Raw genomic sequence first — 114,608 nt, 5'->3', positions numbered from 1 at the left:
GTTGCACGGCCAGGCCGGAAACCCCGGTCAGCAAGGCGCAGCCCAACGCATAGCGAAGGGCCTGGAACGTGGGACGGGAAGCGGGAATGGACGCGCGCAGGGCGGCGCGAAGTATGCTCGGGGCCTTGGGCCGGATCATCTGGGACCTTGCATCTCGTGTCATGGGGTCCGCGCAGCCACGGCGACCTCGGACCATCTGTTATCTGGGATACACCATATCCTCATGATGGCCACAGGCCAAGCGCTCTGGCCGCAGCGCCCCCACGGCCCGCCCCATCCCGCAAAGCAGGATACCGCCGACCGGATAGACAAAGGGCCACAGATGCGCTGCTGTGCGCATCCGCGGCCCTTCATACTGGGAGGCCTGGCAAAGAACGGTCCGGAGCAGCTTCCCTGCGCCGGGCGTTCCTCAGGCCTGGCCTTACTGGTTGTTCTGGCGGTTGAGGAAACGCGGAATGCTGAGCGATCCGCTATCGTCCTCACTCTCACCGGCCTCGCGCGAGGGCGCGGCGGGCTTGGGCCGCGAAAGGCTGGTCATGCGTTCGAACAGGGTGCTGCCGCCACCGCCGACCGGACGCTGCGGGGCAGGTGCGGGTGCCGGGCTCGGCGCAGGTGCGGCCGCCTTGTTCTCACCGCCGAACAGCTCGTCCTGGCGGGTCGGCGGGGTCTGCTGAGGACTGCGCGGAGCAAAGCTGCGCGAGCCTGAAATGCTGGCGTAGTTGCTCTCGTCGGTGTCGTCCTGGCCTTCGTCCTCGTCCTCGACCTCTTCGGTCGCGCCCAACTCCAGCTCTGCAGAGGGCGAGAACGGTTCGGGCACGTAGGGCTTGGAACCACTGGCCGCCTCCGGGGTCTTCTCGCTCTCGACTTCGGGAGCCGGGGGCGAAAGATCGAGCGGAGCAGGCTCGGGCGCCGGAGCCGGGGCGGGCGCGCTGGGCGCAGGCGCCTGCACGGCTGGACGGACCGGCCCACGGCCGCCCCCGATCGCCATCGGGCGCGCCGGAGCGTCAGCCTGCTCGGCGGTCTGCTCGATGCCGGTGGCCACGACCGAAACCCGGATCTTGCCGTCAAGCTCGGGATTGAAGGCCGAACCCCAGATGATGTTCGCATCCGCATCGACGAGTTCGCGGATATGGTTTGCCGCTTCGTCGACTTCGAGAAGCTTCATGTCCTCGCCGCCGATGATCGAGATGATGACGCCCTTGGCGCCCTGCATCGAAACGCCGTCCAGCAGCGGGTTCGCGATGGCGTGTTCGGCCGCCTCGAGCGCACGGTTGGGGCCTTCGCCCTCACCGGTGCCCATCATCGCCTTGCCCATCTCACCCATGACCGAGCGCACGTCGGCGAAGTCGAGGTTGATGAGACCCGGCATGATCATCAGGTCGGTGATCGAGCGCACGCCCTGCTGCAGAACCTCGTCGGCAAGCTGGAAGGCCTCCTTGAAGGTCGTTTCCGCCTTGGCGATGAGGAACAGGTTCTGGTTGGGAATCACGATGAGCGTGTCGACATTCTTCTGCAGCTCCTCGATGCCCGCTTCGGCCGCGCGCATGCGGCGCGTGCCTTCGAACAGGAACGGCTTGCAGACGACGCCGACGGTCAGGATGCCGCGTTCACGTGCAGCCTGGGCGATGATCGGGGCCGCGCCGGTGCCGGTGCCGCCGCCCATGCCAGCTGCGATGAAGACCATGTGCACGCCGTCGAGCACGCGGCCGATCTCTTCCAGTGATTCCTCGGCGGCGGCACGCCCCACCTCGGGACGCGCCCCTGCGCCGAGCCCTTGCGTGATCTCGTGGCCGAGCTGGATGCGGGTTTCCGCGATCGAGTTGTTGAGAGCCTGCGCATCGGTGTTGGCGACGACGAAATCGACCCCTTCGACCTGCGCCTCAATCATGTTGGCGATGGCGTTGCCACCCGCCCCGCCTACGCCGATGACGACGATACGCGGGCGAAGTTCGTCGATCGTCGGCAGTCCGATGTTAATGCTCATTAGTGACTCCTGCCAGACACATGCGCGTCAGATATTTCTCGACCATCCTGATTGCACGCTTCGACTTGGCGAGGCAAAGGATAGCCTTGTGTTGTCCACAGGCAAAAACGCCCGATACCGGCGGTTTCTGCCACGTTGTCGCGCCTCTCGCACGTCCTGTCCACAGCCACTATTTGGGCGGGGAACCGAACGGCCAGAAGGCGCGTTCAGAAATACTCTCGAACCGCCTGAAAGATCCGGGAAAACATTGTGTTCCAGCCCAATTTCACGGTCCTGTTCGAAGGACGGGCAAAACTGCGGATGTCGACCGGGTCGTTCGCGGCGTAGAGAACCAGTCCCGTCAGCGTCGAGAAGCCGGGCTTGAGGTGCGCTTCGGCAAGGCCGGGAAGGTGCGGCACGCGTCCGATGCGGACCGGACGGCCGAGCGCCGCCTGCGCGTAATCGGCCAGCCCCACCAGTTCCGCGCCGCCGCCGGTAAAGACCACCTGCTTGCCGCGCTGGCTTGAGAACTGCATCACTTTCAGCGCCTTGCTGACTTCTTCCATCAACATGCCCAGCTGGCCGGTGATGACACCGATCAGTTCGGCGCGCGGAATCCGGTTCTTGTCGTCGGCGTGGCGCGCGATGGGGCCCGTGCCCTCTTCACCCGGCGCGTTCACCGGAATCATCTCGCGATGGTCATGCGGCGAGGCGATCGCCGAACCGTTCACGCACTTGAGGCGCTCAGCCTGGTAGCGACGAATGCCGAACGCCGAGGCAATCGCATCGGTGATATCGGCCGACCCGATGGGAATGGAAATCATGTCACGCAGCATGCCGCCCGCATAGAGCGAGACATTGGTCACCTCCGCGCCGAATTCGACAAGCGCGACGCCCAGGTCCCTTTCCTCGGGCGAGAGACAGGCCTGCCCGGCCGCAATCGGCGAGCCTACCACCGCCTCAACCTCAAGATGCGCGGATTGCACCGCTTCGGTCAGGTTGCGGATCGGGGCCCCGTCAGCCAGCATGACATGGATATCGACGCCAAGCCGCTCGGCATGGAGACCGCACGGATCACCCACGCCGTGCGCGCCGTCGAGCCGGTACTGCGCGGGCTGGGCATGAAGCACCATGCGCCCATCGGGCTGGATCGCATCGCGCGCGGCAACGAGCAGCTGGTCGATGTCCTCCTGCTCGATCCGGCGTCCGCCGATCTCGGCATCGAAGGGCTGGAGACGGCTGGCAAGCCCCGCCCCCGAACAGCCGATCCACACCTTCTGGACCGAGACATCGGCCATGCGCTCGGCGCGTTCGATGGCGTCGCGCACCGCGTAGGTCGCGGCGGCCATATCAGTCACGAAGCCGCGCTTGATGCCCTGGCTGGCGCGATGCCCCGAGCCAAGCACGACAAGCTCACCGCTCTCGGAGATGCCCGCAATGATTGCGGAAATGCGGAACGAGCCGATGTTGACCGCCCCGAAAACCTTGCTGATGCGTGTCGCCGCCATCAGGCGTGCCCTTCCCCTGTTGCCGCGCGCACAAGCGCCGCGCGGTGCCTCACTGCCCGTTCCCGCCCGAGGCCAGCGCAACCGCACCGCCCTTGGTCGAAATCTCCTGAACCTCGCCCTCAGGCACCCGCAGGTAGACCCGGTCGGGCGCACGCATGTCGATGGCGATAGCCCTGCCCCCGATCAGGCGGTTGGTGCCGTCCAGGCGCGCAAACGTGACAAGCGCCCCGGCCGATTCCTTGACGCCTTCCGGCAGCGCGAGAACCTGGCCTGTCTCGAACACGAGATTCCAGCGCCGGTTCCCGACCCACTGCGCTTCGCGCACGCGGGGCTTGAGCGCGGGCGCGGCCTCCAGAAGGTGCGAGAGCTGGATGATCTCCTGCCCAGCCCCCTCACCCGAGACGATGAGCTTGCCCTTGGCCGCCGAACGGTCGATCACTTCGAGTTCATGCCCGGTCTCGTCGATCAGCGCATAGGTATCCGCCTTGCGCAGCACCGCACGGGGCGAGCGCTCGACAATGTCGATGACCAGCGTCGTGGGCAACTGGCGCGACACGCGCGCATCCTCGACCCAGGGCAGTTCGAGCAGCTCACTGCGCAACTGCTCCAGATCGACCAGCGGCATCGCGCGGTACTTCTGCGCGAGCGCGCGCTCGTAGATCTTGAGTTCGTTGATGTTCTTCACGCCGCGCAGTTCGATGTGCTTGACCTCGAAACCGGCCTGCTTGGATATCTGCGCAAAGCGTGCTTCGGCCATGCCCGGCACGCCTGCAGCGGACGCCACGACCCAGGCCAGCGCGGCCACGCCAGCCAGGATCGCAAGCACGAACAGGCGCTGGAGCTGCGCTTCGGTGAAGGGCAGCCAGCCCATCGCCATGTCGAGCGCGCTGCCGCCGGTGGCCTTGGCGCTGCGCACCTTGGCGCGGTTGCCCTGCGCGGCAGCGGCCTTGCGGGCGGTCTTGCCCTTGCGCTTGATCGTCTGGCTCATGGCGAAGTGGCCTTGTCCGGTTTCACATCGGCCAGCGCCTCGGCAATAATCGCCTCGACAAGGTCGGGATACTCGATGCCGCAGGCCTTGGCCTGTTCGGGCACGAGACTGAGCGGGGTCATGCCCGGCTGGGTGTTGGTCTCCAGCAGGAACAGGCCTTCCACCCCTTGCGTGTCATCCCAGCGAAAGTCCGAACGGCTGGTGCCCTTGCACCCCAGCAGCTGATGGGCGCGCAATGCCAGCGCCTTGCACGCCTCGGTGATCTCGGCGGGCACGTCGGCCGGGCAGACATGCTCGGTCATGCCGTCGGTGTACTTGGAATCGAAGTCGTAGAAACCGGACTTGGGCTTGAGTTCAGTGACGAGCAGCGCGCGCTCCCCGATCACCGCCGTCGTCAGCTCACGCCCGCGAATGTAAGGTTCGGCCAGGAGCGTTGCGAACTCCTGCCAGGGCCCCTTGGCCTCCCGGCTGATGGGGTTCCCGTAGTTGCCCTCTTCGGTGACGATGGCAACGCCCACCGAAGACCCTTCGTTGACAGGCTTGAGCACGTAAGGGCGGGGCAGCGGGTCCTTCGTGAACAGCGTCTCGGTCTCGACCACGCGCCCGCCGGGCATGGGCACGCCATGCGGGACGAGCGCCTGCTTGGTCAGTTCCTTGTCGATGGCGATGACCGAGGTCGCGAGCCCCGAATGCGTATAGGTGAGGCCCATCAGGTCCATCATGCCCTGCACCGTGCCGTCCTCGCCCGGCGCACCGTGCAGCGCGTTGAACACGACATCGGGCCTGGTCTCGGCGAGGCGCTGCGCGACCTCGCGGTCCATGTCGATGCGCGTGACCTTGTGGCCCTTGCTCTCAAGCGCCTTGGCCACGCCTTCACCGCTCATCAGCGAGACGGGACGTTCGTTCGACCAGCCACCCATCAGGACGGCGACGTGGAGCTTGGGGAGTGTCACTTGTGCGATCCTACTCGTTGAATTTCCCACTCGAGCGTCACGCCCGAGGCTTCCTTGACCCGGCGGCGCACTTCCTCGCCCAGCGCCTCGATGTCGCTGGCGGTGGCATCGCCGGTGTTGAGAAGAAAGTTGGTGTGTTTTTCCGAAACCTGCGCCCCGCCCAGCTGGAGCCCGCGGCACCCGGCCTCATCGACCAGCTTCCACGCCGAGGTCCCGTCCGGGTTCTTGAACGTGGAGCCGCCGGTCTTGGAGCGCAGCGGCTGCGAGGCTTCGCGGCTCGCCGAAATGCGGTCCATCTCGGCCTGGATCTCGACGGGATCGCCGGCCCGGCCCTGGAAACGCGCGGCGACGACCACCGCGCCTGCCGGAAGTTCGGAATGGCGGTAGGTGTAGCCCAGCTCCGCGTTGGTCAGCGTGCGCAGCGTTCCGTCACGCAGGACCACGTCGCACGCGACCAGGATGTCCTTGACCTCGCCGCCATAGGCGCCGCCGTTCATGCGCACGAAGCCGCCCACTGTGCCTGGGATCGAGCGCAGGAACTCGGTTCCCGCAATCCCCGCATCGCGCGCGGTGGAGGAAACCAGGATACCGCTGGCCCCACCCCCGCATTCGAGCGTGAGGTCCTCGTGCGCGGTGACCTTGGCAAAGGGCTTGCCAAGCCGGATCACCACGCCCGCAACGCCGCCGTCGCGCACAATCATGTTCGAGCCCAGCCCCAGCGCCATGACCGGAATGGCAGGATCCAGATCCTTGAGGAACGCCTGCAAGTCCTCGGTATCCTTGGGCTCGAACAGCCACTGCGCGCTTCCACCCGCCTTGAACCAGACGAGCGGGGCCAGCGGCGCGTTCGCCGTCAGCTTGCCCCGGACGGGCGGAAGGGAGGCCGCGAGATCGCTCATGCCTTGCGCTTTTCCGTGATCGCGGCAGCGAGCCCGGCGGCCCACTTGGTGATGTCGCCTGCCCCCAGGCACACGATCATGTCGCCCGGCAGGATCGTCTCGGCCAGCCTCTCTGCAAGCGCATCGGCGCCTGCGATTTCCTGTGCCGAGCGGTGCCCGCGCGACTTCAGGCCCTTGACCAGGTGCGCGCTGTCCACGCCCTCGATGGGCTCTTCGCCCGCGGCGTAGACCGGCGTGATGTAGACCACGTCGGCATCGTTGAAGCAGCTTTCGAACTCGTCCATGTGATCGCGCAGGCGCGTGTAGCGGTGCGGCTGCGCAACCGCGATGACACGGCCCTTCACACCCTCGCGCGCAGCCGCCAGCACCGCGCGGATCTCCACCGGATGGTGGCCGTAGTCGTCGATCACCGAAACCGCGCCCTCGCCCACGGCGATCTCGCCGACCTTGGTGAAGCGGCGCTTGACGCCGCCAAACTTGGAGAAGCCGGTGCGGATCACGTCGTGCGGACAGCCCATCTCGATCGATACGCCCACCGCGGCGAGCGCGTTCTGCACGTTGTGGCGGCCGGGCATGGGCAGCTCGATGCCCTCGATGCGCTGGAACGAGCCGTCGCGCTGGCGCAGCGCCACATCGAAGCGGTTGCCGCCCGGGATCGGGGTCACGTTCTCGCCGCGAATGTCGGCCTGCGCACTGAAACCGTACGTCACGACGCGGCGGTCGCGAACCTTGGGGATCACCGCCTGGACCTCGGGGTGGTCGATGCACAGGAGCGCCGCGCCGTAGAAGGGCACGTTCTCGATGAACTCGACAAAGGCTTCCTTCACCTTGTCGAACGAGCCGTAGTGGTCGAGGTGCTCGGGATCGATGTTGGTCACGACCGCGATGGTGCCGTCGAGGCGCAGGAATGAGCCGTCGCTTTCATCGGCCTCCACCACCATCCAGTCGCTTTCGCCCAGGCGCGCGTTCGACCCGTAGGCGTTGATGATGCCGCCATTGATGACGGTGGGGTCGATCCCCCCTGCGTCGAGAAGCGCGGCGACCATCGAGGTCGTGGTGGTCTTGCCGTGGGTGCCCGCGACCGCGACGGTCGATTTCAGGCGCATGAGCTCGGCCAGCATCTCGGCGCGGCGCACGACCGGAATGCGGTGCTCCAGCGCGTAGACGACTTCCGGGTTGGTGCGCTTGACCGCGGTCGAGATGACGACAACCGCCGCCCCGTTCACGTTCTCCGCCCGCTGTCCGATGTTCACCGTGATCCCGCGCGAACGCAGGTGCTCGACGACATAGCTTTCGGCCATGTCCGAGCCCTGCACCGAGTAGCCCAGGTTGTGCATGACCTCGGCAATGCCCGACATGCCGATGCCGCCGATGCCGACGAAGTGAATGGTCCCGATATCGGTGCCGACGGCTTTCACTGGGCAAATTCCTTGTTGGTCGCAGTAACGGAGTGGGCAAGCGCCTCACCGCCCCGCGCAGGGGCACCGCCTTCGGGTACGACGCGCAGCACGTCCATCATCGGGGCGGCCCCGAAGCTCTCGACAAGATCGGCAAGATCCTTGGCCGCCTTGGGATAGCCGCAGTTCCACGAGGCGTGCGCGGCATTGGCAAGCGTCTGCGGGTTCTTGGCGATGGCCTGGACCTGCAGGCAGATGTCCTTGGCCATCTTGTCGAAGATCGCGCCCTGCTCGCGCAGCAGCGCGTTGCGCTTGTCGCCCGTCAGCAGATCGGGGTCTTCGGTCGTGATCGCGGGCTGGCGAATGACACGCGCGCCGCCTGCCGCCACGATCTCACGTGTGTTGGCGACCTGGTGGTCGTCCATCGCGTAAGGAAGCGGGATCAGGATCGCCGGACGGCCCACCGCAGTCAGCTCGGCAATCGTCGAGGCGCCCGAGCGCCCGATGAACAGGTGCGCGCCGGCAAGCCGCTCGGCCATGTCCTCGAAATAGGTCGCAAGCTCGGCCGGGATACCGTGGTGCGCGTAGCGCTGGCGCACGCCGTCGATGTCCTCGGGGCGGCACTGCTGGATCACCTGGAGGCGCGAGCACAGCGTGGGCGGAAGCATGGCCAGCGCTTCGGGAATGACCTGGCTCAGGATCCGCGCGCCCTGGCTGCCGCCGGTCACGAGAATGCGGAACAGGCTGTCTTCCGAGAAATCGGGGAACGGCTCCTCGCGCAGGGACAGCACTTGCTCGCGGACCGGATTGCCGACCAGCGTGACCTTGTCTGCATGGCGCGCATCAAGGAAGTCGACATCCTCGCACGGGGTGGCGATGGCATTGACGCGCTTGGCGAAATAGCGGTTCACCCGCCCCAGCACCGCGTTCTGCTCGTGCAGGACGGTCGGGATCTTCATTGCGCTGGCCGCCAGCATGGTGGGGAGCGAGGGATAACCGCCAAAGCCGATCACGGCGCTGGGCTGGAAGCTCTCGAACAGGCGCTTGGCCATGCTTCGCCCCTTCAGCACACCGCGCGCGCCCTTGAGCCAGTTCAGCGGGTTCTTGCCCGCAATGCGACCCTGCGGGAGGACGTGGGTGGTCAGGTAATCAGGCTTGCCGGGAATTTTCGCGCCGCGCTCGTCGGTGATGAGCGCGACATGGTGCCCGCGCGCGTGAAGCTCGGCGGCCAGCGCAAAGGCCGGGATCAGGTGGCCGCCGGTGCCACCGGCCGCAAGGACGTAGTGCCGCGAGGGGCCGCTCATGAAAGCTCTCCATTGGTGCGCAAGGTGAAACGCTCGCGCTGGATAAAGGGATTGCGCCGGGTAATGGCGAGAAGAAGGCCCATCGTCAGGCACAGCGCAATGGTGGACGAACCACCATAGCTGATGAGCGGCAGCGTCATGCCCTTGGAAGGAAAGAGCTGCAGGTTGACGAGGATGTTGATGAAGGCCTGCCCGCCGAACTGCGCGGCGATGCCGGCCGCAGCCAGCACCGAGAAGAGATCCTCCTCATCGATGGTGCGCATCAGCACGCGCACCAGGAAGGCAATGTAGAGCGCGACGATCACCATACAGGCCAGCAGGCCGAACTCCTCGCCGATGACCGAAAAGATGTAGTCGGTATGGGCCTCGGGCAGCGACATCTTGCGCACGCCCATCCAGAAGCCCTGGCCTGTCCACCCGCCATTCAGCAGCGTGCGCTCGGCAAGGTCGACCTGGTCGTAGGCCGTGCCCCCAAAGAGGAAGTTGTCGATGCGGTTGCGGCCGTTGTCATAGGTGAAATACATGATGACGAGCCCGACGACGCCCACGCCGCCCAGCGCCGCGAGGCGGCGCCAGTCGAAGCCCGACAGCAGCACCATCACCGCAAAGCTGCCCGAAAACAGCATGGTCGAGCCGAAGTCGGGCTGGAGCATGAGCAGACCGCCCAGAACCACCATCAGCGCGGCGCAGATGCCCACGACGGGGATATGCGGATCGCGCGCGCGCCAGGACAGGATCCAGGCGAGCAGGATCGGCCAGCCCACCTTGAGGAACTCGGAGGGCTGGAGCGAGAAGCCCAGACGCAACCAGCGCTTCGCCCCGTTCACTTCCGAGCCGACCACCGGCACGAGGAAGAGCGCGGCGAACATGATGCCTGCAATCAGGATACCAAAGCGCCGGGCCGCGTCCTTGTCGAGGCTGGAGGCCCAGAGCAGCGCGACAATGCCCACAAGCTGCCAGCGCATGTGAAGGAAGAAGAAGTAGAGATCGGGCAAGCGCTCGGCCGAGGTCGACAGGCGCCGCGCCGAGGCGGGCGATCCCGCCGCCACCGCCACCGCGCCGATCCCCATGAGGATCAGGACGACATACAAGGCGAAGCGGTCGATCTCCTGCCACCAGACGGCCAGCCTCTGGCGCCGGGTGCGCGCGCCCGGGCCCTTGCCGGTGGGCAGCGGGCCCGTTGCGGGCGCGAAATGCCCGCTCACCGCGCCGCGATGCCCTCCGGCCATGGGAATGGTGAAGCCCTGCGGGCCCTCGGGTGCAATACTTGCCATCAGCCCGCTGCTCCTCCCTGGCCGCGCCCCTCCCCGTCCTTCTCGTCCCCATCCTCGGGCGCAAGCAGCGCCTCGACGATCTGGCGGAAGGCCTCGCCGCGCGCCTCATAGTCGCGGAACTGGTCGAAGCTGGCACAGGCAGGAGAGAGCAGGACGACATCGCCGGGCGCGGCGGCGTCCATGGCCTGGCGGATCGCCTGCGCCATCATCTCGCTGCGCACGATGCGGGTATAGGGCTCCAGGATCTCGGCAAAGAGCGGGCCCGCATCGCCGATGGTGTAGGCCGCCTTGATGTGGCCGAACCAGGGCTTGCACTCGTCGAGGTCCTCGCCCTTGGGAAGACCGCCCACGATCCAGTGGATGCGCGGTGCAGGGTCGGGCGGGAAGGCGGCAATCGCAGGCGCGGCCGAGGCCGGGTTGGTGGCCTTGCTGTCGTTGATGTAGTCAACGCCCTCGGCCCGCGCGACGCATTCCATGCGGTGGGGCAGCCCGCGAAAGTCGCGCAGACCCGGCTCCCAGTCCGCGCGCGCGATCCCCAGCGCCTCGACAATGGCGATGGCAACGGCGGCGTTCTGGAGGTTGTGCGGCCCCTGGAGCGAGGGCCAGTCCTTTTGCAGCGCGTCGAGGTCAGCGCCGTCGACCCGGACCACCCCCTTGCCCTCGCGCCGGGCTTCCTCGCGCCGGGCCACGCCCAGTGTCTGCGCATCGCCCTTGCCGAAGACCGCCGCATGGCCGGGCGTCTGCATTGTGAAGAGACGGGCCTTGGAGGCGGCGTAGGCGGCGAAGCCGTCGTAGCGATCGAGGTGATCGGGTGTCACGTTGAGAAGCGCGGCCACGTCGCAATCGAGGCTGTGGGTGAGGTCGATCTGGTAGCTCGAAAGCTCCAGCACATAGACGCCCGAACCGTTCGCGTTGGGCTCGAGCGGCACCGTGCCCAGGATCGGCAGACCGATGTTGCCGCCCATGCGCGCCGGCACGCCTGCCTTTTCCAGAAGGTGCCGCACGAGCGCGGTCGTCGTCGACTTGCCGTTGGTGCCGGTAATGCCCACAACCCGGTGCGCGGGCAGGCTGGCACGGGCGAGCGCGAAGAGTTCGATGTCCCCGATAACCGGCACCCCCGCCCGCGCCGCGGCTGCGGCAATCGGATGGCTGTTGAGCGGAACGCCCGGCGAGACGACGACCCCGTCGTAGCCGGAAAGGTTCGCGCTGGTAGGATCGGCGATCTCGCAGGTCCCCGCCTCGCAGTCGCGCAGCAGGGCCTGGCGCGGCTCCTCGCGGCTGTCCCAGGCCATCACGTGGGCCCCACTCGCCAGCAGCGAGCGCACCGCCGTCATCCCCGAGCGGGCAAGCCCGAGGACCGCGTAGCGTTTGCCGGCAAAGGCGGGGAAGACGATCACCTGCGCAGCTCTCCTTATCGCAGCTTCAGCGTGGCAAGGCCCAGCACGGCCAGCACCAGCGAGATGATCCAGAAGCGCACGACGACAGTCGATTCCTTCCAGCCCAACTGTTCGAAATGGTGGTGGATCGGCGCCATGCGGAAGACCCGGCGGCCGGTGCGCTTGAACCAGAAGACCTGGATGATGACCGAGGCCGCTTCCAGAACGAAGAGACCGCCCACGACCGCCAGCACGATCTCGTGGTGCGCGGCGACCGCGATGCAGCCCAGCGCGCCTCCGAGTGCCAGACTGCCGGTATCGCCCATGAACACGGCCGCAGGCGGCGCGTTGAACCACAGGAAGGCAAGGCACGCGCCCATGATGCCCGTGCAGAAGATCGCCAGTTCGCCTGCCCCCGGGACGTGCGGAATGCCGAGATACGTCGCAAAGTCGACGCGGCCCGCCAGATAGCAGATGATCGCGAAAGTGCCCGCTGCGACAAAGACCGGGAAGGTCGCCAGACCGTCGAGCCCATCAGTGAGGTTCACCGCATTGCCCGCCCCCACGATCACGAAGGCCGCGAAGACGTAGTAGAGCGGCCCCAGCGGGATGTAGCGCCCGGTCAGGAACGGCACGTAAAGGTTCGTGTTCAGTTGGCTGACGATGATGTACGAGGCGAGCCCCGCCACGGCGAATTCCATGAGCAGGCGCACGCGCCCGGGAACGCCCGCCGTGCTGCGCTTGGCGACCTTGTCGTAGTCATCCATGAAGCCGATTGCGCCAAAGCCGATGGTGACCGCGATGCAGGCCCAAACGAACGGGTTGGTCACGTCCATGAACAGGACCATCGCCGCGATCAGGGCGGTCAGGATCATCAGGCCGCCCATCGTGGGCGTACCGCGCTTGGCCAGGTGGCTCTGCGGACCGTCCTCACGGATCGGCTGCCCCTTGCCCTGGCGCACGCGCAGCATGTTGATGAACTTCGGACCGATCAGGAGACCGACGAAGAGCGCAAACAGAAGCGCGCCACCGGCCCGGAAGGTCTGGTAGCGGAAGAGGTTGGCAAGCCCCTGATAATCGAACCAATCTGCGAAAAGATACAGCATGTTGCGGGAGCGACCCTCACCCTTCCTGCTTGTTCAGCTCCGAAACGAGCGAGGCCAGGCCCACCGAATTGGACCCTTTGACGAGAATGGCATCCCCGCTTTCGAGCCCGAAAGCGCGCACACGATCCACAGCCTCCCTCACACTCTGGCAATGCGCGAAGGCGGCCGGTTTGCCAAGCGAGGAGGCGGCGTTTTCCCCCGCATCCGCGCGGGTTTCGAGTTCCCGGACGAGCGGGAGCATTTCATCGCCGACCAGCACCAGATAGTCGACACCGGCCTCGCGGATCGGCTCCTCCAGCGCGGCGTGATAACCTGGCCCGTGGGTGCCCAGTTCCTTCATTGCGCCCAGCACCGCAATACGCCGCCTGGCGTTGGTGCGCCCGAGCTGCGCCAGTGTCGCGCGCATCGAGGCCGGATTGGCGTTGTAGCTTTCATCGATGAGGAGCGCGGTGCGCGAACCGTCCGCGTTGGCCTCCCCGCCCGAAACCGCGATCTCAAGACGCGCCCCGCGTCCGGCAAGGCCGCCCATTTCGGCGAGCGCCACGCCCGCAGCGCCCAGATCGCCGCCCACGGCACGGATGGCCGCCATGACCGCAAGCGAGTTCATCACCTGGTGCTCGCCCGGCGCGGCGACGGTGTAGCACACGCGCCTGTCACCCATGTCCGCAGTCACGAGCGAGCCCCCGCCGATTGCATCGACCGCGTCAAGCAGGCGCACGTCCGCGTTGGCGCCCCGGCCAAACGCGACGACATGGGCCCCGCAGCGCAGCGCCGCCTTGCGAAGACGCTCGTAATGCGGACTGTCGGCCGGGATCACCGCCGTGCCGCCGCGCTCAAGCCCCTGGAATATCTCCGCCTTAGCGTCGGCAATGGCCTCTTCGGAGCCCAGATTCTCGATGTGGGCGGGCGCGATAGTGGTGATCACCGCGACATGCGGGCGAACCTGACGCGTCAGCGCAGCGATCTCGCCTTCGTGGTTCATCCCCATTTCGAACACGCCGAAGCGAGCCCGAGCAGGCATGCGCGCGAGGCTGAGCGGCACGCCGACATGGTTGTTGTAGCTCTTGACCGAACGGTGCGCATCGCCGCGTGTCGCGCGGTCGAGCCCTTCGAAGATCATCTCCTTGACCCCGGTCTTGCCGACCGATCCGGTCACCCCGATCACCGGCCCACGCGCACGCTGGCGCGATGCGGCGCCAAGACGCTCCAGCGCCTCGGTCGTGTCCTGGACAAGGATGTGCGGCCCTTCGACAGGACGGTCGACGACACAGGCCGCTGCGCCCTTGGCGAAGGCCATCTCGACGAAGCGGTGGCCGTCCATGCTCTCACCCTTCAGGGCAAAGAAGAGGTCGCCCGGCTCGACGTCGCGACTGTCGATCTCGACACCCGATACCGTAAACGGACCACTCGCCGTGCCGCGCAAGGCGCGTTCGAGCGTCGCGGAATCCCAGAGCCCCTGCCCCTGCTCTTCCACCTCGGGTGCGGGCCAATCGAGAATGCGTGCCAGTGCCGTCATGCGTCACCTCCCTTCGCCAGCGCGCCTGCCATCTCGCGCGCCACGTCCACGTCGTCGAAGGGCAGCACGCGCATGGCCTCGCCGCTGCCGATGATCTGCCCCTGCTCGTGCCCCTTGCCCGCGATGAGAACGATGTCACCGCCCCTGGCCTCGGCAAGAGCCGCACCAATCGCCTCGCGCCGATCGCCGATCTCGCGCGCGCTCGCACGCGCCCCCTCAAGCACCATGGCGCGGATCGCGGCCGGATCCTCGCCGCGCGGGTTGTCGTCGGTGACGATGGCGATGTCAGCGAGGTCGCTCGCCACGCGGCCCATCGGTGCCCGCTTGCCGGTATCACGGTCGCCCCCGGCTCCGAACACGACGATGAGCCGTCCCGAAACGTGCGGGCGCAGCGCGGCAATCGCGGCCTCCAATCCGTCGGGCGTGTGGGCGTAGTCGACGTAGACCGGCGCGCCCGAGGGCGTGATCGCGGCGCGCTCGAGACGGCCGCGCACGGTGACGAGCCGCTTCATCGCATCGAACACCCGGTCCGCATCGCCGCCCGTCGCCAGGACCAGCCCTGCCGCAACCAGCGCGTTGGCGGCCTGGTAGGCGCCGATCAGCGGGAGCGGGATCATGCGCGAAACGCCCGCGTACTGGACTTCAAGCTGCTGGCCCAGGCCTCCCGGCGTGCGCGCGGCGAGGCGGATATCCTCGCCCTGCTCACCCACGGTGAAGACCTTGAGCCCCCGCGCCCGGGCATGGACGATAGCCCGCTGCGACCAGGCATCGTCGGCCCAGATCACCGCCGTCCCCGCGTCCGCGACCACTTCGTCGAACAGGCGCATCTTGGCCGCGAAGTACTCTTCCATGGTCGCGTGGTAATCGAGGTGGTCGCGGCTGAGATTGGTAAAGGCCCCCGCCGCCACGCGCGGCCCCTCGATACGGTATTGCGAAAGACCGTGGCTGGAGGCTTCGTAGGCGACGTGACTGACGCCCTCGCGGGCGAGCCCCGCCAGATTGCCAAGGAAGGTCACCACGTCCGGCGTGGTCAGCCCGGTCGAAACGCGCGCATCACCGGTGGTCACACCCAGCGTGCCGATGGAGGCAGCCCGCTCCCCCACCATGTTCCAGATCTGGCGCGTGAGCTCGACTGTCGAGGTCTTGCCATTGGTCCCGGTCACCGCGACCAGCGTTTCGGGCACCGGGCGATAGAACGGCGCGGCCAGCTGCGCGAAAAGGCGGCGCGGCTCGGCGTCGACAAAGGACGCCGCACCCTCGATGGGAACCTCACAGGCCGAGACGATGGCAACCGCGCCCGACGCGATGGCGTCCGCGATGTAGTCCTCGCCGTTGAAACGCGCGCCCTTGAAGGCGCCGAAGACGGTGCCGGGCGCGACCTTCCTGTGGTCGATGGCGAAGCCGGTCACCTCTGCATCGGGACCGGGAAGCGCAAGGCCGGCGGTGGCGCAGAGGGCGGAGAGTTTCATTCTTCGGCTTCGCTCACTTCGTGGGGGATGAGAGGCTTGAGATCCGAGATGTCGATATCGCGGGTCTCGTCGGGCATGATGCCCAGGAGCGGCCCGATACGCGGGACCACGCGCGCCACAACCGGCGCCGCGTTCCAGGCGGCGGTGCGCTGGTAGCTGGTCGCCGCCGTACCCTTGGGCTCGTCCATCATGGCTATGACGACATAGCGCGGCTTGTCCATGGGGAAGGCCGCCGCGAACGTGGAAATCAGCGAGTGGTGGCGATACCCCCCGTTGCCCGGCTTTTCCGCCGAGCCGGTCTTGCCACCGATCCGGAAGCCCGGCGCATCGCCCTTGCGGCCCGTACCGTAGAGCACGATCATGCGCAGAAGCTGGCGGATACGCGCCGAGGTCGCCGCGCTGAACACCCGGCGCCCTTCGGGTACCTCGCCCGCGCTCAGCTTGCGCAGGGTCGCCGGGCGCCACATGCCCCCGTTGACGAGAGCGGCGTAGGCGGTGGCGAGGTGCAGCGGGGTCACCGCCACGCCGTGCCCGTAGGACACCGTCATCGTGCGCAGGCGGCGCCACTTGCCGTTGTCCCAGATCGGAAAGCCGCGCGCGGGAAGCTCGATGGCGGGCCGCGTGTTCATGCCCAGCGTCTTGAGCTTGGCCTTGAGCCGCTCCCCGCCCAGTTCATCGGCGATCTGGGCCGTCACCACGTTCGAGGAATGGATCAGCGTTTCAGGCACGTTGAGCGAATCGCCCATCGCGTGGCTGTCCTTGATGGTGAAGCGGCCGACATGAAGGGGGGCTGCGGGCCAGCGGCGGGCCAGGTTCGTGACCGTGCCGGCATCGAGCGCGGCTGCAACCGTGATCGGCTTGAAGGTCGAGCCCAGCTCGTAGACCTGGTTGGTCGCGCGGTTGAAGCCCTTGGGCACTTCGCCTTGCTTGGCCTCTTCAGGCGTCACCACCATGTCGTTGGGCTTCACGTGGTTGGGGTCAAACCCGGGAAGCGAGGCCAGCGCCATGACTTCGCCGGTGTCGACATCGAGCACCACACCGGCTGCGCCCTTGGCCTCGGACAGCGCCATGCCCTTGGCAAGTTCGTCCTCAAGCGCGCTCTGGACGCGAAAGTCGATGGAGATGACCGAAGGCGCCGAGCGGCCTTCCGGGCTGACCAGCTCCTTGTCGAAGTACTGCTCCATGCCGACTTTGCCGTGGCCGTAGCTGTCGACATAGCCCAGAACGTGCGCGGCGAGCGAGCCTTGCGGGTAGTACCGCGTCGTCTCCAGCGGAAATTCCAGCGCAGGCTCACCCAGTTCGTGGACGCGGTTGGCGTCCTCGGGGAGCAGCGACTTGCGGATATAACCCGCCTTGCCCGACGAAAGCTTTTCGATCACCTCGTCCTGGTCGATGTCGGGGAAGATGCGCGCCAGACCCGCCGCGATTTCCTTGGGCGAATGGATCAGGGGCTCACCCTCGGTCATCGCCTTGGGGTTGAACCAGAGCGAATAGACCCGGAAGTCGCGGGCCAGCGGCGCCCCGTTGCGGTCGACGATCTCGCCGCGCTGGGGAGTCAGCAGATCGGCCAGGCGCACCTCGCGCGGCGACGGACCCGTAGTGCCGAGGTAGGCAATGCGCAGCGCAGCGATCATCCCTACCAGCACAAACGCAACGAGCACCCAGAGGGTGCGCGCCTTGGCCATGAGCAGCGAGCGCTGGCGTTCGTTGACGAGCCCGCGTGAGCCCGTCGAGACCGTGACCGGAACCGTCGACTGAAGAGCCAGCGCGGTCACTGGTTGGGCGCCTCCGCGATTTCGATGCTGGCCAGGCGCCGCGACAGGTCGGCGGCTTCCGCCCGCAGGGCCTCGCGATCTGTGTCGCGCGTCCTTGCGGCTGCCACCTCGCGGCGGCGCTCTTCCTCAGGCATGGCGGCCGCCGTTGCGCCGCTCACCGGATTGACCATGGCGAGCAGCGAGCCGGCCTTCTCCTCGGCGCGCTCGGCCACATCCTCACCCGGGATGTCAGCCGGCTCGGCGTTGGCGAAGCGGATCGGCGCGGGCGCATCGGGACCCGGCGCGGCGCCCAGCGCAGCAAGCTGGCGCTCCCCTTCCAGGTACTGGCCCGCCCCCGGCGCCGCGTACCCGAACTCGAGATCGTTGAGCTTCTTGAGCGCCTGCTGGTTCGCGCGCGTCTGGAATTCGGTTTCCAGGAAGTTGATCTGCTGCTGGGTGTACACGATCCGCTTCTCGGCCGCGTAGACTTCGCTTTTCACCGCGTTGACGCGCAAGGTCAGCGCCACGAGCATCGCCGCGCAGATGGCGAGCACCGTGATCCACCCGATGGAGCGAACGCGATCTTGGGTCAGGTTCATGGGTTTTTCCTTGAGGACGAACGGGTTTCAGCGGAACGGGCGGGCGCGTGGGTACGGATGGCGCTGCGCAGGGTGGAGGAACGGGAGCGGGGGTTGACCTCCAGCTCTGTGGCGCCGGGCTTTACCGGCTTGGCCACTTTCGCAAAGGTCGCCTCGGGGCCGGTATCGACGAGCGGCAGGTGGCGCGAGGTGGAGCGCGCCTGCCCGCTCGCCTCCTTGAGGAAGCGCTTGACGATGCGGTCCTCCAGCGAATGGAACGTGACGACGGCAAGACGCCCGCCTTCGCGCAGCAATTCCTCGGCAGCGGCCAGCGCAGCCTCAAGCTCGTCGAGCTCACCGTTCACGTGAATGCGGATCGCCTGGAAGCTGCGCGTGGCAGGATCCTTGGGCGCGCCGGGGCGGTGACCAAGCGCCTTGCGGATGACGCGCGCCAGCTCGCCCGTCGTGGTAATGGGACGCGCGGCGACAATGGCGCGGGCGACACGGCGCGACTGGCGCTCTTCACCGTAGAGGTAGAGCACGTCGGCAATCGCGCTCTCCTCGCCCTCGTTCACGAAGTCGGCAGCCGAATACCCGTCCTGGCTCATGCGCATGTCGAGCGGACCGTCGCTGGCAAAGGCGAACCCGCGCTCCGCCTGGTCGAGCTGCATCGAGGAGACACCGATGTCGGCCACGATCCCGTCGACGGCTTCGATGCCTGCACCGTGCAGGGCATCGACCATCTCGGAGAAGCGGCGGGGATGCAGGACCAGACGGGGCGGAACGCTGGCAAGTTCGGGCCAGCGTTCAGGGTTCGCATGGACGGCCGCGATCGCATCGGGATCCCGGTCGAAGGCGTGGACGGTCGCCCCGGCATCGAGCAGGCGACGGGTGTAGCCGCCCGCTCCGAAGGTCGCATCAACGACGACCTGCCCCTCAAGCGGCAGCAGCGCGGCTTCGACTTCGTCCAGGAGGACGGGGATGTGGGGAGCCTCGCTCACTTCTTCTTCGCCTTGGCAAGTTCGGCGTCGGCCAGCGAACGGCAGGTGGCGACGATGGTTTCCATCTCGGGATCCTCGGCGAGCGCATAGAGTTCGGCCGGGTTCCAGATGGTGATGAAGCGGCCCACACCCTGGAAGAAGAGCTGGTCCTCGATGTTGGCAAGACCCGACAGCGCCTCGGGCAGGACAAAACGGCCCGAGCCGTCGAAGGGAACCTGCTGGAACGAGTAGAGCTGCATCGCGCGCTTGTCGCGGTTGAAGGGACGCCCGGCACGGTCCGCGCGCTCTTCCTCCGCGTCGAGCTGCTTCTCGAAGTCATCCACGCGCGACAAGCCGAAGGCGACGAGGCACTTCCACTCGGGATGCTTGGCCAGGCACATGATGTCCTTGCCGCTCGATTCCCGGACGGTGGGGCGAAGGGTGTTGGGCAGCACGAAGCGCTTCTTGTCGCGTATAAGCGAGAAGCCCTGTCCGCTGTAGATGGTTGGTTGCCCAGCCATGCCGCCCTGTTGATCCCCGTGGGTTTTGCCGCCTCGGAGCATGACCGAGGCCACCCCCGAAGCGCAGGTGCGCGACAGGGTCCGCACCAACCGAACACGGTGCGGCGGGACTCAGGCATTCCGATTGCGATTCCTTCTACCTTGCCCCCTTGGGGGATAAAAGGGAAATTTGGGGAATGACGGGAATTTTCACGAGATTGCGCACCCCGGGAACTTTACCCACATAGTTTCCACAGGCCTTATTAAGCTCACGTTATCCAATAATACCGTTGAATTTGTGTAATTTTATGTAGTTTCACCAGGTTTGCGAGTGCGAAGACAGCGCCACTTCCCGCCATCCCTAGGCATCCCCATCCCTATCGGAAGACCCTGCGTAAAGACACGGATTGCAGCCATCGTGAACGCACGATCCCGCGATCTCCCCGTTTTGCCCAATGCAGAGGCCGATTGGTGCGATCATGGCATCAAGTCCCGGTTTTCCGTGCTTCAGCAGGCACTTTGCCACTGGAAACAGGACCGGTGCGCCCCCACAGCGAACACATAGGGCGGCAACCGATCCCCGGTCCTCCCCAAAACGATCCAGGCCCATCCCCGCAGATCCCCATAAGGACCCGTACCAAGCCGCAAATGCGCAATACTGCGCGCGAATGAGGTGACCGGAAGCCAGGGACATCTGCGTAGATTTCCGGCCTGTCCCCAATCCTCCCCGAACCGGAACACATCCACACGCAGCCCATGCCTGGGCAATCACCCTGAGGGATAGTCCGGGACGAACGACCACGCCCTGCCCTGCCAATCCCCGTCCGCCCCCGAGAAGGAACCGACGCAGACCGAAAGGCCAACGTATATCTTTAGGTGATTCTCAGGATGCCTGCGCCGCACGAAGGGTCACGCACGCCCCCTCCAGAGCCAGGAACGAGGTCTATTCCTCGCGCAGCGGTCCATCGAAAGGCGCCGCACGCGGATCGAGCGGCCCTTCCACATCGCGCGCCGAAGTGCCTTCGGCCTCCTTGGCCTTGGGCGAAGGTTCGGCCGCGGGCATGACGCCGATATCGGCGAGCGGATCGCTTGCCGGCTTCTTCTCGGGCGCATCGGCCGCGACGACCTCGCGGATGGGGTCTTCCTCATCCGCAAGGCGCGCGCGTTCCATGATGATGCTCGCCAACCCGACGATGAGCAGCATCGCGCACAGGCCAAAGAGCCCCACCTGCAACCGGTGCATCGCCTGCGAGCGAAGCTCGCGCGAAGACGGTTCCGCAAAATGCTGCGGGGTGGTCAGTGGTTCGACGACCTGGGGGGGGAGCTTGGTTGCCATCGCGGCGAAAGGTTACCTCAGCGCACCAGCCACGGGAAGACGGGCAGCCCCTTGGTTTCGAGCCACTCGGGGTTGTAAAGTGTGGACAAGTACCGGAAGCCGGTGTCACACAGAATCGTGGCGACCCGCGCATCCTTGCGGCCTTCGGCGACAAGCTTCTGGCCAAGTGCCACCGCACCCGCCACGTTGATGCCCGAGGACAGGCCCAGGCACAGCCCCTCTTCGGCCAGAAGACGACGCACCCACTCGAGGCCTTCCTCGTCCGACATGCGGAACTGGGTGTCGATCGGCGCGCCCTCGAGGTTTGCGGTGATGCGGCCCTGGCCGATCCCTTCGGCCACCGACGAGCCTTCGGCCTTCAGTTCACCGTTGGCGTAGTAGTTGTAAAGCGCCGCACCATACGGATCGGTCAGTGCAACGACGATGTTCTCGTCGAAGGCCTTGAGGCCAAGGCCCGTGCCCGCAATCGTGCCCCCGGTGCCCGCCGCACAGGTGAAACCGTCGATGCGGCCACCCAGCTGCTCCCAGATTTCGGGCGCCGTGCTCTCGATGTGGGCCTTGCGGTTGGCGACGTTGTCGAACTGGTTGGCCCAGACCGCCCCTTCGGTTTCCTCGGCAAGACGGCGCGAGGTGTGCACGAAGTGGTTGGGGTCGGCGAACTTGGTGGGCGGAACGAGGACCAGCTCGGCGCCCAGCGCGCGCAGCGTGTCCATCTTTTCCTTGGACTGGTTGTCGGGCATGACGATGACCGACTTGTAGCCCCGCGCATTGGCGACCAGCGCGATGCCGATGCCGGTATTGCCCGCCGTGCCTTCGATCACCGTGCCGCCCGGCTTCAACTCGCCGCGCGCTTCGGCGTCGCGCACGATCCAGAGCGCCGCGCGGTCCTTGACCGAGGCGCCGGGGTTGGCGAATTCGCACTTGCCCCAGATTTCGCAGCCGGCGGCGGCGCTGGGCCCTTTGAGAAGTACGAGCGGGGTATTGCCGATCAGGTCGATCGAGGAAGGCGTGGCGTTTGGTGCTGTCATGGCCGCTGACTTAGGAAGTGTCCCTGCATGTCGCAATCGAATTGCGCTTTAGGCGTAAAAAGCTGGACCGAGGGTTAACGCGCAGGGCCCTCCCCGCAAATATGCGCCTCCGAACCGAAAAGGGGCGCAAGGCCGACCGGACAGAGTGCCCGGACCAGACCTTGCGCCCCTTTTCGCAAGCCCGAAGGCCTTAAGATCAATCCTCGGGAGCGATCGTCACCTTGCAGCCTTCGAGCGCCGCGGTGATGGGGATCTGGCAGGAGAGACGCGAGTACTCGTTGCGGTGGTCCGAGCTGTCGAGCAGGTCGTTCTCGTCTTCGCTCATCTCGGGCAGCTTGTCCATGTAGGCCGGGTCGACGTGGACATGGCAGGTCGCGCACGAGCAGCAGCCGCCGCACAGCGCCAGAAGTTCATCGAAACCGCTGTCGCGGATGGTTTCCATGAGCGTGCGGCCTTCGCTGGCCTCGACGCTCGATTCCTCGCCCGCGTGATTGACGACGGTGATCTGCGGCATTGTCCTGTGTCCCCTCTTGGTAAACCGGGTTGGTCGGCGGCGCTTCTACACGCCTCTGACAGGAGGTGCTAGAAGCGCCATACGGCTTTGGCAAGCCGAATTGTTAATACTAAATCGCCAGAAGTTCATACTTCAACAAGAGAGATGCATCATGGCGCTGGGCGCACAACAGATTGAGTATGGGCTTGATACCCTGGCCGGTATCGAGCCGGGTATCGCCCGGGCGCTGGAGGCTTGTGGCTACCCCGAACCCCGCCCCCGCCCCACTGGCTACGCAACCCTGCTTCGCACCATCGTGGGCCAGCAGGTCTCGGTCGCGGCGGCAAGTTCGGTCTGGGCCAAGCTCGAATCGCTGCTGGGGCCCGAACTGAAGCCCGAAGACCTCCTCGCCGCCGAATTCGATGCGCTGCGCGGCTGCGGCCTCTCGCGCCAGAAGCAGGGCTATGCACGTTCACTGTGCGAACTGGTGGTGGCGGGTGAGCTCGATCTTGCAAACCTCCCCGAGGACGACGAGGCCGCCATTGCCGAGCTGATCCGCATCAAGGGCATCGGGCGCTGGTCGGCCGAGATCTACCTACTCTTCGCTGAAGGACGCCCCGACATCTGGCCTGCGGGCGACCTTGCCGTACAAGTCGGCATCGGCAAGATCCTGGGCCTTCCCGAACGGCCAAGCGAGAAGGCAACCCGCGAGCTTGCCGAAGACTGGCGTCCGCACCGGGGCGCCGCGGCGATCTTCACCTGGCACTGCTACAACAACGCAGCGCTCTGACACGCGCCCCAACACGCGCCAAGCCGCTGAAAGCACGGTGCCTTCTCGCGTCCGGCGCAGGCCTGCCACGACCTGTCGCGCGCCCTCTCCTCCCTCGTCTCGGGCGGGAACCAATTTCCGCCCGCTCGCATTCCCGCCGCGATGGCAAATTGCGCAAGGTCAAGGAGTGGGCCTGCTCCATGTGCCATCGCCAAGAGTGAGAGAGAGTGCGCGGCCCGGAACCGGGCGCGTACGGTGGAAACCCGAGGATGCCCGATGCCAGTCTACCAGTTGCGCTTCGCCGAAGACGAAGTGGGCCTTGCCCAGCGACTTGAGTTCACCGCCGCCGATTCGAGCGAAGCCCTGATCTTCGCGCACAAGGAAGCTCAGGATCGCAACGCCGAATTGTGGCTGAACGAAACCCGGCTGTGCACCATTCGCCGCGTGCGCGCGCCTGCGACCGACCGGGTCCCACCGCTGGTGCATGTCCCCGTGCGAGAAAGCGCGCTCGCGGGCTAAGGCGCCTCAGCCTTCCCTTTTCAACGCGTCCAGATAATGGGCGACCGCATCGCGCACATGGCGAAAGCGGTCGCCGCCAAGGTGCTTGCCCCCATACCAGCGGGTCACCACGACAAGATGCCCCTCCAGCCTCGCCGCTTCGAGCTGCTGAAGGATGATCATCCCTGCCCCGCTTTCGCCATCGTCGTTCTTGACCGGGCCGTCCGCTCCCAGGAGCCCCCACGAATTGTGCGTCGCCTTGGCGAACTTCTTGACCTTCTTGAGCCCTTCGATGAGCTTGCGCGCCTCGTCCGCATCGCGGCACGGCGCACCCGAGACGGCGTATTTCGAGCCTCTATCGGAAATGATCTTGTCGAAGGTGCGCATGGCCCGCGCCTTAGCGTCGACCCTCGCGCGATGCAAAGGCTGGCCAGGAGCAGCCATCGGACCGAAAACGCTCAGACGGCTCCGGCAGCCTTCGCCGCGGCGTCGATAAACTGCGCCATGTCCGCGTCGCGGCCCGACAGGCCGCCGCAGTCGTGGGTCGTCAGCGCGATCTCCACGGTGTTGTAGACATTCGACCACTCGGGGTGGTGATCAGCCTTGTCCGCGTGTAGCGCAACCCGGGTCATGAAGCCGAAGGCTGCGTTGAAATCGGCGAACTTCAGCGTGCGTTCGATCGCCTTGCCATCGCCGCGCAACGCCCATGCGCTGTGCGTTTCCAGCAGCGATTTCAATTCGGTGTCGGAGAGCGGGGTGACAGACATGCGCGATACCTTCCTTAAATTCCCTGCCGCGTCAGGACGCTTGGCAGATCAGGGCCTTTCCACTAGGGCACGGCGTCATGCAGGAAGCCAAGATCGCGATCCGTGACCTTGCCTGTCGCCGCGGCGACAGGGTGCTTTTTCGCGGCCTGTCGCTTGCCCTCAACGCGGGCGAGGCGCTGCAGGTTGCGGGCGGCAACGGAATTGGCAAGTCGAGCCTGCTGCGCATCGTCGCCGGGCTCGCCCCGGCCTTCGCCGGCACGGTAGAGCGCGAGGGCGCCATCGGCCTCGTCGACGAACGCCCCGCGCTCGACACCTCGCAGGCGCTCGGCGATGCCCTGGCCTTCTGGGCCCGGATCGATGGCACTTCGCAGGATGCGGCGCAGGCCGCGCGCGACCGGCTCGGCCTCGCCGACCTTCTGGACGTACCCGTGCGCTACTTGTCGACCGGCCAGAAGAAGCGCGCAGCGCTTGCCCGCCTGATCGGCCAGGCCGCCCCGCTCTGGCTTCTGGACGAACCCCTCAACGGTCTCGATGTCCATGCGGTCGAACTGACCGAAGCGATCGTCGCCGAGCATTGCGCAGGCGGGGGCATCGCCCTGGTCGCCTCGCACCAGCCCTTCCGGATCGAGGGACTCCAGCGCCTTGCCCTTGCGGACTTCGCCCTGTGACCGGCCGGGTCTTTGCCCTCCTGAAACGCGACCTTGCGCGCCTGCTGCTGGGCGGGCGCGGCGGCGGTGCGCTGATGCCGGTGCTGTTCTTTCTCTCGGTCGCGATGCTCTACCCCTTCGCGGTCGGGCCGGACGCGCCTCTGTTAGCCCGCACCGGAGGCGGCGTGATCTGGGTGGCAGCGCTCCTTGCCGCGATCCTGCCACTCGACCGGCTGGTGGAGCCCGACATCGAACAGGGCCAGTTCGACCAGTGGGCCTTGCGCGGCATTTCCGAGGAACTGGTGATCGCGGTGCGCGTCCTTGCCCACTGGCTCAGCTTCGGGCCGCCGCTCATGCTGGCCACCCTCCCCGCAGCGGCCCTGCTCGGGCTTGAGGCCGGGACGCTGGCTATCGTCGAACTAGGGCTGCTGGCCGGAACCCCGGGTCTCGCCGCGCTCGGCGTGACCGTGGCCGCCCTGACCGCAGGACTGCGGGGCGGCACTGCCCTTGCCGGTCTTCTCGTCATTCCGATGGCTGTCCCCATCCTGATCTTCGGCGCTGGAAGCCTTGCCATCGGCGGGGAAAGCGGTCTTGCCCTGACCGCGGCGGCCAGCCTGGTCCTGCTGGCGATCGCCCCGTTTGCAGGCGGGGCCGCAGTGCGCGCCGCACGCGGCTGAGAGTTTCGATCCGAGGGCTATCGCGCCCCGGCTCCCTTAGCTGCCTGACCCACCATGCGCACGCGGCCTTGCCCCTGAGAGATAAAGTCGCCGAGGGACCATGGGCCCTGGCAGGGGTGTCCTCCTTAGCCCCTCAGACTGAGCATAAAGCTGTGCATAAGATGTTTGAGAGGTGCGCACAGTATGTGCGTAAGCCGTGAATATCTTCGGGCGAACACACAATGTGAGCAACCTTGTGGATAGATCGTGCACAACATGGTGATCAAGGTGGGATAAGCTGTGTGCTGATGACCTGCAGTCCTTGCCGAAAAAATGGCCGGGGCGGGCAAGGCAAGGAGCCGCCCCGGCCAAGGACACAGGATGGGAAAATCGAAGCCCCATGACGCGAGCCGGACGGCTCTGACTTCGTTTCCCGGGGGCTTGACGGAAGCATCAAGCCGCGTATCAATAGCTAATGATAATCATTCGCAGCTACAACCCCTAAAATCACATCACCGTGAAATTAAGCCAAGTCGCTGAGAAATTGTCGTTTTGAATCGCAGCCCGCACCCGCGGCCAGAGCCCCGATGGAGAGACTCGCATGTACAAGTATGTCGACCGCCCGCTCAGCACGCTCGATGAAGGCTGCCGCTTTCTCGTTGCTTCCATGCGCGGTTGGGTCACCGCGATTTCCAAGCGCAACTGCCCCGCGCAGATGCTCGCGCCCGCCTTCGCCCACTGGCGCCTGATCGGCGCGCTTCAGCCCTTCCACCGCCTCATGCTGATTCTCAACCGCGAGGCGCTCGATACGCTCCAGTTCTGCCCGGTGGGCTGCAACCACGTCTCCGAACACGAGGCGATCCTCCTCGAACTGGTCACGTCCCTGCGCGAACGTGGAGCTGGTGAGACACGCCAGACGCTCGAACTCGTCGTCGCCGAAGACGCGGTGGGCGACCTGCTCGACACCCTCACCCGGATCGGCGCGGCCATGGCCATCGCCGGGATCTTCCCGGGTGAGATCGCGCCTGTGCGCGGTTCGCGCGACTGAATCTGCAGGAGGAGACCAAGTGATCCGAGGGCCATCGCCCTTGGGCTCCCCGAACTGTCGGGCGCACCTTGCGCATGCCAGCTTGGACGATGACGGTGGGTGCGTTCTGCAAAACGAAGGGGCGCTAGCCAGTGCCCCAGCCGATCCACGCCACCATCGCCAGGACCTGCAACACAGCTAGCGCATGCAATTGGCCCACGAACGGTTTCTTGCTGGTCTTGTGGCGGAAATGGCGGCGCGCCCCGTAGGCGCCGGGCGTGCCACCAAGTGCGGCGAGCAGCAGCAGCCGGGCCTCGGGCACACGCCGACCACCGCGCCGGGCCTGGCGCTTGTCCCAGCCGAAAAGCAGAAACGTCAGAGCGTTAATCGCCGCAAGGGCGCCCACCAGAAGAAAGGCTGGCTCAACAGACGAAGACATGATGCGTGCCGCTCAGTCCAGCGGTGCGACGTCGACGGCGAAGTGCATCGTCTGCTCCGAGCTTCCCCGAAACGTGCCGTCGAGCGGAGCGACATCGGAATAGTCACGCCCCATGCCGATGAAGATATGGTCGGCATCGGCCAGCTTGTTGTTGGTCGGATCGAAGCCCACCCAGCCCAGCTCCTCCCCGCACCACAGGTTGACCCAGGCGTGCATGGCATCCGCGCCGACCAACCGCGCCTTCCCCGCAGGCGGGATCGTACGCAGGTAGCCGCTGACGTAGGCCGCCGGGATACCGCGTGCGCGCGCCGCGATGATCATGACATGGGTGAAATCCTGGCACACGCCGTGGCGGTTGCGGAAGGCCTCGATCGGCGGCGTATCGGTGGCCGTTGCGCGCGAATCAAAGCTGAATTCAGTATGGATCGCCTCCATCAGCGTGCGCCCCGCATCCATCACCGCCATCCCTTCGACAAGATGTTCGGCCGCCCAGACGGCGATCTCGTGTTCGGGCACCGCAATGGGCGAGGCAAAGCTGTAGGAGGCGGGCCCCAGCGCAGAAAGGTCGGGAAGCGCCATCGCCTTTTCGCGCAGTTCGACAAGCGTGGGTCCCTTGGCTTCGGCGAAGAAAAAGGGGGCATCCTCGCGCTCGACCTTGAAGCGGCTCTCGATGACCAGGCGATCGATAGGTTCCTGAAGCCCGAAGCGCGCTTCGTTGACGTGGTAGCTGCCCTCCCCTTCGGAGATCGCAGCAGGCCGGGGATCTACGCTGAGGGAATAGTCGGAGACGCTCTGCCCGGGCCAGGCCGCCGGACGCAAGCGCACGTTGAACTGGGCGAGGCGCACAGGCGCTGCGTAGGACAGCGTGGTCTTGTGGCTGACGGCATAGCGCATCACAGAAGTCTCGTGCGGCGTTCGGCGCCTTCGCGGTCGAACTGGAGAAAATAGCGCTGCGAGATCGCGTCTGAAAGCGCGAACAGGCGCCCCTCAAGAGTGCGCAGGCGCGCACGGGTCATGTCTTCGACCAGCGCGGCCTGAAGCTCGCCCTGCAACGCCCGGGCCGAACGCAAGGGAGCTTCGGGCACGTTGTCGTCCCGCACACTCGGTAGCGCCTGGAGGTGCGTGGCGATATCGGCAATCTGGAAGGCCAGGGCACGCGGATTGTCAGGATCGAGCAGCACCAGATCGCGCACCGGATCCGGCATTGGCGCGGTGAGGTAGCGGGTACGGTAGACGATCTGGCTGTCGCACAGGTCAAGGAGGACGCCGCTTGCCACGTCCTCGCTCTCGCCCGTGAAGGCGGAAAGGTCGTGCGTCATGCGGCAGATCGCCTGCGCGCGCTCGATCCGCTCGCCGATCTTGAGAAAGCGCCAGGCCGAGGAGCGTACCATGTTCTCGGCGACAAGGCCCGAGAGCGCACTGAAATGCTCGCCCAGCCAGCGCGCGCTTTCGAGCATGGCCTGCGGGCGCGAGACAGTGACCGGCGGCATCGGACGGCTGACGATGCGCCAGAAATCGCGCGCAAAACGCTCACGCAGGCTCATGCCCACGTCCATGCGGCGTTTCAGAAGCGTGGCCACCGAGCCCGGCAGGTTGGACGAGAGCAAGGCCTGCGCGCAGACGTCTTCCAGCTTCTTGCCGACCGACCCCGCATCGGCCGCGCCCCAGTATTCGAGCAGGCCGACAAGGCTTGCCGCGACCGCCCCGCCCCCGGTTGGCCCGCTTTCCCCTTCCATCGAATTGCCCAGCAGCGAGCGGATCACGCGCAGCACCAGTTCGGCACGCTGGTTGTAGCGCCCGAACCAATAGAGGTTGTCCGCTGCCTGGCTGGCGAGAATGCCGCCCCCGCGCGAGATGGGCGGTGAGCCCTGGAGCGTGGTGCGCTGGTGCTGTTCCGCCGCCTTCTCGTCGACCACCCAGACATCGGCGGAAAGATCGCCCGCCCCCATCATCGTGGTCGGCAAGTCGCGGCTGGAGGACAGACGGGCGAACCCGCCGGGCATGACCGTCCAGCCGCCATCCGCACGGCGCGCGACGAAGGCACGCAGCGTGAAGGGGCGCGGCACGATTTCGCCGTCGATGATCGCAGGCGCGGTGGAGAGCTGGACGATCTCCTGCCCGCAATAGTCCATGGGACGGCGGCGCAGCGCCTCGGCAAAGAGCGCGCGCTCTTCTTCCGTAAGCGACGCTCCGGCCACCGGATCGCGCCCTGCCAGCCCTTCCACCGGCTGCCCGAAGGCGGGAAGAAGTGCCAGGTCGTCGAAACGGCGGGCCACGGTGGCGCCCTCGCTGGCCTGCCCGCACCACCAGGTCGCGATACTGGGGAGAAGCGGTTCCTCGTCCATCAGGAGGCGGCACAGGCGCGGCATGAAGGCGGCCAATGCTGCCGACTCCAGGACCTCGCTTCCCGGTGCATTCGCCATGCCCACCCCGCCCGAAGTCCAGGCTTCGAAGAGGTTGGCGACGCCAATCTGCGAGCGCGCATCGAAGGCCAGCGGGTCGAGCAGATCGGTGTTGATCCAGCGCCAGATACCATCGACCCGCTTGGGCCCCGCGATGGTGCCGACGTAGAGGCGATTGTCGAGCACCGAGAGGTCGCGTCCCTCGACCAGAGGCAGGCCGAGATAGCGCGCAAGGTGCGCCTGTTCGGCGTAAGTCTGGTTGAAGCGGCCCGGGGTCAGCAGCGCAACGCGCGGCCGCTCACGCCCGCAGGCCGCGGCCATGCCCTCGCGCATCGCCCCAAAGAACCCCGCGGTACGACGCACATGGCTTGCCGCGAGCAGATCGCCCGTCGTGCGCGAGAGGGCAAGGCGGTTCTCCAGCGTATAGCCGATGCCGCTCGCCAGCCGCACCCGGTCCTGAAGAATCCGCCATTGCCCGCGCGGTCCGCGCGCCAGCTCGGCCGAATAGACCTGCAGGAAGCGCCCGCAGGCCGGGGGATGGCCGATCATGCGGCGCACGAAGAAGGGATTTCCAGCGATGACGGCCGCGGGCAGATGCCCGTCCTTCACCAGCTTCTGCTCGCCATATATGTCCGCCGCGAGCTTCTCGAGCATGTCGGCGCGCTGGACGAGGCCGCGTTCGAGCTTAGCCCATTCGTCCGCGCCGATGACGAGCGGCATGGCATTGACCGGCCAGGCGCGCTCTTCCTCGTCGCCGGTGACGCGAAAAGTCAGGCCCAGGTCGGCGGCGTTGCGGCTGGTCGCCTCCTGCAGCGCGGCGGCGTCGTTTTCCCCCAGCCGCGCGAGTTCGGAGGCAACCGCGCACCAGCGCTCCCCCACCCAGCGCGGTGCGTCGGTGTAGAGATCGCCGCCCTCGGGCCCTGCGGAATAGCGATCGAGCCAGCCCCGCGCCCGCACCGGCCGCCGGGAAGAGGGGCTAGTGGACACGCGGCGGACGTCTCAGATCGAGGGCATGGGGAAATTCACCCGGCATCTCTTCGGGCGGCGGCGCCATGGGTCCCGGCGAATGGCCGTGCGGCGTGAAGCGCGCCTTGCGCCGCGCTTCGGCCTCGTAGCCGTTGACGGGCACCGTATCGTAGTTGCGCCCACCCGGATGGGCGACCTCGTAGACACAGCCGCCCAGCGAGCGTCCGTTCCAGGTGTCGAAGATGTCGAAGGTGAGCGGAGTGTGCGGTTCCAGCAGCGGGTGCAGACACTCGGCCGGCCACCACGCCTTGTAGCGCACGCCGCCCACGCCTTCTTCCGGCCCGGTCATCGTCATCGGCACACGGCGCCCATTGCAGGTGATGACGTGACGTCCCTTGACGAGCCCCGTGGCCTTGACCTGCAAACGCTCGGTCGAGCTGTCGACATAGCGCACGGTGCCCCCGATCGCGCCGGTCTCGCCGAGCACGTTCCAGGGTTCGAGCGCGTGGCTGATTTCCAGGCTCACGCCGCCGCCCTCGACTTCGCCGTGGACGGGGAAGCGGAACATGCGCTGTGCCTCGAACCAGGCCGGGTCGAAATGGTAGCCCGCGCGGCCAAGGTCGGCGAGGACGTCGAGGAAATCGTCCCAGACGAAGTGGCCGAGCATGAACTTGTCGTGGAGCTGCGTGCCCCAGCGCACGAGGTCACCTTGCTGCGGCTCCTTCCAGAACCAGGCGGTGAGCGCGCGCAGGAGCAATTGCTGAGCCAGGCTCATCTTGCCGTCTGGCGGCATCTCGAAGCCGCGGAATTCGACCAGGCCGAGGCGCCCCGTGGGCCCATCGGGCGAGAACATCTTGTCGATGCAGATCTCGGTGCGGTGGGTGTTGCCCGTAACATCGACCAGGAGATTGCGGAACAGGCGGTCGACCATCCAGGGCGCGGGCTGCGGGGCGTCGGGTCCGGGCACCTGCGCCAGCGCAATTTCCAGTTCGTACAGCGCGTCATGGCGCGCCTCGTCGATGCGCGGGGCCTGGCTCGTCGGGCCGATGAACAGCCCGGAGAAGAGGTAGGAAAGCGAGGGGTGGCGCTGCCAGTAAAGCACGAAGCTCTTGAGCAGGTCCGGGCGGCGGATGAAGGGGCTGTCGAGCAGGCTCGGCCCGCCCAGCACGATGTGGTTGCCACCGCCTGTCCCGATCGAGCGCCCATCGACCATGAACTTGTCGGCGGTAAGGCCGATCTCGCGCGCGCAGTCGTACAGCGTCTCGGTGATCTCCACCGTCTCGCGCCAGGAGGCGCTCGGGTGGATGTTGACCTCGATCACGCCCGGATCGGGGGTGACCTTGAGGACGGTGAGACGCGGGTCGGGCGGCGGGGGATAGCCCTCGATGCGGACCGGAAGGCCCATGTCCTCGGCCACCTGCTCGATCGCGGCGACGAGTTCGAGGTAGTCCTCCAGCCACTCGGTCGGCGGAATGAAGACGGCAAGGTAATCCCCGCGTGGCTCGACCGTGAGCGCGGTGCGCACCGCGCCCTCGATGATGTCCTGTTCGACCAACTGCGGACCGAACTGGGCGGGTTCGGGGACGGTCTCGAAGCGCTGGCTGGCCAGTTCCTCGCGCATCTGGCGGCCGCGCTGGGTCACCTGCGTGCGGATATCGGCCAGAGGTTCGTGTTGCTCGGCGGTATCGCGCGGATGGATGTAGGGGTACTCGCCAGGTGGTACGTGCGGCAGCGAGCCAAGCGGCAGGCGATAGCCGAGTGAGCCGTCACCCGGCACGGCGGTAAGCACGCCCTTTCGCACGCGCCACAGCTCGCTCTGCCAATGGCGCTGGATCGGGGCGACCTTGGTCTGCCAGCGCTGGATCGGAAGCACGAAGCCCACCGGCTTTTCGAGACCCCGGCGGTAGGTGCGCTTGAAGCGGCGGGCCAGTTCCTCGTCCTCGATGGCCGGGTCCATCGGCGAGGTGTTCACCGGAAGCTCGTCCTCGCGCAGCATCCACACGCCGGTGTCCTCGTAGACCGGCTGGACGAACTCGGGCTCGACCCCGAGGTTCGCGGCGGCCTGCTTCAGGACTTTCGCGGCCTGCTGCACATCGATGGAAGGCACCGGATCGGGGTCGCCCCCCTTTTCGAGCGGCTTTTCCCCCGCAAGCAGCGCATCGTCGCGCCAGATCGGCTCGCCGTCCTTGCGCCAGTAGATCGAATAGCCCCAGCGCGGCAGCGTCTCGCCCGGGTACCACTTGCCCTGCCCGTGGTGGAGCAGCGAGCCGGGCGCGAACTTGTGACGCAGGAGACGGATCAACTGGTCGGCGTAGGCCGCCTTGGTCGGACCGACTGCCTCGCCGTTCCACTCACCCGCTTCAAAATCGCCGTCGGCAATGAAGGTCGGCTCGCCGCCCATGGTCAGATTGACGCCGTTCGCCACCAGATCGGCATCGACCTTGTCGCCCAGCGCCAGCATGTTCTCCCAACGCTCGGGCGTGAAAGGCTTGGTGATGCGCACCGCTTCGGCGATGCGGCTGACGTCCATCTTGAAATCGAAGTCGACTTCGGCGGGCTCGGCCAGTCCCTCGATGGGCGTGGCCGAACGGTAGTGGGGCGTCGCACACAGGGGAATGTGCCCCTCGCCCGCGAACATGCCCGAAGTCGCATCGAGCGCGATCCACCCCGCCCCCGGCACGAAGGCCTCGGCCCAGGCGTGAAGGTCGGTCACGTCCTGGAGCACGCCCTGCGGGCCTTCCTTGGGGATCACGTCGGCGACCAGCTGGATCGAGTAGCCCGAGACAAAGCGCGCGGCAAAGCCCAGGCGGCGCAGCAGGTGGACGAGCAGCCAGGCCGAATCGCGGCACGAGCCCCGCCCCGCCTCCAGCGTTTCCTCGGGCGTCATCACGCCCGGCTCCATGCGGATCACGTAGTCGATGCGCCGTTCAAGCTGGCGGTTGATCTCGACCAGGAAGTCGACCGTGCGCCCCTCGTGGCCTTCGTACTGCTTGACCAGCTCCTCGAAGAGCGGGCCCTGCTCTTCCACGTCGAAATAGGCAGCAAGGTCCGCCTTCATCGCGTCGGTGTACTGGAACGGGTATTCCTCGGCGTCGGGCTCAACGAAGAAATCGAAGGGGTTGATGACCGCGAGTTCGGCAAGGAGATCGACCTCGATCTGGAAATGGTCGACCGGATCGGGGAAGACGATCCGCGCCAGCCAGTTGCCGTGCGGGTCCTGCTGCCAGTTGATGAAATGCTCAGGCGGAGAGATCTTGAGCGAATAATTCGGCACCTGCGTGCGCGAATGCGGCGCCGGACGAAGCCGGATCACCTGTGGGCCGAGCTTGATCCGCTTGGAGTAGCGGTAGCGAGTGAGGTGGTGCAGTGCCGCTTTTATCATCGCGGGTGACTTTGCGCGAAACGCTGCTGCACTGCAACGCTGTTCACTTGGCCTAGAAAGAGTTTTCGTTACAGTGCCCTTTACGTGTACCATTTGCCGCAAAAGCGTCATCGAGAACTGGCAAGGGCCGCGTTTTTAAAGACACGTGCGTGCCACGGGCCGAAATCCGCGCCCCTGGCCGCACCCCAAGACCACCAGAAGAGGGTCACATGGACGAGACGACAGGTACCGTTATGCAGCCGACCGGAGATACGGATACGACGTCGCCCGCCCGTGCGCAGGTGCCCACACCTGCGCAAACCGACGCGCCTGCCCCGTTCGATCCTGCAGCGCTCGCGTCCTGCCCCTCGCGCTTCTTCAACCGCGAGCTGAGCTGGCTGGCCTTCAACGAGCGCGTTCTCGCCGAAGCCTCGAACATGAACTACCCCCTGCTCGAACGCCTGCGCTTCCTCTCGATCTCAGGCAGCAACATCGACGAATTCTTGATGGTGCGCGTGGCGGGCCTTGCCGGGCAAGTGCGCCGCCAGATCGAGGAAGCCTCAATCGACGGGCTCACCCCCGGGCAGGCGCTGGCCGCCACGCACGAGAAAGTGCTCGAGCTGGAAACGATCCAGCAGAAGACCTGGGCCGGACTCAAGGCCGAGATGGCCGAGGCGGGCATCGCGGTCATTGGCGATGAAACGCTCGACCCTGAGCGCGAGCAGTGGCTCAAGGACTATTTCGCGACCGACATCATGCCGGTCATCACGCCCCAGGCGATTGACCCGGCACACCCCTTCCCCTTCGTTGCGAACCAGGGGATCGGCGTGCTCTTCTCACTGAACCGCATCGCCGACAACGCGCCCGTCATGGAGATGGTGCTGATCCCCGCGCCGCTGCCGCGCTTCGTGCGCATTCCGGGCGAGGAGGCGGCGTGGATCTCCATCGAGGACCTCATCTGCCGCAACGCAGGGACCCTCTTTCCCGGCTTCAAGGTGGGCGGGCACGGCGTGTTCCGCATCCTGCGCGACTCCGACCTTGAGATCGAGGAAGACGCCGAGGACCTCGTGCGCTACTTCCGCTCGGCGATCCAGCGCCGCCGCCGCGGCCTTGTCATCGTGCTCCAGCTCCAGGGCAAGTTCGACCCGGCTGCCGAGGAAATGCTGCGCGGCCAGCTCGGCCTCGACCAGGCGCTGATCATGAAGACCGAGGGGCTCATCGGCTTCTCGGGCGTCTCGGCAATCTGCGACGAAGACCGCCCGGAGCTCAAGTTCGAACCCTATTCACCCCGCTATCCCGAACGCGTCCTGGAGCATGACGGCGACATCTTCGCCGCGATCCGCGAGAAGGACATCATCATCCACCACCCTTACGAGAGCTTCGAGGTGGTGATCGATTTCCTGCGCCAGGCCGCGCGCGATCCGGACGTGATCGCGATCAAGCAGACGCTCTACCGCGCGGGCAAGCAATCCGCGATCATCTCCGCGCTCATCGCGGCGGCCGAACAGGGCAAGTCGGTGACCGCCGTGGTGGAGATCAAGGCCCGCTTCGACGAGGAGCAGAACCTGCTGTGGGCTGGCCAGCTCGAACGCGCGGGCGTCCAGGTGATCTACGGCTTCATCGACTGGAAGACCCACGGCAAGGTCTCGATGGTGGTGCGCCGCGAAAGCGATCTGGGCAATGGCCGGGGCGGCTATCGCACCTATTGCCACTTCGGCACGGGCAACTACCACCCGATCACTGCGCGCATCTACACCGACCTTTCCTATTTCACCGCCGATCCGGCGGCGGGGCGCGATGCGGGCAAGCTGTTCAACTTCGTCACCGGCTATGTCGAGCCAGACGAGACCGAGCTGCTCTCCATCTCGCCCATGACGCTGCGCTCGCGGCTCTACGAGTTGATTGCGACCGAAACCGCCAACGCGAAAGCGGGCAAGCCCGCCGCGATCTGGGCCAAGATGAACTCACTCACCGATCCCGAGCTGATCGACCACCTCTACACCGCCAGCCAGGCGGGCGTGGATGTCGACCTCGTGATCCGCGGCATCTGTTGCCTCAGGCCTGGCATCGAGGGCTTCTCGGAGAACATCTCGGTCAAGTCGGTGATCGGCCGCTTCCTCGAACACAGCCGCATCTGGGCCTTCGCCAACGGCGCGGACCTGCCCAGCCGCCAGGCCGAAGTGCTCATCACCTCGGCCGACGGGATGAGCCGCAACCTCGACCGGCGCGTCGAGATCATGATCCCGATGCGCAACAAGACCGTCCACGACCAGGTGCTCGACCAGGTCATGCTGGCCAACTTCATCGACACCGAGCAGTCCTGGCTGCTTCACCCCGACGGCACCTCCGAGCGCGTGGGCGAGGTCGAGGAGCCCTTCAACCTGCACCGCTATTTCATGACCAATCCCTCGCTTTCAGGACGCGGTGCTTCGCTTGCCAGTGGACGAAAAGTGCCCAAGCTCTCGCTTCGACGGGGGAATATCTGACATAGGGCCCAAGTTCTGACACAAGAGTGTCGGAACAAAGTCCCTCTCGGATTCGTCTGGAAAGCATGATCGGCATCAGCCACTCGAGCGAAAAGCGCGCGATTATCGACATCGGTTCGAACACCGTGCGCCTCGTCATCTACAACGGGCCGCTGCGCGCGCCCGTCGTCATGCTGAACGAGAAGGTCAACGCGCGCCTTGGCCGTGACCTCGACCGTGACGGCACGCTTTCGGAAAAAGCCTTGAAGACCGCGCTGGGCGCGCTGGAACGCTTTTCGCGCCTGCTGGCCCTGCACAAGGTGCGCGATGTCGATTGCGTGGCGACAGCCGCCGCGCGCGATGCCAGCAATGGCCCCCAGTTTCTGGAGGCCGTGCGCGGCTTTGGCCTTTCGCCCCGCCTGCTTTCGGGCAATGAGGAAGCGCGCGCCAGCGCCCATGCGGTCATCGCCGCGTTTCCCGGCGCGCATGGCACGGTGGCCGACCTTGGCGGCGGCAGCCTCGAACTGATCGGCGTGGAGAACGGCACTATCAGCCCACGCGGCATCACCATGCCGTTCGGCACCCTGCGCCTGCCCGGCCTGCGCAGCAATGACGCCAAGGCCTTCTCCACCGTGGTGCACGAACGGCTCAAGGCCAACGGCTGGAACGGCGGCAAGGACGAGCCACTCTACATTGTGGGCGGCTCCTGGCGCGCGCTTGCCCAGCAGGCCATGCGCGAGTTGAAGTGGCCGGTCGATGATCCGCACGGCTTTGCGCTTCCCGCCGACGATGTGCTGCGCATCGCGCGCCAGTTCGCCAAGGGCCGGATCGAGAACCCGGACCCGCGCATTTCCTCCTCGCGCCTCGCCAGCCTGCCAGACGCGGCCGCGCTGCTCGCCGAACTGGTGATCGCCCTCCAGCCCAGCGAGATCGTGTTCTCCTCCTGGGGCCTTCGCGAAGGCCTGCTCTACGCCCAGCTCGAACCCGAAGTGCAGGCCGAACCGCCGATGCTCGCCAGCGTCGCCGGTTTTGCGCTTGGCGTGCGGGTCTCGGCCGAGGAAGCGGTCGCGGTGGCGAAGTGGACCGCGCCCGTGTGCGACGATGGCGAGGACAGCAACGGGCACGGCCCGGGGAACGAAAACGACCGCATCCTGCGCCAGGCCTCCACGCTTCTGGCCCTGGCCGCCATGCGCACAGAGCCCAACCTGCGCACCGAGGAAGCCACCACCTGGGCGCTGCGCAAGCGCTGGATCGGGCTCGACATGCGCGGGCGCGGGATGATGGCGATGACCGTCTTTGCCAACGCGGGTCTCTCGGGCATTCCCGATCCCTTCGACCGGCTGGCAACGCGCGCCGATCTCGACCGCGCGATCGGCTGGGGCCTTGCCATCCGCCTGTGCCGCCGCCTCCACGGCGGGTGTCACACCGCGCTCGATCTCAGCCAGCTCTCCTCTACGCCCGAAAACATCACGCTCTCTCTACGCGAGCGGGGCCTGCCGCTGTTCAACCCGGCCGCCGCCAAGGACATCAAGGCGCTGGGCGAGTGGCTGGGCCGCTCCTGGCGCGTGCTGGGCCCGGACGACGAAGTGATCGCCGAAGGCTGATCCCCCCCTTCGGCTTCGCCCACTCCACACACGAAAATCGTTTACTTTCGGTCTCTCCAGTACATCCCCCGCTCGCATCAGGGTTTATCCCGATGGGGCGCACTCCAGCCCTGCGCCAGCCTTGCTGTCGGTCGTCGGCATCGACGGCACGCCCATTGCAAGGACTGGAAACCGGCTCATGGACACAGAGAACCGCCCTCCCCTCACACTTACCGAAAAGCGCGCGCCGTCCGACGTCTCACGGCGCAAGCTGCTCCAGGGCTCCAGCCTGCTGGCCGCGCTGCCCGTGATCGGCAAGCTCGCCTCCCCGCGCCGGGCGCTCGCCCAGTCGGGTAGCGCCAGCCGCCCCAACATCCTGATCATCTGGGCCGATGACGTGGGCATGTGGAACCTCAGCGCCTACCACCGCGGCATGATGGGCCACAAGACCCCCAACATCGACCGCATCGCCCAGAAGGGCATGCTGTTCATGGACCACTACGCGCAGGCCTCGTGCACTGCGGGCCGCGCCGCCTTCATCACCGGCCAGTACCCGATCCGCACCGGCATGAGCACGGTCGGCCTGCCCGGCTCCGAGCTCGGCCTCCAGAAGGAAGACCCGACGCTCGCCGAGATGCTCAAGCCGCTGGGCTATGCGACCGGCCAGTTCGGCAAGAACCACCTGGGCGACCGGGATGAACACCTGCCCACCGCGCATGGCTTCGACGAGTTCATGGGAATTCTCTACCACCTGAACGCGGGCGAATATCCCGAGCAGTACGACTACCCCAAGGACAGCCCCGCCTTCCAGCAACGCGGTGTCGTCCATACCTGGGCCGATGGCAACGGCGGCCAGAAGATCGAGGACCTGGGGCCCTTCGGACAGGAGCGCCAACGCCATCTCGACGATGAGTTCCTCAAGGAATCCAAACGCTTCATAAGCGATGCTGCCCGCGCTGGCACGCCCTTCTTCGTGTGGCACAACACCACGCGCATGCACTACCGCACCAACCTGCCGCCCGAGTACGACGGCGTCACGGGCTATGGTCTCTACGCCGATGGCATGGAACAGCTCGACGATCAGGTCGGCCAGTTGCTCGACCACCTCGAGGAACTAGGCGTGGCCGACAACACCATGGTCATGTTCTCGACCGACAACGGCCCGGCCTGCAATTCCTGGCCCGATGGCGGCAACACCCCGTTCCATGGCGAAAAAGGCGTGGGCGGCTGGGAAGGCGGCTTTCGCGTCCCCATGATGGTGTCCTGGCCCGGGCACATTCCGGCGGGCACCACGACCGGCGAATTCATGACCATGGAGGACTGGGTCCCCACCATCATGTCCCACCTCGGGCAGCCCAATCTGGTCGCCGAACTCAAGAGCGGCAAGCGCATCGGCAACATGACCTACAAGGTCCATCTCGATGGCGTCGACCAGACCGACCTGGTCTCCGGGCGTGGCCCCACCAAGCGCAAGGAGTTCTATTACTTCACCGAGACCACCCTGCACGGGCTGCGCTACGGGGACTGGAAGTTCCTGTTCAAGAGCCAGGACAAGTGGTTCAACGGCGTGCAGGAGCAGCTCGTCACCCCCTACATCATCAACCTCAAGCTCGATCCCTTCGAGCGCTTCCTCGACGCGCGCGGATATGACGAATGGCAGGAAAACCATTCCTGGACGCTGGGTGCGGCCGGGCAGCAAGTCGCCAAGTTCATGGCGACTTTGCAGGAATTCCCGCCCCGTCAGAAGAGCTTCGACCTCGACGTCGATGAGATGATGAGCTCGGCCTACAGCGCCCAGACCAACTGATCGCGCACCGCTTCGGCAATATCGAGAGACGAGAGGGCGCCCGGTGCGCCCTCTCTTTGCATCACGCGACCAGTGTGCGGCTCTCGGCGATCTGGCCGATCCCGCGCTTGCCGCCCTGACGATCCAGCTGGACGACGATGTCGATCACGCTGGCGGCGTACTCCAGCGTCTCGGCGCGGGTGAGGCCGATATTCGACTGCATCGCCATGAGCGCGATCTGCTCCAGCGCGCCGCGCGGCGTGTTGGCGTGGACGGTCGAGAACGAGCCGGGGTGCCCGGTGTTGATGGCGCGCAGGAACGAGACCGTCTCGGTCCCGCGCAGCTCGCCCAGCACGATGCGGTCGGGGCGCAGGCGCAATGCGGCCTGAAGCAGGTCGTTGGCCGAGACCTTGGCCTCCCCCAACTCACCCTTGACCGCGATAAGGCCGACACCATTGGCGCCCGGCAGCTTGAGTTCCGCGGTGTCCTCCACCAGCACGACCCGCTCGTCCTGCGGGATCTCGGCCAGCATGGCGTTGAGAAAGGTGGTCTTGCCCGTCGAGGTGCCGCCCGAAATCAGGATCGTGCGGCGGCGCTGGATCGCGTCCTTGAGGAAGGCGATGGGCTGCGCCATCGGATCGGGCGTCGGCGCCTCTTGCGGCGGAGTAATGGGGCCACGGTCATAAGCGTCGAGCGGCAGGTTCAACAGACGGTGACGACGGATCGCCATCGCCCAGTTGCTGCGCGTCGCGGGCGGCCCGACCAGCTGGATGCGCGCACCGGACTGCCCGGCATAGGCTGGAAGCGTGGCCGAGAGCAGCGGATGCTCGCGGTTGATGCCCTGATGGCTGATCCGCGCGACCTGCTCCGCGAGGCGCTGGAGCAGGCGGTTGTCCATCTCGGGAAGCGCAATGCACTTCATCCCCGCGCTGCCATCGGCGTGCGCGGCATCCTCCACCCAGATCTCGCCAGGACGGTTGACCAGGATCTCGGTCACCGTCTCGCGGTCGAGCCAGGGGCGTAAAGGAGCCAGGTAGGCGTCGAGATAGACGCTGCGCGGAACGGACGCCTCCACCTGCACCTCGGGCATGTTCTCAGACATTGGCGCGCCCGCAGCCGCAGGCACCAGCGAAAGAACGTCGGCCATGGCGAAATCCTGCCTTGGTAATTGCGTGGACGATCACTGCACCGGACCGAAGTCGAGGTCCTTGGCGGTGAAGACGCGGATCGGCTCACCCTGGCGCACGCGGATCGTGGGGCCGATGTTCGAGCTGCCCTGGACGGCCTGCGCGGCCGCCGAAGAACCGCCTGCCACGACGACCGACGCGCCGCCGGTTGCCAGCGTCGTCAGGCCATCGACGACCGAAAGCAGCATGGCCGAACCGAAGCGTTCGAAGAAGTGGGTGTTGACCTTGCCCGGAAGGCCCGTCTCACCGCCAAAGGCAATTGCGGGCGAACCGATGTCGACCGAAACGCCATCGGGGCGGATCACGCGGGTCCAGATCACGTAGGCGCGCTTCTGTCCGGCGGTCAGGCCGCTCTTGTACTGGCCGATGAGGCGCGAGGAGCGCGGGATCAGCACCTTCTTGCCATCGAAGCTGCGCACGTCGGTCGAAACGATGGCGCGCACGTAGCCGGGCACTTCGGTGTCGATCGCGGTTTCAAGGACGGCCGGGATCAGTGTGCCCTGTGTCACCGTGGTCGCGGGGTTGAAGGTACGTGCGGCCGCAGCGGTCGAGTTCGTACCTGCAAGGCGCGAGGCAAAGTCATCGTTCGGGGCGCTGCCCGCCTTCCCCTCTCCCCCGGCAGGGCCCGGCGCGCCGACCGCGCCTGCACTGGCGTCATAGACGACCGTCGGGTTGGCGTAAGGGTTGCCCTGAGGCCCCGCTTGGGCGTTGGGATCGTTGGCAAGAACGGGCGCAGGCGCAGGTGCGGCCAGCGGAGCGGCGGGACGCGGCACCGGCGCCGGAGCGGGGCGCGCCGAGGGGGGCGCTACAGGCGCTTCGGGAACCGGCACGGGCGCGGCGGCAAGGTCCTGCTCGGGCGCGGCGTTGCGCGCGCCGTCCATCATCCACAAGGTAAGGCCGCCCAAGGCCGCGACGAAGACGATCCCCGCCACGAGGCCCAGGCCATCGGCTTTCTTGCGCTGCGAGACCTGGGGCAGGACGTTACGCGTGGCAAGGTCGATAACCTCGCCCCCCTCACCCTCGCGCGGGTCGGTCGCGTTGGCGCCAAAGCGACGCTCGTGCAGAGCGGAAACGGAAGAGGAATGAGGCGCCATCGTTCAGGCCCTTTTCACTGCGCCGAGACCGGCGGGGTTGTACCTGCACGCTGTGCGAGAGCCGGTGCGGGCCGTTCGCCGAGCGGAACGGTGTTGAGCAGCTCAGCCACGTCCTTGCCCCGGCGCAGGATGATGCGGTCGGGCACATCGCTCACCACGATGGTGGGGCCGCGCACGGCATAGTTGACCGGCCCTTCGTCGCCCTTCTCGTTCTCGACAAGGATGGCGGGCAGGTTCGGTGTCTGCTCGGGCCAGACGAGGTAGGTCGACTGCCCGTCGTCGTAGACCCGCACGGGCTGCAGCTTGGCCGCGCCCTTGCGCTCCCACGCGAAGTTGAGCGCGGACGCCTCGGCGGGCATCGCCAGGGGATCGCCCTCGGCGACAGCGCGCTCGGCCGGATCGAGATGGGCCAGGCGCTCCGCCTCGCTGGGACGGGCAAGCGGCGTGTCCTCCACCGGCTCCTCCTCGTCCGCGTACGTGAAACGCAGCATGTAGAGCGGCTTGGCCTTGGCTCCTGCGACAAGGTCGAAGAAGTACGTGCGCTTGTTCGTGACAACCGTCATGTTGGTGCGCGCGCTGGTCTCCAGCGGCTTCACGAACAGGAGGTCGGCGCGCTTGTTGGGCGTGATCTGCCACTGCGAGCTATCGCCCACCGCGACGTTCTCGATCGCTTCGTTGCGGCCAAAGGCGATGGTGGCCTGAACCGTGGTGCGCCCCGGAATGGTAACGACCTCGTCCGCCCGGTAGGCGTGTTCGACCAGGCGGTCATCGGCGCGGACAGGGGCGCTCAGCAGCCCTGCGGCGAGAACCGATCCCAGCATCAGGCGCGAAAGTGTGGTGCGCAGCGTGAAGGCGTGCGTCATCGTGTCTTCTCCTTGACCGGCGCGCGGCCGGTGTCGTTCGAAGCGCTGCGAAAGCGGCTGCCAATGCCCTTCGCGCGCATGTCCTGTCCGGCTCCGGCGGGCGCAATGCCACCACCGGTGACGTGAGTGGTCACGGTGCGCCGCTCACCCGAGCGGCCCGAGGCGCCCTCCCCGCCGTTGCCGCCCGGGCCAGCCTGCGCAGCCTGGCTGGCGGCCATCGCGCTCATGTGCCCGGTGCGCGAGGTGGCAACGCCCAGCGGCTGGAGCATCGGGGCCACAGGCGCAGGCGCGGGCGCGGCGGCGCTCGATCCCGCACGCTCTTCGCGGGCAGATGCCAGTCCGAAGACGCGCCAGCCCGAGACCATCGTGCCCGCGACCTTGAACACCATCACCATGAGCGCGACGTGGACCGCCGCGACCGTGAAGAATGCCATGGCCGCGCGCCCGTCGATCTCCCCCATCTGCGCCGAACTGACGAGCGCGGAGACGATGGGCACGAGCAGTTCCAGGATGATCCCTCCGCCCATGACCACGAAAAGGGGCGTAAAGGCGGTCAGCACCATGCCACGCAACCAGCCTGCGGTGAGCCCGCGGGTTGCACCAAAAAGCCCAAGAATGACAAAGAGCGGCCCCAGAGCGATGAGGATGCCCAGCGCAATGCGCGCGGTGAGGAGAATGCCCACGGTCCCCAGCAGAAGCAGGATCGCGCCCATCCACATCAGCCCTTCGGGCGACATCATCGAGGCCGCGTCAGCCGCGTCCTTGGCCGCCTCTCCGGCCGAGCCGCTGCCCGATCCGGCATTGGTGCCAATCTCATTGATGACACCAAAGACGATGTCGATGCGGTCCGCGAAGATCTGCGTGGCCGAACCGTCCGCCCCCATCAGTTGCCCCGCAATCCAGTCGGGACCGGCGAGCGCAAAGCTCCAGACCATGCCCTGGTAGGCAAGCCAGCTGCTGGTGAAGAGGAGCACCACGCCGATCGTGATCATGCGCGGCATGAGCGAGGACACGCCCACCGAAGCGCGGCCGGTCATCAGGAGGAAGGCAAAGAGCGCGATGTAGAGCGCGAGCAGGATCGAGATTGCGGGCACGAGCGCGCCGTCGCTTCCAAACAGGCGTCCGAATGCGCCCGCGGCCATCTCGTTCGCCACGCAGTCGACCGCGCGCAGAGCCGGGGCCACCCCCTCAGAGGCAAGTTCGGTCAGGCGCTGGCAGGTGTCGCTGGCCATGATCTTTACTCGGCCGCCTCGATCCAGAGCGCGTCATCAGCCGCAGCGGCATCGCCGTCACCCGGCCAGGGCTGGCCGGTAAGCGCGGGGTACCAGGCGCGCGGCGCATCGCCATAGCGCTCGCGCAGGGCATCGAGCTTGCGCACGGTGCTCTCGCGGCCCGACAGGACGGTCAGCACCTCGGGACTGCCCGAAAGATCGAGACGCACCACGACCGAGGCATCGCTCTGGCGGATGAGGAAACAGCGCGAATGCGCGGGCAGCGTGCGGATCACTTCCAGTTCGTGGAGCGAAAGACCAAAGCCCTCGCAGTAATCCTCGGGCCGCGCGCGCGAGTTGGGCATGAAGAGCATGGTCGCGGTCTGCTCGACCAGCGCGGTCGAAATGCGGCTGTCGAGCGCGTCGCGCGCCGACTGGGTGGCAAAACCCACGAGCGCGTTGCGCTTGCGCAGGGTCTTGAGCCAGTCTCGGATGCGCGCGGCGAAGACCTCATCATCGAGCGCCTTCCAGCCCTCGTCGATGAGGATCATGGTCGGCTCGCCGTCCAGACGCTCATCGATGCGGTGGAACAGGTACATCATCACCGGCGTGCGCAGGCGCGGGCTTTCCAGAAGCGCGGTCATGTCGAAGCCCAGGACGCGGGTGTCGAGATCGAGCCGGTCCTCGGCGTTGTCGAAGAGCCAGCCGTGTTCGCCCCCTGCAATCCAGGCATCGAGACGCGAGGCGAGATCGCCCGGTTCGGGACGACGGGCTCCGGCCAGCAGTTCGCGGAAATGCGAGAGACGGCGCAGCGAGGCATCGTTGTGGTAGGCCGCATCGACCGCGCTTGCGATCGTCGCCATCTCCTCCGCGCCCTTGGCCTCGAGCAGGACGCCCAGCCAGTCGCGCAGGAACGCGCGGTTCGTGTCAGTATCGGGCAGCGCGAGCGGGTTGAAGCCGGTCGGGTGCCCCGCCGCGATACGGCTGTAGGTGCCACCGATACCGCGCAGGAAAACCTCGGCGCCGCGATCCTTGTCGAAGAGGATCGTGCGGGGCGCGAACTTCTGCGCCTGCGCGGCGAGGAAGTTCATGACAACTGTCTTGCCCGAACCCGACGGTCCGATGACGGTGAAGTTACCAAGATCGCCCTGGTGGAAGTTGAAGAAGAACGGGGTCGAACTGGTGGTCGCCAGCAGCGTGACTGCATTGCCCCAGTGGTTGCCGCTCGCCTGCCCCAGCGAAAAGCCATGGAGCGAGCCGAAACAGGCCATGTTGGCGCTGGAGATGAGCGCGCGGCGCACAAGGAACTCTTCGTTCCCGGGGAACTGCCCCCAGAAAGCGGGCTCCAGGTTCGCATCCTCGCGCACCGCGACCGCGCCCGCATCGGCGAGCGAGGCCGCGCAGGCCGCGCTCAATGTATCGAGTTCGTCGAGCGTGTCCGCGCGGACCAGTACCGAGAGGTGATGGTCGCCGAAACCGACCGCGCCAGTGCCCAGCGCATCGCGCGCGGAGACCATCTCGGAACGCTCGGCCATGGCCTCTTCGTCGGCCGAGCGCAGGCGGCGAATGGCAAGATCGATGCGCTCGCGCGCGATCTGGCGATCACACGGAGCGTAGGTTTCGGTCAGCACCATCTCGGCGGGCAGGCGCAGCAGCGCATCGGTCAGCCCGGGCGAAGTCGCATCGGGGTATTCCTTCAGGCTGACCATGGCGCCGAAGGCAGGACGGCCATCCGCCCCGCGCAGCTCCAGCGCGTCGAGCCCGAAGTTGATGCGGCGATAGGGCAGCATGTGGCCGATGTCGGTGCCCGCAGCCGGGCGGCGCACGGGCCGCATCTCACCGTTGTAGAGCGCGCTCAACAGTTCGAGGACTTCCGAACAGGTCCCCGTGGTCCCTTCGTAATCGCCCAGAAGTCGCGCCCCGTAAGCGCCGAGCGAGGCCACCATGGCGGTGGCAGCGGCGCGCAGCGCGCGCACGTCGGCGGGGTCGATACCGGTGCCATCTTCGCCCTTCTTGCCACGCAAGCTGCGCGAAAGGCGATCGGCCCAGCCCGCCTTGCCGCGTGCAGGACGGCGCACCAGCGCAATGAACTGGTCGTTGACGAACAGGTCGCCCGAGCGCGTCCGCTCACGCCAGCGTGCGTCAATATGCGCGGCGAGCGGGTCCTCGAAGTGGCCGTCGAGTTCGACTTCGACGCGGCGGCGGATGACGTGGTGATAGAGCACGAAGCGCGCATCAAGCGAGGAGCGCAGCAGCACCTCGCGCGTCGCCACATGGGCGTTGAGCTCATCGGTGTCGGCCGTCTCGAACGCGAGCCCCGGCACCATCAGCGCCAGCGCCAGCGAACCATCACGCAGGCGCACCACGCTTTCATCGACAAGCTGCGCATAGGGCAGACGGTCACCCGCCGCCGCTTCCTTGGCGGCCCAGCCCGTCAGCACGTCCTTGAAACGACGACCCATTGTCATTCCCCCGCGAGCGCCCCTCAGGGCGCGTAACTGTTGCAGCCCCAGCGCTTCCAGTTGCGCACGCGGGGACACTTGCTGACTTTCTTGAGCCAGAGATCGAAGACCCGCGGTTCACGCAGGCAGGCGAGGTACCCGATCGCGTGCATCACCGCGAAAGCGAGCAACGCCGCAAAGTTCTTGGTGAGCAGGAAGACCTCGGTCGTCACCATCCCGTTGATGATGAAGTAGCTGAAGGTCACTCCGGCAAACATCTGCGGCCGGGTCAGCGCCCTGTGAACCGGGAAGCGGGCAAGTGCCATCGCGGCTCAGCCTGCGACCTGCTGGATGCCCGATACGATCGCGCCCGCACCGAACAGCACGAAGACGCCAATGATGACCGTCGCGCCAAAGCGCCAGTTCATGCGGCCTGTCAGCATGCCAAAGCCCACGGCCGCCACCGCCATAACGGCCACCGCCGTCGCCACATTGCCAAGCAGGGTACCCTGCAACCAGGTGAGCGCGTTGACGATGGGGCCCGAACCGGCAGGGTCCTGCTGACCGGCCACCTGCGCGAAAGCGCGCACGGGGCTGAGAAGCATCGTTGCAAGGGCCAGGAGCCCCGAAAAAACCTTGGAAAGCGATCGCCGTGAAACGCAAACGAACGTCATAACTCGAATCATCCTGCCCTGTGTCTGGGGGCGGATTGCGCGAATCTTGTGACAAGCTTGTGACGATCACACGGCGAAGACGTCATTCTCCCATCTCCCCTGCGCCAGAGCGCCCACGGGGCCCGGCTGGCGACGCAGGCGCTGACGAAGCAGGAGCCCATTCTAGATGGTGCCGGCGCGACCCGAAAGGCGACCATCCGAGGTAGGGCATCGGGGGTAGGAGCAGGACCAAAAGGGATGAGGCGTCCAGCCGCGGCCACATCGTTGAGCCGCGTGCAAGGCAATCACAGGCGTGCGCTAGCGCACCTGATCGGGAAAGGAAGAGGACGCAGACAAGGGCCCACCTAAGGTCAAAGATTCGCGCGTGCGCGCGTGTCGGGCGGTGGGCCCGGTACTCGAAAAAGGGAGGCGAAACCTCAGAGCATGGCGAGCGTGCGCTGCGCGTCGAGCCCTTCGCGCTTGGCGGTGCGGGCGATGTAGCGCGAATCGATCCACTTGCCGCTGCCGGTTTCGAGATCATAGCGCTCGTCGCTGACAATGGCGGCATCGTAGGCCTTGCGCGCGTCATGGACGCGGCCAAGGCGGGTGTAGGCCGCCCCCAGGTTGATCAGGAGCGCAGGGTCCTCCCCGCGCACCTCGCGCGCGGCCAGCAGCTTGGCAAGCGCCGCCTGGTCCTGCCCGGCCACGAGTTCGGCGTAGGCGACATCCTGCGATTCGGCGCGCGGCAGCTCGACCGTGAGCGAAAGGGCGGACTGGCCAGCAAGGAGAGCCAGGGCTGCGGCGGTCAAGGACATGTGTTTTTCTCCCTCGAGTTCATCAATGCGGCCGATTGTGCGCGAAAAGCCACAGCCCTCAAGCAAAATGACAGGAGTGTCATAAAACTGCAATCTTGATCCGAACCCCGCAGAAATACGTGAGTCGTCTCAGCCCAATTTCCGCGCGCGCCCACCTTGACACATGAAAGTCACACCATCGTCAGAAAAGTCCATATTTCTGTCATGGCAACGCCAACAAATTGTCACCCCCCACCCCTAGGACGCCGCCAACGATGGCGGGCCCGCCGCGATCGTCGAATTTGATCCACTCGATCGAAACCGATCCAACGGGGGAATACACGTGAAGAAATTCTCTGGCCTGATGCTCCTGGGCTGCAGCGCTCTCGCTCTTGCGGGCTGCGGGGCCGATGACATTGCCTCGCCCGGCGCCGGAAGCGTCGTGGTCAACAACGGTGGCGGCACCACGCCGACGCCCACGCCCACGCCGACCACGGGCCTGATCGAAGCGGCCGCCGAATGCCCGACCTTCAACGCGACGGGCGGCCTGTCGAACGACGGCACCATCGAGGACCCCAACGGCAATTCCTGGCGCATCTGCACCCTGCCCGCGCTGGTCGATGCCAGCTCCAGTCTGCCCAACGAAGCGGGCGTTCTCTATCGCATCAACGGCCGCGTGGACGTGGGCTGCGATGGCGGTTTCTCGGTCCCGTCCTCGGGCTCGCCCTACACCACCACCACTGCCTCGTGCCTCAACGCCGGCATCTCGAGCCTGAGCTCGGACACCGCAGTTGAGCTGACCATCGATCCGGGCGTCATCGTCTACGCCGAGAACGCCGCCGATCCCGCCTGGCTCGCCGTCAACCGCGGCAACACGATCCAGGCCAACGGCACCGCCTCCTCGCCGATCGTCTTCACCAGCCGCCAGAACGTCGTCGGCTCGGCCACCGACAGCTCGGACCGCCAGTGGGGCGGCATCGTGCTGCTCGGCCGCGGCATCATCACCGACTGCACCGCGGGCGGCAGCGTCGCCACGCAGGACTGCCAGCGCGAGACCGAAGGCGCAGCGACCCCCGCCACGTTCGGCGGGCGCAACAACGGCTACAGCGCCGGTTCGATGCGCTACGTGCAGATCCGTTACTCGGGCTACAACCTGGCACCCGATGCCGAACTCCAGTCGCTCACCGGCGGCGGCCTGGGCACGGGCACCACGCTCGACTACATCCAGACCGTCAACAGCTCGGACGACGGTTCGGAGTTCTTCGGCGGCGCGGTCAACATGAAGCACTACATCGCGGTCAACGCCGACGATGACAGCCTCGACACCGACACCGGCCTCAAGGGCAACTTCCAGTACCTGCTGCTGCTCCAGCGTGCGGGTGCAGGCGATGCCTTCTTCGAGATCGATTCGAACAACAACATCAACTCCGATCCGGCCGACCGCCAGCGCTCGACCTTCGCCAACTTCACCGCGATCCAGTCGGGCAACCGTCCGGACAACTCGGACGAAGCCAGCATCCTGGTGCGCGGCGACTCGGACATCAACTTCGTCAACGGCATCATCAACACGCCGAGCAACGAGTGCATCCGCGTCGATGGCCGTACCGCCACCGGTTCGGCTACCTTCACCGCCAACTCGGTCGTCATGACCTGCGGTGACACCGGTCCGTTCCTGAGCACGGGCAGCCAGTACTCGGGCACGAACACGGCCGAAGACATGTTCAATGCCGGCACCAACAACAACGCCTCGATCACCTCGACGCTGACCAGCACCTTCGTCAACGGCTCGAACGAGAGCGGTGTGGTGGCCTACGCCAACATCACTGACTTCTCGAGCTTCTTCGACGTGGTCGACTACATCGGTGCCGTGCGCGACGCGAACGACACCTGGTTCCGCGGCTGGACCTGCGACAACGCCACCGCCGATTTCGGCACCGGCAGCCTGTGCACCGGTCTTCCGGTCGCCTGAACGATCGCCCGTTGAACGGGGAAAGGGGCGGTCTGTCGGGCCGCCCCTTTCGCTGATCCGAATTTATGTGTTTCTGAGGGGGAACCTTCCCATGACCAAGTCGCGGCTCGTCCCGCTCCTGCTTCTCTCCACGGTGATGACGCCGGGTATCGCGCAAGCGCAGGACAGCGATACAACGCCTGAAACCCTTGCCGCTCCCGCCGAAACGGCGCAGGACGAAACCGAAGGCGATGCCCCCGACGTTTCGATCCCCGGCGGCGCGATCATCGTGACCGGGCGGCGTATCGTCAACGTCGAGCGTTCCGCGACCGAGGTCCTCTCGGTTCTCTCCAGCGAAGACATCGCGCGCACCGGTGAAGGCGACATTGCAGGCGCTCTGGGCCACGTCACCGGCCTTTCGGTCGTGGGCAATGGCTATGTCTACGTGCGTGGCCTGGGCGATCGCTACTCGCTCGCGCTGCTCAACGGCTCCCCCCTTCCCAGCCCCGAGCCGCTCAAGCGCGTGGTTCCCCTCGACCTCTTCCCGACCAGCGTCGTGGCCTCCTCGATGGTCCAGAAGAGCTACTCGGTGAACTTCCCGGGTGAATTCGGCGGCGGCGTGATCAACCTGACCACCCAGGCCGTGCCCGAGGAAAGCTTCCTCAAGATCGGCGGCGGCATTGGCTGGGACAGCGAGACAACCAACAAGCTGAGCTATTCCTACTACGGCTCCAAGACCGACTGGACGGGCTACGACAATGGCCTGCGCCGCGTGCCCTACGACATGCAGGCGCTGTTCGACAGCAACCTGGCGCTCAACCCCACCAGCGAGCTGGCCGACGACATCGGCTCGATCCTGTTCACGCCGCGCAACTCGGTGATCCAGACCATCGAGAACACGCAGCCCAATTTCAGCGCCGATCTTTCGGCGGGCACCTCCTTCGACCTTGGCGGCGCGACGCTCGGCGTGATCGCGACTGCGGGCTACTCGAACACCACGCAGACCCGCCAGGCGCTGCGCCAGTCGACGCAGCTTCTCTCGGGCGCTTACGAGGACCGCGACCAGGACGGCACCACCGTCCAGAGCGACAACCGCGTGATCGTCAACGGCCTTCTTGGCCTGGGCCTCGAATGGGGTGACAACTCGATCCGCTGGACCAACGTCTATATCCACGACACCGACAAGTACGCGGCCCTCGCCTCCTTCAAGCAGCCCCAGCAGAACGATGACTGGGACTTCATGGAACAGAGCACGGGCTGGTACGAACGCCAGTTGATCGACAGCCAGTTCACCGGCGAGTTCAAGCCCACCGACGACACCACGATCGACCTGCGCGCCGGGTACGCCAACTCCAAGCGCCTCGCGCCCTACGAGATCGTCTCGCGCTACATCCGTCGCAACACCGGCGATGGCGGCGTGGGTGACCTGTTCACCAACGCGCTGGGCAGCGGCACCGGATCGGCGCCGACCTCGATCTCCTTCTCGCGCCTCAACGAGGATGTCTGGTCGGCGGGCGCCGACGTCAGCCATCGTTTCTCGACCAACTGGTCGGGCACGGTGGGCTATGCCTACCAGATCAACTCGCGCGAGAGCCGCCAGCGCCAGTTCCTCGTCATTGCCAACGGCGATTCCGAACTGATCGAAGCGCTGGGCACCGCGCGTCTCGACGTGCTGCTCCAGACCGGCCAGTGGTACCTTGATCGCACCGGGCTCGACTACGACCTGCAGCTCCAGGACCCGACCGCGCCTTACGCCAATTACCGCGCGCGCCTGCTCAACCATGCCTTCTACGGCAAGGTCGACGGTACGCTCGCCGACGGCCTCACCCTCGATGCAGGTGTGCGCTGGGAATGGGCCAAGGAGCAGTCGCTGCTGGTCCCGGTCGAAGGCGTGGCCGAAAGCGGCGTGACGCTGAAGAACGAGTACTTCCTGCCGGCCGCCACGCTGACCTACGAGATCGATCCCGAGATGCAGATCCGCATCAACGGCTCGAAGACCATCGCCCGCCCCCAGTTCCGCGAGCTGATCTTCCAGAACTTCTTCGATCCGGAAACCAACCGCACCTACCAGGGCAACCCGCAGCTCATCGACAGCCAGCTCTACAACGCCGAAGCGCGCTGGGAGTGGTACTTCAACCGCGACGAGCATGTCTCGCTGGGTGGCTTCTACAAGCACATCAAGAACCCGATCGAGAGCTACCTGCTCTACTCGAACGGCTACTTCACCCGCTACGCCAACGCGCCCAGCGCCGATCTTTACGGTGCGGAAGTCGAACTGCAGAAGTACTTCGACCTCTACAACCTGGGCTCGTTCTTCGAGACCCGCCGCATCGCCGTCAACGCGAACTACACCTACACCAAGTCGCAGCTCAACGTGACCGCCGATGACGTCACCAACGTCAACGGCTTCCTCTCGGCCGCGACCAACTACTTCGTCGACGGCGCGCCGCTGACCGGCCAGTCCAAGCACATCGCCAACCTGCAGTTCGGCCTGGAAGACACCGACAGCCTCTCGCAGCAGACGATCATGCTCAACTACGCCTCCAAGCGCGTGACCAGCCGCGGCGTCAATGGCACCATCCGCCAGCCCGACATCTTCGAGCACCCCGGCTTCACCATCGACGTGATCGTGCGCCAGGGCATCATGATCGGGGCGAGCGAACTGGAACTGAAGTTCGAGGGCCGCAACCTCACGGGCCGCGCCCACAAGGAATACCAGAGCTTCGAAGACGGCGACGTCCAGTTCAATACCTACGACCTGGGCCGGGTGTTCAAGGCGTCCGCCTCGATCAAGTTCTGACCTGACCGTTTCTTGCGAACACGCCGGGAAGCCCCCTTCCCCCGCGTGACCTCACAGCCCGGCTGCAGCAATGCGGCCGGGCCTTTTTTGGTTTACCGCCCTTCGAACAGGGCCTCCACGCCCGTCTTGCGCCGCACCGATCACGCCGCTAGGAGGCGGGTTCGTCACACGGGGAGTAGCCGCCTGCCCTCCCGCCCCTGCTTCCTGGCACGGGTTCCGGCAGGCCCTGTCGTCAACATACTTGGCCGAGAGGCCATGGCGCACAGGAGTTCGCGCGGAAGGGTCCAGGGACCTTCCCAGCGCGCTTCGGGCAAGACCAGAGACGCCGGACGCCATCGCCTGGCCGGGCGGGGGCCGATGGCCTCTTTGCGTTCAATGCCCGCCCGGCCCTGATGGAAATTCGACATGATGGAAGCCTTTCTCACCTCGAGCGCGGTCGTTGCGCTCGCCGAAGTCGGCGACAAGACGCAACTGCTTGCGATCGTGCTCGCCACCCGCTTCAAGAAGCCCTGGCCGATCGTCGCGGGCATTCTCGTCGCCACGCTTGCCAACCACTTCCTTGCCGCGCTCGTCGGCGAACAGGCCGCAGCCTTCCTCGACGGCCTGTGGTTCCGCTACCTCGTGGCCGCCAGCTTCATCGTCATGGGCCTGTGGACGCTGATCCCGGACACGTTCGACGAGGACGACGAGCCCAAGCCGGGCCGCTTCGGGCCATTCCTCGCCACCGTGATCGCCTTCTTCCTCGTCGAGATGGGCGACAAGACCCAGATCGCGACCGTGGCGCTCGCCGCCCGCTTCGAGAGTGTCATCCCGGTCATGCTCGGCACGACACTGGGCATGATGATCGCCAATGCGCCGGCCGTATTCCTTGGCAATGCGCTCATCGAACGCGTCCCCATGCGCGTGGTCCACATGATCGCGGCACTGCTGTTCGTTGCCATCGGCCTGTGGCTCCTCGTCCAGACCGCGGGCTGGCTCGGCTGAGCTTTCCTGTCGGAACGCATGGCGTCTTCCTCGCGTTGAGGTTTCAAACACCAACACGAGGAGACACGCCATGGACGACAAGGTTCAGCACAGCTTCTGGAAGGCCTTTGCCGACAGCCCCTTCATCATGATGAAGCTGTCCGATGCCCCCGGCCACGCCGAGCCGATGACGGCGATGCTCGACAAGGAGGCGACCCATTCGATCTGGTTCTTCGCGCGCCGCTCCAACCGCATCGCGGGCGGCGGCAAGGCGATGGGCCAGGTCATGACCAAGGGTCACGACGTCTTCGCCTGCCTGTCGGGCACCCTCACCGAGGACACCAGCGTCACGCGCCGGGGCGACCTCTGGAACAACGCGGTCGAGGCCTGGTTTCCCGAAGGCAAGGACGATCCCGACGTTGTCATGCTGCGCTTCGACATCGATGACGGCGAAGTGTGGACCGCCGACATGGGCCTGAAGCAGGTCTACAAGCTCATCACCGGCAAGCCGATCCACGCCAAGAACGCAGGCGAGCACGCGCTGGGCGCGGTCTGACAGCCTGAAATGCGCGTGACGGCGCGGCCCGCTCAGGCCGCGTCGAACACGTAACCGAGCGAGCGCACGGTGCGCAGCGGATTGCCCGCCCCCACGCCCTTGAGGGCACGGCGCAGGCGGCCGATCCATACGTCCACGGTGCGCTCGTCGACCGGCGGCTCCTGCTTGCCCAGCGCCGCGATCAGCTGCGCGCGGGTAAAGACCCGCCCCGGATGCTCGATGAAGTAGCGCAGGAGACGCAGCTCGTTGGGCATGAGTGAAATGGGCTTGCCCTGCCAGCGCGCCTGGAAGGCCGCAACATCGACCGTAAGGTCCCCCTGGGCCACAGTCCGGATACCGGTGGCATCATGCTCACTGACATTGGCTCCCAGCACCCGGTCGAGCAGCGCATTGCGCATGAGCGGACCAACCATGTAGTCATCCGCCCCCATGCGCAGCGCGCGCTTGCGATCCTCGACATTGTCCTCTTCTAGCACCATCGTCACATGCGCATGGGCGGTCAGCGCATCGGCGCGCAGGCGGCGGCACAGCTCCAGACCCGACATTTCGGGGAGCACCCAATCCACGAAGACCCATAAGGCGCCCTCGATCAGCGGCAGTTCGCAATAGTCTGTCCAGCGATGCAGCACCACGTCGAAATCGTCGTGGCGAAACGGCGCGTAGCCGCCTGAGAGTTCGCTGGCCAACAGGATATCAATACGCCGCATTGGCCCCTTTTCCCCTAAGGTTCCGCGGCTACTTGCAGGCGAAGTGTGACGGACAGGTGACAAATCGGCGACGTCCGCGTGAATTTGGCACACAGGTACAGATTGTCACACAAGTGCCGCCCAATCGTCACGCCCACGCAACTCCGTCATGGCAGTCCACAGGGACACGCTGGAGCAACCGGGGAGGCCGCACATGGCCAAGGACGTGGACGCACTTTTCGAGATGGCAGGCAAGATCCCCGAGTGGCTCGACCTGCCCGACCCCAAGGGCTTTCGCCCCAAGCGCAAGTACGAGACGATCTGGATTTCCGACGTGCACCTGGGCACGCGCGGCTGCAACGCCGACATGCTCGTCGACTTCCTGCGCTCGGTCGAGTGCCGCACGCTTTACCTCGTGGGCGACATCGTCGATGGCTGGCGCCTGCGCAAGAACTGGTACTGGCCCGACGCCCACAACGAAGTGATCCGCCGCATCCTCAAGATGGCGCACCGCGGCACGCGCGTGGTCTTCATCGCGGGCAACCACGACGAGATGCTGCGCGACTACGCAGGCCTCACCTTCGGCGGGGTCGAACTGGTCATGGAAGCGATCCACGAGACCCGGGACGGCCGGCGCCTCCTTGTCACCCATGGCGATGCCTATGACGGCGTCGTCCTCTACCACAAGTGGCTCGCCTACCTTGGTGACCAGGCTTACGGGCTGCTGCTGCGCGCCAACATCGTGTTCAATGCGGTGCGCCGCCGCCTCAAGATGCCCTACTGGTCGCTCTCGGCCTATATGAAGAAGCGCGTGAAGAACGCGGTGGCCTATATCTCTTCATTCGAGGAAGCGGTTGCCTCCGAGGCCACCCAGCGCGGCTTCGACGGGGTCGTCTGCGGCCACATTCACTGCGCCGAGATCCGCGAATTCGGCGGCATCACCTACTACAATGACGGCGATTGGGTGGAGAGCTGCACCGCGCTGGTCGAGGACTTCACCGGTGCAATCTCGATCGTCGACTGGGTGGCCGAGACGGGCGGACGCACAGCGCCTGCCGCCGCGCCCGAGCACGTCCCCCAAGGCGCCGAACCGCCCACACCCGCGCCCCTGCCTGCCCCTGCGGCCACCGGAGCCCTCGCATGAGACTGGCGCTTGCAACCGATGCCTGGCTGCCGCAGGTCAACGGGGTCGTCCGTTCCCTTCGCGCAACGCTCGAGGAACTGACAGCCCGCGGCCACAGTGTCGAGACGGTCACCCCCGACAAGTTCCTCACCGTTCCCATGCCTGGCTATGCCGAGATCCGGCTGGCGATGGCCCCGCGCTTTGGCGTGCGCCGCATGCTCGATGCCGCGCAGCCGCAGCTCGTCCACATCGCCACCGAAGGCCCCATCGGCTGGGCCGCGCGTGGCTGGTGCCTCTCGCGCGGGGTGCCCTTCACCAGCGCCTTCCACACCCGCTTTCCCGAGTACGCCGCCGTGCGCACCGGAATCAGCGCCGATCGTTTCTGGCCGATCATGCAGCGCTTCCACGCGCCTTCAAGCGGGGTCCTCGTCTCGACCCGCAGCTTCGCGTGCGAACTGGCGGGACGCGGGATCACCAGGACCATGCCCTGGAGCCGGGGGATCGATCATGACCTGTTCCGCCCGGAAGGACCGCGCCATCCCTTGATGGCCAAGCTGCCGGGCCCGATCCTTCTCAACGTCGGGCGCGTCGCACCTGAGAAGAACCTGGAAGCCTTCCTCGACGCCGACGTTCCGGGCAGCAAGGTCGTCGTAGGCGATGGCCCGGCTCTGGAAAGTCTCAAGCGCCGCTATCCCGATGCCCATTTCCTGGGCCCCATGCGCGGCAACGAACTGGCGAGCGCCTACCGTGCGGCCGATTGCTTCGTATTCCCCAGCCGCACCGACACCTTCGGCCTCGTCGTGATCGAGGCCCTCGCCTGCGGTGTGCCCGTGGCCGCCTACCCGGTAACCGGCCCTATCGACATTCTGGGCGAAGATGGGTGCGGCGTGGATCTTCCAGTCGTCTGCCCCGCAGGTGTGCTCGACACCGATCTTTCGCGGGCCATCGAGGGCGCACTGGCCATCCCGCGCGAGGATGCCGCGACACTGGGCAGCCTTTACTCCTGGGAGCGGGCGACGGACCAGTTCCTGACCGCCATCACCCGCGCCGTCGCGGCGGCCGAGGACGGCCGCGCGCACGAAGCGGCTTGAGAGGCAGCTTTACCGCCCCTGGCTTCCTCTCTTCCTGATATGAAAACGCCGGGAGCCTTTCGGCCCCCGGCGGATATTCAGTTGACGTCCATCGCGTAACCCGCCGCACGGACCGTGCGGATGGGATCAGCCTCGCCGTCGCGGTTGATCGCCTTGCGCAGGCGCCGGATGTGGACATCGACCGTGCGCTCGTCGATATCGGAATCCATGCCCCACACCCCGTCAAGGATCTGCTGGCGCGAGACCACACGGTTGGGGCGCTCCATGAAGTAGCGCAGGAGACGAAACTCGGTGGGGCCCAGGTGCAGCGGCTCACCGCCGCGGCGCACGCGGTGGCTCGTCGCGTCAAGCTCGATATCCCCCCACTGCAGGACGTTGCCCGCAAGGCTCGGTCGCGAGCGGCGCAGCAGCGCCTCGATCCGGGCCATCAGCTCGCGCGGGGAAAAGGGCTTGGTCATGTAGTCGTCGGCGCCCGTCTTGAGGCCGCGGATCATGTCCTCTTCCTCGCCGCGCGCAGTGACCATGATGACCGGGATCTGCGCGGTTTCCTGGCTCTTGCGCAGCTGGCGGCAGACCTCGATGCCCGGGATCTGCTCGATCATCCAGTCGAGCACGATGGCGTCGGGCGCCTGCTCGCGGACCATGACAAGGGCTTCCTCGCCATCGCCCGTGCTGCGCACGTCATAGCCTTCGGCGGAGAGGTTCCAGGTGAGCAGTTCGCACAAGGCGACATCGTCTTCGACAACAAGGACCGAGGGGTTCATCGGATCTTCCCTAGCTGGGGGAGGCACCTGCCCGGCGCCCCCCGGATCAGGTTCACAAGGTTCAGGCGAAGCCGCCGGTATCGTCGGTCTGGCTGTCGCGCTCGGTGCAGTATTCACCCGTTGCGGCGTAATAGACCATCTCGGCGACGTTGGTCGCGTGGTCGCCGATGCGTTCGAGGTTGCGCGCGATGAACAGCATCTGCGCGGCCACGGTGATGGTGGAAGGGTTCTCCATCATGTGCGTGAGCAGCGAACGGAACAGCGTGTTGTAGAAATGGTCGAGCTTGGCGTCGCGGCGAATGACCTCGACCGCCAGCTGCGCATCGCGCGAGCCATAGGCGTTGAGAACGTCGCGCACCATGCCTTCGGCGATCTCGGCCATGGTCGGGACCAGGGTCACGGGATCGATGTTGGCCGCACGGTCAAGCGCGTCGATGCGCTTGGCGATGTTCTTGGCGTAGTCGCCGATACGCTCGATCACGCCCGAGATCTTGAGCGCGGCGATGACGTCGCGAAGATCGTCGGCCATCGGCGCGCGAAGGGCAATGGTGCGCACGGCAAGGCGGTCCACCTCGGCCTCGAGCGCGTCGAGCTTGGCGTCGTTGGCCACGACCTCGCGGGCGAGTTCGTCGTCGTGTTGGGTCAGCGCCTTGATCGCGTCGCGAATGGCCACTTCGGCCAGCCCGCCCATTTCGGCGACGAGGCCGCGCAGCTGACCGATCTCGGAATCGAAGGCCTTGACGGTATGATCAACCATACGAATGTCCCTGTTGGCCCGCGCCCCTTTTGCAGGGGTCCAGCGGGACTGAAGCTATCAGCCGTAGCGGCCGGTAATGTAGTCCTTGGTGCGATCTTCACGCGGGGTCGTGAAGATCTCGCTCGTCTCGCCGTATTCGACCAGGTGCCCCAGGTGGAAGAAGGCGGTGCGCTGCGACACGCGCGCGGCCTGCTGCATCGAGTGGGTCACGATGACGATGGCGTAAGTGTCCTTGAGCTCGTCGATCAGCTCCTCGATGCGCGCGGTCGCGATCGGGTCGAGCGCGGAGCACGGCTCGTCCATGAGGATCACCTCGGGACTGACCGCGATGGCGCGCGCGATGCACAGACGCTGCTGCTGACCGCCCGAAAGCGCGGTCCCTGCGTCCGAGAGGCGGTCCTTCACCTCGTCCCACAGGCCCGCCTTGGTAAGCGAGCGCTCGACGATCTCGTCCATCTGCGCCTTGCCCTGGGCAAGCCCGTGGATGCGCGGCCCGTAGGCGATGTTCTCGTAGATCGACTTGGGGAACGGGTTGGGCTTCTGGAACACCATGCCCACGCGCGCGCGCAGGGCAACCGGGTCCATCGAGGCCGCGTAGATATCCTCGCCATCGAGCAGGATCTCGCCCGTCACCTTCGCGCCCGCGATGGTGTCGTTCATGCGGTTGAGTGAACGCAGGAACGTGGACTTGCCGCAGCCCGAGGGGCCGATGAAGGCGGTGACGATGCCGTTATCGATGTCGATCGAGACGTTGTCGATCGCCTTTTTCTCGCCGTAGAAGACGTCGACGTTGCGGGCAATAAGCTTGGGTTCGGTCATAATCCTACCAGCGGACCTCGAATTTGTTTCGAAGGTATATGGCCAGGCCGTTCATCGCCAGCAGGAAGACCAGCAGGACGATGATGGCAGCCGAGGTGTTCTGGACAAAGCCCTTGTCGATCTCGTCCGACCACAGGAAGATCTGCATCGGAAGCACGCTCGAAGGGTCGGTGACGCCGCCCGGAGGGGTGGCGACGAAGGCGCGCATGCCGATCATCAGCAGCGGCGCGGTTTCCCCCAGCGCACGGGCCATGCCGATGATCGTGCCGGTGAGAATGCCCGGAAGCGCCAGCGGCAGCACGTGGTGGAAGGTCGTCTGCACCTTGCTCGCCCCGATGCCGTAGGCGGCCTCGCGGATCGAGGGCGGAACGGCCTTGATCGCGTTGCGCCCGGAAATGACGATGACCGGCATCGTCATCAGGGCCAGCGTCAGGCCGCCGACCATCGGCGAGGAACGCGGCAGGTGCAGCGTGTTGATGAAGACAGCAAGACCCAGCAGGCCGAAGATGATCGAGGGCACGGCAGCCAGGTTGTTGATCGAGACCTCGACGATGTCGATCCACTTGTTCCTGGGCGCGAACTCCTCAAGGTAGATCGCGGCGAGCACGCCCATCGGGAAAGCCAGCAGCAGCGTCACCAGCATGGTGAGGAGCGAGCCCTTGGCCGCGCCCCACACGCCCGCGATGTCGGGGTTCGTAGAGTCCGCGCCCGAGAGGAACGACCAGTCAAGGCCGCCCAGCCCGTTCTTGAGCATGATGACAAGGAGCAGCGCCAGGAACGCGACCGAGAGGACGACCGCGCCAAGGCCCAGAGCCTTGAACCGGCGTTCGGCGGCGTGCCGCTTCGCGAGGCGCTTTTGCGCCTCGGGCGATTGCCAGGTTGGATTACTCATAAGCTTCCCGGAACCGCTTCACCACGCGCAGCGCGATGATGTTGAGGACGAGGGTGACGATGAACAGGATCAGACCCAGCGCGAAGGCCGAGAGGGTCTTGGGGCTGTTGAATTCCTGGTCGCCCGTCAGGAGCTGGACGATCTGGAAGGTGACCGTGGTCATCGAATCGAGGGGGTTGGCCGAAAGGTTGGCGGCTGCGCCCGCGGCCATGACGACTATCATCGTCTCACCGATGGCGCGGCTGATCGCCAGCATGACACCTGCAACGATGCCCGGAAGCGCGGCAGGAAGCAGCACCTTCTTGATCGTCTCGGAGCGGGTTGCGCCCAGCGCCAGCGAGCCGTCGCTCATCGCGCGCGGCACGGCGGCCAGCGCGTCGTCGGCCATCGAGGACACGAAGGGAATGATCATCACGCCCATGACGAGGCCTGCAGCCAGCGCGCTTTCGGTGGAGGGGTTGTCCGCCCCCATCGAAGCGGCGAAGTCGCGGATCATCGGCGCCACCGTCAGCGCGGCAAAGTAGCCGTAGACCACGGTCGGGATACCCGCGAGGATCTCGAGGATGGGCTTGAGCCACTTGCGCACGCGGCGCGAGGCGTACTGCGTGAGGTAGACCGCGCTCATCAGGCCGAGCGGAATGGCAACCGCCATGGCGATGATCGCGCCAATGTAGATCGTGCCCCAGAACAGCGGAACTGCACCGAAGTTTTCGTCGATGTCGGCGCCCATCGCGTTGCCCGGCGACCAGTGGGTGCCGGTAAGAAACACGATCGGCGAGACGTCCTTGAAGAACAGCCCGGCCTCGAACACCAGCGAGGCGACGATGCCGAAGGTGGTCAGGATCGCCATCAATGAGGCGAGCAGGAGCACGCCCATGACCACGCGTTCAACCTGGGTACGCGCCTCGAAGCGCGCGCGGATACGGGTAAAACCATAGGCACCCCCGGTGAAGGCGACAATCGCGACCAGCAGCGCGCCAATCAGCGAGAAGCGGGTGATGATCGCGCGCAGCGGCGCGGCAAGGGCCTGCGCCTCGGAAGCGAAGACGGCCGCGCCCGGATCATTGGCCAGAAGGTAGGCCTGCGAGATGATTGCGCTGCGGTGCATGGCGTTGTCGGGGAGCGCTGACGCGGCCGGATCGGCCAGCAGCGCGCCTTCGACAAGACCGGGCTGGATGCCCGACCACACGGCCCAGACGACAAGCGCCGGGACCACGATCCACAGCGCCAGGTGCCAGCCATGATAGTTGGGCATCGAGTGCATCGATCCGCGCCCGTCGTAGAGGAGGCGCGCACGCCCCCTCCCCACGAACCAGCCGATGAGGCCGAGGCCCACTACGGCCAGGAGAATTCCTGTCAAAATCATGGCCGGCAGCCGGTCCTTCTTACTTCAGTTCGCTCGGGTCGAGGAGCGTGCCCTCGGCGATGACCTTCGCGTTCTTTTCGCGCACGTCATCGGGCGAGATCACCATGCCCTTTGCCTTGAGAATGCCGTCGGGGCCCCAGGCCTTGGGCCAGGCGGCGACGTAGTCGGCAAGGCCCTTGATCGGGGCCATGTGCTGCTTCTTCACGTAGATGTAAAGCGGACGTGCGCCGGGATAGGAGAAGTCGGAGATCGAGGCGTAGGTCGGGGTCACGCCCGACATCGGGATGCCCTTCAGCACATCGCCGTTCTCTTCGAGGAACGAGTAGCCGAAGATGCCCACGGCCTTGGAATTCTGCGAGATCTTCTGAACGATCAGGTTGTCGTTCTCACCCGCATCGACATAGGGGCCGTCTTCGCGGATCTGGTGGCAGGTCGCCTCGTACTTGTCCTTGTCGCTGTCCTTGAGCGCCTTGGTCGCCGCGTCGGTCTTGCAGCCCGCTTCCAGGATCAGTTCCTTGAGCGCATCGCGCGTGCCCGAGGTCGAGGGCGGACCATAGACGAGGATGGGCATGTCGGGCAGCGCCGGGTTCACGTCCTTCCAGGTCTTGGCGGTGTTGGGCTTGCCGAACGGATTGGCGGCGAGCGCCTTGTAGATGTCGGCCGGCGTCAGCTCCATGCCGGGGCCATCCTTGGCCTCGGCAAAGGCGATGCCGTCGATGCCGACCTGGATCTCCATGATCTCGGTGACGCCATTGGCCTTGCAGGTTTCGTATTCGGACTTCTTCATCCGGCGCGAGGCGTCCTCGACATCGGGGAAGTCGAAGCCGACGCCCTGGCAGAAGAGCTCCATCCCTGCGCCGGTGCCGGTCGATTCGATGACCGGCGACTTGCTGCCCGAGCTGCGGGCGAAGTCCTCGGCGACAGCGGTCGCGAAGGGATAGACCGTCGAGGAGCCGACGGCGGTCACGTAGTCGCGCGCACCCGAGGCGCCGCCGCCCGAGCTACCGCAGGCGCTGAGCGCGAGCACCGAAGCCGCGGCGAGGACGAGAGAACTGATGGATCGCATGAAGATATCCCTTGGTCTGGACGTGCCGACGCCCCTATTGGCCTTGAATGACACTTCCATGACGAAAGCATGACATTCTTCGGCGGGGCCCGGAATAGGTCGTATCAGGTTCGGTCTAAGTCGGTCTTCCGCGCAGGTGACCACCCCTCCTGGACTGGCCATCCTGCTGCGGGTCTAGGGCGTGCCCCGAAGCGATGCAAGCTGCACCGGGCACGCAAAGGTCGGGATTTCCTCCTCCTTTTGGACAGGAAAACCCGCAAGGCGAGGAACCGGGAGGCGCAGGCGGTGCCAATGGCTCGGGCGCACGCCTCCCGTTTGTCAGGACAGGATCAGAAGTCGACCTGCGCGCGCATCGCGATCACATCCACACCGTAGGAACGGCTGCCATCCGCGGTCTGATAGAACGCATCGGTGTAGTCGAGGCGCGCGTAGTTGAGCATGAGGCGGGTGTAGTCGGTCTGAGTCCAGATCAGCGAAGCCTCATAGCCCTTCTGGCTGCCGCCCACGATGCCCGCATCAGTGAGGTCGAGGTAGTCGTAGCGCAAGTTCAGTTGAAGCGCCCCGAAGCCGCCCTCGCCCACCGGACGCGCGGGCTTCACGCGGTCGAAGGTGCCGTGCTTGTAGCCGCGTGTGTCACCCTTGGTGAGGAAGTAGCCCACTTCGATGGCGCCACCGAAGAAGGTCGGGTCGGCATCGCCCACCGGGCGTGAGACATGCTGCCAGTGGCCTTCCGCGCTGGCGTGGAAGCGCCCGGCAATGACCGCGCTCTCGAGGCCATAGCCGATCTCGGCGTCGGCCGAGAAGAGCCCGGTGTTGATGTAGCGGGTCGAAGTGAAGTGCTCGAAGGGCCGCTGGCGGTAGCGCACGGCCGAACCCTGCTCGGGCAGCTTGGCATAATGGTACGAGCCGCCCAGGTGCACCTGGGCCGAGCCGATCTTCGGGGCATAGACCACGCGCGTGTCCACGCTGAAGTTCTTGTTGGGCGTATCCTCGGCGTTGTCCGAGAAGATGCCGCCCTGCAGCAGCAGGTCGCCGGTGCTGTACTGGGCCGAGATGCCGATGCGGCGCTCGAAGTTGAAGGCGTCGGTATAGGCCGCACGCTCGATGAACGAGGTGTTGAGGCTGCTCGAGAGTTCTTCCAGGCCCTGGAAGGTGTTGTGCTGGCCCGCCTCGATGGTGAGACCACCGTCCTGGTAGCTGACGTAGGCGTCGGTAAAGTCGGCGGCGCCCGGTGCGAATTCGGTCTCGAACTTGTAGCCGAAGCCGCCCGGGATCTTGCCGGTCACACGCAGACGCGCACGGCGCACTTCGCTGCCGAAGCCGTCGCTCGGGCCCAGGCTGTCGGGCGCATCAATGTACCCGGCATCGAGGTTGAGACGCCCGCCCAGCTTGAAGGCCCAGCCATCCGAGGTCGTGACCTCGGGACCGCCCTTGAACTTGACCTTCACGTCGGGCCCGGCCGCCTTTGCAGGCGCGGCGGCAGCGGTCACGACAGGAGCCGGGCTTGCCGCAGCGTTGGCCGCCAGCGCAGGCGCAACTGCCGAGGGAACGGCCGCAGGCGCGCCATTGCCTTGGGCCACCTGGGCTTCCAGATCCGCGATACGCGCCGCCATGCGCGCCATCTGCGCACGCATTTCCGCAAGCTCGCGCGCGACGGAACTATCCGCACCTGCTTGCGCACCGTCGGCCGCATAGGCATCGATGGGGGCACCACCAGCCAGCACAAGTGCAACGGCCGCTGCCGAAATTCCAAGAACTGAACGCAACCCGAGACCTCATTTTTATAACGTCGATGTGTCTGTCGGGCGACGCCACTATGACCAGCAAATGTCACTTTGATGACATGGAGTGGAAACAGAGGCGCCCGCGACCGACAAAGCGACGCGTTCAAATGCTCAAGTGCTTGTCTTCGTACTCAAATCAATTTTCACGCAGCGGCAGCATCAGGGATGCGGTCGTGCCCGCGCCGGGTCGGCTGTCGATATCGAATCGGCCCCGGTGACGCTCGACGATGTGCTTGACGATGGAAAGTCCAAGCCCAGTGCCCCCCGCCGCACGGCTACGGCTGTTGTCGGCGCGGTAGAAACGCTCGGTCACGCGGGGCAGGTGTTCGGGCGAAATGCCCTCTCCCTCGTCGCGCACCATGACCAGCACCCAGCCGGTGCGCGCGACCTCCACCGAGAGGTGCACGGTACCATCCGCCTTGCCGTACTTGAGCGCGTTGTCGATGAGATTGCGCAGGACCTGCAGCAATTGCCCCTTGTCTCCTGCAATCACCGCGTGCTCGGCGTTGACGACCAGCTCGATCGTGGCGCTACTCCGGAATTCCCCGGCAACTTCCTGGGCGAGCTGCACCATGTCGACACTGTCCGAAGGGACTTCGTGCTTGACCGCCTCGATCCGCGAGAGCGACATGAGGTCCGAGATCAGGGCCTGCATACGCTGCGCTTCGTGGCGGATCGTGCCGAGGAAGCGTTCGCGCAGTTCCTCGTTGCCGCCCGCCTTGAGGTTCATCAGCGTTTCCACATAGCCGATCACGTTGGCGAGCGGGGTGCGCAGTTCGTGGCTGGCATTGGCGACGAAGTCGGCGTGCGACTTGGCCACGCTCACCCGCTCGGACAGGTCATAGAGGCTGACGATCCGGTCACCGCCCGGCAGCACCTTGCAGTCCACTTCCCACACGCTGCCCCCGGTGGAAAGCCCCGAGATCCGTGCCGTGCCACCGCTCTCACTGAGGATCGCGGCCACCGCCTTGGGATCGCGGATCGCAATGCGCACGTCCTGCCCGACGATGTGCGCGCCCAACAGGTCCTTCGCCGCCGAATTGGCAAAGCGCACCTGCCCGCGCGCGACCATGACCGCCGGTGTCTGGAGATGCTCCAGCAGATCCACCCCTTCAATGACCATCAATCGCGTATCCTCAATCTTCATCCACCAGCTGTCCGCCCCTGCCCCAATGGGCCTTCCAGCGCCGGGGCTCTCACCCCCCCGTACGACGCCGCAGCGGACACACCGTCATGCAACGCCGCCGTGCGATCAGCAAGCCTTGCTAGAGGCGCAAGACGACAGTCCTGTGGCAGGCTGCACGCACGCTGCGTAGATCTTGCACATCCTGACCGCATGGAGGGCGCAAGCTGCGTTCAAAACGGAGCAACTGCCTAGCGGATGACATATACCCTTGATATGCTGCGCCCGCGTGGTCCAAAGAGGCCGTGACACAAGATTCACGATGGCCGGGAGGAGGAGCTCGGCCTCAGGTGGAAAGGCTTACGTGACCAAATTCACTTCCGATCGACTCCTCCTGTTCGGCGCGACGGGCGACCTTTCGCGTCGAATGCTCCTGCCCTCGCTCTGCGCGCTGGATGCCGAAGGGCTGCTCGATCCCGATATCCAGATCATCGCCACCGCGCGCTCCGAGATGGACGACCAGGCATTCCGCAACTTCGCGCGCGAATCGCTGGAGCAGTTCCTCGCGCCCGAACGCCGCGGCGGCATGGCGACCTTTCTCAACCGCCTGTTCTACCAGCAACTCGATGCCAACGACCCGGATGGCTACAAGGCGCTCGCGGCCAAGGTGGGCGAACCCAAACAGGGCCTCTCGATCTTCCTCTCGACCGCGCCCAGCCTGTTCGAGCCGACGATCCGGGGACTTGAACAGAACGGCCTCGCTGGACCCAACGTGCGCATCGCGCTTGAAAAGCCGCTGGGCGTCGACCTGGAATCCAGCAAGGTCATCAACGACGCCGTCGCCTCGGCCTTCCCCGAGGACCGCATCTTCCGCATCGACCACTATCTGGGCAAGGAAACCGTCCAGAACCTGATCGCGCTGCGCTTTGCCAACCTCATGTTCGAACCACTGTGGAACGCGGCGCACATCGATCATGTCCAGATCACCGTCTCCGAGACCGTCGGCCTCGAATCGCGCGTGGGCTACTACGACGATTCGGGCGCGCTGCGCGACATGGTGCAGAACCACATGCTCCAGCTTCTCGCGCTCGTCGCGATGGAGCCGCCCGTCTCCTACGAAGCGACGACCGTGCGCGATGAAAAGGTCAAGGTCCTGCGCTCGCTGCGCCAGATCAAGGCCGAGGAAACCGTCACCGGACAGTACCGCGCGGGCGCCATCAACGGCGAAGCCGTCCCCGGCTACGACGAGGAACTAGGCAAGCCTTCCGACACCGAAACCTTCGTCGCGATCAAGGCCCATATCGACAACTGGCGCTGGCAGGGCGTGCCCTTCTACATGCGCACCGGCAAGCGCATGCCCAAGCGCACGACCGAGGTCGTCGTCCAGTTCCGCGACGTGCCCCACTCGATCTTCACCGGACGGGGCGCCAAGACCGTGCCCAACCGCCTCGTCATCTCGCTCCAGCCGGACGAGAACATCACGCTTTCGCTCATGGCCAAGATGCCCGGACTCGACCGTGAGGGCTTCGGCCTGCGCGCGATTCCGCTTGCCATATCGATGCCCGACGCCTTTGCCGGCCCGCAGCGGCGCATCGCCTACGAACGTCTCTGGCTCGACCTGATCGAGGGCGACCAGACCCTGTTCGTGCGCCGCGATGAAGTGGAGGCCCAGTGGGAGTGGATCGACGCGATCCGCGCCACCTGGGAGGAACACCGCATCGAGCCCAAGACTTATACGGCTGGGAGCTGGGGACCGTCCGCCGCCATCGCCCTTGCCGAGCGCGATGGCGTGACCTGGCACGAATAAGGCCGTCCCGCGACCTCTCGCGGCCCGTCTTTAGGGCCGGAAACATGAAGATTGCACGCGCACGCGCCGCACCGCTCGGCCGGGCAGGCGGCGTGAAGCGCGATCAGGAGAAGACCCATGACCAACCTCGCCCCCGTGGTAGACCGCGTCACCGACCGCATCATCGAACGCTCGAAGGAAAGCCGCGCGGCGTATCTGGAGATGGTGCGCGGAGAAGCCGGAAAGCACTCGGACCGCTCGTTCCTGTCCTGCTCGAACCTGGCCCACGGCTTTGCCGCCAGCGGCGAGGACAAGGGCGCCATAGCGGCGATGAGCACGATCAACATCGGCATCGTCACCGCCTTCAACGACATGCTCTCGGCCCACCAGCCCTATGGCCGCTACCCCGAGCAGATGAAGCTCTATGCCCGTGAAGTGGGCGCCACCGCGCAGGTTGCAGGCGGCGTCCCGGCCATGTGCGATGGCGTGACGCAAGGCTTCGATGGCATGGAGCTCTCGCTCTTCAGCCGCGACACCATCGCGCTCTCGACCTCCGTCGCGCTGTCCCACGCGATGTTCGACGGCATGACCCTGCTGGGCATCTGCGACAAGATCGTGCCTGGCCTCGTCATCGGCGCGCTGCGCTTCGGACACCTCCCGGCCGCGTTCATTCCTTCAGGGCCGATGCCCAGCGGCATCTCCAACAAGGAGAAGCAGAAAACCCGCCAGCTCTACGCCGAGGGCAAGGTCGGCCGCGAGGAACTGCTCGCCAGTGAAAGCGCCAGCTATCACTCGGCAGGCACCTGCACCTTCTACGGCACCGCCAACTCCAACCAGATGATGATGGAGATGATGGGCCTGCACATGCCGGGCGCCGCCTTCGTGCCGCCCAACACGCCGCTGCGCCAGGCCGTCACCCGCGCAGCCACCCAGCGCGTCGCGGCCATGAGCCGCAAGGGCGACGATTACCGCCCGATGGCCGAAGTCGTCGATGAAAAGGCCATCGTCAACGCCATGGTCGGCCTGCTCGCCACCGGCGGCTCGACCAACCACGCCATCCACATTCCGGCCATGGCACGCGCGGCGGGTATCCTTGTTGACTGGCAGGACCTTTCCGAGCTGTCCTCCGCCGTCCCCCTCCTCACCCGCGTCTACCCCAACGGCTCGGGCGACGTGAACCACTTCCACGCCGCGGGCGGCATGGCCTGGGTCGTGCGCGAACTGCTCGATGCAGGGCTCGCCCACGAGGACGTCCTGACCATCGCGGAGGGCGGCATGCGCGCCTATGCCACCGAGCCGACGATGGACGGCGACCAGCTGACCTGGAAGCCCGCCCCCGAAACTTCGGGCGATGACACCATGCTGCGCCCCGTTGCCAATCCCTTCCAGCCCGACGGCGGCATGCGCCTGGTCGAAGGCAACATCGGACGCGCCACCTTCAAGACCAGCGCGGTCGAGAAGGAACGCTGGACGATCGAGGCCCCGGCCCGCGTCTTCGACACCCAGGAGGCCGTCTCCGCAGCGTTCAAGGCGGGCGAGCTCGACCGCGATGTCGTCGTCGTCGTGCGTTTCCAGGGACCGCGCGCCAACGGCATGCCCGAACTGCACAAGTTGACCCCGCCGCTCGGCATTCTGCAGGACCGAGGCTACAAGGTCGCGCTCGTGACCGATGGCCGCATGTCGGGCGCTTCGGGCAAGGTCCCGGCCGCGATCCACGTCACTCCCGAAGCCCTCGCGGATGTCGATGGCAACTGGGGCCCGCTCGCCTACCTCCAGGATGGTGATATCGTGAAGGTCTGCGCCGAGACCGGCGAACTTTCGACCACCGCCGATCTTGCCAGCCGCGCGCCCGCCGAAGCGCCCAAGCCCGCAATGGGCATGGGCCGCGAGCTCTTCGCCATGTTCCGCTTGTCCGCCAGCGGCGCGGAACAGGGCGGTTCGGCCATGCTCCAGGTCGCAGGCCTGTGAGCGCGGCCGGGACCATCGCACGGCCCGAAGCCACGCCGAAGAGCGGCATGGCCGGGCAACCGGAGAGAGAGATGATCCAGCTTGTCTCCGTCGATATCGGCGGAACCCATGCCCGCTTTGCCATTGCCACGGTCGATGCCGATGGCGCGATCACGCTGGGTGAACCGGCCACGCTCCACACCAAGGACCACGGCAGCTTCCAGCTCGCCTGGCAGGCCTTTGCCCAGATGAACGGGGGCACGCTTCCCAAGGCCGTCTCCTTCGCCGTGGCGGGGCCAGTCGGGGGCGAGGTGATCAAGTTCACCAACAACCCCTGGATCATCCGCCCGGCCATGATCGAGGAGCGCCTGGGCGCCACCAGCTTCACCATCGTCAACGATTTCGAGGCCGTGGGCCACGCGGTCGCCTGCGCGGAGGAAAGCGAGTTCGTCCACCTTGCAGGTCCCGACACGCCCCTGCCCCCGCGCGGAACCCTCAGCGTTCTGGGTCCCGGCACCGGCCTTGGCGTCGCCCATGTCTGGCGCGACGGCGTGAAGGGCTACCACGTTCAGGCGACCGAGGGCGGCCACATCGACTTCTCGCCGCTCGACCTCATCGACGATGCGATCCTGGCGCGGCTGCGCAAGCGCCACAACCGCGTCTCGGTCGAACGGGTGGTTTCGGGCCCCGCCATCGTCGATATCTACGAGACTCTGGCCGCGATGCAGCAGACCCCGCATGTCGACAAGACCGACATCGAGATCTGGACGGCCGGTACGTCCGATTCCAAGGACGATCCACTGGCCGCCGCCGCGGTGGACCGGTTCTGCCTTTCGTTGGGCGCCGCGGCGGGCGACTATGCCCTTGCTCAGGGCGCCAGCGGCGTCGTCATCGCGGGCGGCCTTGGCTATCGCATCCGCGAAACCATCCTCAAGTCCGGCTTCTCGGAGAAGTTCTGCGCCAAGGGGCGCTTTGCCAACATGATGGCGAACCTTCCCGTCAAGCTTATCACCCATCCCCAGCCCGGTCTCTTCGGAGCCGCCGCGGCCTATGTCCGGGAGCACCTTTCCTGATGTCCGACTACGCAGCCCGCGTCGAGGCCGTGATGCGCCTCGCCCCCGTCGTCCCCGTCCTCGTGATCGAGGATGTGGCCCACGCCGTGCCAATCGCCGAGGCGCTCGTCGCCGGTGGCCTGCCTGCCCTGGAGGTCACGCTGCGCACACCCTGCGCGCTCGACGTCATCAAGGCGATGAAGACCGTTCCCGGCGCGACCGTGGGCGCAGGCACCGTGCTCAACCCCACCGACATGGAAAAGGCGCTCGATGCAGGCGCGGAGTTCCTCGTCTCGCCCGGCCTCACCCCGCAACTTGGCGAAGCCGCGCTCAAGGCCGATGCCCCGCTGCTTCCGGGCACATCGAACGCAACCGACGTCATGCTCGCGCTCGACATGGGCTTTGAGCGCCTCAAGTTCTTCCCGGCGATGGCGGCAGGAGGCCCCCCGGCCCTGAAGGCCATTTCGGCGCCGCTCGCGACGGCCAAGTTCTGCCCAACCGGCGGCGTCTCGCTCGCCAACGCGCCCGACTGGCTCGCGCTCGATGCGGTCATATGTGTGGGCGGCAGCTGGATGGTGCCCAAGGGCACGCCCGATGTCGCCAAGATCGAGGCCGATGCACGCGAGGCCGCTGCCCTGAAGGCCTGATCCCACCTCTTTTCCTCCCCACCTGCCTGCAGTTCGCGAAGGAGACATGACGATGACCGGACCCGCCCTCACCACCGTCGAGGACCTCACCGCCCGCCTTCGTGAACTGCACAAGCTCACAGCGCAAACGCCGCTCTACAATCCCGTTTTCCAGCTGGGGCTCGAACTCTCGCGCAAGCTGGAAAACGGGGAGATGTCGCTCGACCACATCGAGGCCCTGGTCGCCGAAATGGAGTGCGAGGGCCTGCGCGCCCGGGCCGCCCGGCTCGACCGGATCCTGGGCACGCTCACCCCCGAAGCGAACGACACCGCGCTCGACACCGCAGCCAGCGAGGACGACTTCACTGCCTTTGCCGCGCGCTGGCAGCGCCCGGCCGGACACGTCGTCTTCACCGCGCACCCGACCTTCCTGCTGACGCAGGCCCAGACCGAGGCGGTCGCGGGCTCTGCCTCAACCGGCGACTTCTCGCAGGCCAGCGTCTGCACGGCCGATGCCACCCGCGACACCATCACTCTCGACTACGAACACACCAAGGCCATGGCCGCGCTGGGGCGGGGTCAGAAGGCGCGCGACCGCATCGCCGGGCGCCTCTTTGATCTCGCCGCTACGCGCTGGCCCAAGCGCTGGAAGAGCCTCCAGCCCTGCCCCGTGCGCTTTGCGACCTGGGTCGGTTACGACATGGACGGGCGCACCGACATCTCGTGGAACACCTCGATCCGCTACCGCCTTCAGGAAAAGGCGATGCGGCTCGAAGGCTATGCCGCCAGCCTCGAGGCGCTAGAACCCGAGATCGCCGGGCGTCTGGCGCGCGCGGCCGCCCACACCTCCGAGATGGCCACCCTTTTTGCAGAGGATTTCTCCGATCCCGGCGCGCTGTCCAAGGCGGCCAACGCGCTCACCGCCGCGCATCCCGACAAGCTCGTCAGCCTCGATGGCATCATCGTCGAACTGGAAGAGGAAGCCCGCCACGCCGGGCATGAAACCGCGCGCGACCTGCTGGTTGTCGCCGCCGCGATGCGCGCCGACGGCCTGGGCATGGGCGGCATTCACTTTCGCGTGAACGCCTCCCAGCTCCAGAACGCGATCCGCCGCCGCATTGATCCCGACGGCAAGCTCTCGCTCTCCAGCCAGGCCGCGCTCATGCGCATGCGCGAGCTGCTGGCCGAAGTGAAGCCGGTGAAGTCCAACTTCGCGGCCCTCGCCATCGAGAACAGCACCGCAGTGCGCCAGTTCCTCGCCATGGCGCAGATCCTGGCGCACATCGACGCCGATTCCCCGATCCGTATGCTGGTGGCCGAGTGCGAACAGCCCACCACAGTGCTCGCCGCACTCTATTTCGCGCGCAAGTTCGGGATAGAGGACATGGTCGATGTCTCGCCCCTCTTCGAGACCGAGACCGCGCTCGAACATGGCGGCCGCTTCCTCGACGCCGTCCTCGCCGAACCGGCCTTCCGCGACTACGCGCGCCTGCGCGGCCGGATCTGCATCCAGACCGGTTTTTCCGACGCGGGCCGCTTCGTTGGGCAGATCCCGGCCGCGCTTGCCATCGAGCGTCTGCAGGGACGCTTGGCCGAAGCCATGGCGGCCAACGCCATGACCGATGTTGCCGCGCTCATCTTCAACACCGGCGGCGAATCCATGGGGCGCGGCTGCCATCCCTCCAGCGTCGATGACCGTTTCGACTGGCAGATGTCGCCCTGGGCCCGCCGCCGCTTCCTGCGCGCCGGGATCAAGCTGGAACCCGAAGTCTCCTTCCAGGGCGGCGATGGCTACTTGTGGTTCGGCTCGGACGAGCTTGCGCTCGCAACGCTTACCCGCATGGCCGAGCGGCCGCTGTGGGGCGCGGACCCCGACGCGCAGACCGACGTCTTCTACCGGCGGACCGACCTCAGCCTCGACTTCTACCGCAACATCCGCAGCGTGCAGCACGCACACCTGGAATCGAGCACTTATTCCCGCGCGATCACGGCCTTTGGCCTGGGCATGCTGAACGACACCGGCAGCCGCAAGTCGCGCCGCCAGTCCGACCTCGCCTCGGACCGCACGATGAACCTGCGCCAGATCCGCGCGATCCCGCACAACGCGATCCTCCAGCAGCTGGGCTACCCGGTCAACGTGATCGCGGGCGTGGGCACGGCGGCAGATGGCAACGTCGAGGAGATCGCCGAGCTCCTGAAGGACAGCGCGCGCGGCCGCCAGATCATGCGCCTTGTGCGCGCGGCCGATTCCATTGCCTCGATCAAGACGGTGGGCGCCTATGGCGAACTGTTCAACTCTGCCTACTGGGCCAGCCGTCCATACCGTGGCGATGAGCAGTACATCACCGATGCCTGCCTCAAGATCGGCGAGTACCTAACCAAGGATGACCGCACCGGCGTCTTTCGCCGCCTCGCCTCGCGCCTGCGGGTGGACGCGATGAAGCTGCACAAGCTTATGGACCTTGTCCCTGACGAGCAGCCCCTCCCCGACCGCGAGCACACCCGCCGCTCGCTCGGTGTGCTCCAGGCCCTGCGTATTGCGCTGATGAAGCACATGTTCCTGCGCGCGGTCATGGTCCCGGCCTTCAGCCGCGCCAACGACATCAGCCGCGACGACGTGCTGGAGATGGTCTTCACCCTGCGCACCGAAGATGCTCTGGCGCAGCTGCGCCGGGCCTTCCCGATCCACTTCCCCTCGATCCAGGACTTCGAGATCGACGAGCCCAGCGAATACCCCGATGGCAGCGCGGCCGGCTATGGCCAGATCCACGAGGACTACATCCAGCCGATCGAGCGCAGCCATGCACTGGGCCTTCGCATCACCACCGCCATCGCCAACGAGTTCGGGGCCCATGGCTAATCATACTCACATCTGAGCCGGAACCCCGTGCTTGCCCTCCCGTTATAATTATGTTTCGTACTCGAAAAATGATCAAACAGGGAAAGGAGCGCGCCGGATGACCGGACTGACCCACGAGGAACAGGCGCTGATCGCGCCCATCGAACGCGCGCCGATCGAGGCGCGCACGCTCGACTGGGCAGGTGTGAACAGCGGAACCGCCAACTTGGACGGCCTCGCCACCATGGCGGACAAGCTGGGAGAAGCCTTCGCGCAGTTGCCCGGCGAGCTCTCGCTCGTCGAACCGACCGCGGTCGAGAAAGTGGACAGCGAAGGCAAGCCGCGGGCCCAGCCGCACGGGCGCCACCTCGTCCTTTCGGTCCGGCCCGAGGCGGCACGCCGCGTGATCCTGACCGGCCATATGGACACGGTCTATGCCCGGGAGCACCCCTTCCAGACCTGCGACTGGCTGGATGGCGACACCCTGCACGGCCCCGGCACTGCGGACATGAAGGGCGGCCTCGCGCTCATGCTCGAAGGGCTTCTGGCCTACGAGAAGGCGCAGCCGACGCTGGGCTATGACGTGATGATCAACGCCGATGAGGAGACAGGCTCGCTCTCCTCGAACGCGCTCATTGCCCGGCTTGCGAAGGACAAGCTCTTTGCCCTTACCTACGAGCCTGCGCTTCCCGATGGCTCGATGGCCCGCGCGCGGCCCGGCTCAGGCAACTACGCGGTGGTGATCCACGGCCGCTCGGCCCATGCAGGGCGCAACCCGGAGGACGGACGCAACGCCATCCTGGCCGCCAGCGACCTGGCCCTGCGCCTTGCCGCGGGACGGCGCGACGGCTTGTCGGTGAACCCCGCCCGGATCGAGGGTGGCGGCCCCAACAACACCGTGCCCGACCTCGCCATCCTCCACTTCAACCTGCGCCCGCGCACGCCCGAACTGGCCGAAGCCGCCGAGGCGCTGGTCGAGGCCGCGATTGCCGAGGTCACCCGCCTTCACGAAGTCGCGATCCACGTCCACGGCGGCGTCTCGCGCCCGCCCAAGCCGATCTCGAACCGGACCGATGCCCTCTATGGCGTCGTCTCGAAGGCCGCCGCGGACCTGGGCCAGGCGATGAGCTGGAAAGACACAGGCGGGGTGTGCGATGGCAACAACATCGCGGCCACTGGCGTCCCTGTCCTCGACACCATGGGGGTTCTGGGCGGCGCTATCCATTCGCCCGACGAGTTCATGCTCGCCTCTTCGCTCGCCCCCCGCGCGCAGCTGACTGCGCTTGTTCTCCACCGCATTGACCGCAAAGGCCTGCCTGAATGACCTTCCTTCTGCGCCCTGCCCGCGAAAAGGATCTCGAAGCGCTCTACCGCATGGCCAAGTCGACGGGCGGTGGCTTCACCAATCTGCCGCCCGACCGCCCCACCCTGCGCACCAAGCTGCAGACGGCGGCCGCCTCCTTCGGCCGCACCGAAGAGGCTCTGGGCGACGATCTCTTTCTCTTCATCCTGGAAAACACCGAGACCGGGCGCATTGCCGGGACCTGCCAGATCTTCTCGCAGGTGGGCATCAAGTACCCCTTCTACTCCTACCGCATCGGGCGCATCACCCAGCACTCCAAGGAGCTCGACCGAACTTTCCGTGCCGAAATGCTGACGCTGTGCACCGACCTGGATGGGTCGAGCGAGGTGGGCGGCCTGTTCCTCGATGCAGGCGAACGCGCGAGCGGAGTAGGCAAACTGCTCGCACGCAGCCGTTACCTGTTCATGCGCGGGCACCGCGCACGCTTTGCCGACCGCACGCTGGCGGAACTGCGCGGCGCCATTGACGATGCCGGCAACTCGCCCTTCTGGGACGGGCTGGCCGGGCGCTTCTTCGACATGTCCTTTCGCGACGCGGACGAGTTCAACGCGCGCCACGGCCACCAGTTCATCGCCGATCTCATGCCCAAGCACCCGATTTACACCGCGCTCCTCTCCGAGGCCGCGCGGCAGGTCATGGGCCAGCCGCACTATTCCGGGCGCCCCGCCAAGCGCATGCTGGAGAGCGAGGGCTTTGCCTTCCAGAACTATGTCGACATCTTCGACGGGGGCCCCTCGATGATGGCCGAGACCGACCGCATTCGGACCATCCAGGACGCCCAGGACGTGCGTGTCGCCAGCCTGAGCGCGGCCAGCGAGGATCCGCCCAGCCACATCGTCTCGTGCGGCAAGCTCGCCGATTTCCGGGCTTGTCTTGCCCAGGTCGACGAAGCGGGCAGCGGCGCGATCACGCTTGACGCGGAAAGCGCCGCACTCCTGCAAATCGCCCCCGGCGACACTGTCACCATCGCGCCCGTCTGAGGAAGACGCCCACTATGATCACCGAAATCAACTTCGACGGCATCGTCGGCCCCAGCCACAACTACGCCGGTCTTAGCCTGGGCAATCTCGCCTCGGCCAAGAACACCGGCAAGATTGCCCGTCCGCGCGAAGCTGCTCTCCAGGGCATTGCCAAGATGCGCGCGAACCTTGAACGCGGCTTGCCGCAGGGCCTGTTCCTGCCCCAGCGCCGCCCCGACGAGGGCTGGCTGAGGCAGCTGGGCACGACCATCGAAGCGGCCAGTCCCGCGCTGCGCGCCAACGCGCTGTCCGCCTCCTCGATGTGGGCCGCAAACGCGGGTACGGTCAGCCCGGCTTCGGATTGCGCCGATGGCCGATGCCACATCACCGTCGCCAATCTGGTCACCATGCCCCACCGCAGCCACGAATGGCGCGAGACACTGGCACAGCTCCTCCTCGCCTTTGCGGACGAAGAGGCGTTTGCCGTTCACGCGCCGGTCCCGGCACCGTTCGGCGACGAGGGCGCGGCCAACCACATGCGCCTGTGCGCACGCCATGACGCGCCGGGCATTGAGGTCTTCGTCTACGGCGAGACCGGCGGCCCCTTCCCCGCGCGCCAGCACCGTGAGGCGAGTGAGGCCATCGCACGGCGCCACGGGCTCGATCCCGCCCGCACCGTCTTCGCGCTCCAGTCGCCCGAGGCCATCGCGGCGGGCGCCTTCCACAACGACGTCGTCGCGGTCGCCAACGAGCGTGTGCTCTTCACGCACGAGCAGGCCTTTGCCAACAAGGACGCGCTTTATTCCGAACTACGCGCCAAGCTGCCCGAGATCGAGATTGTCGAAGTGCCCGCCCACGCGGTCAGCCTTGCCGATGCGATCACGTCCTACCTCTTCAACGCCCAGTTGGTGACGCTGCCCTCGGGCGAGGCCGCGCTGGTGCTCCCCGGCGAAGCGCGCGAGACACCTGCGGTATGGAACTGGCTGGAAGCCCATGTCGCGGGCAATGGCCCAATCCGCCAGCTCTTCGTGCACGACCTGCGCGAATCCATGGCGAACGGCGGCGGTCCTGCCTGCCTGCGCCTGCGCGTGGTCGCCGATCCGGCCGACGTGGACCCACGTTTTCTTGCGACGCCCGAGAAGCTCGACGCCATCGCCGCCGTGGTCAAGGCCCACTGGCCCGAGACGATCGCGCCTGACGACCTCGCGAGCCCCGAGCTCTGGGCCCAGTGCATCGCCGCGCGCGCGGCTCTTTGCACCGCGCTCGACCTTCCCGAGCTCGACCGGGACAGCTTCTGAACGGCAACGGGGGCGGATCCTGTCCGGTCCGCCCCCGCTCCTGAACATCGCTAGTAAGGTACCTGCCCCGGCGCTGCGGGCGCCGGAGGCGGGGGTGTGCGCACCGGACGCGGACTGCCCTGCCCTCGTGTCACGTTGACGGGAGGAGGCCCATTGGGCTGACGGCCGGTCGCGCGGTTGAGGAAATCATCGGTCGCCGCGGCCGGTCCCTGCGGAGCGGGTGCCGGGGCATAAGCCGGAGCGGGCCCTGGCCCATAGGCCGGATCGCCAACTCCCGAACCGTCCTCGTAAAGCGGCTCATCGCCGTTCGCACCAGGGCCCTGCGCGTCGGGGTAGACGACGTTACCGTACTCATCGACGTAATAGTACTCGTCCGGATCACCCTGGAGGTATTCGTCGTCGGGCTCCAGCTGCCATTCGGGCAACTTGAGCTCGGTCTCGAACTGCTCGACCGGACGGCCCTTTACCGCGACCGCCATGTAGTCATGGAAGGCGCGGGCGGGCGCGTGTCCGCCCGACAGGCCCGCCACGCGCTTGGCATCGTCGCGGCCCATCCATACACCTGTCGTGATCCCGCTCGAGAAGCCCAGGAACCAGCCGTCCTTGTTGGAGGACGTCGTACCCGTCTTGCCCGCGACCGGGCGTCCGATCTGCGCCGCTCGGCCAGTGCCGGTGGCCACCGTCGTCTGGAGCAGGTCGGTGATACCGGCGGCCACATAGGGCGGGACCAGCATCTGGCCCTGGACCGACTTGTGCTCGTAGAGGACTTCGCCCGAGGTCGTGGTGACCTTGCGGATACCAAAGGGTTCGACCGACGTGCCCCCGGCCGAGACGGCAGCAAAGGCCTGCGTCATGTCGATCACGCGCACTTCCGAGGTCCCCAGCACCATCGAAGGATTGGTGGAAACCGGCGTCGAGATACCAAAGCGGCGCGCCATGCTGGCCACCGTCCCGAAGCCCACTTCCGAACCCAGCTTGGCCGCGATGGTGTTCTTGGAATAGGCAAAGGCCGTGCGCACGTCGATCTCGCCCGAATACTTGCGGTTGGCGTTCTGCGGGCTCCAGCCATCGATGGTGACCGGCTCGTCGACCACGGTGTCATCGGGTGTGTAGCCCGCTTCCAACGCGGCCATGTAGACAAACAGCTTCCAGGCCGAACCGGGCTGGCGCACCGCGCTCGTCGCGCGGTTGTAGTTCGAGGTGACGTAGTCGGTGCCGCCCACCATCGCCAGCACGCCGCCATCGCGGTCAAGGCTGACGAGTGCCCCCTGTGCGCCCTTGGGCGCGTTGGCATCGACGGCCTTGGTCGCGGCCTCCTGCATCTTGGGGTCGAGCGTCGTCCACACTTCGATCGGCTCGCTGGTTTCAGGCAGCAGCATGTCGAGCTGGGGCAGCGCCCAGTCGGTGAAGTAGCGCACCGAGTTCTGCCCGGCATCAACCGCCATCTCGATCTGGGTGAGGTCGATCGAATTGGCTTCGGCCTGCGAAATCGCGCCCGTTTCCGCCATGAGGCCGAGCACGACCTTGCCGCGCCCGATCGAGGCTTCGACGTCGGCGGTCGGGGAATAGTGGGACGGCGCCTTCACCAGACCTGCGATGATGGCCGCCTCGCCGGTCGAGAGCTCGGTCGCGGGGTGGCCGAAGAACTTGCGGCTTGCCGCGTCGATGCCATAAGCACCTCCGCCAAAGTAGACCTTGTTGAGATAGAGCTCGAGGATCTGGTCCTTGCTGAACTTGCGCTCCATGGCGAGCGCCAGGATCATCTCACGGCCCTTGCGCCCGAAGGTCCGGGCGTTGTTGAGGAAGATGTTGCGCGCCAGTTGCTGGGTGATCGTGGAAGCGCCTTCGCGGAAGTGCCCGCGCTCCACACGGACCTTGAAGATGCGCGCCAGCGCCACCGGGTCGACACCGATGTGATCGCGGAAACGCCGGTCCTCGGTGGAGACGATGGCGTCCTTCATCACCTTGGGAATCTGGTCGTAACTCAGCCACTTGCCGTAGCTGGGGCCCAGCGAGACGAGCTCGGAGCCGTCGTTCGCCCGCACCACGATCATCTGCCCGTTCTGACTGCTCTTGAGCGAGGTCATCCCCGGCAGCTCGCGCATGGTGAAGAACACGGCCGTGCCAAGGAAGATGGCGCCGAGTAGCGCCAGCGCCGTGCCCCAGATGAGAACGCCGCGCACGATGCGACGCGCCAGCGGCGGCTTGGACGGCGACTTCTTGCGGGGGGACGCGCCGGATGCGGGGCGCCGGCCGGGTTTCTTGGCCATCGGAGTACTGGAATTCCCTCTTGCGGACGACGATTGTCCGTTCGACGCCCTACACCTTGCAGAAGGAATTGTAACCTGCCGTTAACAGCGCATGGCGAGCGTGTTCAGCACTTCATCGAGTGGGCGGGCCGGGACATCCCGGAGCCCCAAAGTGAAGAACAGGATTCAAGGGGTCATCACCCCTTGACCCCACAATCGGTGACCTCACCCTTCCCAGCCAAGGCGGCGCGCGGAAGGTGAGGTAGACAGTTCGGGGAGCCCGAGGGCGATGGCCCTCGGAGATCACTTTTCCTACCCCCTACTCACCCTCCTCGGGCTCGAAATCGAGCGAGGCGCTGTTGATGCAATAGCGCAGGCCCGTCGGACCGGGGCCATCGGGAAAGACGTGACCCAGGTGCCCCTCGCAGCGCGAGCAGAGCACTTCCACGCGCACCATACCGTGGGACATGTCGCGCCGCGTCTCGACGGCATCTTCCTCTACCGGGGCGGTATAGGCGGGCCAGCCGCAGCCCGAGTTGTACTTGGCCTCGTTGGTGAAGAGCGGCGCGCCGCACCCGGCGCAGAAGTAGGTGCCGTCCGCATAATTCTTGTCGTACTTGCCGGTAAAGGCGCGCTCGGTTCCGGCCTCGCGCAGCACATGGTACTGCTCGGGCGTGAGCTTCTCGCGCCATTCGGCTTCGGTCATGGCAAGCTTGTCGTCGGTCATCGGCTTCTCCGCTGTCTCAGGCACGCGATATGGGCATCGCCGCGTAAATGCCAAGCGCGCTCACAAAGTGGCGAACAGCACCATCATGCGCTTCCACGCGCGGTCGGCCTCTTCGGGATCCCAGGCCGGGGAATCGGGAACGCACCAGCCATGATCGGCGTCGTAAACTTCGATCTCGGCCTCGCGGCCCGCGCTCGCCGCGGCTTCGCGCAGCTTCGTCTTCTGCTCGGGCTGGCGCGCATCATCGTTGCGCGCAATCGCAAAAAGATAGGATGCCTTGGTTTCGTCCAGCAGCGCGTCGGGACTGTCAGGCTCGCCCGTCACCAGCCCCGCCCCGTGGAACGAGGCGGCTGCCCCCACCCGTTCGGGTGCGGCAATGGCCGTGCGCACGGTGAAAGGCCCGCCCATGCAATAGCCGTTCGAGCCGATCTTGCGGGAGGTGTCGACTTCCTCGCGCGCGTCAAGAAACGCGACAAAGGCCGCGCCGTCGCGGGTCACCGCCTCCGGGCTCAGCGCTTCACGCATGGGGGCGATCTTCGCCTTGCCCTCCTCGGTACGCCAGTCGGAAAAACTGGTCAGAACCGGCGCGGGGCTGGAGCGGTAGTACTGGTTGACAACAAGGACCGCGTAGCCTTCTGCAGCCAGCGCCCGCGCCATGATCTTCTTGGCATCGCGAAGGCCTGCGATGTCCGGCCACATCACGATACCGGGATGCTGCCCGGTCGAGGGGTGGACAAAGAACGCATCGCACACACCGTCCTCGGTGGTGATCGAGACCATCCGCTCGCGCAGGTCCGAGCCCTCTTCGCCGGCACTTCCCGCTTTGCCCGCACAGCCGACGAGCGCCGCTCCTGCGCCCAGCGCGGCGAACTGGCGGCGGTTGAGCCCGCCTTCGCGGCGCGTCGCATCATCAGCCTCGGTAAATTCGTCGCACATGGATTCTCGTCTCCCTCGCTTGGCGCTCGCACCAGACTATCGGGCGGGCAACGCGCTGGCGAGGCCCACAGTTGCCCCCTCCTGCAAAAAGGTCCGCCCCATGCCGGATGGCGCGGGGCGAGCCTTTCACGAAACGCGAAATCCGGGCAATCAGCCCTTGAAGACAACCGTGCGGCCACCGTTCAGAAGGACGCGCTCCTCAAGGTGCAGGCGCACCGCTTCGGCCAGCACGCGGCGTTCGATGTCGCGGCCCTTGCGCACCATGTCCTCGGGCGTTGCGGCGTGGGTCACGGCCTCCACGTCCTGGTGGATGATCGGACCTTCATCGAGGTCCGCAGTCACATAGTGCGCGGTCGCCCCGATCATCTTTACGCCCCGCGCGTGAGCCTGGTGATAGGGCTTGGCGCCCTTGAAGCCGGGCAGGAACGAGTGGTGAATATTGATGCAGCGACCCGAAAGATAGCGGGTCATGTCATCCGAAAGGACCTGCATGTAGCGCGCCAGCACGACCAGCTCGGCACGGGTTTCTTCGACCAGCGCACGCAGTTTGGCTTCCTGCTCGGGCTTGGTCTCCTTGGTGATCGGGAGGTGGTGGAAGGGGATGCCGTCGAGCAGGTGCGTCGTCACCGCCTCGCGCGGGTGGTTCGAGACCACGCCCACGATGTCCATGTTGATCTCGCCGATGCGCTGGCGATAGAGCAGATCGGCGAGGCAATGGTCGAACTTGCTGACCATGAGCAGGACGCGGCGCGCACGGTCGCGGCGCTGCATCGTCCAGGCCATGCCGTATTCGAGCGCAATGGGGCCAAAGCCCTCGCGGATCTCTTCGCGGTCGGTCGTGCCCGGATCAAAGGCCACGCGCATGAAGAACTTGTTTTCGAGCAGGTCATCGAACTGCTGCGCCTCGACGATGTTGCACCCGCACTGCGCGAGATAGCCGGTTACGCGCGCGACGATACCGGGCCTGTCCGCACACGACAGCGCGAGAATGAGGGGCTGCGACACTATTTTCTTTCCTCGTCTTGAGCGTGTTCCAGGAGCCGACCGAGCGGGGGGATGGCAAGGACTGACACACAGCTGACTGCGCGCCCTTGCCCGCATCGAACGGCAACATGAATTCCTGTCTGTTCAGAATGCGATAGGCCGCCCCGGATGTCGAGCCCGGGACGGCCTTGATCACCTGCAAAAATGTGGCGTCCCGCAGCCTTCCCGGCAGGTGCCGGGCTCAGCCAGGGGCACGGGTTGGGCGCTCAGGCGGCCGAACGCTTGGTAAGCGCAGCCTCGCTCTCGACCAGGAGCGCCGCGATGATCTCGGCCACCGGCTCCTCGGCCTTGACCATGCCGACCGACTGGCCCGCCATGACCGAGCCGCCCTCGACATCGCCGTCGATGACCGCGCGGCGAAGGGCGCCCGCCCAGAAGTGTTCGATCGCCAGCTGCGCCTCGCCCATGTCGAGCTCGCCCGCATCGAGCTTCTTGGCGACTTCGATCTGCTTGGCGGTGAACGCCTCGGTGCCCTTGTTGCGCAGCGCGCGGACGGGGATCACCGGCAGGCGCGGGTCGACCTGGACCGAGGCGATGGCATCGCGCGCCGAGGCACGGAAGAACATCTTCTTGAAATCAGGGTGCGCGATGGATTCGCTGGCGCAGGCAAAGCGCGTACCCAGCTGCACGCCCGAAGCGCCCATTTCGAGGTAGCCTGCCATGGCCTCGCCGCGGCCGATACCACCTGCCACGAAGACGATGTTGTCCTCGGCCAGCGTCGGCAGGATTTCCTGCGCCAGAACGGAGGTGGAAACCGGACCGATGTGGCCGCCCGCCTCGTTGCCTTCGATCACGAGCGCGTCGGCGCCCGAACGCAGCAGCTTCTTGCCCAGCGCCAGCGTGGGCGCAAAGCAGATCACCTTGGCACCGGCCTCCTTGATCGCCTCGACACTGCCCTTGGGCGGAATGCCACCGGCCAACACGACATGACCCACACCGTGCTGCGCGCAGATCGCGATCAGCTCGAAGAGCTGGGGGTGCATGGTGATAAGGTTCACGCCGAAAGGCTTTTGTGTCAGCGTCTTCGTGGCGGCGATCTCGGCGTCGAGCAGTTCGGGCGTCATTGCCCCACAGGCAATCACGCCAAAGCCGCCCGCATTGCTGATTGCCGCGACGAGGTTGCGCTCGGACACCCACGACATGGCGCCGCACAGGATCGCCGTCTCGGTCCCGAGGAATTCGCGCCCCCGAGCCATCAGGGCGAGTGTCTTGTCGTGTGCGGTCATCGAAGGTCCTTTGCGCGGTAAGCCGAACGAAGCGCCATAAGGGCACGAATCGTCCCCGACAAGACGCGAAGCGGGAACCAAATCGGATCGCCTCCGTTATGAACCGACGTTCATTTTACAAAGGCAGCTGCATGTTCCTATCCAAGACCGAAGGGCTCACCCCAGCCGCCCCATTTCGGAAAGTCATGCAGATTCCAACAGATTACCAGCTTAGTGGCGAAACTTTTGAAGACGTCCTCGACCTTGAGGCCGCCGTTCGGCTTGCCGCCAGCACGACAAACTCCGGCGCACGGCCCGACGTCATGGATATCCACGATGCCTGGATAAAGTTGCAACCGCGCCTGCCGCAGGCGGCCTGGCAGCATCTGGAACCCAGCATCGCGCGCATGCTCGACGCCTTCAACGATCGCAACACCGGCGCGATGCAGCGCGAGCAGGAGCATATTGCCGCGCGCCTTGCCGAACTGCGGCGCGTCGCGGCCTGATCGCGGGCCTGGCCAGAGGCCGGGCACTCATTCCCACCGACATATCCCGAAGGCCCGGACTTTCGGGAATAAAGCGCGACCAGGGGGCAATCCCCCCGCCCCCTGGCCGCGTCGCGATCCGCCTGGCACTAAGGCCTCACCCCCATGAGACCATGCCCGGCGGACGTTCCACCCGGTCCACGAGGGACCGGGGTCGCGTAACTAAGCGCCCTTACAGCGTAACTGTGAACTCCCCTGCCAGATCGGCCTTGGAGCTGCCACCTGCCCAAACGTCGAAGACACTGGCATCCTGAATCCAGTCCTTGGTGACCGAACTCCAGTAGCGCAGATCGTCCGCCGTCAGCGTGAAGGTGACGCGCTGTGTCTCGCCCGGCTGGAGGGCAATGCGGCGGAATTTCTTGAGCTGGCGTTCCGGGCGCGAAGACGTGCCCGAACGCTGGTGGATGTAGAGCTGGGCCACCTCGTCCGCGGCGCGCGAACCGGTGTTGGTGAGATCGAAGGACACCTCGACCGGCTCGCCCTTGGCCACCGCGTCCTTCGCCACGGTGAGGTTGCCGTATTCGAAGGTGGTGTAGCTCAGGCCATAGCCGAACTCGTAGAGCGGCGCGTTGCTCGCCTGGTCCCAGTAGCGCGTGTCCGCCCCCCAGGGAGCGTGCGAGATCATGCGATCATAGCTGAAGGGCGCCTGCGAGCCGTCGCGGATCCAGCTGATCGGCAGCTTGCCGCCCGGCACCGCGTCACCGGTGAGGAGATTGGCGATGGCGGGGCCGCCCTCGGAGCCGGGATACCACGCTTCCAGCACAGCATCGGGCTTGGCGCCCTGCAGGTTGATCGGACGCGCGTTCATCAGGACGACGACGACCGGCTTGCCCGTCGCAATGACCTCTTCCAGCAGGCGCTGCTGGTGTCCGGGAAGTTCGAAGGAGGCACGCGAGGCGGCTTCCCCTGCCATGTTCTGCGCCTCGCCCAGGACCAGGACGGCAACGTCCGCGCCCTTGGCCGCGGCCACTGCACGGTCGAACTCCGCCGCCGTCTTCGCCTCGTCGACCTCAGCAAACTCGGGCAGGTCCACGGGCGGGTTGATGTCGTCGAAGAAGGAGCGATTGATGCGCTTGGGGATCGGCACGCCCGGCGCGTAGGTCACCTTGACCGTGTCGCCCAGCTTGGCCTTGAGCCCTTCCAGGACGCTGACGCCGACGGGCTTGGGGCCGGGGAACACCCAGGGGCCAAGCTGGTCATGCGGCGCATTCGCGAAGGGGCCGATCAGCGCAATCGACTTGGTTTTCGTGGTGTCGAGCGGAAGCACGCCCTTGCCGTTTTCCAGGAGGACGGCGGCGCGCTCGGCGGCCATGCGCGCAATGTCGCGGTGCTCGGCCTTGGCGGCCACGGACTTTGCCTTCGCAGGATCCGCGTAAGGCTGTTCGAACAGGCCAAGACGGATCTTGGCTTCGAGCAGGCGCAGCACGGCCGTGTCGAGCGTCTTTGCATCGAGCGTGCCGTCCTTCAGCGACTGCGCGAGCGAGAGCATCGGGCTGCTCTTGGCCGGCATCTCCATCGACAGGTCGAGCCCGGAACGGATCGCGCGGACCGCGGCCTCCTCCGGATTCGCCGCAGCGCCCTGACGCACGAGCGAGGACACGTTGTTGGCATCGGAGACGACGAAACCGTCAAAGCCCCATTCCTTGCGCAGGACCTCGTTCAGCAGCCACGAACTGGTCGTCGCGGGCACGCCGTTGAGCTGCATGTAGGCCGCCATGATGTTGCCCGCGCCCGCATCGATGGCCGCCTTGAAGGGTGGGAAGTAGACGTTGCGCAGCTCGTTGTCGGAGAGGTCGACCTCGTCGTAGTCGCGTCCGCCAAGCGACGCGCCGTAACCGGCAAAGTGCTTGGGACCGGCCAGGATGCGCCCGGGCGTTCCGATCTTCTCGCCCTGGAAGCCCCGCACCTGTGCGGCCGCCATCGCCGCGCCCAGCACCGGGTCTTCGCCCGCGCCCTCGACGATACGGCCCCAGCGCGCATCGCGCGCGATGTCGACCATCGGCGCGAAGGTCCAGTTGACGCCCGCCGCGCGCGCTTCAGCCGCCGCGACCGCCTGGCCCTTCTCGGCCACGGACGGATCCCAGGACGCGGCCATTGCCAGCGGCACCGGCATGATCGTGTGGAAACCGTGGATCACGTCAAAGCCGAACAGCAGGGGAATGCCAAGGCGGGTCTTCTCGACCGCGATCTTCTGCAGGCGGTTGATCTCGACCGGGTCGGTCATCAGCAGGAGCGAGCCCACCTCGCCGCGCGCCACGGCATCTTCCACGCTGATCGCGCTCGTCATCGCTTCGGACGAGGTCGCCGACGCTTCGCCAAGGTAGAAGTACTGGACCAGCTGCCCAGCCTTTTCCTCCGGCGTCATCTGCGCCAGCAGCGCCTTCGCACGCGCCGTGACCGCCTCATCCTCGGAGCTTGCCGCCACGCGCGCCTCGGCCCGGTTCGCCATGCCGCCCACGACGAGAGCGCCCGCCGGAACCAGGCAGGTGGCCATCAGGAGAAGACGCCCGAGCACGCGGCGCGTCGGCGTGCGGCGTGCGGTGGGGAGGCTGGCTTTCAAATCATGTACTCCAGATAGGCTGTGCAAACGGAGCGCGGGCCAAGACGCCTCGCATGCGCCCGGCGCAATGTTCTCGCACGGGTAGGCGGCCTCGCCCTGCCCCGATGTCCGTCACCACGCTGCGCCCCGTTCTATTATTGCGTTTGAGACTAGGTTGCACGGGCAGGCACGATATATTCTCAAGCCCGACACTATCCGCGTAGCGGTAAATCGACACGAAAAAAAGCGCCTATGACGCCCGCTGTGTCGCATTGCGCACAAGAGAGCGCCCCCTATGCGCGCCCAACCTAGATCCGCGTCGCGCCCAGCGTCTCACGCCAGTGCAGATGACGCTCCTTAAGCACGCGCGCAACAGCAAGGCCTAGCTCCTCGCCATCCAGTTCCTCCAGTTCCTCCCAGACAAGGCCACCCTCGCCTGCCGCGTTCCACGCGGCCTGCAAACTGCGGTGCGGGCTCGTCCCCTGGCGCAGCGTGAACAGGACCCGGTTGGCAATCGTATCGAGATCGCTGGCCGCCCCCACCCACACTCCGCCATCGCTGGCACGCAGCGCGTAGATGCCCGGGCGCGCAACCTTGCGGCGGTAGTCGGCCTGCAGGCCCTTGCGGTGTTCCTTGTTCATCACGGCTTGCGTCTCCCTTTGCAGCGAATCATTTTTACCCGGATATATTGACCAGGCTTTGAGATCAATTTATCCGGATAAAATTATGAGCACGTCACGTTCCAGTACCTGCACCGCCTTCCGCGCGGGTACCCGCCTGGCCGCAGGCACCCGCGCGGAGCTTGTCCGGGAACTTCGCGCCGATCCGACCGGGGTTCTGGTGTTCGAGGATGCCAGCGGCCGGGTGGTCGACCTTGACTGGCGGGACACTGCCCCTCAGGAGCAGGCACCACCGCGCAAGCGCGGACGGCCCCGACTGGGCGTCACCGCCCGTGAAGTTACGCTGCTGCCGCGCCACTGGGACTGGCTTGCGCGCCAGCCGGGCGGGGCTTCGCAGGCGCTCCGGCGGCTTGTCGATGAGGCGCGGCGGGCCGATGGCGGACGCACGGCCCTGCGCACCGCGCAGGAGCGCTGCTACCGCGCGATGGCGGCTCTTGCCGGGGACTATCCGGGGTTCGAGGACGCGGCGCGCCAGCTTTTTGCGGGCGACATGGCCGCCTTTGGCGAGGCGGTGGCGGGATGGCCGGAGGACGTGCGCACCTACCTCGTCGCTCTGGCCCAGGTCCGCGAGGACGATCTCGCCTGAGGTACACACGCAAACGGCCCGGAAAGCCCCTTCAAGGAGCCGTCCGGGCCATTGGTATGCGATGTCGCTCCGGCCGCAGCCAGAGGCCTGGGATCAACCCTTGGCGTCGAGCCCGTAAGCCGAGTGCAGCACGCGCACGGCCAGTTCGGTCTCGTCGGCATCGATCAGCACCGAGACCTTGATCTCGCTGGTGGTGATCGCCTGGATGTTGATGCCGCGATCCGCCAGGGTCTTGAACATGGTCGCCGCAACGCCCGCATGGCTGCGCATGCCCACGCCGACGACCGAGATCTTGGCGACGCTGTCGTTCGAGATCAGGCGGTAGAAACCGATCTGTTCCTTGCGCTCTTCGAGCATGGCCAGCGTACGTGCGAGATCGGCCATCGGTGCGGTGAAGGTGACGTCGGTCTCGCCCTTTTCCTTCGCCACGTTCTGGATGATCATGTCGACGTTGATGTTCGCCTCGGCAAGCGGGGTGAAGATCGAGGCCACCGCGCCCGGACGGTCGGGCACGCGGGTAAGGGTAACCTTCGCCTCGTTCTTGTCGGCGGCGATACCGGTGATCAGCTGGCGTTCCATGTCGCTTTCTTCCAATTCTTCATCGCTGACAATCATCGTGCCGGGCAGGTCGTCCGCCGAGGGGGCGTTCTCGTCGATGAACGAGGAGAGCACCTGCACGCGCACGTTTTCCTTCATGGCGAGCGAGACCGAGCGGGTCTGCAGCACCTTCGAGCCGACAGAGGCGAGTTCGAGCATTTCCTCGTAAGTGACGAGCGGCAGCTTCTGGGCCTTGGCAACGATGCGCGGGTCGGTGGTGTAGACCCCGTCAACGTCGGTGTAGATATCGCAGCGGTCCGCGCCGATGGCAGCGGCAACCGCCACCGCCGAGGTGTCCGAGCCGCCGCGGCCAAGCGTGGTCACACGGCCCTCGGGCGAAACGCCCTGGAAGCCGGGGAACACCGCGATCTCGCCCGAGGCCATCGAGGCGAGCACGCCTTCGGGATCGATGTCCTCGATGCGGGCCTTGGCGTGGGCATCGTCGGTCTTGATCGGCGCCTGCCAGCCCAGCCACGAACGGGCCTTGCAGCCCATCGACTGCAGCGTCAGCGCGAGGAGCCCCGAGGTCACCTGCTCGCCCGAAGAAACGACCACGTCGTACTCGGCCGGGTCATAGAGCGCGTTGGCTTCGCGGCAGAAGTTCACCAGCCGGTCGGTCTCGCCCGCCATGGCAGAGACAACCACGGCCACTTCGTGCCCGGCTTCCTGCTGGCGTTTGACAATACCCGCCACGCGCCGGATGCGCTCGGTCCCGGCCATGGAGGTGCCGCCGAATTTCATCACGATACGGGCCAAGGTGTCAGTGCTCCCGTCAAAAAAGGGGATTGCGCGGCGGTTTGCGAAAATTTCAATCGACGCGCAATATGGATAAGGTTCGGGCGCGCTGTTAGGGGGGTCTTATGAACAATGCAACTCCCCGTGCGCCCGAGCAGGCAAATCCGGACACGACCACCCCGGCTACGATCCGCCCCGAAGAAGCCGCCCATTTCGGCGCGATGGCGGCGGAATGGTGGGATCCCAAGGGGTCCTCGGCGATGTTGCACAAGCTCAATCCGGTGCGCCTTGGCTTCATCCGCAAGGCGATCGATGCGCATTTCGGAGGCGATTCGCGCGCACTCAAGCCGCTGGCCGGACGCCGCGTGCTCGACGCCGGATGCGGAGCGGGCCTGCTGTGCGAACCGCTCGCGCGCCTCGGCGGCGAGGTCACCGGTGTCGACGCCGCGCCCGAGAACATCGCGGCCGCCAGTGCCCACGCCGAGGCTTCGGGCCTTGCCATCGACTACCGCTGCGGTGAGCTCTCCAGCCTGGGCCTGACAGGCTACGACCTTGTCTGCTCGCTCGAGGTGATCGAACACGTTGCCGACAAGGCCGCGTTCCTTAAAGGCCTTGCGGCCACCCTTGCCGACGACGGCCTGATGATCCTTTCGGCCCCCAACCGCAGCGCGCTCTCGCGCCTGCTGCTGGTCGAGGGCGCCGAGCGGCTCGGCATGGTCCCGCGCGGCACCCACGACTGGTCGGCCTTCCCCACCTTCGAGGAACTGACGCAGCTTGCCACACAGGCGGACCTGGCACTGGGTGAGCCCACCGGGATCTCCTGGTCACCGACACGCGGGCTCCACCTCTCCGAGGATCTTTCGCTCAACTTCATTGTCACCGCGCGCCGCGCGGGCGCTTCCGAGGACTGACCCCGGCACCCATGGGCCAGCTTGGCATCGAGATCGCCCTCGCGCTTGCGGGGCTCGGCACCGCTGCGCTGCTCGCCTGGCCGCGTCTGTCGCGCGCCCGGCTGTGGCGCGCCGGGATCACTCCGCTGGCCTCGATCATCGGCAGCGGGTTCCTCATCCTCGGGCCGATCCTGACCGACAGCTTCGGCACCTGGGGCATCGCGGCGATGGCGCTGCTGTGCCTTGCAGGCTACCTCTTTGGCGCGGCGATCCGCACCAACATCGCCCGGCTGGACGAAGGCGCGCACGAGACCCCGCTCTCGACCGGGCTGGAGCGCATCTCCAGCTGGGCGCTCGCCTTCGCCTACGTGATCTCGGTCGCCTACTACCTCAACCTCTTCGGTGCCTTTGCCGCACGCATCTTCGGCGCGCCTTCCGACACGCTCGCCCGGCTCATCACCACGGGGGCCTATGCGCTGATCCTGCTGGCGGGCCTCACCAAGGGCTTTTCGCTCCTTGAGCGGCTCGAGCAGCTTACCGTCTCGGTCAAGCTCGTCATCATCGCCGCCCTGATCGGCGCTCTTGCAGTTCACGCCGGGATCGAATGGGAGACCGGCACGGCCACGCGCAGCGGCATGACACTCGGCGCCTGGCCCGCCCTGCAGCTGATGTTTGGCCTCATCGTGACGGTGCAGGGCTTTGAGACCTCGCGCTATCTGGGCGATCACTATAGCGCCGCCGAGCGCCAGCGTTCGATGAAGCTGGCCCAGGCAATCGCCAGCGCCATCTACATGGCCTACGTCGTGCTCCTCGCCGTCAGCTTTCGCAGTGGCAGCTTCGAACTCAGTGAAACCGCGATTATCGACATGATGCGCACCGTCTCGTCGATTCTGGGACCGCTGCTGATCCTCGCCGCCTTGAGCGCCCAGTTCAGCGCCGCGGTCGCGGACACCAACGGCTCGGGGGGGCTCGTTGCCGAACTCACGCACCAGCGCTTCGGGATGAAGCCCACCTATGTCCTGCTGATCGCCTCGGGCCTTGCCCTCACCTGGCTGGCCGATGTCTTCGTGATCGTCAGCTTCGCCAGCCGCGCCTTTGCGCTCTACTACGCGATTCAGTCCGCGCTTGCGGCGATCCGCTCGCGCACCGCGGGCGCCGGGCCTTTGCGGATTGCCGGGTTCGGGGCGCTGACCGTGCTAGGCCTGGCTGCGGCGCTTTTTGGAACCTCGGTCGAGGGCTAAAAAAGAAGTAGATTTTCAAGGGGCCATCGCCCCTTGCCCCCAAAATCGGCAACCTCACCTTTCTCGAAAACCGCAGCGCGACACAGGTGAGCCAGACAGTTTGGGGAGCCCGAGGGCGATGGCCCTCGGACTTCATTTCTCTAACTGTTAAACTTCGTTCACTTCAGTACGGCTTCCCACTGCATCTGGTTGAAGCCGACCAGGATACCCTTGGGGTGTTCGACGACCGGCCGCTTGATGGTGCTGGTGTGCTCGGCCATGATCCGCACCGCCTTGGCCGCATCGATATCGGCCTTGTCCTCGTCCGACAGCTTGCGGAAGGTGGTTCCGCGCTTGTTGAGGACCGTCTCGACGCCCTCGGTCTCGACCCAGGCTGCCAGCTTCTGCGGATCGGCCCCTTCCTTCTTGTAGTCGTGGAAGGTGTATTCGATGTCCCGCGCCTCAAGCCACTTGCGGGCCTTCTTCACGGTGTCGCAGTTGGGAATGCCGTAGACTTCAAGGCTCACGAAGAGGCCTCCTTGTTCTCAAATTCATGGATCCGCGGCGAATCGCACGCGAAGAGGGTATAGCTGTGATAGTAACGATCGCGTCCCTCGCCCTGCACCCGCGCATGTTCGGCCTGGCGCCCCCAGGCGCGCGCGGCCGCTTCGTCTGCCCATTCGGAGAGAGCCACGACCTCGCCATCCTCGGCGGTGTAGCTCTTGAACGCGAGGAAGCCGGGCTGGCGGCGCGCAAGGTCCTCCATCGCAGCGGCATCGCGGGCGTAGGCCGCGCTATCGATATCGGCGCGCTTGCGGTTGCGGAAGACGACAAGAAACATCGCGGCCCGAGATGGGGCCCGCAACAATCGTATGCAAGCGCTAATACTGGACAAACGATGCGTTGCGCGACAAAGCGCCCGCTATGTCCGTAAACACGTTTGGCCGTCTGTTCCGATTCACCACCTGGGGCGAAAGCCACGGGCCTGCCATCGGCGCTGTTGTCGACGGGTGCCCCCCGGGCCTCGCCCTTGACGAGAGCGTGGTGCAGCCTTTCCTCGACGCGCGCCGTCCGGGTACGAGCAAGTTCACCACGCAGCGCAAGGAGCCGGACGCGGTGCGCATCCTTTCGGGCGTGTTCGAGGCTCCGGACGGCGTGCAGCGCACCACCGGCACCCCGATCAGCCTGATGATCGAGAACGTCGACCAGCGCTCAAAGGACTATTCGGACGTCGCCCGCGCCTATCGCCCGGGCCACGCAGACTATGCCTATGACGCCAAGTACGGCTTTCGCGACTATCGGGGCGGCGGACGTTCCTCGGCGCGCGAAACCGCCAGCCGCGTTGCCGCCGGTGCGGTCGCGCGCCTCGTCATTCCCGAAGTCACCATCGTTGCCTATGTCTCGGAGATCGGCGGCGACCTTATCGACCCGGCAAACTTTGACCTGGAAGAGATCGGCAACAACCCCTTCTTCTGCCCGGACCCGGCCGCTGCAAAGCGCTGGGAAGCGATTGTCGATGATGCCCGCAAGAGTGGCTCCTCAGTCGGCGCGGTGGTCGAATGCTACGCCAGCGGCGTGCCCGCAGGCTGGGGCGCCCCGCTCTACGGCAAACTCGATGCCGACCTTGCCGCCGCGATGATGGGCATCAACGCGGTAAAGGGTGTGGAAATCGGCGATGGCTTTGCTGCCGCACGCCTGACCGGGGAAGGCAACGCCGACCCTATGCGCCCCAACACCGAGACCGGCCCCGACGGCGCGCCCGAGTTCCTCGCGAACCACGCAGGCGGCATTGCAGGCGGCATCTCGACCGGCCAGCCGGTGACCTGCCGCGTCGCCTTCAAGCCGACCAGCTCGATCCTCACCCCCCAGCCCACCGTTACCCGCCCCAATGAAAAGGGCGAGCGCGAAGCGACTGAACTCTTCACCAAGGGCCGCCACGATCCTTGCGTAGGTATTCGCGGTGTCCCCGTGGTCGAAGCGATGATGGCGCTGGTGCTGGCCGATCACAAGCTGCTCCAGCGCGGGCAGTGCGGCTAAGGCGGCTTCTTCCGGTTTGACCTCCCTACGCATCCTGATCGACGCCGACGCCTGCCCGGTAAAGGAAGAAACCTACAAGGTATCCTCCCGCTACAAGGTGCCGGTCGTCGTCGTTTCCAACCAGATCATCCGCATTCCGCAAAGCGCCCTCGTCACGCGCCAGATCGTGAGCGATGCCTTCGATGCCGCCGATGACTGGATTGCTGAGAACTGCTCCAAGGGCTCGGTCGTCATCACCGCCGACATCCTGCTGGCGGACCGCTGCCTGAAGGCAAGTGCCGAAGTGCTGGCGCCCAATGGCAAGCCCTTCACCATGGCCTCCATCGGGGGCGCCATCGCAACCCGCGCGATCATGGCCGACCTTCGCGCCGGGGGTGATCAGATCGGGGGACCGCCCCCCTTCTCCAAGCAGGATCGCTCGCGCTTTCTTTCCGCGCTCGACCAGGTACTCACCCGCCTCGTCCGCGCATCACAGAGCGGCCAACTCTAAGAAATACAAGCTGAATATCGCACACCCCTGATCCGGCTCCGCTGGTGTAGCGCCTCCATCCTGCTAGACATGGCGCTAACAGCAACTGAGGGGTTTATACATGGGGCATACGTCCGACAGCCTGATCCGGGTCGGCCTGGCACTTATTCTTCTGATCGTCGTGCTCGTCGGCGGGGGCCTCGGATCGTGCGCCGCCTACAATGGTCTGCGGGTCTGGAACGCACAGGTCGCAGGCGAAGCCCAACTGGCCCAGGCAACCCAGAACCGCCGCATCGCCGTTCTTGAAGCGCAGGCCGCGCTCGACAGCGCCAAGCTGAAAGCCGCGGCCGAAGTCGAACGTGCAAAGGGTCTCGCTGAAGCCAACCGCATCGTCGCGGACAGCCTGGGCGGCCCCGAAGGCTACCTGCGCTATCTCTATATCCAGAACCTCGAGGAGTCCCGGGGGCAGATCATCTACGTGCCGACCGAAGGCGGCCTGCCGATCCTCGAGGCCGGGCGGCTCAATCCTTCCAACTGATCCGCCCGCCAGGTTGGATCAGCCGAAGCGCAGCGCGCCCGTCAGGTCGCCTGGCGGCGGGCCTCCGGCCGCGATCATCGCCTGTTCGCGCTCGGCGAGCCCGGGCAGCTTGCGCAGGCCGAAACGGCGGGTGAGGAAGCGCGCGATAGAGCCGGTGTCATAGATCGTGTGATCGACCTCGCCCTTCTTCGCGTGGGGTGAGACGATCAGCGCAGGGATGCGCGTGCCCGGCCCCCAGCGGTCCCCCTTGGGCGGGGCGACGTGGTCCCACCAGCCGCCGTTCTCATCGAAGGTGATGACGACCAGCATCCTCTCCCACTGCGGCGAGGCTTTGAGCGCCTCGACGATACCTGCGATGTGGCGGTCGCCCGCATCGACGTCGGAATAGCCCGCGTGCATGTTGAGGTTGCCCTGCGGCTTGTAGAACGTGACGCTGGGCAGCGTGCCCGCCTTGGCGTCGGCCAGGAAGCGGTTGGTCCGCGCCGTCTCGCCCGTGCCCGCGTCGCGCAGGTGCGCCTCGCGCGCCTCGGTGCCCGGTGCGAACTGGGTGTAGTAATTCAGCGGCTGGTGGTGCGGCTGGAAGTTCGGACGCGAGGGGAAGTCGGCCGAGTTGAGATGGCCGTCCAGCGCCTTGGCCCAGCCACCCGCGTACCAGGCCCAGTCCACGCCCTTTTCGGAAAGCACATCGCCAATGGTGTCGTGGCTTTGCGGAACGAGCGTGTGGCTGCTCTGCGCGTTGGCATAGCCGGGGCGATCCGGGTCCAGCTCATAGGTCGGGGCGAAGGGCGGAAGCATCGTGTTGACCGCATAGAAATCGGGCGAGAGGCTGTTGGGTACGAAGCGCACCGGCCCGTCCATCGCGCTTTTCGGTGACTGCGCGGTCTGCTTGGGCAGGATGCCCTTGGGGTCCTCGCCCTCCAGCTGCGTGATGCGCCCCTTTGCCGGGCTTGCATCGGCCTGCGGGTAGAACGGCGGGCGCGCTGCGATCAGGTATTGGTGGTTGAGGAACGAGCCGCCAAAGGCGCCCATGAAGAAGTTGTCGCACAGCGTGAAGTCGCGCGCGATCTGCCACAGCCGCAGGTTCGCCGCGTTGTCGCCATAGTACCCCATGGGCAGCGCACCCGCATCGCTCCAGGCGACGAAGCCATCGTTGCGCCCGCCGTTGATCTGGAGCTGGTTGTTGTAGAAGGCGTGGACCAGATCGCGCGTCACCACGCCGTGGGGCAGCGGATCGCCCTCGGGCGTTGCGAGCACGAACGGTGCGTTTGCGAGGGGCGCCAGATCTTCGGGGCCAATGGCGATCGCCTGGTGCTCCACCACCTGTTCGTGGGGGACCATGCCCTCCCAGATCGGGGGCAGGGTTTCGAGGACCGAGCCGTCGCGGTCACGCTGGCGCGCACGCTCGGGCGAGACCTCGGACAGCGGCTGCTCCAGCCCCGGAAAATCGCCGAAGAGATTGTTGAAGCTGCGGTTCTCTGCGTAGATCACCACGACCGTATCGATATGCGCGGCCAGCTCGGCATCGCTGGGCGGCAGGGACGCCGCGGCCTTCTGCGCCGAGGCGCGCGCTGCGGCGTCGTCAGGCGCCAGCCCGCCAAGCGCGGCGGCACCGGCCGCGGTGGCCATGCCGGTCAGCAGGCGGCGGCGGTCAGGATTGGCGGGTGCGCCAGAGCGCGGCTCATCGCGGTGATTGTCTGCCATGGCGAGGGACTTAGCCGCCCCGAGCCCCAAGCTCAACGCGGCAATGACACGCGCCGTCGCATATTGTCCGGCCACCGGCTGGGCCACTGCCCCGCATCGGGAGGCACAAACCGCAGACCTCTGCCGATAATCGACTAATTCGCTAAATCGATCACCCGGTAATCGCGTAAATCGATCAACCCAATCGGATCATCCCGCTACAAAATGTCACCTGGTCCGCCTATCTCAGCCTCGTCAGTTCAACACACCCAAGCGAGGGAGATTTCTCATGGGTATCATCGGCAGCAAGATCCAGCCGTTCACCAACACCGCGTTCCAGCAGGGCAAGGACTTCTTCGACGTCTCCGAAGGCGACATTGCCGGCAAGTGGGCCGTGTTCTTCTTCTACCCCGCCGACTTCACCTTCGTCTGCCCGACCGAGCTCGAAGACCTCGGCGACCAGTACGAGACGCTGCAGGGCATGGGCGTGGAAGTGTTCGGCGTTTCGACCGACACGCACTTCAGCCACAAGGCCTGGCACGACACCTCGGAGAAGATCGGCAAGCTCAAGTTCGCCTTCCTCGGCGACCAGAACCACGAGCTGTCGAACAAGTTCGGCGTTCTGCGTGAAGCCGGCCTCGCCGACCGCGCCACCTTCGTCGTCGATCCCGACGGTGTCATCCAGATCATGGAAATCACCTGCGAAGGCGTCGGCCGTAACGCCGTCGAACTCGTCCGCAAGATCAAGGCTGCACAGTACGTGCGCAACAACCCCGGCCAGGTCTGCCCGGCCAAGTGGGAAGAAGGTTCGGAAACCCTCGCTCCCTCGCTCGACCTCGTCGGCAAGATCTAAGCCCGACGCGACAACGTATCGCCGGGCGGCCTGAGCGCCGCCCGCGATATCCGGGTCGCGTGCGGACGGTGCGCGGCCCGGGATCTCCCTCCCCCGGAAGCGCCCCCGTGCGCGCCCGGTGGCCGAGGCGCAGAGCCCGGACCGCCACCTTCTTCCCCCTCACGCATTCTCTTTCTTCTCTCCCCGAAAGGACCCCGACATGCTTGACGCCAATCTGAAGCAACAGCTCTCCCAGTACCTCGGCATGCTGCGCGAACCGATCGAGCTCGTCGCCTCGCTTGGCGACGATGCGAAGTCGGCGGAAACCCGCGAACTGCTCTCGACCATCTCCGAACTGTCCGACAAGGTTTCGGCCAGCTTCGATGGCGATGATGCCCGCAAGCCCAGTTTCGAAATCCGCCGCGCGTCGAACCCGCAAGCCTCTGTGCGCTTCGCCGGTGTTCCGCTCGGCCACGAGTTCACCTCGCTCGTCCTCGCCCTGCTGTGGGCCGGCGGCCACCCGCCCAAGGTCGAAGAGGACGTGCTCACCCAGATCCGCGAACTCGAGGGCGAGTACGACTTCGAGATGTACTTCTCACTCTCGTGCCACAACTGCCCCGACGTGGTTCAGGCGCTCACGCTGATGGCGCTCAACAACCCGGGTGTGAAGGCCACCCTGATCGAGGGCGGCGCCTTCCAGGCCGAGGTCGAGGACCGCGGCGTCATGGCCGTCCCCGCCGTCTTCCTCGATGGCACCATGTGGGGCTCGGGCAAGATGGACGTGGCCGAGATCCTCGCCAAGCTCGACACCAAGGCGGGCGAAAAGGCCGCCGCCAAGCTCGCCGAAAAGAAGCCCTTCGAGGCTCTCGTGATCGGTGGCGGCCCGGCTGGTGCGGGCGCGGCGATCTACACCGCGCGCAAGGGCTTCTCGACCGGCATCGCCGCCGAGCGCATGGGCGGCCAGGTCCAGGACACCATGGGCATCGAGAACTTCATCTCGGTTCCCTACACCGAAGGTCCCAAGCTCGCCTCCGCACTCGACGCGCACATCGCTGAGTACGACATCGACACGATGCCGCTGCTGCGGGCCGAAAAGCTCATCCCGTCCAAGGACCTGGGCGGCTACCACGAGGTCGTGTTCACCAACGGCGCCTCGCTCAAGGCCCGCTCGCTCATCCTCACCACCGGCGCGCGCTGGCGCCAGCTGGGCGTGCCCGGTGAGGCCGAGTACCAGACCAAGGGCGTGGCCTATTGCCCGCACTGCGACGGCCCGCTCTTCAAGGGCAAGCGCGTTGCGGTCATCGGTGGCGGCAACTCGGGCGTCGAGGCGGCGATCGATCTTGCCAACATCGTGGGCAGCGTCACCCTCATCGAATTCGACACCCAGCTGCGCGCCGACCAGGTTCTGGTCGACAAGCTGAAGTCGATGAAGAACGTGACGATCCTCACCAACGCCCAGACCACCGAGGTCACCGGCGATGGCGCGAAGGTCAATGGCCTGAAGTACAAGGACCGCGCGAGCGACGAGGAAATCACCATCGAGCTCGAAGGCATCTTCGTGCAGATTGGCCTTGTCCCGAACACCGAATGGCTCAAGGACAGCGGCGTTGAACTGTCGAACCGCGGCGAGATCGTGATCGACCAGAAGGCGGCGACCAACATTCCCGGCATCTTCGCCGCGGGCGATGCCACCACGGTGCCCTACAAGCAGATCATCATCGCGATGGGCGAAGGCGCCAAGGCCGCCCTTTCGGCCTTCGACTTCCTGATCCGCAACGAGGCTCCGGCAGACGTTGCCCAGGGCGCCCAGGAAGCGGCCGAAGCCGTCGCATAAGGCCACACACCGCAGGCAGCGGACGTGAACAGGGGGCGGGAGCGCGCAGGCGCTTTCCCGCCCCTTTTGCGTGTTCGGGCAAACCCGCAAGAATGCTGCACCTGCGAATGCAGAGAACCGAACCGCCTCTCGCGCCCGCCTGCAATCCGCAGGAAACCGGGAAAAAGTGCTCAGATTGCGGCGGGTTGAAATTTTTGGCTTCTGCGTGTATATAAGCCCCATGACCAACAATATTTCAGAATTCTCCCGCTTCACCTATCTAGACGAAAACTTCCAGGATCTGCGCGACTACTGCGAAGACAAGGGTATCTGGATTTGCCAGTCCCTGCGCCGTAAAGGCCCGCTTACTTTCGCGCTGGCAAGAAACGAGGAAGTAGCCTCCGAACTGAGCGCCCGTTTCAGCTGATCCATTCAAAAGCCGCGCCCAAGAGGACGCGGCTTTTTCATTGCGCGCTTCTTGCCGACGCGCACGCCGCAGGCATTTTCCAGAAAAACGAGGAACTTCCAGTGACTTGCCCCAGAAGGTAAAAATAGAGGCTGGAAAACTCATTCCGAGGGCCATCGCCCTCGGACTCCCCATACTGTCTTCCTCACCTCACACGCGCCAAACTGCCTGAGAAAAGTGAGGTCGCCCATTTCGGGGTCAAGCGGTGATGACCCCTTGTATTCTCTCTTTCTTGAGCCTTCAGCGGCGCCGCTTGAGCACGATGTAAAGCGCGCCCTGCCCGCCGTGCCGCCGATGCGCACCGCGAATGGCGACAATGTCGCTCGCATGCTCGCTGACCATCAGCCAATCCTTGATCTTGGCACGGATCGCGCCGCGCCGCTCGCCCCGGTCCATGGCGTCGACTGGACGCGGCTTGCCGGTGACAACCAGCACCACCCGCGCGCCCATGGCCTTGCCCTGCGACAGGCCATCCATGAGCCGCCGATACGCATAGTCCAGGTTTGATCCGTGGAGGTCGAGACTGAAATCGGGAACGAGCGTCCCCTTGGCAATCCGCCGCTCCCAGGAGCCGTCAAGGTGCAACTGGGTCTCCCCCTTGGGCGCCTTCGCCGGAGTGGGCTTGGGCATCAGCGGAGGTGGAACGCGTCCCTTCACCTTCTTCTTGATGACCGGCGGGGCGGGTTTCGCCTTCTCGGCAGGCACAGGCGCATTGGACACCGGGCACCGAACGGCAGGTTCGAGCGGCTTGACGGTGCGCGCAACCTCGCCCCAGAGGCGCGCTTCATCCTCGCTCAGGCGGCGTCCCGGCCGTCTCACAGCGCGCCCAGACGCGCCAGGGTGCCCTTGGGGAGCAGGATCAGCGCGTTTCCGCGCCCCGTCATGTCGCCCGCTGTCGCGCGCGCCTCCTCGCCATTGCCCCAGAATGTATCGAAGCGATTGGCACCCTTGATCGCCCCGCCGGTGTCCTGCGCAACCCAGAGGCCATCGGCCTCATGCCGGTCGAGGTCGAGGAAGACGGGCGCGCCCAGCGGCACGAATTTCGGATCAGTCGCGACCGAGGCGTGCGCCCGCACCGTCACGCCCAGCGCGCCCACCGGGCCGTCACCTGTCAGTTCACGGAAGAACACGAAGGAGCGGTTCTCGCGCATCAGCGCGGCACCCTCTTCCGGGTTCTCGCGAATGTACTGCATGATGCCCTGCATCGAGGCGGCATATTGTCCCGGCCCATCGCCCAGCAGCCCGCGCTGGCGCATCAGGCTGCCGATGGCGGTATAGCCGTGGCCGTTCTGCCCGGCATAGCCGATGCGCATGACCTCGCCATCCGGCGCGCGCAGCATGCCCGAACCTTGGACCTGGAGGAAGAAGACCTCGACCGGATCGCGGGCCCAGGCAATGATCGGGGCACGGCCCTGCAGCGCGCCATCCTCGATCGCGGCGCGGTCGAAGTAGCGGGTGAATTGCCCCTGTTCATCATAGCGCCCGACCGGCATGCGCCCGTTGTCGAGCCGCTCCGCATCGCCTTCCCGGGCGCGCACGAGGTCGTCCGGCACGCCGTAAACCGGCACATCGTATCCCGGAACATGGTCGCGCGAACCCGCGATATCGGGCTCGTAGTACCCCGTCGCGAAGGCCGCGCCTTCGCCCACGCGGACTGTCTCGAAGTAGGTGGCGAAGAAGCGGGAGGCATCCCCCTGCGACCAGGTTACCGCAGCCGTACAGGCCGACTGCCAATCTTGGACGCGGGTCAGGCCGCTCACATCCTCACGGACAAGGAGCTTGGGGCAGCTTTCGGCGAACCCCGCCAGCGCTGCGCCCGCATCCATTGCCCCCACCGGCAGCGAGGCGAAGGCCGGCCCCGGACGCACGCCCGCGGCCAAGGCATTGGTCGGCGCAGGAGCGGTTGCGGAGCCCGGAGCCTCGACACGTCCCGCGCACGAAGCCAGCAGCACGGCAAGCCCGCCCAGGAGTGCCATGCGGCCGAGCGCGGCACGCGAAGAGGCGAGGCAGCGCTCGAACAGGGACGCTGACAGGCGATCTCGGACCACGGGGCAGGCACTCCAGCAAAATTCACATGGGGCCCCGCTTCGCAGAACCGAAAAAACGAAACGGGCAGCGAAGCGTTACAGCGCTTCCTGCCCGTTACCTGCGCATTTGCGCGGGAAAGATCAACCGGCGTCGGTTTCCTCGAGGATCCAGTCGGGATCGCTCGAACGCACCTGCCGGGTGAAGGTCCAGACATCGACCGCCTCGATCGCATCGTCGAGCGAACCAGCCACGACATTGCCCTCAGCGTCGCGGGTTACCGCGGCAATGTCCGAGCGGAAGCGCAGCGTTATGCGCGCCGTGCCGTCTTCCACACCTGCCGCCACGATCTTGACGTCCTCGATCCGCACGAGACGGTTGTCGAGCGTTTCGCCCGCTTCGATCCGCGCATCAATGGCGCTCTCGAAGCTCTCGTAGACAGGCGCGTCGCACAGGGCGCGCAGTTCGGCCTTGTCGCCCTTCCAGAACGATTCCAGCACGAGACGATAGGCGCCGCGGGCGCCTTCGATGAAGGCCAGCGCGTCGAAACGACGGTCGGCAGCGGCAATGGCAGCGAGACCACGCTCGGCGGTGGGCGAGGTTACCGGCACCTGCTGGATGCGCGGGTCCTGCCCAGCCCTCTGGGGCTGGTCGTCCGGGCGGAGTTCGGGGCGGCGAGGCGCCTGGGGCCGCGTCGCACCGGGCTGTCCCTGCTGCCCTTCGAAGCGTCCGGCAATGGGCTCTTCCTCATGCTCGGCTCGGCGGCCCAGCACGGAATAGAGCCGCAGGCCGAGAAACGCTGCGATCATGGCCAGGATGACGATTTCCGGTGTCACGTTCGTGTACCCATTCCTTCCTTCGGCCCCGCTACCAGGTACTTTGCGCCTGCGTTCGTCGGGACCGTAATCTTCGTAACATAACCCCATGTAGGTAGCGTTGACAAATGAACAACGCGTGTGCGGCCGGATCGGGGCATTTTTTCGACATAGCGGGCGAAACCCGGGGCGAGAATGCACCTGCGCGCGTCTAACCGCACAACGGGCCCGCAACTGGGGTGTTCCACGGAGCGCAAAAATGCTCTAGCGCGCGAGAATCGCTTCCTTGCGGCGCCCTATCGCCCGAGGCAGCCGGACGATCAATGGATTAAAGCGGGAAATCACCACCATGGCCGACGAAGGCAACGTCATCTCCGATCTCAACCTCGGCAACGGGGGCGATGCAGGCCCCAGCGCCGGGATCATCTCGCAGTACATCAAGGACCTCTCGGTCGAAAATCCCAACGCGCCCCAGTCGTTCCAGTGGCAGGACACGCCCGCGATCGACGTGCAGTTCAACATCGCGGCCAAGGCCATCGAAGGCGAAGTCCACGAAGTCGAACTGAAGATCACCTGCGCGTCCAAGTGCGAAGCGGGCACGGCCTTCGTCGTCGACCTCAGCTACTGCGCGCTGGTTGGCATGCGCGGCCTCGACGATGGGCAGGCCCATGCCTTCCTTTTCGCCGAAGCTCCCCGCATCCTCTTCCCCTTCGCGCGCCGCGTGGTGGCCGACGCCGTGCGCGACGCCGGCTTCCAGCCGCTCATGCTCGAGCCGATCGACTTCAACGGCCTCTATGTCCAGCAGCTCCAGGCGCAGCAGCAGCAGGGCGCGACCGCGGGCGATCCGCCGATGGGCAACGCCTGATCAAAGGCCTGCACACTGCGTAAACCTTTCGCAGACCTGATCTGTCGGGGGAGAGGACCAACCCTCCCCCGACGTTCCCCCGTGATGGAAGCCGGCCGGTCCGACAACGGGGTTATCCCGGCACCGGCGTGCAAAAGAGGGCATCTGAGGCCATGAGTCTTGTCCGCAACGTCGGCACCATCGGCGGGCTCACGCTGCTGAGCCGCATCTTCGGCTTTGCGCGCGATATCCTTCTTGCCCGCGTTCTGGGCGCAGGGCTTGCCGCCGACGCCTTCCAGCTTGCCTTCGTCCTTCCCAACACCTTCCGGCGCCTCTTCGCCGAGGGCGCCTTCTCGGTCGCTTTCGTGCCGATGTACACGCGCACGCTGGCCGCGGATCCGTCCGAGGGCGGCGGCGAGGATGCGGCCAATCGCTTTGCCAGCGACGTCCTTTCGGTCTTCGTGTGGGTCCTGCTCGGCTTCTCCGCGATCGCCATGATCGCGATGCCCGCGATCGTCTGGCTGCTGGCGGGCGAATACCAGGAGGTCCCCGGCAAGTTCGAACTGGCCGTCGCGCTTAGCCGGACGACCTTTCCCTATCTCGGCCTTGTCAGTCTGGTTGCGATGCTCTCGGGCGTGCTTAACGCCCATTCCAAATTCGCGCCGGGCGCCTTCGTGCCGGTGCTGCTCAACGTGGTCCTCATCACCGGTATCGTCACCGGCTATTTTCTCGGCAAGGCGAGCGGTTCGGACCAGGTTATCGCCTGGTGCGTCGCCATTGCGGTGAGCGCGTCCGGCGTCGCGCAGCTGGTCTACATGGCCTGGGCCACCCGCAAGGCGGGGGTGAAGCTTCAGGTCCGGGCCCCGCGCTTCACCAAGGACGTGCGCAAGCTGGGCATGCTGATCCTGCCCGCCACCTTCGGCGCGGGCGTCTACCAGATCAGCCAGTTCGTCGACACGTTCTTTGCGACTTCGCTGGAACAAGGCTCCCTCACGCTGCTGAAATACGCCGACCGCCTCAACCAGATGCCGCTGGGCATCGTGGGCATTGCGCTGGGCACCGCAATCCTGCCGATGCTGGCGCGCCACATCCAGTCGCACGACGACGCCGGTGCGCAGCGCCTCCAGGCCAACGCGGTCGAGATCGCCTGCCTTCTCACCCTGCCCGCCGCCGTCGCGCTTGCCATCTGCGCGCCCGCCTTCGTCACGGCCTTCTTCGTGGGCGGCAAGATGAGCCAGGCCCATGGCGACACGATGGCCGCCATCGTCGTGGCCCTTGTCTGCGGCCTTCCCTCCTACGTGCTGGTGAAGGTCTTCCAGCCCGCCTTCTTCAGCCGCGAGGACACCCGCACCCCGGTGTGGATCGCGGCCGGGACGCTGATCGTGAACATCGCCGTCAACATCGCGGTCGTCCCGCGCTTCGGCATTGTTGGCCTCGCTGGGGCCACGGCCTTCACCTCCACGCTCAACGTGGCGACGCTCTACATCATCCTGCAGCTGCGCGGCTGGTTCCACTTCACCGCCCGGCTCGGCTCGCGCATCGCGCGCCAGATCGTGGCCAGTGCAGTCATGGGCGGCGTACTCTGGGCGCTGATGCCGCTCATGGCGGGGCGCTATGGCGGCAACGTCTTCGAGAAGGTCTGGTCGCTCGCTGCCCTGTGCATCTCGGGCATGCTCGTCTTTTTCGTGACCGCCTATCTTGTCGGCGCACTCGACAAGGACCTGCTTGCCCAGCTACGGCGGCGCCGACCGGCCGCCAAAACCGAACCGGTCACTCCTACGGACTAACCACAGGCACGAAAAACCATGCGTATCGTCTCCGGCATCCAGCCCACGGGCAACCTTCACCTTGGCAACTACCTGGGCGCCATCAAGAACTGGGTGAAGATGCAGGACGACATCGCCGCCGAGGGTGGGCAGAGCCTCTACTTCCTCGCCGACCTGCACGCGATCTCGATGCCGCATGATCCCAAGACGCTTTCGGCCAACACCCGCGAGATGACCGCCGCGCTCGTCGCCTGCGGGATCGATGCTGACCGCTCGATCCTGTTCAACCAGACCCAGGTGCCCCAGCACGCCGAGTTGCAGTGGCTCCTCAATGGCACGGCGCGGATGGGCTGGCTGAGCCGCATGACCCAGTTCAAGGACAAGTCGGGCAAGAACCGTGAAGGCGCTTCGGTCGCGCTGTTTACCTACCCGGTGCTCCAGGCCGCCGACGTGCTGCTCTACCAGGCCACCCACGTGCCGGTGGGCGAAGACCAGAAGCAGCATCTGGAGCTCGCCCGCGACATCGCCCAGAAGTTCAACAACGACTTCGCAAGCGAGAACGCGCCGGTCTTCACCCTGCCCGACCCGATCATCCCGCCCGAGGCGGCGCGCATCATGTCCCTGCGCGACGGTTCGGCCAAGATGAGCAAGTCCGACCCCTCCGACATGGCGCGCATCAACCTTACCGACGATGCCGATACGATCATGAAGAAGGTCAAGAAGGCCAAGAGCGACGCCGAACCACTGCCCAGCGAGAAGGCGGGCCTGGAAGGCCGTGCGGAAGCCAACAACCTCGTCGGCATCTACTCGGCCATGACCGGACAGAGCGTTGAGCAGATCCTTGCCGATTTCGGCGGCGAAGGCTTCGGCAAGTTCAAGCCCGCGCTCGGCGAAGTGCTGGTGGAAAAGCTTGCCCCCATCAACGAACGCTTCAACGAGCTGCGCAAGGACTACAGCGCCCTTGACGCGATCCTCGCCAAGGGTGCGGAGAAGGCCCGCACGCTGGCGCTGCCCACGCTGCACGCGGCCTATGACGCGCTGGGCCTCGTGCGCGGCTGAGTGAGACACACGGGAGGGGGCGATACCTGCTGGCCTTGTCCCCTTCCCGTTCATCTCCCCAGACGCTCAACGCCCCGCCGCCAGCAGCATCGCCGCGCCGGACATCTGCGCGGCCGCGCCGTATTGCTCCTTGGCCCCGGTCCAGTCGGAATCGATGGGCCTTTCCCCCTCTGAACTGATCCGCCAGATCGCCTGCGCATTGCGGCGCGCCCCCTCGCGCAAGGCCTGCTTGTCAGGCCCCTCGGGCAGGGCATCCATCAAGTAGGCAAGGTGGAAGGCAAAGATGCCCTTGAAGGCAAGGCCATCGGCGCCGATCTGCGGCACCGGCTCGCGCAGAGTGCCATCTGGGTGAGCCAGAGTGGCCAGGGCGCTCCGAGCCGTTGCCACTGCGCGCGCACGGTAGATCGGGGCGCCTGTGATTTCGGTCAGGTCGGAGAGACCCGAGAGCAGTACCCCCTGATTGTAGCTCCAACGCGGCTGGCCGTTGTTGCGGCAGATCCCCGTCTGCGGATCGATGACGAGCCCATCGTTCACCAACCCATCCTCGCCGATCATGCCCGAGGCGCCCAGCCAGCCCCAGGTGCGCAGCGCCCAGGCGCGGTACTCCTCCTGCCCCGTCGCCCGGTAGAGCCGTGTCGCGGCGGTCAGAAGCAGCTCGTTGGTGATTGCGTTCTTGTAGGTCCGCCGCGGGTTCCACCACATACCCCCACCGCAGGTAGTGTCCCAATGCGTCCGAACCAGCTCCGCAAAGGTACGGGCCGCGTAATCGAGCAGAGCCGGATCGCCCTCCATGTGCCAACCGTCGACACTGGCGATCACCGCCCAGAGTGCATCGTCGTTGAGCGCAAGGCGGTTGTGGTTGCGCAGAGCCGCGTGGATGCGCGCGTCCCAGCGGGTATCGCCTGTGCGCGCGCGGTAGGCGATGAGCACGTCGGCCAGCACGAAGCGCTGCCAGCCGCCCGCGCGCTCCCAGTCACCGTCCGCCCCAAGGTCCTCACGCCACCAGTGGGCATCGAGGAAGGCCAGAGCCTGTCCCGCACGCGCATCCCACGCCGGAGCCGCACCTGGCGCTTCGCTCGGCGTCTGCGCGGTCCCGGCAAGCGGGACGAGCGCAAGTGCCGCGCCAAGCGTCAGAGCGGCCCACCATCGCCCCCTCTTCATCCGAGCAGCTTCGCACGGCGTTTCGCCCAGGCCTCGGCCAGCGGCGTCACTTCGCCCAACGCTTCGAGCCCGGCGGGGTCGTTCTTGTGGTCCCCGGCAATAAGCAGGCCGAAGACACGGGCCACGCTCCAGGCCGGATAGGGCCTCGCGACAAGCTCCAGCGCATCGCCTGCTGCAACCTCGCCCTCTTCCAGGACCCGGTAGTACCAGCCTGAGCGCCGCGTCGCGACGACACCGGCCATGACCTTGGCACCATCGAAGCGGTGATCGAGCTTCCAGCAGGGCTGGCGCCCTTGTGCGACTTCAACAAGCGCGCTGCCCATCCGGAAGCGATCCCCGATGCAGACCTCGTCCTCACGCAAGCCCCGGGTCGAGATGTTTTCCCCGAAAGCCCCTTCGCCTTCGAGCAGCGGATGGCCGCCGAGCACTTCGCGCCAGTAGGCGTAATGATCGTGGGGGTAGTGGTGGATCGCCTTTTCCGGCCCGCCATGGACCGAGAGATCGGCCTGCCGGTCCCCTTCCAGGCCCAGCCAGCCGACCTTCACAGGCCCTTCCACGGCCCGCTTGGCGATGGCGCTGTGTTCATCGGGCCCGCGAAAACGCGTCACCGAACCGCAGTTGACCGAGAGAATACGCATGAACCGGACTCGCTTTCCCCGTGCAAAGTGCCTATATCACAGGGCGTTGCCTAACCCCTGTTCGACGTGCGGAAAATGGAAAATCGCGCAGGTCTGCCCGATTCACGCGTTTGCAGTTCACCGCAAGCCCGGCGCCATTCAACCGCTATTCAGACCCGGAACGGCAATATCGTTAAGAGCCTCATCGGTTCGCCCCTCCCGCGGGGCCGGGAATTCAACCCTGCCGATTGCCCAGACAGAGGCCAGTGGAGTGAATAGGATGACCCAGAATTACGGCCAACCGGGACGCACCCCGCTCGCCGCGCACCTGCGCATGGCGCTGGCCGCGCTCATGCTCGTGGCGGTCAGCGCCTGTACGACGCCTTTCAAGGCGGACGTCTCGCGCTTCCAGTCGCAGCTACCCGCCCCGGCAGGACAGACCTTCGCCGTCGTTGCCGACGACGAAAAGCTCGAAGGCGGCCTCGAGTTCGCGCAGTACGCAGGTCTTGTGGCCGAGCAGATGGCCGAGCTTGGCTACACGCCGACGCGCGATCCCGCGAACGCGGACATGATCGTGCGCTTCGACTACGGCATCGACACCGGCCGTGAGCGCGTGCGCTCGCGCATGTCGCCCTATTATGACCCCTGGTACGGCTATGGCCGTTTCGGTGGCTATGGCCGCTTCGGGGGCTTCTACGGCGGCCCGTGGCGCTATGGCTTCTACGATCCCTATTTCGATGGCGGCATGAACTCGTACACCGTCTTCACCAGCGGCATCGAAGTGAAAATCGACCGTGCCGCCGATGGCCAGCGCCTCTTCGAAGGCAAGGCTCAGGCCCTCTCGACCTCGAACAGCCTGCAATATCTGGTCCCCAATCTCGTCGAAGCGATGTTTACCGATTTTCCCGGGAACTCGGGCGAGACCGTGCGCATTACAGTGGCACCTGAAGACAAGTAATCTTGCATCTTCCACGATATTGACGGGCTCCCTACTGGGAGACACCGAGGGGCGGGTCCGTCGCAAGGCGGGCTCGCCCTAAGCTTTTTGGGGCCTTGCTGCCGCCCTCTTCCCACCTCAGACTGGCCCGAACCCACCCTTTGGGAGACCCCGCGAGGATGAACACCTTCATGGCGATCATGTCCCAGCTCTTTTGGGGCGTCACCGTGGGCGCGCTGGAAGCGGCCTTCGCGACTGTCGCACGCGGCGCCTTTGCCGTGTTCGGGCTTGGCGGCGCGGGCTGGTGGATGGTGAAACGCCGGCGTGAGCGGCAGGAACGGCGCAGCAACGCCAAGACCGAGGACTGAGGGCAACCGCGCCCCATGGCTCCCTTGGCGAATTCATCAGTGATATCGCGCAGCCTGCCGCCGAATAGGCGAGCGATGAAATCCGGAAACGCTGGGGTTGGCGTGGGTGCGCGCCTGGCCTGGGGCTCACCCGCTAAAGCAGCCCTGTCCGGGCTCAGTTGCCGAGCGCGGTTACTCCGCCGGTCGAGCCGAAGCCGCCTTCGCCGCGCACGGTCTCATCCAGCTCCTCGACCTCGAGCCAGGTCGCCTGGGTGACGGGTGCGAGCACGAGCTGCGCGATACGGTCCCCCCGCACGATCGAGAAATCTTCCGTCCCGTGGTTGATGAGGATGACCTTCAGCTCCCCGCGGTAATCCGAATCGATGGTGCCGGGCGTGTTGGGCACGGTGATCGCATGCTTGAGTGCAAGCCCGGAACGCGGGCGCACCTGGATCTCGAAGCCTTCCGGGATCGCCATGGCCAGCCCGGTTGCAACCGCATGGCGCGCGCCCGGTGCAATCGTCACATCCTCGGCCGAGACCACGTCCATTCCGGCCGCTCCCGCCGTCGCGTAAACCGGAAGCGGCAGGCCCTTGCCGTGGGGCAGAACCTTCAGGGGTACCGGGACATTAGCTGGCGAATGCATCGATCATCCTTTCGACAAGAAGGTGGGCGACCTCCTCCTTGGGCATTTCGGGGAGCGAGATCACGTCCTCGCCGCGCACGATGTGGACTGCGTTGGCATCGCCGCCCATGACATCGCCCGAGACGTCGTTGGCGATGATCCAGTCCGCGCCCTTACGCTTGCGCTTGTCGGTGGCGTACTTGATCACGTCGTTGGTCTCGGCGGCGAAGCCGATGAGAAGTGGCGGGCGGTCCGGGCGCGAGGCCACGGTTGCCAGAATGTCCGGATTCTCGGTCAGGAGCAAGGCGGGCGGGGCGGACCCGCGCTTCTTGAGCTTCTGACCCGCAACGCTCACCGGGCGCCAGTCGGCCACCGCCGCGACCATCACGCCAATGTCGGCAGGCAGCGACTGCTTGACCGCTTCGGCCATGTCGAGCGCGCTTTCCACGTCGATCCGGTCGACGCCGGGCGGCGTGGGCAGATAGACCGGCCCCGCGACCAGCGTGACCCGTGCACCGGCCCGCGCGGCGGCCGCCGCGATGGCAAAGCCCTGCTTGCCCGAAGAACGGTTGGCGATGTAGCGGACCGGGTCGATCGGCTCCCAGGTGGGACCTGCCGTCACCAGCACGTGGCGCCCCGCAAGCGGCCCTTCGCCCGGAACGAAGGGGGTCATGTCGTAGCTGCCATCGGCCAGCATAGTGGGATGCGCGTAGGGGTCCTCGCCCGCCAGTGGCTGGGCGCGCATGAAGTCGCCATGCGCGGAAGTAAGGTGGTTCATCGCCTCGGGGTCGGTCGGCGGAGCGGCGCGGGCCGCGCCCTTCTTGGCCATGAGCGGCGAACCCGACAGATCGGCAGGCGCCGCCTCGGACGTGCTTTCGCCGCCGCCCAGGTCCACCGCCTTCTTCGCCTTGCCCGAACCGCCGCGCAGGATCATCCCGCCCGACAGGCCGCCAAGGCCCATGCCGCCCTCGTCCTGTTCTTCGGGCTCGGGATCGTCGAACTCAGGCTGCCAGACCTGGCCGTCCTCGCCCGTCGCGGGCGGCAGGCCGGGGAAGCTCTGGTCGTAGGCCATTTCGCCCGGAAGCGGGGCCACCTCGACCGGGCCAAGGCCCAGCCCCCAGGCGATACGCTGCCAGATCGCCACCGGGTCGGGCAGACGGCCGGGGCCATATTCGCCGCAGGCCATCGTGCCCTCGTCGGGCTCCATCACGTCCACGCCTGCATCGCGCAGGACCTGCACGTTGCGCGCGGTCGCCGGGTGCTGCCACATACGCACGTTCATCGCCGGAACCGCCATCACCGGCGCGTCGGTGGCAAGCAGCATGGTGGTGGCAAGATCGTCGGCAATGCCCGAGGCCATCTTGGCGAGAAGATTGGCGGTCGCCGGGCAGATCACGATGAGGTCAGCCGCACGGCTAAGCTCGATATGCCCCATCTCGACCTCGTCCTTGAGATCGAAGAGCGAGGTATAGACCGGGTTCCCCGACAGCGCAGCCAGCGCCATGGGCGTCACGAACTGCGCGCCGCCCTCCGTCAGGACGCAAGTAACCTCGCCGCCTTCCTTGCGGATGTGGCGGACAAGCTCGCAGGCCTTGTAGGCCGCGATGCCGCCGCCGATGACCAGGAGAATACGCGGTCCGTTCATGGTTCTGGCTTCTGCAACAGCACTCATCATCACGCAATCGGTTTGGAGGAAAAGAACGCAGGTACGCTGCCGCGCGAGGCGCAGGCGAGGTCGCTGTCAAACGAACTACGGCTGTCGGACAAGCGCTCTTGCGAACGCAAGGTTCCGGCAAGGCTGTACGGGACGGTCATGTTCCCTGCCCCGCGACAACGCGCAGCGCACACTCCCACAGGGCACAAGCCCTGTGCGTTACAGCATCATGTTCCAGTACGTTACCGCCCATGCGGCCATGCCCCCCGCGATTGCCGCGAGAATATAACCACCAAGGTGGTTACCATCGGGTTTACGTTTGCGCTCCCAGAGCAGATCGATCTCGGGCAGCGGGGCCTGTTCGGGGGCGCCGCCCTTGGGGGGGAAGCGCTCCTCGATCCGGCGCACCAGCGCGGGCAGGCGCGCGACCGTCGCCAGGTCCTCGCGCAGGCGGTCGGCAATGACGGCCTCGGGCCCCAGCTCGTCGCGGATCCAGTCCTTCACGAAGGGCGCAGCAACGTCCCACATGTTGATCTGCGGATCGAGCGCGGTTGCCAGCCCCTCGACCATGACCATGGTCTTCTGCAGCAGCAGCAAATGCGGCTGCACGGCCATGTCGAAATCGCGGGTGATGGCAAAGAGCCCGTCGAGCATCTGCCCGACCGAAAGCTCGGACACGGGCTTTCCGCGCATGGGTTCGCCCACCGCGCGCAGCGCCGTCGCGAAATCCTCGACCGAGTGGTAGCTCGGCACGTACTGCGCCTCGAAGTGGATCTCGGCGACGCGCTTGTAGTTGCCGGTGGTCAGGCCATAGAGGATCTCGGCCAGCCACAGCCGCGCCTGGCGGTTGATGCGCCCCATGATGCCGAAATCGATGGCAACGATCGTCGCGTCCTCGGGCGTGCCCTGCACGAACAGGTTGCCCTGGTGCATGTCGGCGTGGAAGAATCCGGCCGAAATCGCCTGTTTGAGGAAGGTGAGCACCAGCCGGTGGGCGAGTTCGGGCAGGTCGTACCCCGCCGCCTTCATCGCCTCCAGGTTGCTCATCTTGATGCCGTCGATCCACTCCAGCGTCAGGACCTGGCCGTTGGTGCGCTCCCAGTCGATGGCGGGGATGCGATAGCCCTCGACCGCCTTCATGCCATCGGCGAGCTCGGAGGCCGAAGCAGCCTCGCGCCTCAGGTCCAGTTCGCGCACGGTCCAGCGCTTGAGATTGGCAATCACCGCGCGCGGGCGCAGGCGCGCGGCCTCGCCCCCGAAGGCTTCCAGATGCGCGGCGGCCCACTCGTAAGTCTCGACATCGCGGTTGAACTGCTCGCGAATGCCCGGACGCAGCACCTTGACCGCCACCTTGCGGCCGTCGAGCGTGGTCGCGGCGTGGACCTGCGCGATCGAAGCCGCGCCGATAGGCTGCTCCTCGAAAGTCGCAAAGACCTCTTCCAGGGGGCGCTCGAAGCTTTCCTCGATCCGCTTGCGGATGAGCGCGAAGTCAACCGGCGGCAGGCTGTCCTGCAGGGTCAGAAGGTTGCGCGCGGGGCCCTCGCCGACAAGGTCAGGCCGCGTTGCGAGCGCCTGACCGAGCTTGATCGCGGCCGGACCGATCGAGCCGAAGGCGCCTGCGTAGTCGGGCTCGTCCCCCTGCTTCGCTCCAAAGCGAGCCACACGGCACAGGCGCTTGACCGGTGCAGGCGCGTTGCGGTCGTTCTCGATCCCGCGCAGCGCGCCGTGGCGAGCGAGGACCCGGCCCCATTTCAGGAGCCTGCGAATATGCGTCAGTCGGGACGTCACGATGCCTGTCTCAGACCTTCCAGCCCGAGTGGATCGCGACAAGACCGCCCAGGATCGGCTCGACCTTGGTGTGCTTGAAACCGGCCGCGCGGATCATGCCCTCGAACTCGGGCATGGGCGGGAAGCGGCGGATCGATTCGATAAGGTAGCGGTAGGAGTCCGCATCGCCCGCGATCATCTTGCCCAGCTTGGGGACCAGCTTGTGCGAGTAGGCGTCATAGACTTCCTTGAAGCCGGGCCACTCGGTGGTCGAGAATTCGAGGCAGAAGAAGCGCCCGCCGTACTTGAGCACGCGGTGCGCCTCGGCCAGCGCCTTGTCGATGTGGGTGACGTTACGGATGCCAAAGGCGATGGTGTAGGCGTCGAAGTGGCGATCCGGGAACGTCAGTTCCTCGGCGTTCTGGCGCGACCACACGAGCGTATCGATGCCGCGTTCCATCGCGCGCTCGATGCCGACATCGAGCATGTCCTGGTTGATGTCCGAGACCGTGACGACGGCGCCCTTGGCCTCCATGCGGAAGGCGATGTCGCCCGTGCCGCCCGCCATGTCGAGGATCTGCTCGCCCGCGCGGGGTTTCACCCGGCGCACGAAGTCATCCTTCCACACCCGGTGCATGCCAGCCGACATGGCATCGTTCATGATGTCGTACTTGCGCGCGACGTTCGAGAAGATGGCACCGACCTTGCCGGCCTTCTCCTCGGCGGCGACCTCTTCGTACCCGAAGGAAACCGTTTCACTCATGACTCAGTCCTCTAGCCCCGTGGTGCGCGGAGCGCCACTGGTGATTTTGCACCTGCACGCAAGGCCCATGCACCCAGCACGATGCCCACGAGGATGAGGCCCATGCCGATACCGTGGAAGAGCGCGATATCCTCGCCCAGCAGCAGCGCGGACAGGAGCGCACCGAACAGCGGCATCAGCGTGATCCCCTGCCCCGCACGCGCGGGGCCCAGCTTCATGGTCGCGGCGATATAGATGAAATAGGCCAGCACCGAGGGGAACAGCCCGACATAGAAGAAGGCCCCCACGACCGGCCAGGACCAGGCGACGGTCAGCCCACGCGAAGCCTCGAAGGCCGCGAGCGGGGCCAGCGCGATGGCGCCCAGAAGAAAGGTCAGGAACACGAAGACCGGCGCATCGACTGCGGGCTTCTTGCGCAAGAGCACCGTGTAGAAGGCCCAGCACACCACCCCGCACAGGATCAACGCGTCGCCCAGCCCTCCGATCTCGAGCGCCTCCACCGCGGCCCAATCGCCGCGAAAGACGATGAAGAGCACACCCAGCGTCGAGACTGCCACGCCCGCGACCTGCAAAGCCGCCGGGCGCCCCCGGAAAAGCAGAAAGTCGAACAGGAGCACACAGCTCGGCACCGCGGCCTGGAGCAGCAGCGCGTTCGTCGCGCTGGTGTGGTGGAGCCCGGAATAGACGAAGGAGTTGAAACATACCACGCCCAGAAACCCGAGCAGCACCAGCCATCCCGCCCGCGCCCGCACCTGTGGCCACTGCGCGCGCAGCTTGGGGAGCGCCAGCGGAGCCACGAAC

At 66.1% G+C, this 114,608-nt stretch carries 101 protein-coding genes (2 of these 101 cut by a window edge); 36 read left to right on the top strand and 65 right to left on the bottom strand.

What is annotated here, in order from left to right:
- The 20 genes from LC060_RS05010 to LC060_RS04915 all read right to left on the bottom strand — a co-directional run.
- A protein-coding gene (locus tag LC060_RS05010; RefSeq protein ID WP_226633249.1) for a tetratricopeptide repeat protein crosses the window boundary here: on the bottom strand, positions 1 to 139 show its 5' portion. Its footprint begins 1,805 nt before the window's first position; only the first 139 of its 1,944 coding nucleotides appear in the window; the start codon lies at positions 137 to 139; its stop codon lies beyond the left edge, outside the window.
- A 282-nt stretch (positions 140 to 421) separates the two neighbouring features.
- Positions 422 to 1,984, bottom strand: a complete 1,563-nt coding sequence (gene ftsZ / locus LC060_RS05005; RefSeq protein WP_226633247.1) for a cell division protein FtsZ — start codon at positions 1,982 to 1,984, stop codon at positions 422 to 424.
- Between the two features lie 206 nt (positions 1,985 to 2,190).
- A complete protein-coding gene (gene ftsA / locus LC060_RS05000; RefSeq protein WP_039388124.1) occupies positions 2,191 to 3,471 on the bottom strand; it encodes a cell division protein FtsA in 1,281 nt (426 codons plus the stop codon).
- Positions 3,472 to 3,520: 49 nt separating this feature from the next.
- Positions 3,521 to 4,459 (bottom strand): cell division protein FtsQ/DivIB, encoded by a 939-nt coding sequence (locus LC060_RS04995; RefSeq protein WP_226633246.1) that lies wholly within the window; start codon positions 4,457 to 4,459, stop codon positions 3,521 to 3,523.
- Positions 4,456 to 5,412, bottom strand: a complete 957-nt coding sequence (locus LC060_RS04990; RefSeq protein ID WP_226633245.1) for a D-alanine--D-alanine ligase — start codon at positions 5,410 to 5,412, stop codon at positions 4,456 to 4,458. Before LC060_RS04990 ends, LC060_RS04995 begins: the two co-directional genes overlap by 4 nt.
- Entirely contained in the window at positions 5,409 to 6,311 is a 903-nt protein-coding gene (gene murB / locus LC060_RS04985) for a UDP-N-acetylmuramate dehydrogenase (protein WP_226633244.1), read from the bottom strand. The genes LC060_RS04990 and murB overlap by 4 nt, the downstream gene beginning before the upstream one ends.
- Positions 6,308 to 7,729 (bottom strand): UDP-N-acetylmuramate--L-alanine ligase, encoded by a 1,422-nt coding sequence (gene murC / locus LC060_RS04980; RefSeq protein WP_226633243.1) that lies wholly within the window; start codon positions 7,727 to 7,729, stop codon positions 6,308 to 6,310. Before murC ends, murB begins: the two co-directional genes overlap by 4 nt.
- On the bottom strand, positions 7,726 to 9,012 hold the full coding sequence (gene murG / locus LC060_RS04975) for an undecaprenyldiphospho-muramoylpentapeptide beta-N-acetylglucosaminyltransferase (protein ID WP_226633242.1): 1,287 nt from the start codon (positions 9,010 to 9,012) through the stop codon (positions 7,726 to 7,728). Before murG ends, murC begins: the two co-directional genes overlap by 4 nt.
- On the bottom strand, positions 9,009 to 10,286 hold the full coding sequence (locus tag LC060_RS04970) for an FtsW/RodA/SpoVE family cell cycle protein (RefSeq protein ID WP_226633241.1): 1,278 nt from the start codon (positions 10,284 to 10,286) through the stop codon (positions 9,009 to 9,011). Before LC060_RS04970 ends, murG begins: the two co-directional genes overlap by 4 nt.
- Positions 10,286 to 11,683, bottom strand: a complete 1,398-nt coding sequence (gene murD / locus LC060_RS04965; RefSeq protein ID WP_226633240.1) for a UDP-N-acetylmuramoyl-L-alanine--D-glutamate ligase — start codon at positions 11,681 to 11,683, stop codon at positions 10,286 to 10,288. Before murD ends, LC060_RS04970 begins: the two co-directional genes overlap by 1 nt.
- A gap of 14 nt (positions 11,684 to 11,697) precedes the next feature.
- A complete protein-coding gene (mraY, locus tag LC060_RS04960; RefSeq protein ID WP_039388133.1) occupies positions 11,698 to 12,768 on the bottom strand; it encodes a phospho-N-acetylmuramoyl-pentapeptide-transferase in 1,071 nt (356 codons plus the stop codon).
- Positions 12,769 to 12,784: 16 nt separating this feature from the next.
- Positions 12,785 to 14,284, bottom strand: coding sequence for a UDP-N-acetylmuramoyl-tripeptide--D-alanyl-D-alanine ligase (locus tag LC060_RS04955; RefSeq protein ID WP_226633239.1), 1,500 nt, complete (start codon positions 14,282 to 14,284; stop codon positions 12,785 to 12,787).
- Entirely contained in the window at positions 14,281 to 15,753 is a 1,473-nt protein-coding gene (locus LC060_RS04950; RefSeq protein WP_226633237.1) for a UDP-N-acetylmuramoyl-L-alanyl-D-glutamate--2,6-diaminopimelate ligase, read from the bottom strand. Before LC060_RS04950 ends, LC060_RS04955 begins: the two co-directional genes overlap by 4 nt.
- Positions 15,750 to 17,528, bottom strand: coding sequence for a peptidoglycan D,D-transpeptidase FtsI family protein (locus LC060_RS04945; RefSeq protein ID WP_226633236.1), 1,779 nt, complete (start codon positions 17,526 to 17,528; stop codon positions 15,750 to 15,752). The genes LC060_RS04950 and LC060_RS04945 overlap by 4 nt, the downstream gene beginning before the upstream one ends.
- Positions 17,525 to 18,106 (bottom strand): hypothetical protein, encoded by a 582-nt coding sequence (locus LC060_RS04940; RefSeq protein WP_226633234.1) that lies wholly within the window; start codon positions 18,104 to 18,106, stop codon positions 17,525 to 17,527. The genes LC060_RS04945 and LC060_RS04940 overlap by 4 nt, the downstream gene beginning before the upstream one ends.
- Entirely contained in the window at positions 18,103 to 19,086 is a 984-nt protein-coding gene (rsmH, locus tag LC060_RS04935) for a 16S rRNA (cytosine(1402)-N(4))-methyltransferase RsmH (protein ID WP_226633232.1), read from the bottom strand. Before rsmH ends, LC060_RS04940 begins: the two co-directional genes overlap by 4 nt.
- Complete coding sequence (locus tag LC060_RS04930; protein ID WP_226633231.1) at positions 19,083 to 19,586, bottom strand: division/cell wall cluster transcriptional repressor MraZ; 504 nt, start codon at positions 19,584 to 19,586, stop codon at positions 19,083 to 19,085. The genes rsmH and LC060_RS04930 overlap by 4 nt, the downstream gene beginning before the upstream one ends.
- A 922-nt stretch (positions 19,587 to 20,508) precedes the next feature.
- Positions 20,509 to 20,901, bottom strand: a complete 393-nt coding sequence (locus LC060_RS04925; protein ID WP_226633230.1) for a hypothetical protein — start codon at positions 20,899 to 20,901, stop codon at positions 20,509 to 20,511.
- 17 nt (positions 20,902 to 20,918) lie between these two features.
- The gene (locus LC060_RS04920; protein ID WP_039388139.1) at positions 20,919 to 21,929 is read right to left on the bottom strand and encodes a cysteine synthase A; all 1,011 of its coding nucleotides are present in this window, start codon (positions 21,927 to 21,929) and stop codon (positions 20,919 to 20,921) included.
- Positions 21,930 to 22,125: 196 nt separating this feature from the next.
- The gene (locus LC060_RS04915) at positions 22,126 to 22,443 is read right to left on the bottom strand and encodes a 2Fe-2S iron-sulfur cluster-binding protein (RefSeq protein ID WP_148628208.1); all 318 of its coding nucleotides are present in this window, start codon (positions 22,441 to 22,443) and stop codon (positions 22,126 to 22,128) included.
- Between the two features lie 151 nt (positions 22,444 to 22,594).
- Between LC060_RS04915 and LC060_RS04910 the strand changes: the two genes are divergently transcribed.
- Positions 22,595 to 23,212, top strand: a complete 618-nt coding sequence (locus tag LC060_RS04910) for a DNA-3-methyladenine glycosylase family protein (RefSeq protein ID WP_226633228.1) — start codon at positions 22,595 to 22,597, stop codon at positions 23,210 to 23,212.
- Between the two features lie 255 nt (positions 23,213 to 23,467).
- Positions 23,468 to 23,710 carry a hypothetical protein gene (locus tag LC060_RS04905; protein WP_226633226.1) on the top strand — a complete coding sequence of 81 codons (243 nt, stop codon included), beginning with the start codon at positions 23,468 to 23,470 and terminating at the stop codon, positions 23,708 to 23,710.
- Between the two features lie 6 nt (positions 23,711 to 23,716).
- Here the strand turns inward: LC060_RS04905 and LC060_RS04900 are convergent, their stop codons facing one another.
- On the bottom strand, positions 23,717 to 24,076 hold the full coding sequence (locus LC060_RS04900; RefSeq protein WP_226633224.1) for a YigZ family protein: 360 nt from the start codon (positions 24,074 to 24,076) through the stop codon (positions 23,717 to 23,719).
- Between the two features lie 71 nt (positions 24,077 to 24,147).
- On the bottom strand, positions 24,148 to 24,456 hold the full coding sequence (locus tag LC060_RS04895; protein ID WP_226633222.1) for a 4a-hydroxytetrahydrobiopterin dehydratase: 309 nt from the start codon (positions 24,454 to 24,456) through the stop codon (positions 24,148 to 24,150).
- Between the two features lie 77 nt (positions 24,457 to 24,533).
- Between LC060_RS04895 and ccmA the strand changes: the two genes are divergently transcribed.
- The 3 genes from ccmA to LC060_RS04880 all read left to right on the top strand — a co-directional run bounded on the left by ccmA (position 24,534) and on the right by LC060_RS04880 (position 26,807).
- The gene (gene ccmA, locus LC060_RS04890) at positions 24,534 to 25,124 is read left to right on the top strand and encodes a heme ABC exporter ATP-binding protein CcmA (protein WP_226633221.1); all 591 of its coding nucleotides are present in this window, start codon (positions 24,534 to 24,536) and stop codon (positions 25,122 to 25,124) included.
- Positions 25,121 to 25,780, top strand: coding sequence for a heme exporter protein CcmB (locus LC060_RS04885; protein WP_226633220.1), 660 nt, complete (start codon positions 25,121 to 25,123; stop codon positions 25,778 to 25,780). The genes ccmA and LC060_RS04885 overlap by 4 nt, the downstream gene beginning before the upstream one ends.
- 580 nt (positions 25,781 to 26,360) lie before the next feature.
- A complete protein-coding gene (locus LC060_RS04880; protein WP_226633218.1) occupies positions 26,361 to 26,807 on the top strand; it encodes a hypothetical protein in 447 nt (148 codons plus the stop codon).
- Positions 26,808 to 26,931: 124 nt separating this feature from the next.
- Here LC060_RS04880 and LC060_RS04875 read toward each other — a convergent pair whose 3' ends face one another.
- From LC060_RS04875 to LC060_RS04860, 4 genes are read right to left on the bottom strand one after another with little or no spacing between them, the layout of a single operon-like run.
- Positions 26,932 to 27,225 carry a DUF1294 domain-containing protein gene (locus LC060_RS04875; RefSeq protein WP_226633216.1) on the bottom strand — a complete coding sequence of 98 codons (294 nt, stop codon included), beginning with the start codon at positions 27,223 to 27,225 and terminating at the stop codon, positions 26,932 to 26,934.
- A 12-nt stretch (positions 27,226 to 27,237) separates the two neighbouring features.
- Positions 27,238 to 28,119: a transglutaminase family protein gene (locus tag LC060_RS04870; protein ID WP_226633632.1), complete on the bottom strand. Its 882-nt coding sequence runs from the start codon at positions 28,117 to 28,119 to the stop codon at positions 27,238 to 27,240.
- On the bottom strand, positions 28,119 to 30,614 hold the full coding sequence (locus LC060_RS04865; RefSeq protein WP_226633214.1) for a circularly permuted type 2 ATP-grasp protein: 2,496 nt from the start codon (positions 30,612 to 30,614) through the stop codon (positions 28,119 to 28,121). Before LC060_RS04865 ends, LC060_RS04870 begins: the two co-directional genes overlap by 1 nt.
- Positions 30,604 to 33,975 carry a DUF2126 domain-containing protein gene (locus tag LC060_RS04860; protein WP_226633213.1) on the bottom strand — a complete coding sequence of 1,124 codons (3,372 nt, stop codon included), beginning with the start codon at positions 33,973 to 33,975 and terminating at the stop codon, positions 30,604 to 30,606. The genes LC060_RS04865 and LC060_RS04860 overlap by 11 nt, the downstream gene beginning before the upstream one ends.
- Before the next feature lie 209 nt (positions 33,976 to 34,184).
- Between LC060_RS04860 and LC060_RS04855 the strand changes: the two genes are divergently transcribed.
- The 3 genes from LC060_RS04855 (at position 34,185) to LC060_RS04845 (ending at position 39,809) form a co-directional block, all read left to right on the top strand.
- Positions 34,185 to 36,440, top strand: a complete 2,256-nt coding sequence (locus tag LC060_RS04855; protein WP_226633211.1) for an RNA degradosome polyphosphate kinase — start codon at positions 34,185 to 34,187, stop codon at positions 36,438 to 36,440.
- A gap of 65 nt (positions 36,441 to 36,505) precedes the next feature.
- A complete protein-coding gene (locus LC060_RS04850) occupies positions 36,506 to 38,023 on the top strand; it encodes a Ppx/GppA family phosphatase (RefSeq protein ID WP_226633209.1) in 1,518 nt (505 codons plus the stop codon).
- A 178-nt stretch (positions 38,024 to 38,201) separates the two neighbouring features.
- Complete coding sequence (locus LC060_RS04845; RefSeq protein WP_226633207.1) at positions 38,202 to 39,809, top strand: arylsulfatase; 1,608 nt, start codon at positions 38,202 to 38,204, stop codon at positions 39,807 to 39,809.
- Positions 39,810 to 39,870: 61 nt separating this feature from the next.
- Here LC060_RS04845 and virB11 read toward each other — a convergent pair whose 3' ends face one another.
- The 8 genes from virB11 to LC060_RS04805 form a co-directional block, all read right to left on the bottom strand.
- Positions 39,871 to 40,935: a P-type DNA transfer ATPase VirB11 gene (gene virB11 / locus LC060_RS04840; RefSeq protein WP_226633205.1), complete on the bottom strand. Its 1,065-nt coding sequence runs from the start codon at positions 40,933 to 40,935 to the stop codon at positions 39,871 to 39,873.
- Positions 40,936 to 40,968: 33 nt separating this feature from the next.
- The gene (locus tag LC060_RS04835; RefSeq protein ID WP_226633203.1) at positions 40,969 to 42,069 is read right to left on the bottom strand and encodes a TrbI/VirB10 family protein; all 1,101 of its coding nucleotides are present in this window, start codon (positions 42,067 to 42,069) and stop codon (positions 40,969 to 40,971) included.
- Between the two features lie 14 nt (positions 42,070 to 42,083).
- On the bottom strand, positions 42,084 to 42,932 hold the full coding sequence (locus LC060_RS04830) for a TrbG/VirB9 family P-type conjugative transfer protein (protein ID WP_226633201.1): 849 nt from the start codon (positions 42,930 to 42,932) through the stop codon (positions 42,084 to 42,086).
- Positions 42,929 to 44,164: a type IV secretion system protein gene (locus LC060_RS04825; RefSeq protein ID WP_226633200.1), complete on the bottom strand. Its 1,236-nt coding sequence runs from the start codon at positions 44,162 to 44,164 to the stop codon at positions 42,929 to 42,931. Before LC060_RS04825 ends, LC060_RS04830 begins: the two co-directional genes overlap by 4 nt.
- A 5-nt stretch (positions 44,165 to 44,169) precedes the next feature.
- On the bottom strand, positions 44,170 to 46,605 hold the full coding sequence (locus LC060_RS04820; RefSeq protein WP_226633198.1) for a VirB4 family type IV secretion/conjugal transfer ATPase: 2,436 nt from the start codon (positions 46,603 to 46,605) through the stop codon (positions 44,170 to 44,172).
- Positions 46,606 to 46,628: 23 nt separating this feature from the next.
- A complete protein-coding gene (locus tag LC060_RS04815) occupies positions 46,629 to 46,910 on the bottom strand; it encodes a type IV secretion system protein VirB3 (protein ID WP_148628225.1) in 282 nt (93 codons plus the stop codon).
- A 6-nt stretch (positions 46,911 to 46,916) separates the two neighbouring features.
- On the bottom strand, positions 46,917 to 47,270 hold the full coding sequence (locus LC060_RS04810) for a TrbC/VirB2 family protein (protein WP_413465088.1): 354 nt from the start codon (positions 47,268 to 47,270) through the stop codon (positions 46,917 to 46,919).
- 404 nt (positions 47,271 to 47,674) lie between these two features.
- Positions 47,675 to 48,052 (bottom strand): hypothetical protein, encoded by a 378-nt coding sequence (locus tag LC060_RS04805; protein ID WP_226633194.1) that lies wholly within the window; start codon positions 48,050 to 48,052, stop codon positions 47,675 to 47,677.
- A gap of 322 nt (positions 48,053 to 48,374) precedes the next feature.
- Here LC060_RS04805 and LC060_RS04800 point away from each other — a divergent pair, with 322 nt between their 5' ends.
- The 4 genes from LC060_RS04800 to LC060_RS04785 all read left to right on the top strand — a co-directional run bounded on the left by LC060_RS04800 (position 48,375) and on the right by LC060_RS04785 (position 54,298).
- On the top strand, positions 48,375 to 50,000 hold the full coding sequence (locus LC060_RS04800) for a hypothetical protein (RefSeq protein ID WP_226633193.1): 1,626 nt from the start codon (positions 48,375 to 48,377) through the stop codon (positions 49,998 to 50,000).
- A 91-nt stretch (positions 50,001 to 50,091) separates the two neighbouring features.
- Positions 50,092 to 52,779: a TonB-dependent receptor domain-containing protein gene (locus LC060_RS04795; RefSeq protein WP_226633191.1), complete on the top strand. Its 2,688-nt coding sequence runs from the start codon at positions 50,092 to 50,094 to the stop codon at positions 52,777 to 52,779.
- 408 nt (positions 52,780 to 53,187) lie between these two features.
- Positions 53,188 to 53,763 carry a TMEM165/GDT1 family protein gene (locus tag LC060_RS04790; RefSeq protein WP_226633630.1) on the top strand — a complete coding sequence of 192 codons (576 nt, stop codon included), beginning with the start codon at positions 53,188 to 53,190 and terminating at the stop codon, positions 53,761 to 53,763.
- 70 nt (positions 53,764 to 53,833) lie between these two features.
- The gene (locus tag LC060_RS04785; protein WP_226633183.1) at positions 53,834 to 54,298 is read left to right on the top strand and encodes a pyridoxamine 5'-phosphate oxidase family protein; all 465 of its coding nucleotides are present in this window, start codon (positions 53,834 to 53,836) and stop codon (positions 54,296 to 54,298) included.
- A 32-nt stretch (positions 54,299 to 54,330) separates the two neighbouring features.
- On the opposite strand, the gene LC060_RS04780 is transcribed toward LC060_RS04785, so the two are convergent.
- Positions 54,331 to 55,005, bottom strand: a complete 675-nt coding sequence (locus LC060_RS04780; RefSeq protein WP_226633181.1) for a response regulator transcription factor — start codon at positions 55,003 to 55,005, stop codon at positions 54,331 to 54,333.
- 193 nt (positions 55,006 to 55,198) lie between these two features.
- Here LC060_RS04780 and LC060_RS04775 point away from each other — a divergent pair, with 193 nt between their 5' ends.
- Both LC060_RS04775 and LC060_RS04770 read left to right on the top strand, forming a co-directional pair.
- Entirely contained in the window at positions 55,199 to 56,128 is a 930-nt protein-coding gene (locus LC060_RS04775) for a UDP-2,3-diacylglucosamine diphosphatase (RefSeq protein WP_226633179.1), read from the top strand.
- Entirely contained in the window at positions 56,125 to 57,198 is a 1,074-nt protein-coding gene (locus LC060_RS04770; protein ID WP_226633178.1) for a glycosyltransferase family 4 protein, read from the top strand. Before LC060_RS04775 ends, LC060_RS04770 begins: the two co-directional genes overlap by 4 nt.
- A 77-nt stretch (positions 57,199 to 57,275) precedes the next feature.
- Here LC060_RS04770 and phoB read toward each other — a convergent pair whose 3' ends face one another.
- The 8 genes from phoB to LC060_RS04730 all read right to left on the bottom strand — a co-directional run bounded on the left by phoB (position 57,276) and on the right by LC060_RS04730 (position 65,769).
- Positions 57,276 to 57,962 (bottom strand): phosphate regulon transcriptional regulator PhoB, encoded by a 687-nt coding sequence (gene phoB / locus LC060_RS04765; RefSeq protein WP_039388183.1) that lies wholly within the window; start codon positions 57,960 to 57,962, stop codon positions 57,276 to 57,278.
- 61 nt (positions 57,963 to 58,023) lie between these two features.
- Positions 58,024 to 58,719, bottom strand: coding sequence for a phosphate signaling complex protein PhoU (gene phoU / locus LC060_RS04760; protein ID WP_039388184.1), 696 nt, complete (start codon positions 58,717 to 58,719; stop codon positions 58,024 to 58,026).
- 57 nt (positions 58,720 to 58,776) lie between these two features.
- A complete protein-coding gene (gene pstB / locus LC060_RS04755; RefSeq protein WP_039388185.1) occupies positions 58,777 to 59,538 on the bottom strand; it encodes a phosphate ABC transporter ATP-binding protein PstB in 762 nt (253 codons plus the stop codon).
- A gap of 4 nt (positions 59,539 to 59,542) precedes the next feature.
- Entirely contained in the window at positions 59,543 to 60,430 is an 888-nt protein-coding gene (pstA, locus tag LC060_RS04750) for a phosphate ABC transporter permease PstA (RefSeq protein ID WP_226633176.1), read from the bottom strand.
- Positions 60,423 to 61,796, bottom strand: coding sequence for a phosphate ABC transporter permease subunit PstC (pstC, locus tag LC060_RS04745; RefSeq protein ID WP_226633174.1), 1,374 nt, complete (start codon positions 61,794 to 61,796; stop codon positions 60,423 to 60,425). The genes pstA and pstC overlap by 8 nt, the downstream gene beginning before the upstream one ends.
- A gap of 19 nt (positions 61,797 to 61,815) precedes the next feature.
- A complete protein-coding gene (locus LC060_RS04740) occupies positions 61,816 to 62,862 on the bottom strand; it encodes a substrate-binding domain-containing protein (protein WP_148628724.1) in 1,047 nt (348 codons plus the stop codon).
- Positions 62,863 to 63,191: 329 nt separating this feature from the next.
- On the bottom strand, positions 63,192 to 64,628 hold the full coding sequence (locus tag LC060_RS04735; RefSeq protein ID WP_226633172.1) for an OprO/OprP family phosphate-selective porin: 1,437 nt from the start codon (positions 64,626 to 64,628) through the stop codon (positions 63,192 to 63,194).
- 154 nt (positions 64,629 to 64,782) lie between these two features.
- Positions 64,783 to 65,769, bottom strand: coding sequence for a sensor histidine kinase (locus LC060_RS04730; RefSeq protein WP_226633171.1), 987 nt, complete (start codon positions 65,767 to 65,769; stop codon positions 64,783 to 64,785).
- Positions 65,770 to 66,133: 364 nt separating this feature from the next.
- On the opposite strand from LC060_RS04730, the gene zwf reads away from it, so the two are divergent.
- From zwf to LC060_RS04690, 8 genes are all read left to right on the top strand, one after another.
- Positions 66,134 to 67,576, top strand: coding sequence for a glucose-6-phosphate dehydrogenase (zwf, locus tag LC060_RS04725; protein ID WP_226633169.1), 1,443 nt, complete (start codon positions 66,134 to 66,136; stop codon positions 67,574 to 67,576).
- Between the two features lie 117 nt (positions 67,577 to 67,693).
- A complete protein-coding gene (gene edd / locus LC060_RS04720) occupies positions 67,694 to 69,523 on the top strand; it encodes a phosphogluconate dehydratase (protein WP_226633167.1) in 1,830 nt (609 codons plus the stop codon).
- A gap of 71 nt (positions 69,524 to 69,594) precedes the next feature.
- Complete coding sequence (locus LC060_RS04715; protein ID WP_226633165.1) at positions 69,595 to 70,575, top strand: glucokinase; 981 nt, start codon at positions 69,595 to 69,597, stop codon at positions 70,573 to 70,575.
- Entirely contained in the window at positions 70,575 to 71,201 is a 627-nt protein-coding gene (eda, locus tag LC060_RS04710) for a bifunctional 4-hydroxy-2-oxoglutarate aldolase/2-dehydro-3-deoxy-phosphogluconate aldolase (RefSeq protein WP_226633163.1), read from the top strand. Before LC060_RS04715 ends, eda begins: the two co-directional genes overlap by 1 nt.
- A gap of 52 nt (positions 71,202 to 71,253) precedes the next feature.
- Positions 71,254 to 74,040 carry a phosphoenolpyruvate carboxylase gene (locus tag LC060_RS04705; protein ID WP_226633161.1) on the top strand — a complete coding sequence of 929 codons (2,787 nt, stop codon included), beginning with the start codon at positions 71,254 to 71,256 and terminating at the stop codon, positions 74,038 to 74,040.
- Between the two features lie 97 nt (positions 74,041 to 74,137).
- Positions 74,138 to 75,343, top strand: a complete 1,206-nt coding sequence (locus tag LC060_RS04700) for a hydrolase (protein ID WP_226633159.1) — start codon at positions 74,138 to 74,140, stop codon at positions 75,341 to 75,343.
- Positions 75,340 to 76,362 carry an arginine N-succinyltransferase gene (locus tag LC060_RS04695; RefSeq protein WP_226633157.1) on the top strand — a complete coding sequence of 341 codons (1,023 nt, stop codon included), beginning with the start codon at positions 75,340 to 75,342 and terminating at the stop codon, positions 76,360 to 76,362. The genes LC060_RS04700 and LC060_RS04695 overlap by 4 nt, the downstream gene beginning before the upstream one ends.
- A 14-nt stretch (positions 76,363 to 76,376) precedes the next feature.
- On the top strand, positions 76,377 to 77,639 hold the full coding sequence (locus tag LC060_RS04690; protein WP_226633155.1) for an N-succinylarginine dihydrolase: 1,263 nt from the start codon (positions 76,377 to 76,379) through the stop codon (positions 77,637 to 77,639).
- A 50-nt stretch (positions 77,640 to 77,689) separates the two neighbouring features.
- On the opposite strand, the gene LC060_RS04685 is transcribed toward LC060_RS04690, so the two are convergent.
- From LC060_RS04685 to LC060_RS04665, 5 genes are all read right to left on the bottom strand, one after another.
- Complete coding sequence (locus LC060_RS04685; RefSeq protein WP_226633153.1) at positions 77,690 to 79,909, bottom strand: transglycosylase domain-containing protein; 2,220 nt, start codon at positions 79,907 to 79,909, stop codon at positions 77,690 to 77,692.
- A 298-nt stretch (positions 79,910 to 80,207) separates the two neighbouring features.
- On the bottom strand, positions 80,208 to 80,615 hold the full coding sequence (gene msrB, locus LC060_RS04680) for a peptide-methionine (R)-S-oxide reductase MsrB (protein ID WP_226633152.1): 408 nt from the start codon (positions 80,613 to 80,615) through the stop codon (positions 80,208 to 80,210).
- Positions 80,616 to 80,675: 60 nt separating this feature from the next.
- Positions 80,676 to 81,551 (bottom strand): dienelactone hydrolase family protein, encoded by an 876-nt coding sequence (locus LC060_RS04675; RefSeq protein WP_226633150.1) that lies wholly within the window; start codon positions 81,549 to 81,551, stop codon positions 80,676 to 80,678.
- A 150-nt stretch (positions 81,552 to 81,701) separates the two neighbouring features.
- The gene (gene purU / locus LC060_RS04670) at positions 81,702 to 82,556 is read right to left on the bottom strand and encodes a formyltetrahydrofolate deformylase (protein WP_039388211.1); all 855 of its coding nucleotides are present in this window, start codon (positions 82,554 to 82,556) and stop codon (positions 81,702 to 81,704) included.
- A 245-nt stretch (positions 82,557 to 82,801) separates the two neighbouring features.
- Entirely contained in the window at positions 82,802 to 83,821 is a 1,020-nt protein-coding gene (locus tag LC060_RS04665) for an NAD(P)H-dependent flavin oxidoreductase (protein ID WP_226633147.1), read from the bottom strand.
- Positions 83,822 to 83,919: 98 nt separating this feature from the next.
- Here LC060_RS04665 and LC060_RS04660 point away from each other — a divergent pair, with 98 nt between their 5' ends.
- Positions 83,920 to 84,306 (top strand): hypothetical protein, encoded by a 387-nt coding sequence (locus LC060_RS04660; RefSeq protein ID WP_226633145.1) that lies wholly within the window; start codon positions 83,920 to 83,922, stop codon positions 84,304 to 84,306.
- Positions 84,307 to 84,517: 211 nt separating this feature from the next.
- Here LC060_RS04660 and LC060_RS04655 read toward each other — a convergent pair whose 3' ends face one another.
- Positions 84,518 to 86,905, bottom strand: coding sequence for a glycoside hydrolase family 3 N-terminal domain-containing protein (locus LC060_RS04655; protein ID WP_226633143.1), 2,388 nt, complete (start codon positions 86,903 to 86,905; stop codon positions 84,518 to 84,520).
- A gap of 287 nt (positions 86,906 to 87,192) precedes the next feature.
- A complete protein-coding gene (locus tag LC060_RS04650; RefSeq protein WP_226633141.1) occupies positions 87,193 to 87,525 on the bottom strand; it encodes a GIY-YIG nuclease family protein in 333 nt (110 codons plus the stop codon).
- 85 nt (positions 87,526 to 87,610) lie between these two features.
- Between LC060_RS04650 and LC060_RS04645 the strand changes: the two genes are divergently transcribed.
- A complete protein-coding gene (locus LC060_RS04645; RefSeq protein WP_226633139.1) occupies positions 87,611 to 88,150 on the top strand; it encodes a DUF2239 family protein in 540 nt (179 codons plus the stop codon).
- A 93-nt stretch (positions 88,151 to 88,243) separates the two neighbouring features.
- Here the strand turns inward: LC060_RS04645 and LC060_RS04640 are convergent, their stop codons facing one another.
- Entirely contained in the window at positions 88,244 to 89,503 is a 1,260-nt protein-coding gene (locus LC060_RS04640) for an aspartate kinase (RefSeq protein WP_413465087.1), read from the bottom strand.
- A gap of 104 nt (positions 89,504 to 89,607) precedes the next feature.
- Here LC060_RS04640 and ubiG point away from each other — a divergent pair, with 104 nt between their 5' ends.
- Positions 89,608 to 90,393 (top strand): bifunctional 2-polyprenyl-6-hydroxyphenol methylase/3-demethylubiquinol 3-O-methyltransferase UbiG, encoded by a 786-nt coding sequence (gene ubiG / locus LC060_RS04635; RefSeq protein ID WP_226633138.1) that lies wholly within the window; start codon positions 89,608 to 89,610, stop codon positions 90,391 to 90,393.
- Between the two features lie 11 nt (positions 90,394 to 90,404).
- Positions 90,405 to 91,613 carry a hypothetical protein gene (locus tag LC060_RS04630; protein WP_226633128.1) on the top strand — a complete coding sequence of 403 codons (1,209 nt, stop codon included), beginning with the start codon at positions 90,405 to 90,407 and terminating at the stop codon, positions 91,611 to 91,613.
- Between the two features lie 158 nt (positions 91,614 to 91,771).
- Here the strand turns inward: LC060_RS04630 and LC060_RS04625 are convergent, their stop codons facing one another.
- Positions 91,772 to 92,119, bottom strand: coding sequence for an arsenate reductase (locus LC060_RS04625; RefSeq protein ID WP_226633126.1), 348 nt, complete (start codon positions 92,117 to 92,119; stop codon positions 91,772 to 91,774).
- Positions 92,116 to 92,433: an antibiotic biosynthesis monooxygenase family protein gene (locus tag LC060_RS04620; RefSeq protein ID WP_226633121.1), complete on the bottom strand. Its 318-nt coding sequence runs from the start codon at positions 92,431 to 92,433 to the stop codon at positions 92,116 to 92,118. The genes LC060_RS04625 and LC060_RS04620 overlap by 4 nt, the downstream gene beginning before the upstream one ends.
- An 83-nt stretch (positions 92,434 to 92,516) precedes the next feature.
- On the opposite strand from LC060_RS04620, the gene aroC reads away from it, so the two are divergent.
- The 3 genes from aroC (at position 92,517) to LC060_RS04605 (ending at position 94,636) form a co-directional block, all read left to right on the top strand.
- Positions 92,517 to 93,629 carry a chorismate synthase gene (aroC, locus tag LC060_RS04615; RefSeq protein WP_039388229.1) on the top strand — a complete coding sequence of 371 codons (1,113 nt, stop codon included), beginning with the start codon at positions 92,517 to 92,519 and terminating at the stop codon, positions 93,627 to 93,629.
- Between the two features lie 16 nt (positions 93,630 to 93,645).
- Complete coding sequence (locus LC060_RS04610; RefSeq protein ID WP_226633119.1) at positions 93,646 to 94,119, top strand: YaiI/YqxD family protein; 474 nt, start codon at positions 93,646 to 93,648, stop codon at positions 94,117 to 94,119.
- Positions 94,120 to 94,219: 100 nt separating this feature from the next.
- A complete protein-coding gene (locus LC060_RS04605) occupies positions 94,220 to 94,636 on the top strand; it encodes a membrane protease subunit (protein ID WP_226633117.1) in 417 nt (138 codons plus the stop codon).
- Between the two features lie 18 nt (positions 94,637 to 94,654).
- On the opposite strand, the gene acpA is transcribed toward LC060_RS04605, so the two are convergent.
- Entirely contained in the window at positions 94,655 to 96,337 is a 1,683-nt protein-coding gene (gene acpA, locus LC060_RS04600; protein ID WP_226633115.1) for an acid phosphatase, read from the bottom strand.
- Positions 96,338 to 96,605: 268 nt separating this feature from the next.
- Here acpA and ahpC point away from each other — a divergent pair, with 268 nt between their 5' ends.
- Positions 96,606 to 97,169: an alkyl hydroperoxide reductase subunit C gene (gene ahpC, locus LC060_RS04595; protein WP_039388232.1), complete on the top strand. Its 564-nt coding sequence runs from the start codon at positions 96,606 to 96,608 to the stop codon at positions 97,167 to 97,169.
- A 199-nt stretch (positions 97,170 to 97,368) separates the two neighbouring features.
- The gene (gene ahpF, locus LC060_RS04590) at positions 97,369 to 98,982 is read left to right on the top strand and encodes an alkyl hydroperoxide reductase subunit F (RefSeq protein ID WP_226633114.1); all 1,614 of its coding nucleotides are present in this window, start codon (positions 97,369 to 97,371) and stop codon (positions 98,980 to 98,982) included.
- Between the two features lie 259 nt (positions 98,983 to 99,241).
- Here ahpF and LC060_RS04585 read toward each other — a convergent pair whose 3' ends face one another.
- The 4 genes from LC060_RS04585 to LC060_RS04570 form a co-directional block, all read right to left on the bottom strand.
- Complete coding sequence (locus tag LC060_RS04585; RefSeq protein WP_226633112.1) at positions 99,242 to 99,544, bottom strand: hypothetical protein; 303 nt, start codon at positions 99,542 to 99,544, stop codon at positions 99,242 to 99,244.
- 123 nt (positions 99,545 to 99,667) lie between these two features.
- On the bottom strand, positions 99,668 to 100,246 hold the full coding sequence (locus LC060_RS04580) for a Smr/MutS family protein (RefSeq protein WP_226633110.1): 579 nt from the start codon (positions 100,244 to 100,246) through the stop codon (positions 99,668 to 99,670).
- On the bottom strand, positions 100,243 to 101,403 hold the full coding sequence (locus LC060_RS04575) for a murein transglycosylase A (protein ID WP_264191750.1): 1,161 nt from the start codon (positions 101,401 to 101,403) through the stop codon (positions 100,243 to 100,245). Before LC060_RS04575 ends, LC060_RS04580 begins: the two co-directional genes overlap by 4 nt.
- 192 nt (positions 101,404 to 101,595) lie before the next feature.
- The gene (locus LC060_RS04570; RefSeq protein ID WP_226633107.1) at positions 101,596 to 102,288 is read right to left on the bottom strand and encodes a Tim44/TimA family putative adaptor protein; all 693 of its coding nucleotides are present in this window, start codon (positions 102,286 to 102,288) and stop codon (positions 101,596 to 101,598) included.
- 328 nt (positions 102,289 to 102,616) lie between these two features.
- On the opposite strand from LC060_RS04570, the gene secB reads away from it, so the two are divergent.
- The 3 genes from secB (at position 102,617) to trpS (ending at position 105,936) form a co-directional block, all read left to right on the top strand.
- Entirely contained in the window at positions 102,617 to 103,132 is a 516-nt protein-coding gene (gene secB, locus LC060_RS04565; RefSeq protein WP_226633105.1) for a protein-export chaperone SecB, read from the top strand.
- A gap of 152 nt (positions 103,133 to 103,284) precedes the next feature.
- Positions 103,285 to 104,898, top strand: coding sequence for a murein biosynthesis integral membrane protein MurJ (gene murJ / locus LC060_RS04560; protein ID WP_226633104.1), 1,614 nt, complete (start codon positions 103,285 to 103,287; stop codon positions 104,896 to 104,898).
- A gap of 18 nt (positions 104,899 to 104,916) precedes the next feature.
- On the top strand, positions 104,917 to 105,936 hold the full coding sequence (gene trpS / locus LC060_RS04555) for a tryptophan--tRNA ligase (protein WP_226633102.1): 1,020 nt from the start codon (positions 104,917 to 104,919) through the stop codon (positions 105,934 to 105,936).
- Between the two features lie 66 nt (positions 105,937 to 106,002).
- Here the strand turns inward: trpS and LC060_RS04550 are convergent, their stop codons facing one another.
- A complete protein-coding gene (locus LC060_RS04550; protein ID WP_226633100.1) occupies positions 106,003 to 107,097 on the bottom strand; it encodes a glycoside hydrolase family 76 protein in 1,095 nt (364 codons plus the stop codon).
- Entirely contained in the window at positions 107,094 to 107,735 is a 642-nt protein-coding gene (locus tag LC060_RS04545) for an MOSC domain-containing protein (RefSeq protein WP_226633098.1), read from the bottom strand. Before LC060_RS04545 ends, LC060_RS04550 begins: the two co-directional genes overlap by 4 nt.
- A gap of 313 nt (positions 107,736 to 108,048) precedes the next feature.
- Here LC060_RS04545 and LC060_RS04540 point away from each other — a divergent pair, with 313 nt between their 5' ends.
- Complete coding sequence (locus LC060_RS04540) at positions 108,049 to 108,672, top strand: DUF4136 domain-containing protein (protein WP_413465090.1); 624 nt, start codon at positions 108,049 to 108,051, stop codon at positions 108,670 to 108,672.
- Positions 108,673 to 108,842: 170 nt separating this feature from the next.
- Entirely contained in the window at positions 108,843 to 109,019 is a 177-nt protein-coding gene (locus LC060_RS04535; RefSeq protein WP_226633095.1) for a hypothetical protein, read from the top strand.
- A gap of 154 nt (positions 109,020 to 109,173) precedes the next feature.
- Here LC060_RS04535 and dut read toward each other — a convergent pair whose 3' ends face one another.
- The 5 genes from dut to LC060_RS04510 all read right to left on the bottom strand — a co-directional run.
- The gene (gene dut / locus LC060_RS04530) at positions 109,174 to 109,644 is read right to left on the bottom strand and encodes a dUTP diphosphatase (protein ID WP_226633093.1); all 471 of its coding nucleotides are present in this window, start codon (positions 109,642 to 109,644) and stop codon (positions 109,174 to 109,176) included.
- A complete protein-coding gene (locus tag LC060_RS04525) occupies positions 109,628 to 111,268 on the bottom strand; it encodes a bifunctional phosphopantothenoylcysteine decarboxylase/phosphopantothenate synthase (protein WP_226633092.1) in 1,641 nt (546 codons plus the stop codon). The genes dut and LC060_RS04525 overlap by 17 nt, the downstream gene beginning before the upstream one ends.
- Before the next feature lie 228 nt (positions 111,269 to 111,496).
- On the bottom strand, positions 111,497 to 113,065 hold the full coding sequence (gene ubiB / locus LC060_RS04520; RefSeq protein WP_226633090.1) for a 2-polyprenylphenol 6-hydroxylase: 1,569 nt from the start codon (positions 113,063 to 113,065) through the stop codon (positions 111,497 to 111,499).
- Between the two features lie 10 nt (positions 113,066 to 113,075).
- Positions 113,076 to 113,807, bottom strand: coding sequence for a class I SAM-dependent methyltransferase (locus LC060_RS04515; RefSeq protein ID WP_226633088.1), 732 nt, complete (start codon positions 113,805 to 113,807; stop codon positions 113,076 to 113,078).
- Positions 113,808 to 113,818: 11 nt separating this feature from the next.
- Positions 113,819 to 114,608: the 3' portion of a DMT family transporter gene (locus LC060_RS04510; protein ID WP_226633086.1), read on the bottom strand. 170 nt of this gene lie beyond the right edge of the window; only the last 790 of its 960 coding nucleotides appear in the window; its start codon lies beyond the right edge, outside the window; it ends in the stop codon at positions 113,819 to 113,821.

This window comes from Novosphingobium profundi (assembly GCF_020524485.1).
GTDB lineage: Bacteria > Pseudomonadota > Alphaproteobacteria > Sphingomonadales > Sphingomonadaceae > Novosphingobium > Novosphingobium profundi_A.
This window is presented reverse-complemented; position numbering and strand designations above follow the sequence as displayed.

What these genes read in the sequence shown, in the direction of transcription:
- ubiG (WP_226633138.1), top strand. Translation starts at nt 89,608, where the DNA reads ATGAACAATGCAACTCCCCGTGCGCCCGAGCAGGCAAATCCGGACACG.
- LC060_RS04535 (WP_226633095.1), top strand. Translation starts at nt 108,843, where the DNA reads ATGGCGATCATGTCCCAGCTCTTTTGGGGCGTCACCGTGGGCGCGCTG.
- LC060_RS04525 (WP_226633092.1), bottom strand. Translation starts at nt 111,268, where the DNA reads ATGAACGGACCGCGTATTCTCCTGGTCATCGGCGGCGGCATCGCGGCC.
- LC060_RS04805 (WP_226633194.1), bottom strand. Translation starts at nt 48,052, where the DNA reads ATGTCCTTGACCGCCGCAGCCCTGGCTCTCCTTGCTGGCCAGTCCGCC.
- LC060_RS04660 (WP_226633145.1), top strand. Translation starts at nt 83,920, where the DNA reads ATGAACCGACGTTCATTTTACAAAGGCAGCTGCATGTTCCTATCCAAG.
- LC060_RS04650 (WP_226633141.1), bottom strand. Translation starts at nt 87,525, where the DNA reads ATGAACAAGGAACACCGCAAGGGCCTGCAGGCCGACTACCGCCGCAAG.
- phoU (WP_039388184.1), bottom strand. Translation starts at nt 58,719, where the DNA reads ATGGTTGATCATACCGTCAAGGCCTTCGATTCCGAGATCGGTCAGCTG.
- LC060_RS04995 (WP_226633246.1), bottom strand. Translation starts at nt 4,459, where the DNA reads ATGAGCCAGACGATCAAGCGCAAGGGCAAGACCGCCCGCAAGGCCGCT.
- LC060_RS04585 (WP_226633112.1), bottom strand. Translation starts at nt 99,544, where the DNA reads ATGGCCCTCGGAATGAGTTTTCCAGCCTCTATTTTTACCTTCTGGGGC.
- LC060_RS04795 (WP_226633191.1), top strand. Translation starts at nt 50,092, where the DNA reads ATGACCAAGTCGCGGCTCGTCCCGCTCCTGCTTCTCTCCACGGTGATG.
- LC060_RS04645 (WP_226633139.1), top strand. Translation starts at nt 87,611, where the DNA reads ATGAGCACGTCACGTTCCAGTACCTGCACCGCCTTCCGCGCGGGTACC.
- LC060_RS04830 (WP_226633201.1), bottom strand. Translation starts at nt 42,932, where the DNA reads ATGACGCACGCCTTCACGCTGCGCACCACACTTTCGCGCCTGATGCTG.
- LC060_RS04775 (WP_226633179.1), top strand. Translation starts at nt 55,199, where the DNA reads ATGGCCAAGGACGTGGACGCACTTTTCGAGATGGCAGGCAAGATCCCC.
- LC060_RS04700 (WP_226633159.1), top strand. Translation starts at nt 74,138, where the DNA reads ATGACCGGACTGACCCACGAGGAACAGGCGCTGATCGCGCCCATCGAA.
- virB11 (WP_226633205.1), bottom strand. Translation starts at nt 40,935, where the DNA reads ATGGCCGACGTTCTTTCGCTGGTGCCTGCGGCTGCGGGCGCGCCAATG.
- eda (WP_226633163.1), top strand. Translation starts at nt 70,575, where the DNA reads ATGTCCGACTACGCAGCCCGCGTCGAGGCCGTGATGCGCCTCGCCCCC.
- ftsA (WP_039388124.1), bottom strand. Translation starts at nt 3,471, where the DNA reads ATGGCGGCGACACGCATCAGCAAGGTTTTCGGGGCGGTCAACATCGGC.
- LC060_RS04545 (WP_226633098.1), bottom strand. Translation starts at nt 107,735, where the DNA reads ATGCGTATTCTCTCGGTCAACTGCGGTTCGGTGACGCGTTTTCGCGGG.
- LC060_RS04870 (WP_226633632.1), bottom strand. Translation starts at nt 28,119, where the DNA reads ATGCGCTATGCCGTCAGCCACAAGACCACGCTGTCCTACGCAGCGCCT.
- LC060_RS04675 (WP_226633150.1), bottom strand. Translation starts at nt 81,551, where the DNA reads ATGTGCGACGAATTTACCGAGGCTGATGATGCGACGCGCCGCGAAGGC.
- ftsZ (WP_226633247.1), bottom strand. Translation starts at nt 1,984, where the DNA reads ATGAGCATTAACATCGGACTGCCGACGATCGACGAACTTCGCCCGCGT.
- LC060_RS04835 (WP_226633203.1), bottom strand. Translation starts at nt 42,069, where the DNA reads ATGGCGCCTCATTCCTCTTCCGTTTCCGCTCTGCACGAGCGTCGCTTT.
- dut (WP_226633093.1), bottom strand. Translation starts at nt 109,644, where the DNA reads ATGCATTCGCCAGCTAATGTCCCGGTACCCCTGAAGGTTCTGCCCCAC.
- LC060_RS04920 (WP_039388139.1), bottom strand. Translation starts at nt 21,929, where the DNA reads ATGACAGCACCAAACGCCACGCCTTCCTCGATCGACCTGATCGGCAAT.
- phoB (WP_039388183.1), bottom strand. Translation starts at nt 57,962, where the DNA reads ATGAACCCCTCGGTCCTTGTTGTCGAAGACGATGTCGCCTTGTGCGAA.
- LC060_RS04695 (WP_226633157.1), top strand. Translation starts at nt 75,340, where the DNA reads ATGACCTTCCTTCTGCGCCCTGCCCGCGAAAAGGATCTCGAAGCGCTC.
- mraY (WP_039388133.1), bottom strand. Translation starts at nt 12,768, where the DNA reads ATGCTGTATCTTTTCGCAGATTGGTTCGATTATCAGGGGCTTGCCAAC.
- LC060_RS04845 (WP_226633207.1), top strand. Translation starts at nt 38,202, where the DNA reads ATGGACACAGAGAACCGCCCTCCCCTCACACTTACCGAAAAGCGCGCG.
- LC060_RS04790 (WP_226633630.1), top strand. Translation starts at nt 53,188, where the DNA reads ATGGAAGCCTTTCTCACCTCGAGCGCGGTCGTTGCGCTCGCCGAAGTC.
- LC060_RS04630 (WP_226633128.1), top strand. Translation starts at nt 90,405, where the DNA reads ATGGGCCAGCTTGGCATCGAGATCGCCCTCGCGCTTGCGGGGCTCGGC.
- LC060_RS04950 (WP_226633237.1), bottom strand. Translation starts at nt 15,753, where the DNA reads ATGAAACTCTCCGCCCTCTGCGCCACCGCCGGCCTTGCGCTTCCCGGT.
- LC060_RS04895 (WP_226633222.1), bottom strand. Translation starts at nt 24,456, where the DNA reads ATGTCTGTCACCCCGCTCTCCGACACCGAATTGAAATCGCTGCTGGAA.
- LC060_RS04740 (WP_148628724.1), bottom strand. Translation starts at nt 62,862, where the DNA reads ATGCGATCCATCAGTTCTCTCGTCCTCGCCGCGGCTTCGGTGCTCGCG.
- LC060_RS04900 (WP_226633224.1), bottom strand. Translation starts at nt 24,076, where the DNA reads ATGCGCACCTTCGACAAGATCATTTCCGATAGAGGCTCGAAATACGCC.
- pstC (WP_226633174.1), bottom strand. Translation starts at nt 61,796, where the DNA reads ATGATTTTGACAGGAATTCTCCTGGCCGTAGTGGGCCTCGGCCTCATC.
- ccmA (WP_226633221.1), top strand. Translation starts at nt 24,534, where the DNA reads ATGCAGGAAGCCAAGATCGCGATCCGTGACCTTGCCTGTCGCCGCGGC.
- LC060_RS04955 (WP_226633239.1), bottom strand. Translation starts at nt 14,284, where the DNA reads ATGACGGCACTGGCACGCATTCTCGATTGGCCCGCACCCGAGGTGGAA.
- ahpF (WP_226633114.1), top strand. Translation starts at nt 97,369, where the DNA reads ATGCTTGACGCCAATCTGAAGCAACAGCTCTCCCAGTACCTCGGCATG.
- LC060_RS04605 (WP_226633117.1), top strand. Translation starts at nt 94,220, where the DNA reads ATGGGGCATACGTCCGACAGCCTGATCCGGGTCGGCCTGGCACTTATT.
- LC060_RS04880 (WP_226633218.1), top strand. Translation starts at nt 26,361, where the DNA reads ATGTACAAGTATGTCGACCGCCCGCTCAGCACGCTCGATGAAGGCTGC.
- LC060_RS04910 (WP_226633228.1), top strand. Translation starts at nt 22,595, where the DNA reads ATGGCGCTGGGCGCACAACAGATTGAGTATGGGCTTGATACCCTGGCC.
- LC060_RS04685 (WP_226633153.1), bottom strand. Translation starts at nt 79,909, where the DNA reads ATGGCCAAGAAACCCGGCCGGCGCCCCGCATCCGGCGCGTCCCCCCGC.
- LC060_RS04925 (WP_226633230.1), bottom strand. Translation starts at nt 20,901, where the DNA reads ATGGCAACCAAGCTCCCCCCCCAGGTCGTCGAACCACTGACCACCCCG.
- LC060_RS04825 (WP_226633200.1), bottom strand. Translation starts at nt 44,164, where the DNA reads ATGGCCAGCGACACCTGCCAGCGCCTGACCGAACTTGCCTCTGAGGGG.
- LC060_RS04550 (WP_226633100.1), bottom strand. Translation starts at nt 107,097, where the DNA reads ATGAAGAGGGGGCGATGGTGGGCCGCTCTGACGCTTGGCGCGGCACTT.
- LC060_RS04730 (WP_226633171.1), bottom strand. Translation starts at nt 65,769, where the DNA reads ATGGTCATTGAAGGGGTGGATCTGCTGGAGCATCTCCAGACACCGGCG.
- LC060_RS04620 (WP_226633121.1), bottom strand. Translation starts at nt 92,433, where the DNA reads ATGTTTCTTGTCGTCTTCCGCAACCGCAAGCGCGCCGATATCGATAGC.
- LC060_RS04705 (WP_226633161.1), top strand. Translation starts at nt 71,254, where the DNA reads ATGACCGGACCCGCCCTCACCACCGTCGAGGACCTCACCGCCCGCCTT.
- LC060_RS04815 (WP_148628225.1), bottom strand. Translation starts at nt 46,910, where the DNA reads ATGGCACTTGCCCGCTTCCCGGTTCACAGGGCGCTGACCCGGCCGCAG.
- LC060_RS04770 (WP_226633178.1), top strand. Translation starts at nt 56,125, where the DNA reads ATGAGACTGGCGCTTGCAACCGATGCCTGGCTGCCGCAGGTCAACGGG.
- LC060_RS04860 (WP_226633213.1), bottom strand. Translation starts at nt 33,975, where the DNA reads ATGATAAAAGCGGCACTGCACCACCTCACTCGCTACCGCTACTCCAAG.
- LC060_RS04875 (WP_226633216.1), bottom strand. Translation starts at nt 27,225, where the DNA reads ATGTCTTCGTCTGTTGAGCCAGCCTTTCTTCTGGTGGGCGCCCTTGCG.
- LC060_RS04715 (WP_226633165.1), top strand. Translation starts at nt 69,595, where the DNA reads ATGATCCAGCTTGTCTCCGTCGATATCGGCGGAACCCATGCCCGCTTT.
- LC060_RS04855 (WP_226633211.1), top strand. Translation starts at nt 34,185, where the DNA reads ATGGACGAGACGACAGGTACCGTTATGCAGCCGACCGGAGATACGGAT.
- pstA (WP_226633176.1), bottom strand. Translation starts at nt 60,430, where the DNA reads ATGAGTAATCCAACCTGGCAATCGCCCGAGGCGCAAAAGCGCCTCGCG.
- LC060_RS04850 (WP_226633209.1), top strand. Translation starts at nt 36,506, where the DNA reads ATGATCGGCATCAGCCACTCGAGCGAAAAGCGCGCGATTATCGACATC.
- LC060_RS04690 (WP_226633155.1), top strand. Translation starts at nt 76,377, where the DNA reads ATGATCACCGAAATCAACTTCGACGGCATCGTCGGCCCCAGCCACAAC.
- secB (WP_226633105.1), top strand. Translation starts at nt 102,617, where the DNA reads ATGGCCGACGAAGGCAACGTCATCTCCGATCTCAACCTCGGCAACGGG.
- LC060_RS04810 (WP_413465088.1), bottom strand. Translation starts at nt 47,270, where the DNA reads ATGATTCGAGTTATGACGTTCGTTTGCGTTTCACGGCGATCGCTTTCC.
- LC060_RS04780 (WP_226633181.1), bottom strand. Translation starts at nt 55,005, where the DNA reads ATGCGGCGTATTGATATCCTGTTGGCCAGCGAACTCTCAGGCGGCTAC.
- murB (WP_226633244.1), bottom strand. Translation starts at nt 6,311, where the DNA reads ATGAGCGATCTCGCGGCCTCCCTTCCGCCCGTCCGGGGCAAGCTGACG.
- LC060_RS04905 (WP_226633226.1), top strand. Translation starts at nt 23,468, where the DNA reads ATGCCAGTCTACCAGTTGCGCTTCGCCGAAGACGAAGTGGGCCTTGCC.
- LC060_RS04785 (WP_226633183.1), top strand. Translation starts at nt 53,834, where the DNA reads ATGGACGACAAGGTTCAGCACAGCTTCTGGAAGGCCTTTGCCGACAGC.
- LC060_RS04515 (WP_226633088.1), bottom strand. Translation starts at nt 113,807, where the DNA reads ATGAGTGAAACGGTTTCCTTCGGGTACGAAGAGGTCGCCGCCGAGGAG.
- murJ (WP_226633104.1), top strand. Translation starts at nt 103,285, where the DNA reads ATGAGTCTTGTCCGCAACGTCGGCACCATCGGCGGGCTCACGCTGCTG.
- LC060_RS04575 (WP_264191750.1), bottom strand. Translation starts at nt 101,403, where the DNA reads ATGGCACTCCTGGGCGGGCTTGCCGTGCTGCTGGCTTCGTGCGCGGGA.
- msrB (WP_226633152.1), bottom strand. Translation starts at nt 80,615, where the DNA reads ATGACCGACGACAAGCTTGCCATGACCGAAGCCGAATGGCGCGAGAAG.
- LC060_RS04915 (WP_148628208.1), bottom strand. Translation starts at nt 22,443, where the DNA reads ATGCCGCAGATCACCGTCGTCAATCACGCGGGCGAGGAATCGAGCGTC.
- LC060_RS04540 (WP_413465090.1), top strand. Translation starts at nt 108,049, where the DNA reads ATGGCGCTGGCCGCGCTCATGCTCGTGGCGGTCAGCGCCTGTACGACG.
- ahpC (WP_039388232.1), top strand. Translation starts at nt 96,606, where the DNA reads ATGGGTATCATCGGCAGCAAGATCCAGCCGTTCACCAACACCGCGTTC.
- edd (WP_226633167.1), top strand. Translation starts at nt 67,694, where the DNA reads ATGACCAACCTCGCCCCCGTGGTAGACCGCGTCACCGACCGCATCATC.
- LC060_RS04665 (WP_226633147.1), bottom strand. Translation starts at nt 83,821, where the DNA reads ATGACCGCACACGACAAGACACTCGCCCTGATGGCTCGGGGGCGCGAA.
- murG (WP_226633242.1), bottom strand. Translation starts at nt 9,012, where the DNA reads ATGAGCGGCCCCTCGCGGCACTACGTCCTTGCGGCCGGTGGCACCGGC.
- LC060_RS04820 (WP_226633198.1), bottom strand. Translation starts at nt 46,605, where the DNA reads ATGGGTCGTCGTTTCAAGGACGTGCTGACGGGCTGGGCCGCCAAGGAA.
- LC060_RS04940 (WP_226633234.1), bottom strand. Translation starts at nt 18,106, where the DNA reads ATGAACCTGACCCAAGATCGCGTTCGCTCCATCGGGTGGATCACGGTG.
- aroC (WP_039388229.1), top strand. Translation starts at nt 92,517, where the DNA reads ATGTCCGTAAACACGTTTGGCCGTCTGTTCCGATTCACCACCTGGGGC.
- LC060_RS04930 (WP_226633231.1), bottom strand. Translation starts at nt 19,586, where the DNA reads ATGGCTGGGCAACCAACCATCTACAGCGGACAGGGCTTCTCGCTTATA.
- LC060_RS04970 (WP_226633241.1), bottom strand. Translation starts at nt 10,286, where the DNA reads ATGGCAAGTATTGCACCCGAGGGCCCGCAGGGCTTCACCATTCCCATG.
- pstB (WP_039388185.1), bottom strand. Translation starts at nt 59,538, where the DNA reads ATGACCGAACCCAAGCTTATTGCCCGCAACGTCGACGTCTTCTACGGC.
- acpA (WP_226633115.1), bottom strand. Translation starts at nt 96,337, where the DNA reads ATGGCAGACAATCACCGCGATGAGCCGCGCTCTGGCGCACCCGCCAAT.
- trpS (WP_226633102.1), top strand. Translation starts at nt 104,917, where the DNA reads ATGCGTATCGTCTCCGGCATCCAGCCCACGGGCAACCTTCACCTTGGC.